This is a genomic window from Pseudomonas sp. PF05 (genome assembly GCF_056521845.1).
This window is the reverse complement of sequence record NZ_JBWLPW010000010.1, coordinates 1-115343: the sequence shown is the minus strand read 5'-3', so window position 1 is coordinate 115343 and position 115343 is coordinate 1. Positions and strand designations below refer to the sequence as shown.

The 115343-nt window shown below is 61.1% G+C and carries 87 protein-coding genes, 1 pseudogene and 1 riboswitch; of the genes and pseudogenes, 25 read left to right on the top strand and 63 right to left on the bottom strand.

Features of this window, described 5'->3' with window-relative positions; genetic code table 11:
- Nucleotides 1-541: 541 nt before the first annotated feature.
- From AC09SL_RS17895 to AC09SL_RS17845, 11 genes are all read right to left on the bottom strand, one after another.
- Nucleotides 542-1834, bottom strand: coding sequence for an adenylosuccinate synthase (locus tag AC09SL_RS17895; RefSeq protein ID WP_003186407.1), 1293 nt, complete (start codon nucleotides 1832-1834; stop codon nucleotides 542-544).
- 54 nt (nucleotides 1835-1888) lie between these two features.
- Nucleotides 1889-3076, bottom strand: coding sequence for an ATP phosphoribosyltransferase regulatory subunit (locus AC09SL_RS17890; RefSeq protein WP_058546530.1), 1188 nt, complete (start codon nucleotides 3074-3076; stop codon nucleotides 1889-1891).
- A 325-nt stretch (nucleotides 3077-3401) separates the two neighbouring features.
- Nucleotides 3402-4271 carry a protease modulator HflC gene (hflC, locus tag AC09SL_RS17885; protein WP_058546529.1) on the bottom strand — a complete coding sequence of 290 codons (870 nt, stop codon included), beginning with the start codon at nucleotides 4269-4271 and terminating at the stop codon, nucleotides 3402-3404.
- The gene (gene hflK / locus AC09SL_RS17880; protein ID WP_058546528.1) at nucleotides 4271-5443 is read right to left on the bottom strand and encodes an FtsH protease activity modulator HflK; all 1173 of its coding nucleotides are present in this window, start codon (nucleotides 5441-5443) and stop codon (nucleotides 4271-4273) included. Before hflK ends, hflC begins: the two co-directional genes overlap by 1 nt.
- Nucleotides 5444-5528: 85 nt before the next feature.
- Nucleotides 5529-6830 (bottom strand): ribosome rescue GTPase HflX, encoded by a 1302-nt coding sequence (gene hflX, locus AC09SL_RS17875; RefSeq protein ID WP_003197227.1) that lies wholly within the window; start codon nucleotides 6828-6830, stop codon nucleotides 5529-5531.
- A 12-nt stretch (nucleotides 6831-6842) separates the two neighbouring features.
- Nucleotides 6843-7103, bottom strand: coding sequence for an RNA chaperone Hfq (gene hfq / locus AC09SL_RS17870; protein WP_058546527.1), 261 nt, complete (start codon nucleotides 7101-7103; stop codon nucleotides 6843-6845).
- A gap of 91 nt (nucleotides 7104-7194) precedes the next feature.
- Nucleotides 7195-8166, bottom strand: a complete 972-nt coding sequence (miaA, locus tag AC09SL_RS17865; protein ID WP_058546526.1) for a tRNA (adenosine(37)-N6)-dimethylallyltransferase MiaA — start codon at nucleotides 8164-8166, stop codon at nucleotides 7195-7197.
- Entirely contained in the window at nucleotides 8166-10079 is a 1914-nt protein-coding gene (mutL, locus tag AC09SL_RS17860; protein ID WP_058546525.1) for a DNA mismatch repair endonuclease MutL, read from the bottom strand. The genes miaA and mutL overlap by 1 nt, the downstream gene beginning before the upstream one ends.
- Nucleotides 10076-11506 carry an N-acetylmuramoyl-L-alanine amidase gene (locus AC09SL_RS17855; protein ID WP_058546524.1) on the bottom strand — a complete coding sequence of 477 codons (1431 nt, stop codon included), beginning with the start codon at nucleotides 11504-11506 and terminating at the stop codon, nucleotides 10076-10078. The genes mutL and AC09SL_RS17855 overlap by 4 nt, the downstream gene beginning before the upstream one ends.
- Nucleotides 11507-11509: 3 nt before the next feature.
- Nucleotides 11510-11977 carry a tRNA (adenosine(37)-N6)-threonylcarbamoyltransferase complex ATPase subunit type 1 TsaE gene (gene tsaE, locus AC09SL_RS17850; protein WP_058546523.1) on the bottom strand — a complete coding sequence of 156 codons (468 nt, stop codon included), beginning with the start codon at nucleotides 11975-11977 and terminating at the stop codon, nucleotides 11510-11512.
- Nucleotides 11965-13464 carry a bifunctional ADP-dependent NAD(P)H-hydrate dehydratase/NAD(P)H-hydrate epimerase gene (locus tag AC09SL_RS17845; protein WP_058546522.1) on the bottom strand — a complete coding sequence of 500 codons (1500 nt, stop codon included), beginning with the start codon at nucleotides 13462-13464 and terminating at the stop codon, nucleotides 11965-11967. The genes tsaE and AC09SL_RS17845 overlap by 13 nt, the downstream gene beginning before the upstream one ends.
- 63 nt (nucleotides 13465-13527) lie before the next feature.
- Between AC09SL_RS17845 and queG the strand changes: the two genes are divergently transcribed.
- Entirely contained in the window at nucleotides 13528-14607 is a 1080-nt protein-coding gene (gene queG, locus AC09SL_RS17840) for a tRNA epoxyqueuosine(34) reductase QueG (protein ID WP_058546521.1), read from the top strand.
- Here the strand turns inward: queG and AC09SL_RS17835 are convergent.
- Nucleotides 14589-15200, bottom strand: a complete 612-nt coding sequence (locus tag AC09SL_RS17835; RefSeq protein WP_058546520.1) for a trimeric intracellular cation channel family protein — start codon at nucleotides 15198-15200, stop codon at nucleotides 14589-14591. The two genes, queG and AC09SL_RS17835, sit on opposite strands and share 19 nt — an antisense overlap.
- Before the next feature lie 185 nt (nucleotides 15201-15385).
- Nucleotides 15386-15928 (bottom strand): oligoribonuclease, encoded by a 543-nt coding sequence (orn, locus tag AC09SL_RS17830; protein WP_058546519.1) that lies wholly within the window; start codon nucleotides 15926-15928, stop codon nucleotides 15386-15388.
- 109 nt (nucleotides 15929-16037) lie between these two features.
- Here orn and rsgA point away from each other — a divergent pair, with 109 nt between their 5' ends.
- On the top strand, nucleotides 16038-17069 hold the full coding sequence (rsgA, locus tag AC09SL_RS17825) for a small ribosomal subunit biogenesis GTPase RsgA (RefSeq protein ID WP_028237543.1): 1032 nt from the start codon (nucleotides 16038-16040) through the stop codon (nucleotides 17067-17069).
- A 189-nt stretch (nucleotides 17070-17258) separates the two neighbouring features.
- On the opposite strand, the gene motB is transcribed toward rsgA, so the two are convergent.
- Together motB and motA are read right to left on the bottom strand one after the other, a co-directional pair.
- Nucleotides 17259-18296, bottom strand: a complete 1038-nt coding sequence (motB, locus tag AC09SL_RS17820; RefSeq protein ID WP_058546518.1) for a flagellar motor protein MotB — start codon at nucleotides 18294-18296, stop codon at nucleotides 17259-17261.
- A gap of 3 nt (nucleotides 18297-18299) precedes the next feature.
- Nucleotides 18300-19151 carry a flagellar motor stator protein MotA gene (gene motA / locus AC09SL_RS17815; protein ID WP_058546517.1) on the bottom strand — a complete coding sequence of 284 codons (852 nt, stop codon included), beginning with the start codon at nucleotides 19149-19151 and terminating at the stop codon, nucleotides 18300-18302.
- A gap of 166 nt (nucleotides 19152-19317) precedes the next feature.
- Here motA and AC09SL_RS17810 point away from each other — a divergent pair, with 166 nt between their 5' ends.
- From AC09SL_RS17810 to AC09SL_RS17795, 4 genes are all read left to right on the top strand, one after another.
- Nucleotides 19318-20856, top strand: a complete 1539-nt coding sequence (locus tag AC09SL_RS17810) for an HDOD domain-containing protein (RefSeq protein ID WP_058546516.1) — start codon at nucleotides 19318-19320, stop codon at nucleotides 20854-20856.
- Nucleotides 20857-20898: 42 nt separating this feature from the next.
- Nucleotides 20899-21714: a rhodanese-like domain-containing protein gene (locus AC09SL_RS17805; RefSeq protein WP_058546515.1), complete on the top strand. Its 816-nt coding sequence runs from the start codon at nucleotides 20899-20901 to the stop codon at nucleotides 21712-21714.
- Nucleotides 21715-21733: 19 nt separating this feature from the next.
- Nucleotides 21734-22594 carry an archaetidylserine decarboxylase gene (asd, locus tag AC09SL_RS17800; protein WP_058546514.1) on the top strand — a complete coding sequence of 287 codons (861 nt, stop codon included), beginning with the start codon at nucleotides 21734-21736 and terminating at the stop codon, nucleotides 22592-22594.
- Nucleotides 22595-22819: 225 nt separating this feature from the next.
- Entirely contained in the window at nucleotides 22820-24580 is a 1761-nt protein-coding gene (locus tag AC09SL_RS17795) for a hypothetical protein (protein ID WP_058546513.1), read from the top strand.
- A 145-nt stretch (nucleotides 24581-24725) separates the two neighbouring features.
- Here the strand turns inward: AC09SL_RS17795 and serB are convergent, their stop codons facing one another.
- Nucleotides 24726-25940, bottom strand: a complete 1215-nt coding sequence (gene serB / locus AC09SL_RS17790; RefSeq protein ID WP_058546512.1) for a phosphoserine phosphatase SerB — start codon at nucleotides 25938-25940, stop codon at nucleotides 24726-24728.
- 133 nt (nucleotides 25941-26073) lie between these two features.
- Between serB and AC09SL_RS17785 the strand changes: the two genes are divergently transcribed.
- The gene (locus AC09SL_RS17785; RefSeq protein ID WP_058546511.1) at nucleotides 26074-27588 is read left to right on the top strand and encodes an AhpA/YtjB family protein; all 1515 of its coding nucleotides are present in this window, start codon (nucleotides 26074-26076) and stop codon (nucleotides 27586-27588) included.
- A 239-nt stretch (nucleotides 27589-27827) separates the two neighbouring features.
- Here the strand turns inward: AC09SL_RS17785 and AC09SL_RS17780 are convergent, their stop codons facing one another.
- The 10 genes from AC09SL_RS17780 to AC09SL_RS17735 form a co-directional block, all read right to left on the bottom strand.
- Nucleotides 27828-28532 (bottom strand): PqiC family protein, encoded by a 705-nt coding sequence (locus AC09SL_RS17780; RefSeq protein WP_058546510.1) that lies wholly within the window; start codon nucleotides 28530-28532, stop codon nucleotides 27828-27830.
- A 179-nt stretch (nucleotides 28533-28711) separates the two neighbouring features.
- Complete coding sequence (gene parC, locus AC09SL_RS17775) at nucleotides 28712-30976, bottom strand: DNA topoisomerase IV subunit A (protein WP_058546509.1); 2265 nt, start codon at nucleotides 30974-30976, stop codon at nucleotides 28712-28714.
- A gap of 10 nt (nucleotides 30977-30986) precedes the next feature.
- Nucleotides 30987-31508 (bottom strand): retropepsin-like aspartic protease family protein, encoded by a 522-nt coding sequence (locus AC09SL_RS17770; protein ID WP_058546508.1) that lies wholly within the window; start codon nucleotides 31506-31508, stop codon nucleotides 30987-30989.
- A complete protein-coding gene (locus AC09SL_RS17765; protein ID WP_058546507.1) occupies nucleotides 31505-32491 on the bottom strand; it encodes an esterase-like activity of phytase family protein in 987 nt (328 codons plus the stop codon). Before AC09SL_RS17765 ends, AC09SL_RS17770 begins: the two co-directional genes overlap by 4 nt.
- Nucleotides 32491-34395: a DNA topoisomerase IV subunit B gene (gene parE / locus AC09SL_RS17760; protein WP_058546506.1), complete on the bottom strand. Its 1905-nt coding sequence runs from the start codon at nucleotides 34393-34395 to the stop codon at nucleotides 32491-32493. Before parE ends, AC09SL_RS17765 begins: the two co-directional genes overlap by 1 nt.
- 42 nt (nucleotides 34396-34437) lie before the next feature.
- Complete coding sequence (locus AC09SL_RS17755; protein WP_058546505.1) at nucleotides 34438-35046, bottom strand: YqiA/YcfP family alpha/beta fold hydrolase; 609 nt, start codon at nucleotides 35044-35046, stop codon at nucleotides 34438-34440.
- 806 nt (nucleotides 35047-35852) lie between these two features.
- Nucleotides 35853-36185: a DUF6124 family protein gene (locus tag AC09SL_RS17750; protein ID WP_064107014.1), complete on the bottom strand. Its 333-nt coding sequence runs from the start codon at nucleotides 36183-36185 to the stop codon at nucleotides 35853-35855.
- A gap of 1004 nt (nucleotides 36186-37189) precedes the next feature.
- Nucleotides 37190-38005 carry a 3',5'-cyclic-AMP phosphodiesterase gene (cpdA, locus tag AC09SL_RS17745; protein ID WP_058546577.1) on the bottom strand — a complete coding sequence of 272 codons (816 nt, stop codon included), beginning with the start codon at nucleotides 38003-38005 and terminating at the stop codon, nucleotides 37190-37192.
- 123 nt (nucleotides 38006-38128) lie between these two features.
- Nucleotides 38129-38581: a DUF1249 domain-containing protein gene (locus AC09SL_RS17740; RefSeq protein ID WP_058546504.1), complete on the bottom strand. Its 453-nt coding sequence runs from the start codon at nucleotides 38579-38581 to the stop codon at nucleotides 38129-38131.
- Nucleotides 38572-39189, bottom strand: coding sequence for an NUDIX domain-containing protein (locus AC09SL_RS17735; RefSeq protein WP_058546503.1), 618 nt, complete (start codon nucleotides 39187-39189; stop codon nucleotides 38572-38574). The genes AC09SL_RS17740 and AC09SL_RS17735 overlap by 10 nt, the downstream gene beginning before the upstream one ends.
- A 214-nt stretch (nucleotides 39190-39403) precedes the next feature.
- Between AC09SL_RS17735 and AC09SL_RS17730 the strand changes: the two genes are divergently transcribed.
- Entirely contained in the window at nucleotides 39404-40141 is a 738-nt protein-coding gene (locus tag AC09SL_RS17730; protein WP_058546502.1) for a DUF3298 domain-containing protein, read from the top strand.
- On the opposite strand, the gene cytX is transcribed toward AC09SL_RS17730, so the two are convergent.
- Both cytX and thiC read right to left on the bottom strand, forming a co-directional pair.
- Nucleotides 40110-41402, bottom strand: coding sequence for a putative hydroxymethylpyrimidine transporter CytX (gene cytX / locus AC09SL_RS17725; protein ID WP_064107013.1), 1293 nt, complete (start codon nucleotides 41400-41402; stop codon nucleotides 40110-40112). The genes AC09SL_RS17730 and cytX overlap by 32 nt on opposite strands.
- 186 nt (nucleotides 41403-41588) lie before the next feature.
- Nucleotides 41589-43478 (bottom strand): phosphomethylpyrimidine synthase ThiC, encoded by a 1890-nt coding sequence (thiC, locus tag AC09SL_RS17720; RefSeq protein ID WP_058543055.1) that lies wholly within the window; start codon nucleotides 43476-43478, stop codon nucleotides 41589-41591.
- A gap of 175 nt (nucleotides 43479-43653) precedes the next feature.
- Nucleotides 43654-43759, bottom strand: a riboswitch (TPP riboswitch).
- A gap of 154 nt (nucleotides 43760-43913) precedes the next feature.
- Between thiC and AC09SL_RS17715 the strand changes: the two genes are divergently transcribed.
- Nucleotides 43914-45353: a TolC family outer membrane protein gene (locus AC09SL_RS17715; protein WP_058543054.1), complete on the top strand. Its 1440-nt coding sequence runs from the start codon at nucleotides 43914-43916 to the stop codon at nucleotides 45351-45353.
- A gap of 148 nt (nucleotides 45354-45501) precedes the next feature.
- On the opposite strand, the gene waaA is transcribed toward AC09SL_RS17715, so the two are convergent.
- Nucleotides 45502-46782 carry a lipid IV(A) 3-deoxy-D-manno-octulosonic acid transferase gene (waaA, locus tag AC09SL_RS17710; protein WP_058543053.1) on the bottom strand — a complete coding sequence of 427 codons (1281 nt, stop codon included), beginning with the start codon at nucleotides 46780-46782 and terminating at the stop codon, nucleotides 45502-45504.
- 22 nt (nucleotides 46783-46804) lie between these two features.
- On the bottom strand, nucleotides 46805-47695 hold the full coding sequence (locus AC09SL_RS17705; protein WP_058543052.1) for a LysR family transcriptional regulator: 891 nt from the start codon (nucleotides 47693-47695) through the stop codon (nucleotides 46805-46807).
- 103 nt (nucleotides 47696-47798) lie between these two features.
- Here AC09SL_RS17705 and AC09SL_RS17700 point away from each other — a divergent pair, with 103 nt between their 5' ends.
- The 4 genes from AC09SL_RS17700 (at nucleotide 47799) to AC09SL_RS17685 (ending at nucleotide 51348) form a co-directional block, all read left to right on the top strand.
- A complete protein-coding gene (locus AC09SL_RS17700; RefSeq protein WP_058543051.1) occupies nucleotides 47799-48131 on the top strand; it encodes a DMT family transporter in 333 nt (110 codons plus the stop codon).
- A gap of 232 nt (nucleotides 48132-48363) precedes the next feature.
- Nucleotides 48364-49539: an NAD(P)/FAD-dependent oxidoreductase gene (locus AC09SL_RS17695; protein WP_058543050.1), complete on the top strand. Its 1176-nt coding sequence runs from the start codon at nucleotides 48364-48366 to the stop codon at nucleotides 49537-49539.
- On the top strand, nucleotides 49536-50348 hold the full coding sequence (locus AC09SL_RS17690; RefSeq protein WP_058543049.1) for an aldo/keto reductase: 813 nt from the start codon (nucleotides 49536-49538) through the stop codon (nucleotides 50346-50348). The genes AC09SL_RS17695 and AC09SL_RS17690 overlap by 4 nt, the downstream gene beginning before the upstream one ends.
- 34 nt (nucleotides 50349-50382) lie before the next feature.
- Nucleotides 50383-51348, top strand: a complete 966-nt coding sequence (locus tag AC09SL_RS17685; RefSeq protein WP_058543048.1) for a hypothetical protein — start codon at nucleotides 50383-50385, stop codon at nucleotides 51346-51348.
- 2 nt (nucleotides 51349-51350) lie between these two features.
- On the opposite strand, the gene AC09SL_RS17680 is transcribed toward AC09SL_RS17685, so the two are convergent.
- From AC09SL_RS17680 to msbA, 7 genes are all read right to left on the bottom strand, one after another.
- Entirely contained in the window at nucleotides 51351-52157 is an 807-nt protein-coding gene (locus AC09SL_RS17680; protein ID WP_058543047.1) for a hypothetical protein, read from the bottom strand.
- Nucleotides 52158-52229: 72 nt separating this feature from the next.
- Entirely contained in the window at nucleotides 52230-52934 is a 705-nt protein-coding gene (locus tag AC09SL_RS17675; RefSeq protein WP_058543046.1) for a hypothetical protein, read from the bottom strand.
- A gap of 5 nt (nucleotides 52935-52939) precedes the next feature.
- On the bottom strand, nucleotides 52940-53914 hold the full coding sequence (locus AC09SL_RS17670; protein WP_058543045.1) for a glycosyltransferase family protein: 975 nt from the start codon (nucleotides 53912-53914) through the stop codon (nucleotides 52940-52942).
- Nucleotides 53915-54021: 107 nt separating this feature from the next.
- Complete coding sequence (gene hldE, locus AC09SL_RS17665) at nucleotides 54022-55443, bottom strand: bifunctional D-glycero-beta-D-manno-heptose-7-phosphate kinase/D-glycero-beta-D-manno-heptose 1-phosphate adenylyltransferase HldE (protein WP_058543044.1); 1422 nt, start codon at nucleotides 55441-55443, stop codon at nucleotides 54022-54024.
- 105 nt (nucleotides 55444-55548) lie between these two features.
- Nucleotides 55549-56151, bottom strand: a complete 603-nt coding sequence (gene cysC, locus AC09SL_RS17660; RefSeq protein ID WP_058543043.1) for an adenylyl-sulfate kinase — start codon at nucleotides 56149-56151, stop codon at nucleotides 55549-55551.
- Complete coding sequence (locus AC09SL_RS17655) at nucleotides 56144-56848, bottom strand: sulfotransferase family 2 domain-containing protein (RefSeq protein ID WP_058543042.1); 705 nt, start codon at nucleotides 56846-56848, stop codon at nucleotides 56144-56146. Before AC09SL_RS17655 ends, cysC begins: the two co-directional genes overlap by 8 nt.
- 182 nt (nucleotides 56849-57030) lie before the next feature.
- On the bottom strand, nucleotides 57031-58833 hold the full coding sequence (gene msbA / locus AC09SL_RS17650; RefSeq protein ID WP_058543041.1) for a lipid A export permease/ATP-binding protein MsbA: 1803 nt from the start codon (nucleotides 58831-58833) through the stop codon (nucleotides 57031-57033).
- 153 nt (nucleotides 58834-58986) lie between these two features.
- On the opposite strand from msbA, the gene AC09SL_RS17645 reads away from it, so the two are divergent.
- Entirely contained in the window at nucleotides 58987-60843 is a 1857-nt protein-coding gene (locus tag AC09SL_RS17645; protein ID WP_058543040.1) for an O-antigen ligase family protein, read from the top strand.
- Nucleotides 60844-60932: 89 nt separating this feature from the next.
- Here AC09SL_RS17645 and AC09SL_RS17640 read toward each other — a convergent pair whose 3' ends face one another.
- The 15 genes from AC09SL_RS17640 to glnE all read right to left on the bottom strand — a co-directional run bounded on the left by AC09SL_RS17640 (nucleotide 60933) and on the right by glnE (nucleotide 79500).
- The gene (locus AC09SL_RS17640) at nucleotides 60933-61817 is read right to left on the bottom strand and encodes a glycosyltransferase (protein ID WP_058543039.1); all 885 of its coding nucleotides are present in this window, start codon (nucleotides 61815-61817) and stop codon (nucleotides 60933-60935) included.
- Complete coding sequence (locus AC09SL_RS17635; protein ID WP_058543038.1) at nucleotides 61814-62968, bottom strand: glycosyltransferase family 4 protein; 1155 nt, start codon at nucleotides 62966-62968, stop codon at nucleotides 61814-61816. The genes AC09SL_RS17640 and AC09SL_RS17635 overlap by 4 nt, the downstream gene beginning before the upstream one ends.
- Nucleotides 62965-63849, bottom strand: coding sequence for a DUF6625 family protein (locus AC09SL_RS17630; protein ID WP_081264495.1), 885 nt, complete (start codon nucleotides 63847-63849; stop codon nucleotides 62965-62967). Before AC09SL_RS17630 ends, AC09SL_RS17635 begins: the two co-directional genes overlap by 4 nt.
- Nucleotides 63850-63909: 60 nt before the next feature.
- On the bottom strand, nucleotides 63910-65328 hold the full coding sequence (locus tag AC09SL_RS17625; protein WP_058543036.1) for a PIG-L deacetylase family protein: 1419 nt from the start codon (nucleotides 65326-65328) through the stop codon (nucleotides 63910-63912).
- A gap of 8 nt (nucleotides 65329-65336) precedes the next feature.
- A complete protein-coding gene (locus AC09SL_RS17620; protein ID WP_058543035.1) occupies nucleotides 65337-66233 on the bottom strand; it encodes an antimicrobial resistance protein Mig-14 in 897 nt (298 codons plus the stop codon).
- Nucleotides 66234-67364, bottom strand: a complete 1131-nt coding sequence (locus AC09SL_RS17615; protein ID WP_058543034.1) for a glycosyltransferase — start codon at nucleotides 67362-67364, stop codon at nucleotides 66234-66236.
- Complete coding sequence (locus AC09SL_RS17610) at nucleotides 67348-69105, bottom strand: carbamoyltransferase family protein (protein WP_058543033.1); 1758 nt, start codon at nucleotides 69103-69105, stop codon at nucleotides 67348-67350. The genes AC09SL_RS17615 and AC09SL_RS17610 overlap by 17 nt, the downstream gene beginning before the upstream one ends.
- 369 nt (nucleotides 69106-69474) lie before the next feature.
- On the bottom strand, nucleotides 69475-70935 hold the full coding sequence (locus AC09SL_RS17605) for a lipopolysaccharide kinase InaA family protein (RefSeq protein WP_058543032.1): 1461 nt from the start codon (nucleotides 70933-70935) through the stop codon (nucleotides 69475-69477).
- Complete coding sequence (locus tag AC09SL_RS17600) at nucleotides 70935-71687, bottom strand: lipopolysaccharide kinase InaA family protein (protein WP_058543031.1); 753 nt, start codon at nucleotides 71685-71687, stop codon at nucleotides 70935-70937. The genes AC09SL_RS17605 and AC09SL_RS17600 overlap by 1 nt, the downstream gene beginning before the upstream one ends.
- Entirely contained in the window at nucleotides 71684-72418 is a 735-nt protein-coding gene (locus tag AC09SL_RS17595) for a lipopolysaccharide kinase InaA family protein (RefSeq protein ID WP_058543030.1), read from the bottom strand. The genes AC09SL_RS17600 and AC09SL_RS17595 overlap by 4 nt, the downstream gene beginning before the upstream one ends.
- Nucleotides 72418-73224: a lipopolysaccharide core heptose(I) kinase RfaP gene (gene rfaP / locus AC09SL_RS17590; protein WP_058543029.1), complete on the bottom strand. Its 807-nt coding sequence runs from the start codon at nucleotides 73222-73224 to the stop codon at nucleotides 72418-72420. Before rfaP ends, AC09SL_RS17595 begins: the two co-directional genes overlap by 1 nt.
- Entirely contained in the window at nucleotides 73221-74345 is a 1125-nt protein-coding gene (locus tag AC09SL_RS17585) for a glycosyltransferase family 4 protein (RefSeq protein WP_058543028.1), read from the bottom strand. Before AC09SL_RS17585 ends, rfaP begins: the two co-directional genes overlap by 4 nt.
- Nucleotides 74345-75403: a lipopolysaccharide heptosyltransferase I gene (gene waaC / locus AC09SL_RS17580; RefSeq protein WP_058543027.1), complete on the bottom strand. Its 1059-nt coding sequence runs from the start codon at nucleotides 75401-75403 to the stop codon at nucleotides 74345-74347. Before waaC ends, AC09SL_RS17585 begins: the two co-directional genes overlap by 1 nt.
- 1 nt (nucleotide 75404) lies before the next feature.
- Entirely contained in the window at nucleotides 75405-76439 is a 1035-nt protein-coding gene (waaF, locus tag AC09SL_RS17575; protein ID WP_058543026.1) for a lipopolysaccharide heptosyltransferase II, read from the bottom strand.
- Nucleotides 76440-76548: 109 nt separating this feature from the next.
- Complete coding sequence (gene glnE, locus AC09SL_RS17570; RefSeq protein WP_058543025.1) at nucleotides 76549-79500, bottom strand: bifunctional [glutamate--ammonia ligase]-adenylyl-L-tyrosine phosphorylase/[glutamate--ammonia-ligase] adenylyltransferase; 2952 nt, start codon at nucleotides 79498-79500, stop codon at nucleotides 76549-76551.
- A gap of 382 nt (nucleotides 79501-79882) precedes the next feature.
- Here glnE and aceE point away from each other — a divergent pair, with 382 nt between their 5' ends.
- From aceE to msrA, 5 genes are all read left to right on the top strand, one after another.
- Nucleotides 79883-82528 carry a pyruvate dehydrogenase (acetyl-transferring), homodimeric type gene (gene aceE / locus AC09SL_RS17565; RefSeq protein WP_058543024.1) on the top strand — a complete coding sequence of 882 codons (2646 nt, stop codon included), beginning with the start codon at nucleotides 79883-79885 and terminating at the stop codon, nucleotides 82526-82528.
- Between the two features lie 11 nt (nucleotides 82529-82539).
- Nucleotides 82540-84174: a dihydrolipoyllysine-residue acetyltransferase gene (gene aceF / locus AC09SL_RS17560; RefSeq protein WP_058543023.1), complete on the top strand. Its 1635-nt coding sequence runs from the start codon at nucleotides 82540-82542 to the stop codon at nucleotides 84172-84174.
- 310 nt (nucleotides 84175-84484) lie between these two features.
- On the top strand, nucleotides 84485-85876 hold the full coding sequence (locus tag AC09SL_RS17555) for an alkaline phosphatase D family protein (RefSeq protein ID WP_064107012.1): 1392 nt from the start codon (nucleotides 84485-84487) through the stop codon (nucleotides 85874-85876).
- Nucleotides 85877-86058: 182 nt separating this feature from the next.
- Nucleotides 86059-88752: a putative bifunctional diguanylate cyclase/phosphodiesterase gene (locus tag AC09SL_RS17550; RefSeq protein ID WP_058543022.1), complete on the top strand. Its 2694-nt coding sequence runs from the start codon at nucleotides 86059-86061 to the stop codon at nucleotides 88750-88752.
- 118 nt (nucleotides 88753-88870) lie between these two features.
- Entirely contained in the window at nucleotides 88871-89518 is a 648-nt protein-coding gene (gene msrA / locus AC09SL_RS17545; RefSeq protein WP_058543056.1) for a peptide-methionine (S)-S-oxide reductase MsrA, read from the top strand.
- A gap of 221 nt (nucleotides 89519-89739) precedes the next feature.
- On the opposite strand, the gene AC09SL_RS17540 is transcribed toward msrA, so the two are convergent.
- From AC09SL_RS17540 to AC09SL_RS17530, 3 genes are all read right to left on the bottom strand, one after another.
- Nucleotides 89740-90579 (bottom strand): 23S rRNA (adenine(2030)-N(6))-methyltransferase RlmJ, encoded by an 840-nt coding sequence (locus AC09SL_RS17540; protein ID WP_003197086.1) that lies wholly within the window; start codon nucleotides 90577-90579, stop codon nucleotides 89740-89742.
- 81 nt (nucleotides 90580-90660) lie between these two features.
- Nucleotides 90661-91392, bottom strand: a complete 732-nt coding sequence (locus AC09SL_RS17535) for a DUF4123 domain-containing protein (protein WP_058545578.1) — start codon at nucleotides 91390-91392, stop codon at nucleotides 90661-90663.
- Nucleotides 91389-93446 carry a type VI secretion system Vgr family protein gene (locus AC09SL_RS17530; protein ID WP_058545577.1) on the bottom strand — a complete coding sequence of 686 codons (2058 nt, stop codon included), beginning with the start codon at nucleotides 93444-93446 and terminating at the stop codon, nucleotides 91389-91391. The genes AC09SL_RS17535 and AC09SL_RS17530 overlap by 4 nt, the downstream gene beginning before the upstream one ends.
- A 267-nt stretch (nucleotides 93447-93713) precedes the next feature.
- Here AC09SL_RS17530 and AC09SL_RS17525 point away from each other — a divergent pair, with 267 nt between their 5' ends.
- Nucleotides 93714-94208 (top strand): DUF2165 family protein, encoded by a 495-nt coding sequence (locus AC09SL_RS17525; RefSeq protein WP_058545576.1) that lies wholly within the window; start codon nucleotides 93714-93716, stop codon nucleotides 94206-94208.
- Nucleotides 94209-94297: 89 nt separating this feature from the next.
- On the opposite strand, the gene putP is transcribed toward AC09SL_RS17525, so the two are convergent.
- On the bottom strand, nucleotides 94298-95782 hold the full coding sequence (putP, locus tag AC09SL_RS17520) for a sodium/proline symporter PutP (protein WP_058545575.1): 1485 nt from the start codon (nucleotides 95780-95782) through the stop codon (nucleotides 94298-94300).
- A gap of 462 nt (nucleotides 95783-96244) precedes the next feature.
- Between putP and putA the strand changes: the two genes are divergently transcribed.
- Together putA and AC09SL_RS17510 are read left to right on the top strand one after the other, a co-directional pair.
- On the top strand, nucleotides 96245-100198 hold the full coding sequence (putA, locus tag AC09SL_RS17515) for a trifunctional transcriptional regulator/proline dehydrogenase/L-glutamate gamma-semialdehyde dehydrogenase (protein WP_058545574.1): 3954 nt from the start codon (nucleotides 96245-96247) through the stop codon (nucleotides 100196-100198).
- Between the two features lie 273 nt (nucleotides 100199-100471).
- Entirely contained in the window at nucleotides 100472-102274 is a 1803-nt protein-coding gene (locus AC09SL_RS17510; protein WP_058545573.1) for an acyl-CoA dehydrogenase, read from the top strand.
- 223 nt (nucleotides 102275-102497) lie between these two features.
- On the opposite strand, the gene AC09SL_RS17505 is transcribed toward AC09SL_RS17510, so the two are convergent.
- Nucleotides 102498-102800 (bottom strand): cell division protein ZapA, encoded by a 303-nt coding sequence (locus AC09SL_RS17505; RefSeq protein WP_058545572.1) that lies wholly within the window; start codon nucleotides 102798-102800, stop codon nucleotides 102498-102500.
- Nucleotides 102797-103027, bottom strand: a complete 231-nt coding sequence (locus AC09SL_RS17500; protein ID WP_058545571.1) for a hypothetical protein — start codon at nucleotides 103025-103027, stop codon at nucleotides 102797-102799. The genes AC09SL_RS17505 and AC09SL_RS17500 overlap by 4 nt, the downstream gene beginning before the upstream one ends.
- A 193-nt stretch (nucleotides 103028-103220) precedes the next feature.
- Here AC09SL_RS17500 and AC09SL_RS17495 point away from each other — a divergent pair.
- Both AC09SL_RS17495 and AC09SL_RS17490 read left to right on the top strand, forming a co-directional pair.
- Nucleotides 103221-104009: pseudogene (locus AC09SL_RS17495) on the top strand (MCP four helix bundle domain-containing protein); the annotation flags it as partial.
- A gap of 30 nt (nucleotides 104010-104039) precedes the next feature.
- Nucleotides 104040-104912 (top strand): methyl-accepting chemotaxis protein, encoded by an 873-nt coding sequence (locus tag AC09SL_RS17490; RefSeq protein ID WP_413468843.1) that lies wholly within the window; start codon nucleotides 104040-104042, stop codon nucleotides 104910-104912.
- 114 nt (nucleotides 104913-105026) lie between these two features.
- Here the strand turns inward: AC09SL_RS17490 and AC09SL_RS17485 are convergent, their stop codons facing one another.
- Nucleotides 105027-105362: a DUF6124 family protein gene (locus AC09SL_RS17485; RefSeq protein ID WP_058545570.1), complete on the bottom strand. Its 336-nt coding sequence runs from the start codon at nucleotides 105360-105362 to the stop codon at nucleotides 105027-105029.
- A 437-nt stretch (nucleotides 105363-105799) separates the two neighbouring features.
- Here AC09SL_RS17485 and AC09SL_RS17480 point away from each other — a divergent pair, with 437 nt between their 5' ends.
- Nucleotides 105800-106237, top strand: a complete 438-nt coding sequence (locus AC09SL_RS17480; protein WP_058545569.1) for a hypothetical protein — start codon at nucleotides 105800-105802, stop codon at nucleotides 106235-106237.
- 155 nt (nucleotides 106238-106392) lie between these two features.
- Here the strand turns inward: AC09SL_RS17480 and AC09SL_RS17475 are convergent, their stop codons facing one another.
- From AC09SL_RS17475 to AC09SL_RS17460, 4 genes are all read right to left on the bottom strand, one after another.
- On the bottom strand, nucleotides 106393-107031 hold the full coding sequence (locus AC09SL_RS17475; protein WP_058545580.1) for a hypothetical protein: 639 nt from the start codon (nucleotides 107029-107031) through the stop codon (nucleotides 106393-106395).
- A gap of 87 nt (nucleotides 107032-107118) precedes the next feature.
- Complete coding sequence (locus AC09SL_RS17470) at nucleotides 107119-107358, bottom strand: DUF7660 family protein (protein WP_196764484.1); 240 nt, start codon at nucleotides 107356-107358, stop codon at nucleotides 107119-107121.
- Nucleotides 107359-107770: 412 nt separating this feature from the next.
- The gene (locus AC09SL_RS17465) at nucleotides 107771-108172 is read right to left on the bottom strand and encodes a DUF6911 family protein (protein WP_419555156.1); all 402 of its coding nucleotides are present in this window, start codon (nucleotides 108170-108172) and stop codon (nucleotides 107771-107773) included.
- Nucleotides 108173-115343: cytidine deaminase-like fold-containing protein (locus AC09SL_RS17460; RefSeq protein ID WP_479571955.1), on the bottom strand; the 7171-nt coding region annotated here is incomplete at its 5' end.

The window sequence follows — 115343 nt, the reverse complement described above, 5'->3', positions numbered from 1 at the left end:
ATGTCGCTGTCCCACATGGCGCGTGGCGCGACCGAGGCCAGGAGTTGCGCCATATCATTGGCGGAATCCTTGAGCGATTTCTCGAGCGTCGTGCGCAATTGCGCCTGCTCGTCTTTCAGGCGCGTCGATAAACCGGCGGTGAGGCGCTGACGAGTGCTGGCAGACAAACTGTCCAGACTAGAGGTGACCTCACGCCCAGCTTGCTCCAGTTCATCAGACAGTTTCTGACTGTCACCCCCTAGCCGGGCCTCTAATTCGGCCTCCAGCGCGGTGACCGTGCTTCGAGTCAGCGCGACGGCTACGAGCACTTGCACCAAAAGGGCGATACCCAGGGTAACGAACACTGGCCGCAATAGACGGCTTTGTAACAGTGAGAGAACGGCCGACACAGGGGAATCCCTCTACTAAACGCCATTAATTTGATGGCACTTCAAAGAAGTACTTATTGTTAACGATGCGAAGCAAAGGTCGTGCCGCTCGGCAGGCAGATACGACAAAGGCCCCAAAACGAGGGACCTTTGTGTTTTACATCAACGAGTTATCAGGCAAATGGGTGACGCAGAACGATGGTTTCGTTACGGTCCGGCCCCGTCGAAATAATGTCGATCGGCGCACCGACCAACTCCTCGACGCGCTTGATGTAGTTGCGGGCCGCCACGGGCAGCTCTTCCAGGGTCTTGGCGCCCACGGTCGATTCAGTCCAGCCCGGCATCTGCTCGTACACCGGCTCCAGGCCGATGTAGCTGTCCGCGTCGGTCGGTGCGTCGATGACGGCACCGTCCTGGTTCTTGTAGCCCACGCAGATGTTGATGGTTTCCAGGCCGTCCAGCACGTCCAGCTTGGTCAGGCACAGGCCCGAGATGCTGTTGACGTCGATAGCGCGACGCAGGATGACGGCATCGAACCAGCCACAACGACGGGCACGGCCGGTGGTAGCACCGAACTCGTGGCCACGCTTGGCCAGGAAGGCGCCGACGTCGTCGAACAGCTCAGTCGGGAACGGACCAGAACCCACGCGAGTGGTGTAAGCCTTGGTGATACCCAGGATGTAGTCGAGGTACATCGGGCCGAAACCCGAACCGGTGGCGATGCCGCCGGCGGTGGTGTTGGAGCTGGTGACGTACGGGTAGGTACCGTGGTCGATGTCCAGCAGCGAACCCTGGGCGCCTTCGAACATGATGTCCTTGCCGGCGCGACGCAGCTCGTGCAACTCGGCCGTGACGTCGAGCATCATCGGCTTGAGCAGCTCGGCGTACTCCATGCACTCGTCCAGGGTTTTCTGGAAGTCGATGGCCGGTTCTTTGTAGTAATTGACCAGGACGAAGTTGTGGTAGTCCAGCAACTCGCCCAGCTTGGCGGCGAAACGCTCACGATGGAACAGGTCACCGATGCGCAGCCCACGACGGGCGACTTTATCTTCGTAAGCCGGGCCGATGCCGCGACCGGTAGTGCCGATCTTCAGCTCGCCACGGGCCTTTTCACGGGCCTGGTCCAGCGCGACGTGATAGGACAGGATCAGCGGGCAGGACGGGCTGATACGCAGGCGCTCGCGCACCGGTACGCCTTTCTCTTCCAGCTTGATGATTTCCCGCAGCAGGGCGTCGGGAGCAACCACCACACCGTTGCCGATCAGGCACTGGACGCCTTCGCGCAGCACGCCCGACGGAATCAGGTGCAGGACGGTTTTTTCACCGTCGATCACCAAGGTGTGACCTGCGTTGTGGCCACCCTGGTAGCGCACTACGGCGGCAGCATGTTCGGTCAGCAGATCAACGATCTTGCCTTTGCCCTCATCACCCCACTGGGTGCCCAGGACTACGACATTCTTACCCATAACACTTGTCCTCATTCGCGCAAACTTGGTGCCGGCCGCGGCCGGCAGGAAAACTCAAGAAGCCAGCGGCAATACTTGCCAAAGCCCGTTCTGCTGAATCAATTGCCGGTCGCAGTCCGCTTCACGGGCGGCGGCCAAAGGCTGCCCAGGCAAGGCCTGGACGACACGCTGACCCTCACTGCGCAACTGGCAGACTGCTTGCCAGAGTGCCGCATCCGTACTGTCAGGCATCCAGATACCGCCAGACGGTAGCTCGACTTCAGCACGCCCCAGGGTCACCAGGGTTTTCAAATCGGTAGAAAAACCGGTCGCCGGACGGGCACGACCAAAGTCGGCACCGATGTCGTCATAACGACCGCCCTGGGCGATGGACTGGCCCACGCCCGGGACGAACACGGCAAACACGACACCCGTGTGGTAGTGATAACCGCGCAATTCACCCAGGTCGAAATACAACGGCAACTCGGGGAAACGCACCGACAGACGCTCGGCAATCGCCAGCAAGTCGTCCAGCGCCGCCAACACAGGCGCTGGCGCGAGGGCCAGGCGCTCACGGGCAGCAGTCAATACTTCACGTCCGCCGCACAGGCCCACCAGCGCCCGCAGCATGCCCGACAGATCGGCCGGCAGGCCCTCGGTCAGGCTGATGACTTCGTCGATGGCCTTGCGTTGCAGGGCATCGAACAGCTGTTGCTCCACTTCGCCGGACAAACAGGCCGCACGAGCCAGGCCGCGATAGATGCCAACATGCCCCAGATCCATGTGGACATCCGGTACGTCGGCCAGTTGCAGCATGGCCAACATCAGGCTGATGACCTCTACGTCGCTGCTCGGGCTGGCATCGCCATACAACTCGGCGCCCAGTTGGATCGGGCTGCGCGAAGACGACAAGGCACGCGGCTGGGCATGTAACACACTGCCGGCGTAGCACAGGCGGTTCGGACCTTCACGGCGCAGGGTGTGGGCGTCGATGCGCGCCACTTGCGGCGTGATGTCGGCACGAAAGCCCATCTGCCGGCCCGACTGCGGGTCGATAACCTTGAAGGTGCGCAGGTCCAGGTCCTGGCCCGCGCCAGTGAGCAGGGATTCCAGGTACTCGATATGCGGGGTGACGACGAACTCGTAACCCCAGCTCTGGAACAGATCCAACACCTGCCGACGCGCTACTTCGATACGCGCAGCTTCCGGTGGCAGTACTTCTTCGATGCCATCTGGCAGCAGCCAGCGGTCTACCGTTGCCATTACGCCATTCCCCTATGGTCCGGGCGGCCAGCTTTCGGGCTGGCCTTGAGTGAAGCAGAAAATGCCTGCGCCAGGCGCGCATCATGGGCAAAAGACGCGCAAGAGCGACGTGACGAATGGCCCGCAATCGGCCTCGCCCAGCACTTCCCTCGAAAAACCTGTCGAGTCGTTCAACCCGACGCCTGCATCCATAAACCGCAATCGAACGTGCAGACGCAAAAAAGCCGGGAATTTCCCGGCTGCCGCATCATACACACGTTTTCCTAAAGGATCACCCCGCCCGACGCTTTAGCCGCCAGGCGGAGTGTCTCAGGTCAACGTCGCATCAAGGCTTGGACTTTTCCAGGTAGTGGAAGAAGTCGCTGCTTGGGTCCAGGACCAGAACGTCGGATTTGCTCGCAAAGCTTTCACGGTAGGCACGCAGGCTACGGTAGAACGCGTAGAACTCCTGATCCTGACCATAAGCCTTGGAGTAGATCGCAGCGGCCTGGGCATCACCATCACCGCGCAGCTCTTCCGATTCACGGTAGGCTTCGGCCAGCAACACACGGCGCTGGCGATCAGCGTCGGCACGGATGCCTTCAGCCAGCTCGTTACCCTTGGCGCGGTGTTCGCGAGCTTCACGCTCACGCTCGGTGCTCATCCGCTCGAACACGCTGCGGTTCACTTCCTTCGGCAGGTCGATGGCCTTGACCCGGACATCGACCACTTCGATACCCAGCTCTTTTTCCGCCATCGCATTCAGCGAATGGGTGATATCGGCCATGAGCGCATCACGCTCACCGGACACGACTTCATGCAACGTGCGCTTACCGAACTGGTCACGCAGGCCCGATTCCAGGCGCCGGGACAGGCGCTCGTCGGCGATCTGCTTCAGGCCCGAGGTCGCGGTGTAGAAGCGCTCGGCGTCCTTCACGCGCCACTTGGCATAGGCGTCCACCATCACGGCTTTCTTTTCCAGCGTCAGGAAGCGCTGCGTCGGTGCATCCAGCGTCATCAGGCGGCCGTCGAACTTGCGCACCTTGTTGACGTACGGCACCTTCACATGCAGCCCTGGCTGGACATCAGCCTGGACCACGCGACCGAATTGCAGCAACACCGCGCGCTCGGTCTGAGCCACGATGTAGAAGCAGTTCCAGGCAGCGATCGCCACGACGACACCGACAATAAGGGCGATCAGCGATTTATTGCTCATCAGCGACTCTCCCTGGTACGTGCTTGCTGTTGCTGCAGGTCCGCCGCCGCACGGGTGCCAGTCTCATTGCTGGCGGCCGACGAGCTGTTCGGTGGCGTGCTGGTATTGCGACCGCTCTCGACCATCTTGTCCAGCGGCAGGTACAGCAGGTTGCTCTGGCCGTTCTTGTTGCCGGTCACGAGGACCTTGCTGGTGTTGCTGAAGACTTCCTGCATGGTGTCCAGGTACAGACGCTCGCGGGTGACTTCTGGAGCCTTGCGATACTCGGCCACCAATTTGGTGAAGCGATCAGCCTCACCCTTGGCGCGGGAGACCACCTCGTCACGGTAGCCGTTGGCATCCTCGATGATGCGCTGGGCCTGACCACGGGCTTCCGGCACAACGCCGTTGGCATAGGTTTCGGCCTGGTTGCGCGAACGCTGCTCGTCTTCACGGGCACGGATCACGTCGTCGAAGGCTTCCTGGACCTCGCGCGGTGCAGCTGCGCTCTGGACGTTGACCTGGGTGACGGTGATACCGGTGCGATAGGTATCGAGGAACCGCTGCAGGCGCTCCTTGATTTCGCTGGCCATCAGTTCACGACCTTCGGTCAGCACCTGGTCCATGGCGGTGGAACCCACCACATGGCGCAAGGCACTTTCCGTCGCGTGCTGCAGGCTGATTTCCGGCTGGTCGACGTTCAGCACGAAGTCCTGCAGGTTGGAGATCTTGTATTGCACGGTCAGCGGCACTTCGACGATGTTCTCGTCTTCGGTCAGCATCTGGCCCTGCTTGGTGTACGCCCGCTCACGCGTGACGTTTTCCAGGTACTTCTGGTCGATCGGCGGGAAATAGATATTCAAGCCCGGCCCAACCGTCTCGTAGTACTTGCCGAAGCGCAGCACCACGGCCTGCTCCTGCTCGTCCACGACATAGACCGCGCTGTACAGCCAGACAGCCGCCAGCACGACCAGACCGATGCCGAGCAGGCCTAAACCGCCACCCTTGCCCGGACGACCGCCACCATCGTCACCGCGTTTTTTACCACCACCGAACAAACCGTTCAGGCTTTCCTGCAGCTTTCGGAAGGCCTCGTCGAGATCCGGCGGCCCCTTGCGGTCGCCGTTGTTACGACGTTTGCCACCCCAAGGATCCTGATTATTCGAGTTGCCACCCGGCTCATTCCAAGCCATAGCGCTCTCCATCTGATAAAGCAAAGACGCACCCACGGCGCGCCGACCAATGCTACAGAATGCCTGACACAGCTTTCTCAGGCTTTTATTGCAAAGTGTGTTGCTCGATGAATTCCATCGGCTGCAGCCCTTCGCGACTGACCAGTCGATTGAGTTCCGCCCGAGGCAGGCGAACAGCCAGCAGACAGACGCCTTCGTCGTCGTGCTCTTCTTTTTGCACGGCCCCCAGCTCGAAAAACTGCGCACGCAACCGGGCGAAACGCTGCGGCAACTTCAGGGTGCCGACAAACAGATCGTTGCCCAACAGCTCAGCCACCGCCTGCTTGAGCAGGTCCAGGCCGGTGCCATCACGGGCCGACAGCCAGACCCGTTGCGGCTTGCCGTCGGCATCGCGCTGGATCTGCGGCTCCACACCTTCGAGCAAATCGAGTTTGTTGTATACCTCGAGGATCGGCAAGTCCTGGGCTCCGATCTCGCCCAGTACCACCATCACCTGCTCGATCTGCAGCATCCGGTCCGGTTCGGCGGCATCGATCACGTGCAGCAGCAGGTCGGAGTTGCTCGACTCTTCGAGCGTAGCCCGAAAAGCCTCGACCAGCTTATGCGGCAGGTGACGGATGAAGCCCACGGTATCGGCCAGCACGATTGGTCCGAGGTCGTCCAGGTCGAGCCGGCGCAGGGTCGGGTCGAGCGTGGCGAACAACTGGTCGGCGGCGTAGACGTCGGATTGAGTGACGTTATTGAACAGGGTCGATTTGCCGGCGTTGGTATAGCCCACCAGTGAAACTGTCGGGATGTCCGCGCGCTTGCGGCCGCGTCGCGACTGCTCGCGCTGGCTGCGGACCTTTTCCAGCCGCCCCTTGATCTGGCGCAGGCGTACCCGCAACAGGCGCCGGTCGGTTTCCAGCTGGGTTTCACCCGGACCGCGCAGACCGATGCCGCCCTTCTGCCGCTCAAGGTGAGTCCAGCCACGAACCAGCCGCGTACTCATGTGCTCAAGCTGGGCCAGTTCGACCTGGAGCTTGCCTTCATGGGTGCGGGCGCGTTGGGCGAAGATATCGAGAATCAGCCCCGTACGGTCGATCACGCGACACTCGAAGACACGTTCGAGGTTACGTTCCTGACTGGGCGTGAGGATGTGATTGAAGATCACCAGATCGACCTGTTCGGCCTTGACCAGGTCGCGCAACTCCTCGACCTTGCCACTGCCGATCAGGAACTTGGCGGTTGGCCGATGACGCGGCACGTTGAAAAACGCGACGGTCTCGGCGCCGGCCGAAAGTGCCAATTCCTGAAACTCCTGCGGATCTTCGCGCGCCTCAGGGTCCTGTCCATCCAAGTGAACGAGAATGGCCCGTTCACCACCACCGTGGCGCTCAAAGAACAAAGGAGGCTCCTATCAGGCGTTACCCGGTTCAGCGTCAGCGCCTTCGGATTCGGTTGCGCTAGGCAGACGAATTGGACGAACTGGCACGACTGTCGAGATCGCATGCTTGTAGACCATCTGGCTGACGGTGTTTTTCAGAAGGATGACGAACTGGTCGAAAGACTCGATCGTGCCTTGCAGTTTGATCCCGTTGACCAGATAGATGGACACCCCAACTTTTTCTTTACGTAAAGTGTTCAAGTAAGGGTCTTGTAGCGAATGCCCTTTTGACATGTGCCGCACTCCTTTAAGGATCAATAATAAAAATCGGAATCAGATGGCTTGGGCCGTCACACCCCCAAGGATAGACGGCAATTGCAAGGACTCAGCTCAATATGGAGATGGTCCCAAGGTATTTCAAGGCGCGTGGCAGATTGTCGCAATCGAGACTGTCGAGCCAATGCAGGCCAGTCCAGCTGCGCAGCCAAGTGAACTGGCGTTTCGCCAATTGGCGCGTGGCAATGATCCCACGCTCCTGCATCTCGGCTGACGTCAGCTTGCCGTCCAGGTAATCCCAGACTTGTCGATAACCTACCGCACGTATAGACGGCAACCCGGCATGCAGGTCACTTCGCTCACGCAGGGCTACGACCTCGTCTATGAACCCCTGTTCCAACATTAATGTGAATCTTTGTTCAATTCGCCGATGCAGCACTTGCCGGTTCGCCGGAGCGATGGCCAGATTCGCGACAGTATAGGGCAATTGTTGCAGTCCCGAAGCGGCTGCTTCAGTACTTTGCGCAGATTGTCGCTGGCGCAGGGCCGTCATGCTCTGGCCGCTGACCCGATAAACCTCCAGGGCCCGACTGAGCCGCTGCGGGTCGTTGGGGTGAATACGCGCCGCCGACTCCGGGTCGATGATCGCCAACTGCTCGTGCAGGGCTTGCCAGCCCAGGCGTGCGGCCTCCTCTTCGATCTGCGCGCGCACCTCGGGATCGGCTGCCGGCATGTCCGCCAGCCCTTCGACCAAGGCCTTGTAGTACAGCATCGTGCCACCCACCAACAGCGGGATCTTGCCGCGCGCGGTGATCTCGGCCATGGCCTGGAGGGCATCACGACGGAAATCGGCCGCCGAGTAGGCTTCGGCGGGATCGAGGATGTCGATCAGCCGGTGCGGATACTCGGCCAGCAGTGCTTTGGACGGCTTGGCGGTGCCAATGTCCATGCCCCGATAGACCAGGGCCGAATCGACGCTGATCAACTCGCAGGGCAGGACCTTGGTCAATTCGATAGCCAGGTCGGTCTTGCCGGCGGCGGTCGGCCCCATCAGGAAAATCGCGGGTGGCAACTGGTTCATCAACGACCGCGCAGGAACAGTTTGTCCAGGTCGTCCAGGCCCAATTGGGTCCAGGTCGGCCGGCCATGGTTACATTGACCGCTGCGCTCGGTGTTTTCCATATCCCGCAGCAGGCCGTTCATTTCCGGCAGGGCCAGGCGCCGGTTGGCGCGGATCGCGCCGTGGCAGGCCATGGTACCGAGCAGTTCGTTCAGGTGCGCCTGGATGCGGTCGCTGGTGCCGTATTCCATCAAGTCCGCCAGCACGTCGCTGACCAGGCGATTGGCCTCGGCCTGTTTCAACAAGGCCGGGATCTGACGGATCGCCAGGGTTTCCGGGCCCAGGCGTTGCAACTCGAAGCCCAGGCGCTGGAACCAGGCCACATGCTCTTCGGCGCAATCGGCTTCGCGCTGGCTGACCGCCAGGCTTTCAGGCACCAACAGCGGCTGGCCGCTCAAGCCTTCGCTGGCCATGGCGATTTTCAGCCGCTCGTACATGATTCGCTCATGGGCGGCGTGCATGTCCACCAGGACCAGGCCCTGGGCATTTTCCGAGAGGATATAAATGCCTTTGAGTTGCGCCAGGGCATAGCCCAGCGGCGGGATATCGCCCTGGCCGTCGGGCATTGCCGCCGCTCCGGCTTCCGGCAAGGGCTTGAAGAACTCGCGATAGGCCGCCTGGGCCTCGGCCGCCGGTACGCTGGATTGCGGGCGCGGGGTGTATTGATACTGATAGCCGCTGCCGGCACCGCTGCCAGCCGTGTTGTAGCTCGGTTGAGACTGGGGCTGCTCCAGCAGTGCATTGGCCGCCAGGCGCATTTCGCCCTGAGGCCCGAATTCACCAGCGTCCAGCCCCGTTGGCCGGACCATGCCGCCCACCGCCGCCGGAGCCGCCAGTTGATCCTCCGGGCGCACATCGCCCAAGGCGCGGTGCAAGGTGCCGTAGAGGAAATCGTGGACCATGCGCCCGTCACGGAAACGCACCTCATGCTTGGTCGGGTGCACGTTGACGTCCACCACGGCCGGGTCGACTTCGAAAAACAGCACGAAGGTCGGATGCCGGCCATTGAACAGCACATCGCGATATGCCTGGCGTACCGCATGGGCCACCAGTTTGTCGCGCACCGCCCGACCGTTCACATAGAAATACTGCAAGTCCGCCTGGCTGCGGGAAAATGTCGGCAACCCGACCCAACCCCACAAGTGCAGGCCATTGCGCTCCACCTCGATGGGCAATGCCTGCTCCAGGAAACCTGCACCGCACACCGCGCCGACACGGCGGGCGCGGGCCGCATCATCGTGGGCCTCGTGCAGGCTGAGGATGGTCTTGCCGTTGTGACGCAAATGGAACGCCACGTCGAAACGCGCCAAGGCCAGGCGCTTGATGACTTCTTGCAGATGATCGAATTCGGTCTTCTCAGCCTTGAGGAACTTGCGCCGGGCCGGGGTATTGAAGAACAGGTCGCGCACTTCCACCGAGGTACCCACCGGATGGGCCGCAGGCTGCACGCGAGAGGCCATGTCCCGGCCCTCGGTCTCGACCTGCCAGGCCTGCTCGGCATCGCGGGTGCGAGAGGTGAGGGTCAGGCGCGACACCGAACTGATGGACGCCAGCGCCTCGCCCCGAAACCCCAGGCTCATGACCCGCTCGAGGTCTTCCAGGTCGCGGATCTTGCTGGTGGCGTGACGCGCCAGGGCCAGCGGCAGGTCGTCGGAAGAAATACCGCCACCGTCGTCGCGTACCCGCAGCAGCTTGACGCCGCCCTGCTCGACATCCACATCGATGCGTTTGGCCCCGGAATCAAGGCTGTTTTCCAGCAGTTCCTTGATGACCGACGCCGGCCGCTCGACCACTTCACCGGCGGCGATCTGGTTCGCCAGCCGGGGGCTGAGCAGTTCGATGCGGGCAGTGCTGCCGATCGCTTCATCACTCATTGCTGGACCGCCACGTCATTGCCGGGAATGGTCAGGGTCTGGCCGATCTTGAGCTCGTCGCTCTTGAGGTGGTTGGCGCTGCGCAAGGTCGCTGGCGACACCTGGTAACGCACGGCGATCATCGCCAGGGTTTCCCCGGGATTGACCCGATGGTCCCGCGGGCCCTGGACGATCTTGCCAGAGTCGCGCAGCCAGGCGATGTAGGTGCCTGGCGGCGGGTTCTGCTGGAAGAACTGCCGCACACCACTGCTGATCGAGCGGGCCAATGCCTGCTGATGATTGGCGGAGGTCAGCTTGGACGCTTCATTGGCGTTGGAAATGAAGCCGGTTTCCACCAGGATCGACGGGATGTCCGGCGACTTGAGCACCATGAACCCGGCCTGCTCGACGCGCCGCTTGTGCAGCGGCGTGACGCGACCGATGTTGCTCAGGACTTTCTGGCCGACGTTCAGGCTGGAGGTCAACGAGGCCGTCATCGACAAGTCGAGCAAGACACCGGCGAGCATCCGGTCCTTATCGTCGAGGCTGACGTTGCCGGCACCGCCGATCAGGTCGGAACGGTTTTCGGTATCAGCCAGCCAGCGAGCGGTTTCGGAAGTCGCGCCACGGTCGGACAGGGCAAACACCGAGGCCCCGAACGCAGCCTTCGAAGGCGCGGCGTCGGCGTGGATGGAGACGAACAGGTCAGCGCCTTTCTTGCGGGCGATTTCGGTACGCCCACGCAAGGGAATGAAGTAGTCGCCGGTACGGGTCAGTTCGGCGCGGAAGCCTTTCATGCCGTTGACCTGACGCTGCAATTCACGGGCGATGGACAGCACCACGTCTTTTTCACGTTGCCCGCGCGAGCCCGAAGCCCCTGGGTCCTCGCCGCCATGACCGGCGTCGATCACCACGATGATGTCGCGCTTGCCCGACGGGGTCGGTGGCAGCTTGAGCGTAGGTTGGGTCGGGGTCACCGGCACCGCTGGCACCGTGGCGACCTTGGTTGGCGGTGGTGCCGGTGGGTCGGCATCGGCCGGGTTGTCGAACAGGTCAACCACCAGCCGGTTGCCGTACTGGGCGTTGGGAGCCAGTGTGAAGCTTTTCGGGGTCACGACTTTTTTCAGGTCGATGACCACCCGCAGGTCGGTCGGCGTCCGTTGGGCCGAGCGTATCGCCGTAATCGGCGTGTTGGCGGTCGCCACGTTCAATGGCGCGCCCAGGGACGCACCGTTGATGTCGATCACCAGGCGATCCGGGGCGGTCAGGGTGAATACGCTGTGCTGCACCGGGCCCGTCAAGTCGAACACCAGCCGTGTGTTGTCCGGCGCCCGCCAGAGGCGAACGCTGCTGACCTTTGTCTCGGCCACAGCATCGACGGCCATTGCCGTAAGCAACAGTCCTACGACAGCAACCACCGCGCGAAAGCGCATACCAAACCCCATCATCAATTAGTTTTCCAATGCCAAAGCGGCACACCACGACTCGCCACGCGAGCCTTGCGGCGTCAGTTTCAGCGAACGCCCGCCATTCTGCGCGCCAATGGTAATGGTCAGGTCGGGCTTTGGCAAAAAGCCTGCACCCTTCTGGGGCCATTCGATCAGGCACAAGGCGTCATCTTCGAAATAATCGCGGATACCGAGGAATTCCAGCTCTTCAGGATCCACCAGTCGATACAAGTCGAAATGGAAGGCGCGAATGTCGCCGATCTCGTAAGGCTCGACCAAGGTGAACGTGGGGCTCTTGACGGAGCCGACGTGCCCGAGGCCGCGAATGATGCCGCGGGACAAGGTGGTTTTCCCCGCGCCGAGATCGCCTTCGAGAAAGATCAGGCCGTGGCCGGCGGTCGTCTGCGCGATGCGGGCGCCAAACTGGGCCATGGCTTGCTCGTCCGCCACGTACAGGGTTACTTCAGACACGGTGAATGCTCCTCCAACAACTGACGAATGGTCGGAATCAGATCGGTGGCCGCCATCCCCCGACCCGACCGACCGGCCTGGGCACCGGCATTGGCATGCAGCCAGACCGCCAGGCACGCGGCCTCGAATCCTTCCATGCCCTGGGCCAGCAAGGCGCCGACCACACCGGCCAGCACATCCCCCAGGCCCGCCGTGGCCATGGCCGGATGGCCCTGGCTGCAAACTGCCAGGCGACCGTCCGGGCTGGCAATCAGGCTGCCGGCGCCCTTGAGGATCACGGTGGCGGTGTATTTCTGGCTCAATGCATGGGCCGCCGCCGGGCGATCGGCCTGCACCTGGGCTGTGGATAACTCCAACAATCGTGCCGCCTCGCCCGGGTGCGGGGTGATGACACACTGCCCAGGCAGGTGGACATCGCCGCTGCTCAGCAGGTTCAGCGCATCGGCATCCCACACTTGCGGCAGCGGCGCATTGGCCGCCGCCGACAACAGGCTGCGCCCCCACGCGGCCTGGCCCAGGCCCGGCCCGACCACCAGCACACTGGCCTGTTGGAGCAAGCCCATCAATTGGTTCGCCGAATGGGTGCCTTGTACCATCACTTCCGGCAAACGCGTCAGCGCGGCGGATACGTGCTCGCTGCGGGTCGCCATCGAAACCATCCCCGCACCGCACCGCAGGGCGCTTTCGGCGCTCATCTGGATCGCGCCGCCAAAGCCCCGGTCGCCACCGATCAACAGCACGTGACCGAACTTGCCTTTGTGGGACGTGGCAGCGCGAGGCGTCAGGCGGGGCAGATTATGGGGTAGGAGCAATCGGGCGCTGACCGGTGCCGCGTCAACAATATCTGGATCGGCGTGCAGGTCGTTGAACACCAGTTCACCGACCCGGTCCGCCGCCTCGCCAGTAAACAGGCCCAGCTTCAAGCCAATGAAGGTCACGGTCAGGTCGGCCACCACTGCCGTGCCCAGCACCCGGCCGGTATCGGCGCACAACCCCGAGGGGATATCCACCGCCGCGACCGGCAGGCCGCTGACATTGATCGTATCGATAGCCTGCACATAAGGCTCGCGCACATCACCACTCAAGCCCGTGCCGAGCAGCGCATCCAGCAGCACGCCGCGCAACTCTGCCTCATCCGACCATGACTCCATCGGCACGCCCACCGCCACAGCCTCGGCGTGGGCGTTGGCGGCGTCGCCCTGCAAGCGCCCGGGCTCGCCGACCGTCAGCACCCGCACCGACCAACCGGCGCGCCGGGCCAGGGTCGCGACCAGGTAGCCATCGCCAGCGTTGTTGCCATGCCCGGCCAGCACCGTCAGCTCGCGGGCATCAGGCCAGCGCCGGACAATGGCTCGCCAAGTGGCGCGGGCGGCGCGCTGCATCAATTCGAAGCCGGCGGTGCCGGCCGCGATCAGTTGTGCGTCGAGGGCCCGGACCTGCGCTGCGCTGTACAGCGCGTCGGGAAAATCATCTTTAGTGTGCGGCATGCGTCTTCGGGCTCCGATGTCTGGCAGAATTATACGCATCTCAGCTCTGGTTTCTCTCGCCTCATGCCTGTCATTCCCACAGACCTCCCCGCCCTCGCCCAATCCATCAAGGAGTGGGGCCGCGAACTGGGTTTCCAGCAGGTCGGCATCAGCGGCCTGGACCTTGCCGAGCACGAGCAGCATTTGCAACGCTGGCTCGACGCGGGTTATCACGGCGAGATGGATTACATGGGCGCCCACGGCAGCAAACGCTCGCACCCCGAAGAGCTTGTACCGGGCACATTGCGAGTCGTGTCCCTGCGCATGGACTACCTGTCGGGCGACACGCACATGGCGCAGATGCTCGGCCAACCGGAGAAAGCCTACGTCTCGCGTTATGCATTGGGCCGCGATTACCACAAATTGATCCGTAAACGCGTGCAGCAATTGGCAGAAAAAATTCAGGCAGTCATCGGCCCCTTCGGTTATCGCGCCTTCGTCGACAGCGCGCCGGTATTGGAAAAAGCCATCGCCGAACAGGCCGGCCTGGGCTGGATCGGTAAAAACACCCTGGTATTGAACCGCAAGGCCGGTAGCTATTTCTTCCTGAGCGAGCTGTTTGTCGACCTGCCGCTGCCGGTGGACCCACCCCATGCCAGCGAACATTGCGGAAAATGCACCGCGTGCCTGGACATCTGTCCTACAAATGCCTTCGTCGGGCCCTACGTGCTCGATGCCCGTCGCTGCATTTCCTACCTGACCATCGAACTGAAAAGCGCCATCCCCGAGGAACTGCGGCCATTAATAGGCAACCGGGTGTTCGGCTGTGACGACTGCCAGATCGTCTGCCCATGGAACCGCTTCGCCCGACCATCCGGGGAAAGCGACTTCAAGCCACGGCACAACCTGGACAATGCCGGGCTGGCCGAGCTGTTCATGTGGGACGAGGCGACTTTCCTGAGCAGCACCGAAGGCTCACCGCTGCGCCGTGCCGGTTACGAGCGCTGGCTGCGCAACCTCGCGGTGGGCCTGGGTAATGCGCCGTCAACGATTCCCGTGCTGCAAGCGCTGGAGGCACGGCGCGACTACCCGTCAGCGCTGGTGCGCGAGCACGTGGAGTGGGCGTTGCGTCAACATGCCGAGCGTCAAACCTCGTCGTTGTAGACGAATTTCGGCATTTCCCAGTGAAAACGAATCGCCAGGAGCCGCAGCAGGAAACCGCCGAACAAGGTAATGAGGATCGCCTGTTCGCTCGGCAGTTGCAGGAAGACGCACAACAGATAACACCACGCCGCGGCAAACGAAACGCTGGCGTAGAGCTCGCGACGGAAGATCAGTGGAATATCGTTGCAAAAGATGTCCCGCAGAATACCGCCGAACACCCCAGTGATGACCCCACTGACCGACGCCACCAGCATGCCATGGCCCATTTCCAGGGCCGTCATGCAGCCGATCAGGGTGAACGCCACCAGCCCCACGGCGTCGAGCACCAGGAACAACGAGCGCAAATGCCGCATCCAGCGCGCCAGGAACACCGTCAGCATCGCCGCTGCGGTGGTCAGCACCAGGTACTCCGGATGCTTGACCCACGTGAGCGGGTAATGACCGAGCAGCACGTCGCGCACCGAGCCACCACCCAGCGCCGTGACACAAGCGATCAGCACCACGCCGAACCAGTCCATACCCCGACGCCCGGCAGACAAGGCGCCAGTCATGGCTTCCGCGGTGATGGCGATCAGATAAAGCATCAGCAACATTGACAACGATCCTTCAGAAATACGCGCGCGTAGGAGCTGTGTAGGAGCTGACGAGTGCAACGAGGCTGCGATCTTTTGATCTTCACTCACGACTCAATTGTCAGGGGAAAGATCGCAGCCTCGTTGCACTCGTCAGCTCCTACACAGCTCCTGTACAGCTCCTACACAGCGTCTATAGGGCGCCTTTAGAACTTGATGAAGTGCTTACGGTAATGCTGCAACTCGGCAATGGACTCGCGGATGTCGTCCAGCGCCAGGTGGCTGCCGCCTTTCTGGAAGCTGTCGCGTACTTGCGGCGCCCAGCGGGCGGCCAGCTCCTTGAGGGTGGAGACGTCCAGGTTGCGGTAGTGGAAGTAGCTTTCCAGGGACTTCATGTGGGTATACAGGAAGCGACGATCCTGGCAGATGCTGTTGCCGCAGATCGGCGACTTGCCCTTGGGCACCCACCGCTCCAGGAAGGCGAGGGTCTGGGCTTCGGCCTCGGCCATGCTGATCTTGCTCTCGCGCACCCGCTGGGTCAGGCCCGAGCCGCCGTGCTGGCGCGTATTCCACTCGTCCATGCCAGCCAGGATTTCGTCGCTGTGATGGATCGCGATGACCGGGCCTTCGGCCAAGGTGTTGAGGTCGCTGTCGGTGACGATGGTGGCCATTTCGATGATGACGTCGGTGTCCGGGTTCAGACCGGTCATTTCCAGGTCGATCCAGATCAGGTTTTGCGGGTTTTGCATAGGGAAGCTCCTCGGCGTAGCCACGCAGTTTAGCCTAGGCCGACCCTTGGGCGTGCTAAACTCGCGGCCGTTTTACCCTATTCGCTGCATTTCTTCATACGGAACACCCATGGCCAAACGCCAACTCAATCGTCGTCAAAACTGGCGCATCGAAAAGATCCAGGGCGAGCGCGCCGCCCGCGCCGCCAAACGCGAATCCAGTGCTGTCGAAGCCCTGGAGGGTGGCGACCTGGGCCCTGAACAGACCGGCCTGGTCATCGCCCACTTCGGCGTGCAGGTCGAGGTCGAGGCCCGGGAAGGCGAACTGGCCGGCCAGGTGTTCCGCTGCCACTTGCGCGCCAACCTGCCGGCGCTGGTGACGGGCGACCAGGTCGTTTGGCGTGCCGGCAACCAGGGCATCGGCGTGATTGTGGCGCAATTGCCGCGCCACACCGAGCTGTGCCGCCCGGACAGCCGAGGCCAACTCAAGCCCGTGGCCGCCAACGTCGACATGATTGTCATCGTGTTCGCCCCGCTGCCCGAACCCCACGCCAACCTGATCGACCGTTACCTGGTGGCCGCCGAGCACGCTGGCATCCGTCCGCTGTTGCTGCTCAACAAATTCGACCTGATCGACGAGCACAACGCCCCGGCGCTGAACGCGCTGCTGTCGGTCTACCGGGATCTGGGTTACCCGGTGCTGGAAGTCTCGGCCCACCACGGCAACGGCATGGAACAACTGCAACAACAGCTGGACGGGCGCATCAGTGTGTTCGTCGGCCAGTCCGGCGTCGGCAAGTCATCGCTGGTCAACAGCTTGCTGCCGGACGTCGAGACGCGCGTCGGGCCGTTGTCCGAACTGTCCGGCCAGGGCACCCACACCACCACCACGGCACGGCTGTTCCACTTCCCTGGCGGCGGTGAATTGATCGACTCCCCGGGGATTCGCGAGTTCGGCCTGGGCCACGTCAGCCGGGCCGATGTCGAAGCCGGGTTCATCGAGTTCAACGAGCTGATCGGCACCTGCCGCTTCCGCGACTGCAAGCACGACCGCGAACCCGGTTGCGCCCTGCTCAAGGCCTTGGAAGAAGGCCGCGTGCATCAGCAACGGATGAACAGCTACCGCTCGATCATCGCCAGCCTGCCGGAAAGCAGTTACTGACCTGGAATGTGAGCCAGACACAATTGTGGCGAGGGGATTTATCCCCGCTGGGGCGCGAAGCGCCCCTCTTCTGTGCATCACTCTGAATTCAGAATGATGAACAACAGGGGCTGCTTCGCAGCCCAGCGGGGATAAATCCCCTCGCCCCAGATAAATCCCCTCGCCACAAACTTGCTCGCGCCAGTCAGATCACTGCGCCGGCGGTTCCGCCGGCTTCGGCGCCACGTCGTCGAACAGGTTCAGGCGTTCGCGCAATTCATGGGCAGGCACGGGTTGCTGGTCCGCCGGTAACGCGTTCGGGTCCGCCGCAGCTCCCGGCGTCGCCGGCACTTCACCTGGCGCGCCCTGGCCCTGGGCCGGATCCGGCGCCGGGTCATTGGTTTGTGAGCCCTCGATGGCCTGCTGGGCCTTCTTGGTCAACACCACGATATCGATGCGTCGGTTGACCGGGTTGAACGGGTCCTTGCGATCGAACAGCGCTGAAGACGCATAACCGACCACCCGTGCCACCTGCTCATCCGGGTAACTGCCCGCCACCAGGGCGCGACGTGCCGCGTTGGCGCGGTTGGCGGACAGCTCCCAGTTACCGAAGTCTCCCTTGCCGATGTAGGGCTTGGCATCGGTATGACCGCTGATGCTGATCTTGTTCGGCACCGCCTTGATGGTGTCGGCCATGGCCAGCAGGATGTCTTCGAAATAAGGCTTGAGGCGCGCACTGCCTGAGTCGAACATCGGTCGGTTCTCGGCGTCCATGATCTGGATGCGCAAGCCGTTCGGCGTGATCTCGAACAGAATCTGGTCCTTGAACTTCTGCAGTTCAGGATTTTCTTCGACCTTGTTCTGCAATTCCTGCAGCAGCAATTCCAGGCGCTCGCGCTCGACCTGTTCGGCCATGCCTTCGACCTGTTCGGAATCCACCGTCACCTTGTCGGGCTGGGGCTGGGACTTGACCTCAGGATTGAGGGTCGTGTCCGGCGCCAAGGTCGGCGAACCGCCCAGGTCAATGATGTAGGGCGTGCCACTTTCAGAGAAACCGACCGGGTCCTTGAAGTAACCGGCGATGGCGATCTTCTGTTCCGGGGTTGCCGTGGACAGCAGCCACAACACCAGGAAGAACGCCATCATCGCCGTCGCGAAGTCGGCGAAGGCAATTTTCCAAGCGCCGCCGTGATGCCCGCCGGCAATGCGCTTGACGCGCTTTACAATAATCGGCTGGTTATTTTCCATGGTTTAACGACCGCGAACCGCTTGTTCCAGCTCGGCGAAGCTTGGACGGTGCGCCGGGTACAGGACCTTGCGACCGAACTCCACCGCCAGCGATGGCGGCATGCCCGAGGCCGAGGCCACCAGGGAAGCCTTGATGGCCTCATAGACATTGAGCTCTTCCTTGGCGTCGTGGGCTAGGGAGTGGGCCAAGGGACCGAAGAAACCGTACGCGGCCAAAATACCGAAGAAGGTACCCACCAGGGCCGCACCGACGTGCAGGCCGATGGATTTCTGGTCGCCATCCCCCAGGGACGCCATGGTCACGACGATCCCGAGTACCGCCGCGACGATACCGAAGCCGGGCATGCCGTCAGCGATGCCATTGACCGCGTGGGACGGGTGCTCCAGGTCTTCCTTGAGGCTGTACAGCTCCATGTCGAACAAGCCTTCGAGCTCATGGGGCGCCATGTTGCCGGACGACATGATGCGCAGGTAATCACAAATGAACGCCGTCATGCGGGCGTCCTTGAGTACCGCAGGGTACTTGGCGAAAATCGGGCTGGCGGCAGCGTCTTCGATATCGCCTTCGATCGCCATCATGCCTTCGCGGCGGCTCTTGTTGAGAATCTCGTAGATCAGGCCCAGCACCTCAAGGTAGAAGGTGTGGCTGAAACGCGAACTGAACATGCCCAGGGACTTCTTGAGCACATGCATCGTCATATAGCCAGGGTTGGCCTGCAGGAATGCACCGAGGGCCGCGCCACCGATGATCAGTACCTCGAAAGGCTGGATCAGGGCGGCAATCTTGCCATGGGAGAGCACGTATCCGCCGAGCACGCTCGCGAACACGACGATGATGCCGATAATTTTAGCCATAGATAGAAAGTACTTATTTAAGTCGGGTTCAAGGTCATATTCGGAAGCTGAAAAATCTCTTCTTCTACTTATCGGCAAAACTGCGCCAGACTATAGGCTGTTCAGGCGAAAAGCCAATTTGCCCCGTTCCGGGCGTAGAGAATTCATACGATGATCACGTCCAGCCATGACTAACGAAACGAAGGTTCCAACGCCACGACCGACCACCCTCGAAGGCTGGGTGAAGCTGCTCGGTGGCGTACACCTGCCAGTGCCCCAGGCCAGCCACGACATGGTCTGCAAGGCCATTGCCGACAGCCGCCGTTCGTTGCGTGACATCGCCGAACTGATGCAGGACAGCCCTGCCCTGGCCCTGAGCGTCATCCGCGAGGCCAACCATCACACCCATGGCAGCCTTGCAGAACCTGCGGAAAATCTCGAAGTGGCCATCAACCGCCTCGGTCTCAAGCGTACCGAGGAACTGCTCGCTCGCCTGCCGTCGTTGCCGGGGGACGAAATTCCCATCGCCTTGCGCCAGTTGCAATTGATCAGCCAGCACGCCACGCAACAGGCCAATGGTTTTTTTGCCAGCCGCCTGGCGCGGCTGTGGCAGGACATACACTGGGGCAGCCTGTTGTTTCTCTCGCCGCTCTGGCCACTGGCCCTGACTCACCCGCGGTTGCTGGAGGAGTGGGAGTTGCGGGTCGTCCACAAAGGCGAGCCTGCGCGCAAGGTGGAGCGCGAATTGTTCGGCGTCAGCCTGCTGAACATCTGCCTGGCGCTGGCAGAGACCTGGCGCTTGCCTATCTGGGTGGCGCAAGGTTATCGCCTGTTGCTCAATGAACGCCGTGAGCTGGTGAAAGTCCTGCGCATCGCCCGGGACAGCGAGCACCCGCTGCGCCAGCAAAATCGCCTGGACGACGACCCGACCCTGCGGCGCTGGCTCAATCAACCGGCCAATACCGTGTTGCTGGCCAACGGCCTGGCACTGTCAGCGCAACAGGCCTGGGACGGCCCCCACAGCGCCCGCTGGCAATACCTCACCAGTTTGTATCTGCAGATGCCGATGGATGAGGTCCAGCAACAGCTGCACCAACAAGCCGTCACGAGTGCCCGTCATGACGCCATGCCGGACCTCTGGCATCCGGCCGTGGCGCTGATCTGGCCCTGGGGCAGCCGTCACATCCATCCCCGCTTGCTACCTCCTCCTCCACCCAGCGCCGAGGACCTGAGCCAGTGGCGCAAGCAATGTTCCGCTCTGCTGGTGGAACCGAGCCCCTTCAGCAATGCCATGCACCTGACCACCTCGGCACGGGACGTGTTGGTGGCCTGTGGCATGCGCCGGGTGATGATCCTGATGGCCGACCGCAACCAGACAAGCGTGCGCGTTCACCAGACTGCCGGCCTGCCGAAAGAAGCCGCGGCCATGAGCTTTACCATCAGCCAGAGCAAAATAGTGCAGCGACTGCTGGCCCAGCAGGCCCAGGTTCGCCTGACCCCGGACAACAACGCGCAGTTTTCGGCGCTGCTGCCACCGGGCCTGCGCAGCCTGTTCCGAGGTGAGCACCTGCTGTTGCGCTCCCTGACCTGCAATGGCCGGGTGATCATGCTGGTGGCGGTGGACCAGGGTGGCGGACCGTTCTCGGACGTGACCGTGCAAGCCTTCGGCAAAACCGTGCAATGCATCGAAAGGGCCCTGCATACCTTTACCAACCGCGGCCGCTGAACTTGCTACAATCCTTTCCCTTTGCGCCCCTGGAGACCTCACATGCCTGACTTCTCTGGCTTGCCGCTGGTGATCGAGCCGAGCGAACTGCTGCCGCGCCTCGACGCCTGCGAACTGATTCTGGTGGACCTTACCAGCGCCGCCCGCTACAGCACCGGGCATATTCCTGGCGCACGCTTCGTCGACCCCAAGCGTACCCAGCTCGGCCAGCCGCCGGCGCCGGGCCTGCTGCCGGCCCAAGCCGACCTGGAAGCCCTGTTCGGCGAGCTCGGGCACAACGCGGATGCGGTCTATGTGGTCTATGACGATGAAGGCGGCGGCTGGGCCGGGCGGTTTATCTGGCTGCTGGACGTGATCGGCCACTCGAACTACCACTACCTCGACGGCGGCTTGCTGTCGTGGCTGGATGAAGGCCTGCCGGTGTCCGTCGAAGTGCCTGCACCGGTTGCAGGCCCGGTCGGCCTGATGCTGCACGACGAGCCCACCGCCACCCGCGAGTACCTGCAAAGCCGCCTCGGCGCGGCCGACCTGGCGATCTGGGACGCTCGTGGCCCGCTGGAATATTCCGGCGAGAAAGTCGTCGCAGCCCGAGGCGGGCACATTCCCGGCGCGGTCAATTTCGAATGGACTGCCGGCATGGACCAGGCGCGCAACCTGCGCATCCGCAAGGACATGCCGCAAATCCTCGAACGTTTGGGCATCACGCCTGACAAAGAAATCATCACCCACTGCCAGACTCACCACCGCTCCGGCTTCACCTACCTGGTGGCCAAGGCGCTCGGTTATCCAAGGGTCAAAGGCTATGCCGGTTCCTGGGGTGAATGGGGCAACCACCCCGACACACCGATCGAGCTTTGAAGGTTCTTAAGGACAGTTAATGAAAAACCGTTTGTTCATCCTCACCCAATACCTGCTGCCCCACCACCTGCTGTCGCGGCTGGCCGGCTGCATTGCCGAATGCCGCGTGCGCTGGTTCAAGAACGCCTTCACTGCGTGGTTCGCCAAGCGCTACCAAGTGGACATGTCCCAGGCGCTGGTAGAAGACCTGAGCGCCTACGAGCACTTCAACGCCTTCTTCACCCGCGCCCTGAAAGACGGCGCACGCCCGCTGGACGACACCCCGGGCGCGATCCTCAGCCCCGCCGACGGTGCCGTCAGCCAGCTCGGCCCGATCGAGCATGGTCGGGTCTTCCAGGCCAAGGGCCACAGCTTCAGCGTGCTGGAACTGCTGGGCGGTGATGCGGCCAACGCGGCGCCGTTCATGGGCGGCGACTTCGCCACCATCTATCTGTCTCCCAAGGACTACCACCGCGTGCACATGCCGCTGGCCGGCACCCTGCGGGAAATGGTCTACATCCCCGGGCGGATTTTCTCGGTCAACCAGACCACCGCCGAAAACGTTCCGGAGCTGTTCGCCCGCAACGAGCGCGTGGCGTGCATCTTCGACACCGAACGCGGGCCGATGGCCGTGGTGCTGGTGGGCGCGATGATCGTGGCATCCATCGAAACCGTCTGGGCCGGGCTGGTGACGCCGCCCAAGCGCCAGCTGAAAACCTTCCGTTATGACGAAGCTGCCCGCGCGCCGATTCATCTGGAAAAAGGCGCCGAACTGGGTCGCTTCAAGCTGGGTTCGACGGCCGTCGTGCTGTTTGGGCCGGACCAGGTGAAATGGGCCGAAGGCCTGGTGGCCGGTTCGCCAGTGCAGATGGGCCAGGGCCTGGCACTGCCAAAAGCCTGATTCACGCCCGCCCTTGAAGCAGGCCTTGTAGAGGATCTGCAGGGATTCAGCCCTGTGGGAGCAAGGCTTGCCCGCGATGAACGATAACGCGGCCGATTAAGAAACCGCGGCCCCCGCATCGCGAGCAAGCTTTGCTCCCACAGCGCATTCAGGGCAACACACCTGCCTGTCAGCTGCTAGAGTTGGAAAAATCACGTTCATTTCCCGCCGGAGCCCGTACACGGCATGAATGAGACCAGCCCTCTCCAGCTATTACGCGTCCTGACCCCAACGCAATCACGCCTGTCGTTCTGCGACGCCACGCCACGCGACCTCAAGCGCTGGATCGCCAACCTGCCCAAGGCCAACATCGGCGAAACAGCCCGCCTGTTGTACCAAGCCCTTGGTGAACTCAACCAACTGCTCACGCCCAGCGACAATCGCCTGCAACTGCTCGAGCTGCTACGGCCCGAGGTGTATTACGTCTGCAAGCACTTGGAGCGGCACTTCCTGCAACAGGCCATCGTGCTGGATGAACGCTCGCGCAAGATCGTCAACCTGTGCCAGGCGCTGCAAACCCAGTTGGCGATGGGCTACAAACAGATCGTGGCGCGTATCGCGTCGAAATACACCAAGGACCGGGCCCGCCTGCTGAGCACCGCGCTGCAACGGGCGATACACGCCCTCAATGGCCCGCTGCTGCGTGCCAGTCAGTTGTACAGCCCAGTGCCTGAAGGGCTTTGGCTCGACTTGCATCAGTTGTACCGGATCGCCTGCCTGCATCGGCTGCAGCACTTGGCCGTGAGTGATGAACTGGCCAGCCAGGTTCATCAACTGAACACCGAGCAGACCTATGTCGTCGCCCTGTTGCTGGGGGCGTCACGCAGCAATCAACTGCGCCAGAGCCAAATCGGACGGCTGACCGAAGCGCTCGAATCCTGGAGCCAGTGGGTCAAGCTGGACCCCGCCAGCAGCGCTGCCGGCCTGTTCGCGGTCGCTCCGCAACTGGACGTCGGGCCACGCTACCGCTCCAAGTTCCGCGCCGAACAGCAGCTAACCTTGCAGGGCTTCGATCCACAGCCTCTGGTGCGCGCAATCGCCACGCACCTGGAACAACCTGCCGAGCACAGCCTGCCAGTACCGGGAGGCATGAGTGTCGACACCTTGCATCACCTGCAAGCCGCCTGGGGCGAAGCGGCGGAACGCAGTTTCCAGCGCACCGAGGGCAACGGCACGCTGACACTGTGCGTGGGCATGAGTGCGCTGCACTACTACCTCGGCGGCGAGCGCTCTTTCAGCGAGATCCTGAAGAACCCCAGCACACGCAAGGCACAGTTCGAAGCCTTGCCAGCCAAGACCAACGACACTTGGAAGCAGGCTTTCGACGCCGCCCCGGCCGGCGACAATGACCTGTTGCCCTATGAAGAAATCGAGTATCCGGTCAACCCGGCCGATGACGACGGCAGCAGCTCCGACAACCAGCATCACTTCCCGACCTACGACCTGCCGATCATCAACCACAGCCCTGGTGGTTATTGCCTTGGTTGGCCAAAAGAGGTGCCGGAACAACTGCAAGCCGGGGAAATGATCGGTATCCGCGACACCAGCGACCAAGCCTGGAGCGTTGCCGTGGTGCGCTGGATCCGGCAAGTGCGCAACGGCGCCATGCAGATGGGCATCGAACTGGTCGCCCCCCATGCCCAGCCTTGCGGGCTGCAACTGGTCCGGGAAGAAAATGAGCACGGTCACTACCTGCGCGGGCTGTTACTCCCCGAGATCAGCGCCATTGACCTCCCCCCCACTATGATCGCCCCGCGCCTGCCGTTCCAGGAGGGCCAGCGGGTGTTGATCAACACCAACGGCCAGGAACGCCGCGCCGGCCTGGACCGTCGGGTCACCAGCACCCACAGCTTCAATCAGTTTGCTTATCACCCGGAAGACTCAACCGCCACCGGGGATGGCAGCGAGCAAGAAGGGAATTTTGATTCGTTGTGGAAGTCGCTGTAGGAGCTGCCGAGCGAAGCGAGGCTGCGATCTTTCCAACACCAATTGAGTCTCAAACGAAAGATCAAGATCAAAAGATCGCAGCCTTCGGCAGCTCCTACACAAGCTCCCTCGCCACAAAAGCATGACTCCAAAACCGGTGTGTTACTCAGAGCTGCCCGTCACGATCCCTGAAGCCCAACAGGTACAACACCCCATCGAGTCCCAAGGTGGAAATCGCCTGCCTGGCCGACTGCTTGACCAGCGGCTTGGCGCGGAACGCCACGCCCAGGCCCGCTATCGCCAGCATCGGCAAGTCGTTGGCACCGTCACCCACGGCGATGGTCTGCTCCAGGCGCAGGCCTTCTTTTTCAGCCAGTTCTCGCAGCAGGTCCGCCTTGCGCTGGGCATCGACGATCGGCTCGACGGCCACGCCGGTCACCTTGCCATCCACCACTTCCAATTCGTTGGCGAACACGTAGTCGATACCGAGCTTGGCCTGCAACTGCTTGGCGAAGTAGGTGAAACCGCCGGACAGGATGGCGGTCTTGTAGCCCAGGCGCTTGAGTTCGGCGAACAGCGTCTCGGCGCCTTCGGTCAGGCGCAGGGAAGCGCCAATGGAGTCCAGCACGCTGACGTCCAGCCCCTTGAGCAGCGCCAGGCGCTCTTTGAAGCTGGCGCGGAAATCCAATTCGCCAGCCATGGCTCGCTCGGTGATGGCCGAGACCTTGTCGCCCACGCCGGCCGCCTTGGCCAGTTCGTCAATGACTTCGGCTTCGATCAGCGTCGAGTCCATGTCGAACACCGCCAGGCGGCGGTTACGGCGGAACAGCGAATCTTCCTGGAAGGCGATGTCGACGTTCAGCTCCTGGGCCACACTGAGGAACTCGGCACGCAACGCCTGGGGATCGGCCGGCTCGCCACGCACCGAAAACTCGATGCAGCCCTTGCCCTTGTCTTCCGGGGTGTCCAGCGGCATGCGCCCGGACAGTCGGTCGATGTGATCGATGTTCAGGTCATACTTGGCGGTGATCGAGCTGACACGCTGCAACTGCTCGGCGGTCACCTTGCGAGTCAACAGGGTAACGATGTGGCGCTTCTTGCCCTGGCCGGCCACCCAATGCCGATAATCGTCCTCGGACACCGGGGTGAAGCGCACCTGTTGGTCTAGCTTGTAGGCAGTGAACAGGATGTCCTTGAGCACCGACTTGCCTTGTTCGGCGTCCGGGATTTCAACCAGGATGCCGAACGACAGCGTGTCGTGGATCACCGCCTGACCGATGTCGAGAATGTTCACACCACCCTGGGCCAGAACGCCGGTAATGGCCGCAGTCAGACCCGGACGGTCGCTGCCAGTGATGTTTATCAGGACGATTTCGCGCAAGGCGCACCCCCGCAGGTGGAAAAAAACCGCATTCTACCCACATTCAGTGACCATCGGGCACCGCCAGTGCTTTGCCGGTCATGGGGCTGTCGCTATACTGCGCGTCAATTTCACGGACAAAGAGCCGAGCTCAGTGAACCGGCCCACGCCAGTCAAAACCGACAACTTCTTCCTGCTCATCTTCCGTGCACTGCGTCACCGTCGTGTGCCGATTGCATTGCGCATTGCCAGCCATAACGTAATCCTGGTCGCCCTGGCCCTGGTTATCTATGCCTGCGTGATGGGCTTGCAGTTCAAGCAAGCCATGCATGAGCAGGCCGATGCCCTGGGTGAAAGCCTGACCACCCAGACTGCCACATCCGCCACCGAACTGCTGGTGTCCAACGACATCCTCAGCCTCAACGTGCTGCTCAACAACCTGACCAAGAACAAACTGGTCGCCCACGCCGCCATCTACAGCGTGGACAACCGGATCCTCGCCGAGGCCGGCCAGCGCCCCAAGCCTGGCCTGCTGGGCGAGCCCGGCGGCATGTACCAGAGCAAGATCACCTTCCAGGACGTGACCGCCGGGCAACTGCGCATCAGCCTGGACATGGACCAGTTCCAGCAACCGATGACCATCAGCCTGCAAAGCATGGGTATCCTCAGCGCGATCCTGCTGGCGCTGTCATTGGCCTTGAGCCTGCGCCTGGGACGGCACATCTCCACGCCGCTGCTGCAATTGCGTGTCTGGCTGCGGGACATCGACGAACACACGCCGGCCACCCAGCGCCAGGACGAAATCGGCGATCTGGCCCGGCAACTGCACGAAAGCTTCGCACCGGAGCCTGAGCCCGTGCCGGAACCTGAAGACATCGACTATGTGGACGACGATGCCGAACCGGGCTTCGAAGTGCGCAACCTGCGCGACCCAGGGTTTGATGAAAGCCAGCCGATGCCCGCCTCCAGACCGGCGCCACGCCACCTGGTGCGCACGGTAGAGGACGAGGAAGACGACGACGCGTTCGCCGACCTGCGGGACGAGTCAGTCGATGGGGCACCTCAACCGGTCGCCAGGCCAGTCGTCTCGAACCTGCCCCAGCACAGCGCCGTACTGGCCGTGCAACTGGGTGCCCAGGACCAACTGCGTCGCCTGCCCCAGGCGCGCCTGAAGGAATTGCTTGAGCGCTACCGCGACTGCCTCGACCAGGCCGCATCGCTCTATCAGGGCGAATTGCACACCCTGAACGACGGCAGCACGCTGATGCTGTTCCACACCGAAGACAGCGGCGACGACTACCTGACCAACGCCATTTGCTGCGGTGAGTTGCTGCGCGCCTTGGGCCACCAGTTGCAGATAGAAGTCGCCGACAGCGGCATCACCCTGCAACTGCAACTGGGCCTGACCCTGGGTGATGGCTTGTTCGGCCTGAGCCAGATCGACCTGCTACTGACCGAAACCGCCCAGGACGCCCTGGCACTGTCGCAGCACAGCCGCAACCTGCTGCTGGTGGAGCGCAAGATCAACGACGACGCCCTGATCCGCCAGCGCGCCCGCATCCGCCCCATCGCCAGCCCCGAAGGCGCGTGCTGCGTGGAGCGGTTGATGGAGCCTTATCCATCGATGCTGGAGCGGCAGTTGGCACGGATGCATGAGCGTCAGGCCTGAGTCTCAGGACCTGAAATGACGAAGCCCGCAGATGAGTGATTGTCTGCGGGCTTTTTTGTTGTCTGGGCCGGCCTCATCGCGAGCAAGCTCGCTCCCACAGGGGCCTGTGGCCATACAGAGAACCTCCTGTGGGAGCGAGCTTGCTCGCGATAGGGCCGATACAGGCGCCGGAAAATCCAACCGGCAGAAACAACAAAGCCCGCATCAACGCGGGCTTTGTTTTGTATCCGGTCCCACCATCAGAACCTGAACACTTCCATGTCCGTACGAATCGGCAAAGCCATCGGGATCTTGTCGTTGTTCTTTTCTGCCGGCTTGGCCGGGGCGGGAGCAGGCTTGCGTGGAACGTCTGCAACAGGCGGCTGGTTGGCCAGGGGCTTGAGCGACACGGACAACTGTTCGGCCAGGCGTTGCAGGAGCACGCCCTGGGCCTGGACCTGTGCCGCCGTGGTGCCGGCATGTTGCTCTTGCAGATGAATGATGCGGTTCTCACGCACCTTGCCACGACGGTCGATCAATCGCCATTGGGCATCGAGCACTGCCGGCTGGGCTTTACCCGAGTCCAGGCGGGTAATCGACAGCAGCACCTGTACATCCGGGGTGAAGCCTTGGGTTGCAGGTGCCAGCACCACACGCTGGCTGTCCAGGTGCCCGGCAACCTGGCGTAGCAGCAACTGATCGATGTCCGAAGACAGGCTGCCAGCCCAACGCCCGTCAGTGGCGGCTTGCAGGCTGCCGTCCGGCTGGCGTTGCAACAAGGTTTCGCGTTGCAGGTAGTCGGCGATCAGGACCGGCCCCAGCAATACTGCCATGCCTGTGCTTTGCGCAGGCTGGGCTGGGGTTCCGCTGTCCAGTTGGTACAGCGACACCGGCTGGTTCATGCTGCAGCCCGCCAGGCCAAGCAGGCCGGCGAGCCACAAAATAGGGAGGCGCAGAGCAGTCATCGTTCCGTCCAGGTGGCAGCCACAAGGCTTACCACAATGAAAAAATACTCGGTCATTATGAAGAACGCTCGGCCACGCCGGCGCTTGAAAGGGCCTATCATCCGTGAATATGCGCGCCGACTCCAGCGCGAAAGTATCGATCTGCGGCATTTAATCGCAGACCGAGCCCTCTAGTACGCCTAATTGAGGTTTTCGACGAGCAGTGCATCGACCCGCTGAAACCCCCTTGGAAGCTTGTTACCCCGCCGACCGCGTTCACCCTTGTAATGCTCAAGATCGTCCGCCTTCAACGAAAGCGTGCGTTTTCCTGCCTGTAGCACAAGCGTGGCGCCTTCCGGCAACACTGCAATATCCGTGACATATTCCTCACGGCTAGCGACCCGTTCGCCGGAAATACCAATAATCTTGTTGCCCTTGCCTTTACCCAGCTGTGGCAGGTCGCTGATCTTGAACACCAGCAACCGGCCTTCGGTGGTGACCGAAGCCAGCCAGTTGTTCTCCCGATCGGCCACCGGGCGAGGGGCAATGACCTTGGCGTTGTTCGGCAAGCTCAACAACGCCTTGCCCGCCTTGTTCTTGGCTTGCAGATCCTCACCCTTGACCACGAATCCGTAACCGGCGTCCGATGCAATTACGTACAGTCCATCATCATCAGGCATCAGCACGCACTCAAAAGTTGCACCCGGTGGTGGCGTTAAACGACCGGTCAGCGGTTCGCCCTGGCCGCGAGCCGATGGCAGGGTATGCGCCGGCACCGAATAACTGCGCCCGGTGGAGTCGACGAACACCGCAAACTGGTTGGAACGCCCGGCTGCCAGGGCCTTGAAGCCATCCCCGGCCTTGTAGGAAAGCCCCGTCGCGTCAATATCATGACCTTTGGCGGAGCGTACCCAACCTTTTTCTGACAGCACGACAGTCACTTTCTCGTTCGGCAGCAGATCGTGCTCGCTCAGCGCCTTGGCTTCGGCACGCTCGACGATTGGCGAGCGACGGTCATCGCCATAGGTCTCGGCATCCTTGAGCAGTTCGGTGCGCACCAGCTTCTTGAGCTTGGCTTCGCTGCCCAGCAGGGCTTGCAGCTTGGCCTGTTCCTTGAGGAGCTCGTCCTGTTCGGCGCGCAGCTTCATCTCTTCCAACCGCGCCAACTGCCGCAGGCGGGTGTCGAGGATGTAGTCGGCCTGGATTTCACTCAGGGCAAAACGGGCGATCAGGCTGGCCTTGGGGTGCTCCTCGGTGCGGATGATGTGGATCACTTCATCCAGGTTGAGGTAGGCAATCAGCAAACCGTCCAACAGATGCAGGCGACGCTCGACCTTATCCAGGCGGAATTGCAGGCGCCGACGCACGGTCTTGACCCGGAACTCCAGCCACTCCACCAGCAGTGCCCGCAGGTTTTTCAACTGCGGCTTGCCGTCCAGGCCGATGATGTTGATGTTGACCCGATAGCTGGACTCCAGGTCAGTGCTGGCGAACAAGTGCTGCATCAACGCGTCATGATCGACTCGGCTGTTGACCGGGATGATCACAATGCGGCACGGGTTTTCGTGGTCGGATTCGTCGCGCAAGTCAGCCACTTGCGGTGCTTTCGACGGTTTTGCCTGCATCATCGCGGCAATTTGTTCCAAGACCTTGGCCCCGGAGACCTGGTGCGGCAACGCGGTGACAATGATGTCGCCGTCTTCGATGTGGTACACGGCGCGCATGCGCACCGAACCGCGACCGGTCTCGTAGATTTTCAGCAGGTCGGCGCGCGGCGTGATGATTTCCGCTTCAGTCGGATAGTCCGGGCCCTGGATGTGCTCGCAGAGTTGCTCCACCGTGGCTTTGGGCTCGTCCAGCAGACGCACGCACGCCGTGGCCACTTCCCGCAGGTTGTGGGGTGGCACGTCGGTGGCCATGCCCACGGCAATGCCGGTGGTGCCATTGAGGAGGATATTCGGTAAACGTGCCGGCAAAACCAGGGGTTCGTCGAGGGTGCCGTCGAAGTTCGGCCCCCAGTCCGCGGTGCCCTGGCCCAGCTCGCTGAGCAGTACCTCGGAATAGCGCGACAACCGCGCCTCGGTGTAACGCATGGCCGCGAAGGACTTGGGATCGTCCGGCGCACCCCAGTTGCCCTGCCCGTCCACCAGCGTGTAGCGATAGCTGAATGGCTGGGCCATCAGCACCATGGCTTCATAGCAAGCCGAGTCGCCGTGGGGGTGGAACTTACCGAGCACGTCACCGACGGTACGCGCCGACTTCTTGTGCTTGGAATCTGCATCCAGCCCCAGCTCACTCATGGCATAGATGATTCGCCGCTGGACCGGTTTCAAGCCGTCGCCGATGTGCGGCAAGGCGCGGTCCATGATCACGTACATGGAGTAATTGAGGTAGGCATTTTCGGTGAAGTCAGCCAGCGATCGGCGCTCTACGCCGTCTAAGCTGTCTGCAAGAATGTCGCTCATGCGGGCCTCATCAGTTCGTTGTCTGGCGCAGCAGCATGGTGCCGTCGCGCTGGGTAAATTCAAGTTTGTTCAGGGCGCTCATGCCCAGCAGCACTTGCGTGCCACCCAGGCCTGGCGCCACCAGGGCGCGGACATCGCGCAATACGATGTCACCCAATTGCAGCCGGTCGATGCGGGTGCGATAGCCCTCGCTCAAACCGTTGGCGGTACTCAACGTCACGCCGAAACCTTTTTCCAGCTTGAGGCGCTCGGCCAACTCCACCGGAATCGCCACGTCGGTGGCACCCGTGTCGAGCATGAAATCCACCGGCTGGCCGTTGATCTGGCCGCTGGCGACGAAATGTCCCTGCCTGTTGCCGACCAACTTCACCTCGATAAACCCTTCGCCTCTTTGCGAATACACCTGGGCATTGGGGTTTTGCTGGCGCTGTTCCCATTGGGCAAAAAACCGCGTTGCCAGGAACAGCGCCGCGCACCAGGCCACGATCATCAACACCCGACCAGCACGCTTGCCCGGCAGTTGCTGACTCATGGCGAGGCGCCCCAGCCACCGTCCGGCGCGGCGAAGCGCCAGATGATCGGCCGCGTTTCGCCGTCGGCGCGGGCACCGTCGTTGTTGTCCAGGCCGATCCAGGCGCCCTCGGCGTCCACGACCAGCGCTTCGGCCAGCCCATAGTCCTGGGAGTAACGCCGACCCTCCTGCAACGCCTCGGCGGCGAACGACCAGCACCGCTCCACTTGGGCGGTCTGCGGATCACGCCGACAGATCTCGAAGGCGTTGCGTTCCAGGGTAAACAGCTTGCCATTGAACAATGACAGATCAGCAAAATCGCGCGAAACCGCCTTGGCCTTGGGAAATTGCGCCGGCTGCATCTCCAGCCCCGCTTCGCTCAGCAGTACGCAATTGCCATCGCAGTCCCACACCGTTTGCTGGCGCTTGACCCGCAAAAGCCCGCGACGCTCACGCTCGGCCGCCAACCACAGTTGGTCACCGGCCGGGTTGACGGCCAAGCCTTCGAACAACGCATTGAAATGCAGCAACATGCCACTGGCGCGGGCCTGGCGGAGCATGGTTGGTGCAATTTTCAACCAGGTCGCCGGCCCCGTCGGCGGTATCTGCAGCACGGCGGCATGGGACTCGCTGACCACATAGCGATTGCCAGCGCTGTCGCAGCTGATGCCTTCGAAATCCAGCTCACCACCGCGCAGGAACGAGGCCGCCCAAGTCCGTGAGCGCAAACCCCATGGCAAACCGTTGTCCGGCACCTCGGGCACCTCGATTTCAACCACTTCGGCTTGCCAGACCGGCGCATCGACGGGTTTGAGGCGGTAGATCCGGTCATCGTCGCGATCGGATACCGTCCACATTTCGTCGCCGCACAGCGCCAGCCCTGACAGATTGCCGCCGCGCATGCCATCGACGGCATGCTCGGACAGCAACTTCAGCTCGGGTGCAGGCCCGGCAACGACACCCCCCGCCCACAGCAACAACGCCAGGGCGAAACCGTTGCGCATCAGGCCAACACCTCGGCCAGGTTCCCTTTGGATTCGAGCCAGGACTTGCGATCGCCGGCGCGCTTCTTCGCCAGCAGCATGTCCATCATCTCCGACGTCGCTTCGAAATCATCCAGGGTCAACTGCACCAGACGGCGGGTGTTCGGATCCATGGTGGTTTCACGCAGTTGCGGCGGGTTCATCTCGCCCAGGCCCTTGAATCGGGTGACCTGTGGCTTGCCGCGTTTCTTCTCGGCGACCAGGCGATCCAGAATGCCGTCGCGCTCGGCTTCGTCCAGGGCGTAATAGATTTCCTTGCCCAGGTCGATGCGGTACAGCGGCGGCATTGCGACGTAAACGTGGCCGGCATCCACCAGCGGACGGAAATGCTGGACGAACAAGGCGCAGAGCAACGTGGCGATGTGCAAACCGTCGGAGTCGGCGTCGGCGAGGATGCAGATCTTGCCATAGCGCAGCTGGCTCATGTCCTCGGCGCCCGGGTCGACACCGATGGCCACGGCGATGTTATGCACTTCCTGGCTGGCCAGCACTTCGCTGCCGTCCACTTCCCAGGTGTTGAGGATCTTGCCCCGCAACGGCAGGATCGCCTGGAACTCTTTGTCCCGCGCCTGCTTGGCCGAGCCGCCAGCGGAGTCACCTTCCACCAGGAAGAGCTCCGAACGCATCGGGTCCTGCCCGGCGCAATCGGCGAGCTTGCCCGGCAATGCCGGCCCCTGGGTGATGCGCTTGCGCTCGACCTTCTTGCTGGCCTTGAGGCGGCGGCCGGCGTTATTGATCGCCAGTTCGGCCAGGGCCAAACCGGTTTCCGGGTTGGCGTTGAGCCACAGGCTGAACGCGTCCTTGACCACCCCGGAAACAAACGCCGCCGCTTCGCGGGACGACAGGCGTTCCTTGGTCTGGCCGGAGAATTGCGGTTCCTGCATCTTCATCGACAAGACGAAAGCGATGCGCTCCCAGACGTCTTCCGGCGCCAGCTTCACACCACGGGGCAACAGGTTGCGGAACTCGCAGAACTCGCGCATGGCATCGAGCAGGCCCTGGCGCAAGCCGTTGACGTGGGTGCCGCCCTGGGCCGTAGGGATCAGGTTGACGTAGCTTTCCTGGACGCTTTCGCCGCCTTCGGGCAGCCACAACAACGCCCAATCCACGGCTTCCTTGTTACCGGCCAGGCTGCCGCAGAACGGCTCGTCGGGCAGGCGTTCGAAACCGCTGACCGCGTCCACCAGGTACGAGCGCAAACCGTCTTCGTAATGCCACTCGACTTTCTCGCCAGTGGCCTTGTCCTCGAAACTGACCAGCAGCCCCGGGCACAACACGGCCTTGGCCTTGAGCACGTGCTTGAGGCGGCTGACGGAAAACTTCGGTGAATCGAAATACTTCGGGTCCGGAGCGAAATACACGCTGGTCCCGGTGTTGCGCTTGCCGACGGTGCCGACCACTTCCAGCTCGGTGGCCTTGTAGCCATCGGCGAAGGTCATCTGGTATTCGTTGCCGTCACGCTTGACCCGCACCCGCACCTGGGTCGACAAGGCATTGACCACGGAAATACCCACCCCGTGCAGACCGCCGGAGAACTGGTAGTTCTTGTTGGAAAACTTGCCGCCGGCGTGGAGCTTGGTGAGGATCAGCTCGACGCCCGACACCCCTTCTTCAGGGTGAATGTCCACCGGCATGCCGCGGCCGTCATCGCTGACTTCCAGCGAATGGTCAGCGTGCAGGATGACCTGCACCGACTTCGCATGCCCGGCCAAGGCTTCGTCGACACTGTTGTCGATGACTTCCTGGGCGAGGTGGTTCGGCCGACTGGTGTCGGTGTACATGCCGGGGCGCTTGCGCACCGGGTCGAGGCCCGAGAGGACTTCGATGGCGTCTGCGTTATAAGAGCTAGCGCTGGGAGTGGCCATGGGGTCTCGTCGTCAGTGTTCAATGAAAAAGGGGCGATGGGCTCACAGCGACGTGAAGTCGATCGCCTGGTACAAATCGGCGCCAATGCCGGCAAAACTCAACAGCGCCGGCAACTGCTGGGCAAACCCTTGGAAACTGTGGTCGCCGCCGGCCTGGATGCGCAAGGCACAGGCGCCGTAATACTGTTGGGCGTGGCGATAATCCAGCGTTTCGTCACCGGTTTGCAACCATACCTGATACCGTTGCGGATCCCGGGGCGCCGGCACTTCCAACTCGGCCAGGGCCGTGACGTGGTCGTGGGTCAACTCCCAGGCTTCGTCGGTGTACAAATTCTTCTGCGTGCCCAGGTAGCCGTCGAACATCCGATGCGGGCTGACGGCAGGGTTGACCAGCAGGGCCTTGAGGCCGTGGCGCTCGGCCAAGTGAGTCGCATAGTAGCCGCCGAGCGAGCTGCCGACCAGCAGCGGGCGCCCCAGTTCTGTAATCGCCTGCTCCAGCTGACCGATGGCTTGGCGAGGGTGGTGATGCAAGGCGGGCACCTGCAACTGGTCGCTCAGGCCCAGGCGTGCCATCACTTGGGTCAACTGGCTGGCCTTGGTCGACGCCGGGGCGCTGTTGAAGCCATGGATATAAAGGATCGAACCCGACATTGCCGACTCCCTGGGTGTTGGGCAAAGGCCGGAGTTTACAGGGAGATTGCGGTGGTTGGGGGGATTTGACCGTCTAGTTGCCTCCTATGAATCGTCGATCAATGCACCTGTGGGAGCAAAGCTTGCTCGCGATGGCGGCCTGGTGTCCGACCTGGTACTCCCTGTTGTACTTCGATCAAACTGTGGGAGCGAGCCTGCTCGCGATGGCGGCTTGACTGAGTACATATCCATTGCTGCGGTAACGGCCACTTAGGGTTCCGCCCTGACGGCGGCTCACTTTTGAGAAGCGCAAAAGTAAGCAAAACGCTTTTGCCCCACCACTTGGTGCCTCGCCTAGGCTCGGCATGCCCTCACTCCGGCATTGCTCCGTGGGCCGCCGCGAAGGGCCATCCATGGCCCAGCGCGGCTAACCCGGCATCCATGCCGGGTTGCCCACTCCACAATGCCTGCGTTCGGCCAGCGTGGTTAACGGGGCGCCGAGATCAACGTCCACCACGAGGCGGCCTAGTAGCCGACCTGATTCTCCTGGTCGTACGCCCATCAGATCTGTTTGAGCAGGTCCTGTGGGAGCAAAGCTTGCTCGCGAGACGGCCTGACAGCTGGCCTGGTTCTGCGGTCGTACTCCGATCCCATTGTGGGAGCGGGCTTGCTCGCGAAGACGGCGGCACATTCAGCATTAATGCAAGTAGACCCACCGATATCGCGAGCAAGCTTTGCTCCCACAGGGATCGGCGGTGGGCATTGATCTTGTAAACGACCAAAAAACTGTGTGGGAGCGATCTTGCGGGCTTCTGCGCGCGGTGTGGTCAGGGTTGTGTATTGACGTTGTCCAGCATCCGATTCGCCAATAAAGCGCCCAGCTCGATCAGTTGCTGAATGCCAAGGGCAACATGGCGTCGCGAGCCTTTCAGGTCGAAGGCAAGGTCGCTGACCATGGCATCGGCTGAAGCCAGGGTTTCGCTGAGGTTGGCCAGCAGGCTTTCGGTGTCGACGCCGTCCACGACGGTGAACAGTTGGCCTGAGGGCTTTTTCTTTTTGGCTTGAGGTTTGGGGTCGAGATAGTGGTCGATGGCGCGCTTGGCGGCTTCATCGAATTTTTGGGGATCGGTTTCGGGGGGATTGGGTGTGGCTTTGAACATGATGCAGCTCCTCTAACGTAGTGGAACCGCCATCTCCCGTTTCCAGGCGAGAGGGTGGCAGCTATGCGCGGGCTGGAAAACCGGAGTGAAGGAGCAAAACCCGGCAGACTCGAAAGTCTCCCGCGCACAGCCGCCATAACGCAGAACTGCACACGCAAAAAAGCGATGCAGTATCTCATGTGACGCGCTGTTGCACCCTCACTTATCGGGTTTCCAGGCCCGGCCGCTGAATTTGCAGCGACGGGAAAAGACTAGCGACAGCCCTTCCCACCCGGCAACCGCCAGAGCTCGTCGGAAAAATCTGCTGCAGCCCGGAGGATTGTCCGACCATTCCCACAATCCTGGTCGGCTGTCAGGCCATCATCGCGAGCAGGCTCGCTCCCACATTGGGTCAGTGTGACCTAGGAATTTGCGACCACTGCCGATCCCACAGATATGACGGGTGTACGAGCGAGAGAGTCAGGTCGGCTATAAGGCCGCCTCGCGAGCAAGCTTTGCTCCCACAGACCTGACAGGTGTACGACTAGGAGAGCCAGGTCGGCTTTAAGGCCGCCTCGGCTTGGCTTTTGATCTTGAGGCCCCGTTAACCACGATGGCCGAACGCAGGTATTGCGCAGTGGGCATCCCGGCATGGATGCCGGGATAGCCGCGCTGGGCCATGGATGGCCCTTCGCGGCGGGCCCACGGAGCAATGCCTTCGTTCGGGCATGCCGAGCCTAGGCGAGGCACCGAGTGGTGGGGCAAGCCTTTTTTGCTTACTTTTTTTGGCGTTTGAAAAAAAGTGAGCCGCCGTCAGGGCGGAACCCTAAGCAGCCGTTACCGCAGCAATGGATATGTACTCAATCACGCCGCCTTCGCGAGCAGGCTCGCTCCCACAATTGGATGGGTGTACGACCGCAAGAGCCAGGTCGGCTATCAGGCCGCCTCGCGAGCAAGCTTTGCTCCCACAGACCTGACGGATGTACAACCGGGAGAGACAGGCCGGCTGAAAGGCCGCCTCGTCCTCAGTAACCGTTGGAACCATAGTCCGGGGTAAACGCAAACCCAACCACCCGCTCAACCCCCGTCTCCAACCGCCCATCCGGCAACAACCGCAACCACCGATACCCCGGCGCCTGCGAGCCCACCGCAAAATCCTCACTCCCAGGCTCAAACTGAATACAGGTCGAAGGCGAAGCCAACAAACGAACCCTCTCGCGCATCCGGTCAACCTCCTGATGCACATGCCCCCACAACACCGCCCGCACCTGAGGAAACCGATCCAGCACTGCAAACAACGCCTCCGGATTACGCAACCCAATCGGCTCCATCCACACACACCCAACCGACACCGGATGATGATGCAGGCACACCAGATGATGCCGCTCCGGCGCCTCACTCAAGGCATTGGCCAACAGAATCAACTGCTCCTCGGCCAAAAACCCCGGCACCGATCCGGGCACGGCAGAGTCGAGCATCGTCACGCGCCAGTTGCCAATGTCCACCACCGGATCGAGCAACGTGCTCTTGACCGCCGCCTCAAGCATCACCTGCGGCTCATCATGGTTACCCGGAATCCACCGCGCCGGCGCATCGATTCGCGCAGTCAACTGCCGAAACGCCGCGTAGGACTCCAGCGTACCGTCCTGGGACAGGTCCCCAGTGGCGAGCATCAGATCGATGTCCGGCTGCTGCTTGAGCACCAAATCAACGACCGCCCGCAAACTGTCACGGGTATTCATGCCCAGCAACGAGGCGTCGGCATCGGCGAACAAATGGCTGTCAGACAGTTGGACCAGCAACGCCGCATCGGCGCGGGTCAAGGTGGATACGCTCGGCAAATCGCTCTCTCCCAGGCGCACTCGCGCCATTGGATGAAGCCGCAATTATGCTGGGGAAGATCGAAAGGGGAAACCCGCGAAGCGGAACCGGTTCACAACCAGTGTCCAGTTTTTGAAAGACAACTACCGAACGACTTCGAACTCGTGGCCCAGCGCCAGGCAATGACTCAGCCATTCCCCCAAAAACAGGTTCAACTGGGCCTTTTCGTCCGGCTGGTACATTGACGCATTGGGGTAAGGATAGATGCCGCGAAAGCGTCGTGCATGTTCGGCGCTGACGACTTCGGCCATCCGCGCATCGTGATAGACCTGCACCTCCAGCTGCGGCACCGGCAGCCAGGGCAGGCTGTGCTCCTGGCGCACTTGCAGCGTGGTGGTGTAGGGGCAGGTCTGCAGCACTTCCAGGGCCAGCACGCCCAGCATCTGGTCGCCGTGGGTCACGGCGATGCGCCGTGGCGCCGGATCGTTGCGCATGTCCGGCAACAAGCGCATCAGGCGGGCGTAGTTGGCCTCGCAGGCGGCCTGCAACCCCACCAGATCGACGCGATAGCGATCGCGCAGCTTGTTCAGGACCATAACCCCCTCACTTCCTCGCGGTTCAAGGCCAGCCATTGCAGGGCGATGATGCTCGGTGCATTGCAGATTTGTCCGTCGCGCACAGCTTGCAGGGCATCTTCGAAAGACCAGACCTTGACGCGGATATCTTCCGCCTCTTCCACCAGGCCATGCAGCCCGCCCGCCCCCGTGCTGTCGCAACGCCCCAGGTACAAATGGACGAATTCATCGCTGCCGCCCGGGGATGGAAAATACTTGGTCATCGGCCAGAGCGCAGCGAAGACAAGCCCAGCTTCCTCCTGCGCTTCACGATGAGCAACTTCTTCCGGTTGTTCGTCCTTGTCGATCAGGCCGGCCACCAATTCCACCAGCCAAGGGTTGGCGACCTTGCCCATGGCGCCGACGCGAAACTGCTCGATCAACACCACTTCATCGCGCTGAGGGTCGTAAGGCAACACGCACACCGCGTCATGGCGCACGAACAATTCACGGCTGATTTCGCGGCTCATGCCACCGGCAAACAATTCGTGGCGCAAGTGCACGCGGTCGAGTTTGTAGAAACCCTGGAAGCAGTTCTCGCGCTTGACGATCTCCACGGCGTTCGGTGCGGCGTTGGCGAAATCGGTCATGACAATCCTCGTGTGCAATGGATCAATACGAGGTTCCAACCTCGGCTTCGCGCCATCCTAACGCGCCCGTACCCTTTGATGCAGCCCCTTTCCACTCATCGGGATGGACGGCAGAAGGTGAAAGAACTCTAATGAGCTTAGTGGCGAACTGATTGTCCTGCTGGCAGTCGAAGCGGGTAACTTTTCGCCTTTCCCTGTTCCATGAAGGACGCCCATGTCGCTTTTCAAAACTGCCTCCGTGGCCGCCATTGCCCTGACCCTGGGCGCTTGCCAAAGCCTGTTCCAACCCAATTACCGCGCACCGCTGGAAACCACCCGCGATGCGTCGGAACAACTGCAACCAGGTTGCGCCAGTGCCGACTGCCCGCTGGTGAACATCGATACCCTGCACTTTCCCACCGAGCCTGCCCTGGACGGCATCGTCGAAAAACGCCTGCTGCAAATGACCCGTACCACCCCGGTGGCGCCGACGCTTGCCGCCTATCGCGAGCAGTTCCTGCGCAGTGCCGCCCCCCGCAACAGCAGCTATTTGCAGGCCAAGGTACGTGAGCAACATGACGGCCTGGTGATCATCGAATTGTCCAGCTACCTGGACACCGGCGGCGCCCACGGCACACCGGGTCGCGGCTTCATCAACTATTCGCGCCAGCAACACAAGGTGCTGACGCTGTCGGACATGCTGCTGCCGGGCCAGGAAGAAGCCTTCTGGAAAGCGGCCCAGGTCGCCCACAACAGTTGGCTGATCAGCACCAAGCTGGATCAGGAACCCGAATTCCTGAAACAGTGGTCCTTCCAGAAAACCCCACACGTGGCGCTGACCTATGGTGGGGTGATCCTCAAGTACGAAGTGAGCACCATTGCGCCGTACGCCCTGGGCCACATCGAATTGAAGATCGCTTACCCACGCCTCAATGGCATCCTCAAGCCCGAGCTGTTCCCTGGCCGTAGCTGAAAGCCCGGCCCAGCAACAGTTGCAGCAACCCTGCCAGGATCAGCGACGGCAGGGTTGCGCCGATGTCCGGATAGAAGTTGGCCAGCAAGTGATAAGTGCTCACCCCACCCAACCAGGCCAGCAGGGCCGGCCAGCGCAACGCGGCTGACAGCACCTGGCTGCTGCGTTTGCGCAGGATGAAGTGGTCCACCAGCACCACGCCGAACAGCGGCGCGAACACCGAGCCGATCAGCAACAGGAAGTTCTGGTATTGCGCCAACGGCGCGAAGCAGGCGATCAAGGTGCAGAGTACGCCGATCGCCAAGGCCAGATGCTCGACCTTCAGCCCCGACAACATGCCACTGGAGACCGCCGCCGAGTGAATGTCGGCGAAGGCGTTTTCCGACTCATCCAGCAGAATCAGCAGCAGCGGAATGCCCAACCCGGCGCCAGCCAAGGCCAGTAGCAACGCGTTGACTTCACCGCTCGGCGCGAACGCCAAGGTGTAGGCCACGCCCAGGCTCATCAGCCAGACGTTACCGATGAAGAATCCCACGGCAGTACCGCCGAAGACATTCTTGGCACGTTTGCCGAAGCGCGAGTAGTCGGCGATCAGCGGCAACCACGACAGCGGCATCGCAATGGCGATATCAAACCCCACCGCCAACGGCATCGAGCCGTCGCCCGCTTGGGCCCACAGCGCAACCAGGTCGGCCTTGGCGAACAGGTTCCAGGTCAGCCAGATGCACGCCGCCAGCAGCAGCCAGATGCCCCACTTGCGCAGGACCTTGCGCACGAACGTCAGCGGCCCGCTGACCGCGAGCAAAGTCGCCAGGGCGCCGAAGAACAGCGTCCACAGCAACGGATTCGCCCCCAGGCTGCCTTCGCTGAAGGCCCGGGCACCGAGCAGGCTGGCGGCATCACGCATGACGATGATTTCGAACGAGCCCCAACCGATCAGCTGCAGCAGGTTCAACACCGCCGGCACGCTCGCGCCCTTGGCGCCGAGGCTGAGCTTGAGGGCCGCCATGGCCGACAGGCCGGTGTCGCTGCCGATCACGCCGACGGCCGCCAGCAGCAGCACGCCCACCAGCGTGCCGAGGAAAATCGCCAGCAACGAGCCACTCAAGCCCAGGCCCGGCGCAAGCAAGGCGCCGACCTGCAAGACCATCAGGCCGATGCCCAGGGAAAACCACAGGGAAAACAGATCGCGGGCGCCGAAGACGCGTTTGTCCAGGGGCACGGCGGTGTCTGGGGAGTATGTGCTGGGTTGGATGTTCACAGAGATATCTCAGGGGAGATTATTGTTTTGGGTCGCTGATGTGGCGAGGGAGCTTGCTCCCGCTGGCCTGCGTAGCAGGCCCAAAACCAGTCACCGCGTTCTGGTAGCCAGAATGGTGGTGCCTGGTTTTGCGGCTGCTTCGCAGCCGAGCGGGAGCAAGCTCCCTCGCCACGGGGTGAGCGCCGCTTAAACTTTCTTGTAAAGCTGACTACCTTCCTTCTTGAACCGCTCAGCCTGCTCCGCCAAGCCTTGGGCAACGTCCACGTCCACCGCTTCAATGCGTTGGTTGGCGGCGTATTCGCGCACTTCCTGGGTGATTTTCATCGAGCAGAATTTCGGCCCGCACATCGAGCAGAAATGCGCCACCTTGGCCGAGTCCTTCGGCAGGGTTTCGTCGTGATACGAGCGGGCGGTGTCCGGGTCCAGGCCGAGGTTGAACTGGTCTTCCCAACGGAACTCGAAGCGCGCCTTGCTCAAGGCGTTGTCGCGGATCTGCGCGCCTGGGTGGCCCTTGGCAAGGTCGGCTGCGTGGGCGGCGATCTTGTAGGTGATGATCCCAGTCTTGACGTCATCCTTGTTCGGCAAGCCGAGGTGTTCCTTCGGCGTGACGTAGCAGAGCATGGCGCAACCGAACCAGCCGATCATCGCCGCACCGATACCGGAGGTGATGTGGTCGTAGCCCGGCGCAATGTCGGTAGTCAACGGGCCGAGGGTGTAGAACGGCGCCTCGTCGCAGCATTCGAGCTGCTTGTCCATGTTCTCTTTGATCAATTGCATCGGCACGTGGCCGGGGCCTTCGATCATGCATTGCACGTCGTGCTTCCAGGCGATCTTGGTCAGTTCGCCGAGGGTTTCCAGCTCACCGAACTGCGCTTCGTCGTTGGCATCGGCAATCGAGCCCGGACGCAGGCCATCGCCCAGCGAGAAGCTGACGTCGTAGGCCTTCATGATTTCGCAGATGTCTTCGAAGTGGGTGTAGAGGAAGTTCTCTTTGTGGTGCGCCAGGCACCACTTGGCCATGATCGAACCGCCACGGCTGACGATACCGGTGACGCGCTTGGCGGTCATCGGCACATAGCGCAGCAACACGCCGGCGTGGATGGTGAAGTAGTCGACGCCCTGCTCGGCCTGTTCGATCAGCGTGTCGCGGAACAGCTCCCAGGTCAGGTCTTCGGCCGCGCCGCCGACTTTTTCCAGGGCTTGGTAGATTGGCACAGTGCCGATCGGTACCGGCGAGTTGCGGATGATCCACTCGCGGGTTTCATGGATGTGCTTGCCGGTGGACAGGTCCATGACCGTGTCCGAACCCCAGCGGATGCCCCAGGTCAGCTTCGCCACTTCTTCTTCGATGGACGAACCCAGCGCACTGTTGCCGATGTTGCCGTTGATCTTCACCAGGAAGTTACGGCCGATGATCATCGGTTCCAGTTCGGTGTGGTTGATGTTGGCCGGGATGATCGCGCGACCACGGGCGATTTCGTCACGCACGAATTCGGGGGTGATGACTTTCGGCACACTGGCGCCGAAGCTGTGGCCGGCGTGTTGCTGGTCAAGCAAGCCGGCGGCGCGGGCCACCTCCAGCTTCATGTTTTCACGGATGGCGACGTATTCCATCTCGGCGGTGATGATGCCTTTGCGCGCGTAGTGCATCTGGCTGACGTTGGCACCCGGCTTGGCGCGACGCGGGTTATTCACGTGGGCAAAGCGCAGCTTGGTCAGCTCGGGGTCGGCCAGGCGTTCCTGGCCGAAGTTGGAGCTCAGGCCCGCCAGGCGCTCGGTGTCGCCACGGGCTTCGATCCACGAAGAGCGCACGTCGGCCAGGCCTTTGCGCACGTCGATGGTCACGTTCGGGTCGGTGTAGGGGCCCGAGGTGTCATACACCACGACCGGCGCGTTGATTTCGCCGCCGAAGTCGGTGGGGGTCACGTCAAGGCTGATTTCGCGCATGGGTACGCGGATATCCGGGCGGCTGCCCTGGACATAGATTTTTTGCGAGCGGGTAAAGGGCTGAACCGATTGCTCATCGACCTTGGCCGAATCACTGAGGTTGGTCGCGTTTTTTGATTTTGTCGTCATCACGGGCTCTCCAGACACACATCCAGGCAGTGGATTTTTGTCGGAGCGAACCTGTAACGAATGGACGCGTCCCTGCACGAAAGTGCGGACGCTGTGCTTGCTGCTCGAGCATGTTCGAAAATCGAAAGTCGATGGTCGAACAACATCCCGGACGAAGCACAAGAGGACTCGCCGGGTGACGAGAAATCTTGTTCCCTACGCAGGCGCTAACCTGATCAGGTTCAACGGGATCCGAAATTATTCGATCTCAGCCTCATAGCAAGGCACCCCGACAAGAACCCGGCCAGTCTAGACACAACTACGAGAGAACGCCATCGCCAGGGCAAAAGGCGTGATGAATGGCGCATATACAGGATTGTTGCCATGCGCGGGCGCAACTACACTCGCTACGCCGCGCCTCTTGTGCGCAATCATTTGAGAAGTAGGGATCACCTCATGCTGCGCAAACTCTCACTGGCCCTTGCGGTGTCTTGTGCGTCCAATGGAATGGCCTGGGCTGCCGAAGCGCCCCTGACCACCAAAACCGATCTGGTGAGCGTGTATCAGGAAGCGGTGGATAACAACGCCGACCTGGCCGCTGCCCGTGCCCAGTACGGCGCCCAGAAGGAAGTAGTGCCCCAGGCGCGTGCCGGGTTGTTGCCGAACCTCTCGGCCGGTGCCGACCTGAACAACACCCGTACCGAGCTCGACCAGCCGGCGATGACCGCCAACCGCAGCTCCACGGTCTACCAGGCCACGCTGTCCCAACCGATTTTCCGCGCCGATCGCTGGTTTCAGTTACAGGCTGCAAAGTCCGTCGACGAACAAGCATCGCTGCAACTGTCGGCCACCGAACAGAACATGATCCTGCAAAGCGCCGAGAGCTATTTCAATGTGCTGCGCAGCCAGGACAACCTGGCCTCGACCAAGGCCGAGGAAGCGGCGTTCAAGCGTCAGCTCGACCAGTCCAACGAGCGCTTTGACGTGGGCCTGTCGGACAAGACCGATGTGCTGCAATCCCAGGCCAGCTACGACACCGCCCGGGCCAACCGGATCCTCGCCCAGCGTCAGGTCGACGATGCCTTCGAAGCCTTGATCACCCTGACCAATCGCCAGTACAACTCGCTCCAGGGCATCGTCCACACCTTGCCGATCCTGCCGCCGGCGCCGAACGACGCCAAGGCCTGGGTTGATACGGCGGCCAAGCAGAACCTCAATTTACTGGCCAGCAACTACGCGGTGACTGCCGCCGAGGATACGCTGCGTCAGCGCAAGGCCGGACATGCGCCCACCCTCGATGCGATAGCCCAGTACAAAAAAGGCGATAACGATGGCCTCGGTTTCACCAACCCGAGCCTTACCGGCCAGCGCTACGGCGGCGATGCCGAGCAACGCACCATTGGCCTGCAACTGAGTATCCCGCTCTACAGCGGCGGGCTGACCAGTTCCCAGGTGCGCGAGTCCTACTCGCAACTCACCCAGACCGAACAGCAACGCGAAGCCCTGCGCCGGCAGGTGGTGGAAAACACCCGCAACCTGCACCGTGCAGTGAACACCGACGTGGAGCAGGTCCAGGCCCGGCGCCAGTCGATCATCTCCAACCAGAGCGCGGTGGAAGCCACGGAGATCGGCTACCAGGTGGGCACCCGCAACATCGTCGACGTGCTCGATGCCCAGCGCCAGCTGTACACCTCGGTGCGCAACTACAACAACGCCCGCTACGACTACATCCTCGACAACCTGCGCCTCAAGCAGGCGGCCGGGACGTTGAGCCCGGCGGACTTGCAGGACCTGTCGCGCTACCTCAAGCCCGACTACAACCCGGACCAGGACTTCCTGCCGCCGGACCTGGCCCAGGCGGCAGCGGCGCAATTGCGCTCGCGGCCGGCGCAGTAGGAGCTGTGTAGGAGCTGTGTAGGAGCTGTGTAGGAGCTGTCGAGTGCAACGAGGCTGCGATCTTTTCCCAGACACTTGAATCCCAAGCAAAAGATCAAAAGATCAAAAGATCGCAGCCTTCGGCAGCTCCTACGCGCCAGGCCAGCGATTAGCGTCCGGCGAGCAACCGCCCCAACCCGTCCAGCAAGCGCTGCAACGCACCTTGGTTGCGGCGCATCACCGCAAGCCCCGCCTCGGCCATACGCTGGGCATCGCGGGGCAGTTCGAACAGGCGCTGGACCGCCAGGGCCAGGCCTTGGGCATCGTCCACTTCCGCCAATGCACCGGCAGCGCGCAGTTGCGCGGCGATTTCAAGAAAGTTGAACAGGTGCGGCCCGCTGAGCACCGGTTTCGCCAGCGCCGCCGGCTCGAGCAGGTTGTGCCCGCCGTTGGGCACCAGGCTGCCACCGACAAACGCGCTGTCGGCCAACGCGTAGAGAAACAGCAATTCACCCATGGTGTCACCGAGCAACACCGAAGCCTGCGCGGTCACGGGCTGCCCGCTGGAGCGCCGCACCGTGGCCAACCCTTCGCTTTCACACAGTAGGTGCACTGCGTCGAAGCGCTCGGGATGACGCGGCACCAGGATCAGCAACGCATCGGGATAACTGTCGAGCAGCCGACGGTGAGCGGCCAGCACCACTTCGTCCTCACCTTCATGGGTACTGGCGGCGATCCATACCGGGCGCTCGGTTGCCTGCCACTGGCGGCGCAAGGCGCTGGCGTCTTCGAGCAGTTGCGGGTCGATGGTCAGGTCGAACTTGATCGAACCGGTGACCTCGACGGTTTCCGCCCGCGCGCCCAACTGACGAAAACGCTCGGCTTCGGCTTCGGTCTGCACAGCAAACAGACTCATCTCGGCGAGCATCGGCCGGGTGAGTTTGGGAAAGCGTGCATAACCCCGCGCCGAACGCTCCGATAGCCGCGCGTTGGCCAGGGCCACGGGAATGCCGCGCTTGGCGCATTGGTGAATGTGGTTGGGCCACAGCTCGGTTTCCATGATCACCGCCAGGGACGGCCGGACCCGGTCGAGAAAACGCTTGGCGGCGCAAGGCAAGTCGTAAGGCAAATAGCAATGCTGGATGCGCGGTTCGTGGGCGAACAACGCCCGGATCCGCTCCGAACCGGTGGGCGTCATGCACGTGACGGTAATCGGCAGCTGTGGATAACGTTGCAGCAGGGCGCGGACCATCGGCGCGGCGGCAATGCTCTCGCCCACCGACACCGCGTGGACCCAGATGCCCCCCGGCACCATGACCGGCAGCCCCCAGGAGAATCGCTCGCCAATGCGCCGGGCGTAAGCCGGCGCCTTGCGGGCCCGCAACCACAGCCGAATCGCTACCAGTGGCAGCCCCAGGTAAAACAACGCGCTATAGAGAGTTCTGTTCATGGCGGCGGAGTTTATCGGTTTTTCAGCCGATCGCCTGCAACTGCACGGCAAAACGTTCCGCCAGCCAACGGGCGGCCGGGCCCAGGGGTTCATCGCGGCGCCAGACCAGTTCCACCACCAGGGCCGGCGGAGTCCATTCGCTGCTGAGTTCGACCATGTCACCCAGGTACGCCGGGTATTGCACCACATGCCGAGGCAGCCAGGCCCAGCCCAGGCCACTCCTCAGCCACTCGGCCAACACATAGAAACTGTCGGCCCGCCAGACCTGCGGGCTGGCCTGCTCACTGCCGGGGTAGACGCTGGACTGGGTCGCCATCAACAACTGGCGGTGCCGGGCCATTTCCCGGCAGGTCACATAATCATGGTTCGCCAGCGGATGGCCCCTGCCGCATACCGTGACCATCTCTACGCTGCCCAGCACCCGGCGCTCCAGCGCCTCGGGGATCTGGTCGTGATAGAACAGCAAGCCGAGGTCGGCACGCCGCTCCACCAGTTTGCGCGCCACATCGCCTTGGGCGGCGCTGGCCAGTTGCACTTCAAGGGTGGGGAATCGTTCGGCCAAAGCCGCCAGGCTGTCGATGACCGGCTGATAGGGCATGGCTTCGTCCTGGGCCAGGCGCAGCGACGCCTCCTGCCCGCGCATCAGGGCCAGCGCCCGGCCATTGAGGCGCTCGCACTGGCGCAGCACTTCCCGGGCCTCTTCGAGCAGGGCTTCGCCAGCGTCGGTGAGCCGGGGCTGACGGCCGCTGCTGCGCTCGAACAGGCTCACGCCCAAATCCGCCTCCAGCGAGGCAATCGCGCTGCTGATGGCCGATTGGGCCTTGCGCTGGTCCCGCGCCACGGCCGAAAACGAACGTTTCTCGGCGACCCCGACAAACAGCTGCAATTGCTCCAGGTTCCACTGAACATTCATGGCCCGACCTATCTCTTTATCAGATAGGTAATGACTTTACCGCATCTGAGCGATCTCTAGAATGGCCCCATCGAAAGACGCCACCGTCGAAGAGGAACCGCCTATGAACGCCTACTACTACTTGGCCATCGCCATCTGCGCCGAAGTGATCGCCACCGTTTCGATGAAAGCGATCAAAGGCTTGAGCACCCCTCTGCCTTTGCTGCTGGTCATCGTCGGCTACGGCACCGCGTTCTGGATGCTGACGCTGGTGGTGCGCACCGTACCGGTGGGCGTGGCCTATGCGGTCTGGGCCGGGCTGGGGATCGTCATGGTCAGCGTGGCGGCGTTGTTCATCTATGGGCAGAAACTGGACGTGCCGGCGATGCTGGGGATGGGGTTGATTGTGTTGGGGGTGGTGGTGATCCAGCTGTTTTCCAAGACGGCGGGGCACTGAAAACACTGCCATTGGAACACATCGATATTGAGCTGGAACGCACTTGTGGCGAGGGAGCTTGCTCCCGCTGGGTTGCGCAGCAGCCCCATTTTCATGGGCGCTTCGCACCCAAGCGGGAGCAAGCTCCCTCGCCACAAAAGCCTTCTAGCCAGCTGCCGACGTCGATCGCCAGCAAAATCCCTCTGCATCGAGTCTGTATACTGCGCCCTCGTCTTGAACACTGAGGTCGCTCATGCCATCCGTTATTTCCACCGACATTCTGATTGTCGGCGCAGGCGTCGCCGGTCTCTGGCTGAATGCACGCCTGCGTCGCCAGGGTTTTTCGACCGTGCTGGTGGAAAGCGCCAGCCTCGGCGGCGGGCAGAGTGTCAAATCCCAGGGCATCATCCATGGCGGCGCCAAGTACGCGTTGCACGGCGCCCTGACCGGCGCCTCGGAAGCCATCGCCGACATGCCGCGCCGCTGGCGCGAAGCCCTGAAAGGTGAAGGCGAGCTGGACCTGTCCGGCGTGCGCATGCTGTCCGATGCCCATTACCTCTGGTCCCCAGGCACCCTGGCCGGCAACCTCACCAGTTTCTTTGCCAGCAAGGCCGTGCGCGGGCGGGTCGACCAGGTCAAGGGCGACCAATTGCCGCCGGCCCTGCAAGATAAGCGCTTCAAGGGCAAGGTCTATCGCCTGTCCGAGCTGGTGGTGGACGTGCCCAGCGTGATCGCGCGCCTGGCGGAACTGGCCGGCGACAGCTTGCTGGCCGGGCAGCACATCGAACCGCTGCGCGAAGGTGGCGAGCTGATCGGACTCAAGGTCGATGGCCGCGAGATTCGCGCCCAACGCATTGTCCTCAGCGCCGGAGGCGGCACCGCCGACCTGCTCAGCGCCTTGGGCCTGGACCAGCCGGCCATGCAGCGCCGGCCACTGCACATGGTCCTGGTCAAGGGCCCCAGCCTCAAGCCGCTCTACGCCCATTGCCTGGGCGGCGGACCGAAGCCGCGCGTCACCGTGACCACTCATCCGGCGGCCGATGGCCAATGGGTCTGGTACGTGGGGGGCGATCTGGCCGAAGGTGATGGCGTGACCCGCGAGCCTGCCGCGCAAATCGCCGCCGCCCAGAAAGAACTCGGCCAATTGTTGCCTTGGGTTGACCTGAGCACCGCGCAATGGGCCACGCTGCGGGTGGATCGCGCCGAACCGTTGCAGTCGGGCCTGACCCGCCCGGACAACGCCTTCCTCGCCGAGCAGGATCGCCTGCTGGTGGGCTGGCCGACCAAACTGGCCCTGGCCCCGGACTTCGCCGATCGGGTGGTCAATGCCCTGCAACGCGATGGCATCCAGCCAAGCCACCCAGCTCCACTGCCAGACCTGCCGAAGCCGCCGATGGGCGTCCCTGCCTGGGAGCAACTGCTGCCATGAGCCAACCGACCCTGCATGACCTCTATCGCCCCCTGGGCCATGACGGCCCGCGGGTTTCTCCCCTGGGCCTGGGCACCGTCAAGCTCGGTCGCGACCAGGGCGTCAAATACCCCAACGGCTTTCGGATCCCCGATGACGACGAAGCGCGCATGTTGCTCAAACTGGCGCGCGACCTGGGCATCAACCTGATCGACACCGCGCCGGCCTATGGCCGCAGTGAAGAGCGCCTCGGCCCGCTGCTGCGCGGCCAACGCCAGGACTGGGTGATTGTCAGCAAGGTCGGCGAAGAATTCAGCGACGGTCAGTCGCGCCACGACTTCAGTGCCGCCCACACCCGATTCTCGGTGGAACGCAGCCTCAAGCGCTTGGAAACCGACTATATCGACCTGGTCCTGGTACATTCCGATGGCAACGACCTGGCGACCCTCAACGACAGCGAGGTCTACCCAACCCTGGCGGCGCTCAAGCGCGAGGGCAAGATCGGCGGCTTCGGTTTTTCCGGCAAGACCGTCGAGGGTGGCTTGAAAGCCTTGGAGCAAGGCGATTGTGCGATGGTCACCTACAATCTGAACGAACGAAACGAAAAGGCCGTCATTGACTACGCCAGCGAACACGGCAAAGCGATCCTGGTGAAGAAGGCCCTGGCCAGCGGTCACGTCTGCCTGAGCCCCGGGGTAGACCCGGTTCGCGCCAGCTTTGAACTGTTGTTTGAGCATCCTGGGGTCGCCAGTGCTATTGTCGGCACCATCAATCCGCTGCACCTCGCCCATAACGTCGCGACCGTAGCCAAGGTCCTGCGTAAAAACTGACGCCGCCCTACGCGGCCTTAAGGAAGGAGCCGACATGCCGCGTACGCTCATCAGAAAGAACCCGAGCAACTTCAAGACCCTGCCCCTGCTCGTCGAAGCGACACCCGAAGGCCTGAGTTACCAGAGTGTCGGGATGCCGCTGAATTTCGCCCAGACCCTGCAACGCCGCAAGCCTGTAGCCGTGGCCGATGCCGAGCGTTTTTCCCTGGAGTTGGCAAACCTGGGCGTTTCCGTGCGCCTGACCCTGCATTGGCAGAACCGCGACTATTGGGTACTGGTGCGCCAGCGCCGGCAGGATCGCGGCGACGTGGTACTCAAGCTGATTTCCGGCTACGTCCCGGCCCACGAGCTCAACCTGCCACTGCTCACCGCCATCAGCGAAATTGCCGAGGAATGCCTGCTGGAAACCCCGGAAGGCTGGCTGGGCGGGCGCTTCAACGACACCTGGCTGCCGGCCCCCTACGCCACGGCCCTGCATTACCGCGAAGCCTTGCCGTTTCGGCTGACGCCACTCTCGGGCTCGGCACGCCCGGTGCGCAGCGCCAACCTGCAACTGATCGAACGACCACGGGCCTACGTGCATCTGCCGACGGCATCGTTGCAACTGATCTATGACTTGCGCCTGGATGTGCCCAAGGAAGCCAAGTCCCTGAGCCTGTTTCACGTCGATGAGCGCCTGGAAGGCGACCAGTTGGTCGCGCGCCTGGACCGCAAGCGACCCGACCTGTACCTGATGCCGCTTGAAGACGGCAAGCCGATTGGTGAGCTCTATACGCTTAAACGTGATCAGCTGGTTGCGGCCAGCACCCGAGGCCTGCACCTGGCCGAAAGCTTTGCCAGCCAAGAGGGCTGGGTGGTTCGCGACGAACGCATCCGCTGGAAGGATTGGCTCGTGAAACAAGGCTTGGAAGTGCACGCGCCTCGTCGCCAGGGCCTGACCAGCTTGCACAAGAAAGCCATGGGCCTGATGCGCATGGTGCGCGGGACGCTACACAAATAGCGTCAGCTGGAACGCCGTTTATCCAGATAGGTTCGCCACCGTGCAAACAGATGGAAATAGCGATTCTCACGCTTACCCATGCCACGCTTGGGTGAGAACGATTCTTCGGCGAAGGCACCATCGATTCGTACCCGTGATGCCGTGGTCGGCAGGGTGCAAACTTTCACATGTGCTTGTTGCAATGCGTATTTGAGCAGCCGCTCGGAATGCAGTTGCCTGCCCGTTGCCTCGCAAAAATCGAAAATACGCTCGATACGCTTGCCATAGGCTCGGTAGGCATCACGCCCGCAAATAGCGAAACGGTCGTTCAAGCCCCCCCACCATTGCCAGTCCGGAATGTAGGCATTCAATCTGCGTGTATCGGGGTGAGCGAACACATACGCCGGAAGCGCTGTGTGGTAGAAATTGTCAGGACGCACAAACACGACGAAATCCGGATCAAACGGTTCCATCATGGCCGTCACCGCATTCAGGGAATTGAGCTGGTAGATCAGGTTTCTGAGCGAAGCATGCTCATCTCCCCAAGTATCGCCCAAGGACTTGACCCGCTCGAAGTCCCAGCGTTCCAGAACCCCCTCGGGAGAGTCGAGGCGACCGATCATGGTGCTGAACGGTGCATAGTTGTCCGCTTTCAGTTCACCCTGCTCCCCCGAGCGGGGATTGCGAATTTCCTCGATTTTGTACAGATGATAAAAGCACTGTACTTCGCTCCCGGCAGGAATTTGTGCCAGCACGTTCTCTTGAATAGAGGGAAAACAGATTTCCGAGTTTCTCGGAATTCCAAAAAAAGCCAGCGCAACTTTCAACACGCATCCTGCCCTTGTCGTAAAAAAGATTTGCCCAGCGGCATCGCATCAGATGGCTCAACTGGCCAATGCGACTCAAGGGCGACGAAACCACCTTTGCCACCAACGGCAGCGTTGCAACGGCACAACACTTACATCGGCCTTGAGCAGCCACTGCCGCTCATAATCCCAAGCGTGTCCGCTCCAGAACTTTCCCGCCTCGTTGGAAAAACCCAAGGTCATGATTTGGTAGGTATAACCGGCATGGCCGCGCAACCAATCGAGCAGCACCAGCGCATTGAAGCCCGTCGAAGGACCGACATAGCGCTTGCCACCCTCCCTGTTGACCGGGTAGTTCCACAAAGGTGGTAATGGAATGCGCTCCCAAAACAAGGCCACGCCCGGCAGTGGCGACATATCCCCGGTGCATCCCACCAACATTGTGAAGCAGCGTGCGTCGGGCTGGTCGAACAATCGCTGCACCTCGGCGTTGTAAGGCAGGCCGAAGAAGTAGGCGTCGGGGGCATTAAAGCCATGGACGAACACATTGACGCTGTTCGGGCTGAGCAGTGCCGACTTCACGCAGGTATTGAAGGTCACGACCACGTCGTCACTGCCGAGATCGAGCGCCTGGAAATCGGCCGCAGTGATTGCTGGATTATTCGCCACGAGCACCACCCGTGATGCTCTTCCCAAGCAGTCCTTCAACGCCTGAGGCAAGGCCTCCACCAGCGATTGATGACCGCCCGGCAATCTGTCGAGCGCCATTTCATCACTGATTTGAGGTACACGCTCCGCCATGTCGCTTACCCCGGTACCTTCATGCCGTAACGCAGCTTGACCCATCCGCGAGTGAATACCGAAGGGGCTTGCCATGGACGCATTTCCCGCTGGATTTCCTCGGCCAGCACCCGCCCGACACGCGCAAAAGAATAGCGGCTCTCGGCGAAGGCCTGGCCATTGCGGGCGATCCGCGCGGCCAGTTCCGGATCACGCTGCAGCAGCTCGAGCTTCTGCACGGCCTCGTCCTCGGAACGATAGAAAACGGTGTTCTCCATGTCCTCAAAACCCAGCAATCGATCTTCCTCGCCCTGACTCCAGGCCAATAACACGCAACCGCAGGCCATCGCCTCGAAGTTCTTGATCATGAACTCCCCCATGCCCAGGTCAGCGCTGACAAAAATCTTGATGCGATTGAGTGTTTCCAGATACTCGCGACCCGATTGGGTGCGTGTCACAAGCATGCCGGTGCGTTGTACCAGGGATTCAAGCAACGCTTTGCGTTGAGCATATTCAGTGCTCTTGAGACTACCGAGAAAACCAATGGGGATATCGCGGACACTGTCAGTATTGCGCAGCATCTGTTCGTCATAACCTTTGGAAACGAACACCGCATCGATGTTCTCGGCTTGCATCCGACGAGCCACCACAGCCCCTGACACCAAGGCGCGGCAACTGGGCAAGCGGCGGTACAGACGCGAGTAGACACCCTGGTATTTACTTTCACGCATGTAGTTCTGATAAGCGTCGTGTTCAAGGAAGATCAGCCCCGGAATACACTTCAATACGCTCAATTGCGGTGCCAGGCGCTTGACCCGAGAAAAAATCACCACCCGGTCGAAATCTTCATAATTGACCGAGGCCAGGAACTTGCCAAGTTTCATTTGCTGCGGCTTACTCAAGCGATAGATGGTGCAGTCGTCGCAATTCTCTCGCACGACTTCATACAGTCGATCAAGGATCACACGCTGTTCATCCATAACCAGAAGCATGACTTTCATAAGTTAATTGACCACGAAACGAAACAAGCAGGGCCTATGAGTAAGCTCAGCCCGCAAAGGCAGACGCTTGCCATATATGGCCTTCCCCGGAATACAAAATGATCCCCTCAACGGCTGCGAATTTTTTCGACAATAGCCGTCGTCGAACTATTTTCCACCAGCCCTAATACCTTTACCAAACCACCGTAGGCCGCGACGATATCAGCGCCAACGACCTGATCGATCCCGTAGTCGCCCCCCTTGACCAGTACATCCGGCTTGACCTGGCGCAGCAGGTTTTCCGGCGTACCTTCGCTAAAGCTGATCACCCAGTCCACCGCGCCCAGGCCGGCCAAGACTGCCATGCGCCGGTCGACGCTGTTGATCGGGCGCCCCGGCCCTTTGAGACGGCTTACGGAGGCGTCGTCGTTGACCGCGACGATCAGGCGATCGCCTTGGGCCCTGGCCTGCTCGAGGTAGGTCACATGGCCGGCATGCAAGATGTCGAAGCAACCGTTGGTGAAGACGATTCTTTCATTGTGGGCACGGGCGTCGTCAACAGCCAGCAGCAGCTGCTCCAGGCCTAGTACACCTCGCTCGGAGCCTTCCTCACGCTGGATGGCGCGGCGCAGCTCGGGAGCGCTAATGGCGGCCGTGCCGAGCTTGCCGACGACAATGCCCGCCGCCAGGTTCGCCAGGGCGACCGCATGGGGCAGCTCCTCGCCCGCAGCGATTGCGGCGGCCAGGGTGGAAATCACGGTGTCGCCAGCCCCCGTTACATCGAACACCTCACGGGCACGGGCCGGCAGGTGCAGCGCAGGGTGATCGGGGCGCAGCAGGGTCATGCCATGCTCGCCTCGGGTCACCAGCAAGGCGCCGAGCTCGAGGTCCTGCATCAACTGCGCACCTTTGCTAACCAAATCGTGTTCATCGACGCAACCGCCGACGATGGTTTCGAACTCGCTGAGGTTCGGCGTGATCAGGCTCGCACCACGGTAGATGGAAAAATCCTTGCCCTTGGGGTCGGCCACTACCGGAATGCCACGGGCACGGGCCGCCTGGATCAACACCTGATGGTTTTTCAACGCACCTTTGCCGTAGTCCGACAACACCAGGACCTTGATGCCTTCGAGCAGGCGATCAACCTCGGCACCGAGGGCCAGGGGATCAGTGGCGAAAGGCTCTTCGAAGTCGATGCGCAGCAGTTGCTGGTGACGACTCATGACCCGCAGCTTGACGATGGTCGGCTGGTGCGCAATGCGCTGGAATATTGCCCGCACCCCTGCGCCCTTGAGGCTATTGGTCAGGCTGTCGGCGGCTTCGTCGTCGCCGGTCACGCCCACCAGGGAAGCCGGAGCGCCGAGAGCGGCGATGTTCAGGGCAACGTTGGCAGCACCACCGGGGCGATCCTCGATGTGCTCGACCTTGACCACCGGTACCGGCGCCTCAGGGGAAATCCGCGAGGTACCGCCATGCCAATAGCGGTCGAGCATGACATCGCCGACCACCAATACAGGGGCTTGATCGAATCGCGGCATGGACAACTTCATGGAGCATCCCACATACAAAATGAACAGGGCGGGGATATTAGCACAGGGTTGGCGCAAGGCTCGTCCATGGCTGCAACGGCGCGCCGCAGAGGTGACCGATCAATTTTACAGTAACGCCAATATCCGCTCGCAGGCCTGGGCCAGCTCCAGCTCGCTGGTATCGATCTCGCATTGCGGCGCAAGCGGCGCTTCGTAGGGGCTGTCGAGCCCTGTGAAATGCTTGATTCGCCCGGCACGGGCTTCGCGGTACAGCCCTTTGGGGTCACGCTGGGCGCAGACGTCGAACGGCGTGCTCACATAAACCTCCACGAAGGTGCCCTCGGGGAACAACTGCCGGGCCGCTTCCCGGTCGGCGCGAAACGGGGAAATGGCCGCAACGATGACGATCAGGCCGGCGTCGACCATCAAGCGCGCCACCTCGGCAATGCGACGGATATTTTCCTTGCGGGCCTCGGCATCCATGCCCAGGCCCTGGCACAGCCCCTGGCGCAGGTTGTCGCCATCGAGCAGGGCGGTGTGCAAGCCCTGCTGGTAGAGCTGCACTTCCAAGGCATTGGCCAGCGTCGACTTGCCCGCCCCTGACAGCCCGGTCAACCAGATACAGCGGGGGCGCTGGGCTTTGATGGCCGCCCGATCCTGGGGCGTGAGCGCCTGCTCATAAGGACGAATCTGCACCTGTTGCATCGACATTTTTGACGTTTCATTCATAACCAAGCATCTCGTAGTCACGTTGGTACACCCGCCGCACCAACCGACGGGTCCGTACCGAGCAGATTTCCCTTACCGGCACCGCAGCACGCTGCCGGGTGTGGTTCACATGGGGCAACGTCGCGGTCAGCCCCAGATGCTCGCATACCCGCTGATAGTCCCGATCGAGGTATTCCTGATAACCGATGAAGTCCATCGCCAGGTGGCCGAGGGAGTCGGTCAGGAAGTCCGTCTGGGCAGCAAAATGCATTTGCCGGGTGATGTTCTCCGAATGCAGCCAACGCGCGACGAAATCATCGAAGTCTCGGTATTGGCCAACCAGTTCCTGAGCCGCATGGTCGCGCGGCCCCAACGTGTTGCCCCGCAGGAAAGCATAGGCCGAATATGCACGTTCCAGCGGATCACGGACAAAGGCAAACTTGAAACTGGCGGCGTACTGCTGGGCGAACTGCTCTTGGTACCAATACAACGGCAGGTGGCCCGGGCTGTAGCCATCGAAAAGCCCCACGCAAACACTGCTGCCGGCACATTTTGGCACATGGATGAACAGGCAGCCGCGCTTGGCGAAAGCTTCGGGGAAACGGCAATTGGCCGACATCGATTTGTTCACCACCTGTCGGTCGACAACCGACAGGCGCCCCAACAGAAAGGAGCGCTGCGACTTGGGCAGTAGCTTCCATAGATAGCGTTGCAGCATTCAAGTACTCGCGCGAGGGGCTTGCCCTTCAATGACTGAAGTGAGTCCAGGAAAGTCCTGTGGCCAGAACCTTACCAAGCGCGAGTCGCAGATTTATGGTGGATTGGTCAATACGGGTATCGACCTGGTTACAAATGCCTTGGGGGACCGAGCTTGCCCAGCCCCGCAGGCTCCACTGGTATTCAGGCGATATCCTGGGCCGGAGCGTCCAGCCCCATGGCATTCAGGCGTGCGTAATAACCGTTCTGCGCCAGGAGTTCCCCATGGGTCCCGCGCTCGACAATGCGTCCCTGATCCATCACCAGAATCAGGTCGGCCTTTTCGATGGTCGAAAGACGGTGGGCTATCACCAGAGTCGTACGGCCTTTCATCACTTGGTCCAGCGCAGCCTGGATGTGCCGCTCCGACTCGGTGTCCAGTGCAGAGGTAGCCTCGTCCAGAATCAACAGCGGGGAGTTTTTCAGTAAGGCCCTGGCAATGGCCAGGCGTTGGCGTTGACCGCCGGAGAGCAGCACGCCGTTTTCCCCGACCTGGGTGTCCAGGCCTTGAGGCAACTGCCTGATGAAATCCATGGCATAGGCGTCTTGAGCCGCTTTCTCGATATCGACTCGCGGTGCACCGGCCAGGTCGCCATAAGCGATATTGTTGGCCACCGTGTCGCTGAACAGCGTTACATGCTGGGTCACCTGGGCAATATGACGGCGCAGATTCAATAGCTTGTACTGTTCGATTTCAACACCATCGAGCAGTATCTCGCCTTCGTCGTGGTGGTAGAAACGCGGGATCAGGTTAGCCAGGGTCGATTTACCGCTGCCCGAACGTCCCACCAAGGCAACCATCTGCCCAGGCTCGACCGAGAAGCTGATGTCGTTCAGCACCTGCCGATCGGTGTCCGGGTAGGTGAAGCTCAGGTGGCGCACATCCAGCCGCCCGCTGACAGCATCACGCTCGATGGTGCCCGTATCGGTTTCCGGCTTGACATCCAACTGCTCAAAAATGCTTTCGGCCCCCGCCACGCCTTTCTGGATGGTCGAACTGACTTCCGACAGCTGGCGAATCGGCTTGGGCAGCAGACCTGCCAAGGTAATGTAGGCCACCATGTCGCCCGCCGAAGCATCTCCACGCAAATACAAGACGAGGAACATCAGAACGGCCATGGCACTGTAAATCACCAGTTGCAGCAGCGGCGTGTAGATCGCACCGGTACGAGTCATGCGCAACTGCTTGTCGGTATTGCCCTGGCTGGCCTGGAGGAAGCGTTTCTGCTCGTAGACCTCGCCACCAAAACTGCGCACGACGCGATAACTCTGGATGGTTTCGGAGGCGACATGGGTCACATCCCCCATCGCGGCCTGGATTTTCTTGCTCTGCTTGCGAAACTTCTTGCTCGCGGTGCGGACCATGAGCGCAATCAAAGGCAGGATCGCCACCATCACCAGGGTCAAGCGCCAGTTCATGAACAACAGTGAAGCGAACAGGAAGATCACGGTCATGCCTTCACGGATAACGACCTTGATCGCATCCGTTGCCGCCCCCGTCACCATGGTCACGTTAAACGTGATACGGGAAATCAGGTGACCCGAGTTGTGTTTGTCAAAATAGCGATTGGGCAGGGTCAGCAGGTTGTTGAACAACTGCACCCGTAAGTCGTGTACCAGCCCCAGCGAAACCTTGGCCAGGAAATAATTGCCCAGATACGACCCCAATCCCTGCCAGGCAGCAATGAGGATGATCAGCAGCGGCACGGCCTGTAATAATTGCAGGTCGCGCAGGTAGGGGACCGTCGGAAACAGCACCGCGTTCGGATTGGAGAGGCCGTCGACAAAATACTTGAGGATGTAGCCAAGCATCGGCTGGGTGGAAGCGAAAATCAGGAACCCAATGATACTGAGCCCGAACAAGCCTATATAGGGCTTCACGTAACCAAGCAGGCGGAAATAGATTTTCAAGCTCGAAGGGCTTGCGGGAAGACTGGAGTCGGCCATATCACGCGAATATCGATAAAAAGGAGGCTGACTTTAACACAGCTTCTTCGGTGTTCTGGCAAACCGCTAAGGCTGTTATTGTTACGCGTCTGCAAAACACCAAAAAGCCATCACCTTGAATGGCCAACCGATTTCAGGAATGAATTCCTAAGCATGTTATCCAAGCACCCCGCCACGTCCAATAGAGTTTTCGACTTCATCTGCCAATGGATTCTTCCGCTTGGCTTCTTGCTGCTGCTGTGTGCCTTGTTCTTTCTGCCGGGGCGCAGCCAGCACCATAAATTGTTCTACGGTCTGTTCAGCATCCCTGCCCTCATAGCGGTGTGCCTGAGGCCGAGCGCGTTGAAGGAGCTGATCCGCGAGCCGATTTTCGTCGCCCTCTTGATGTTCGTCGGTTGGGCGCTGATCAGCGTGTCGTGGGCACCCGAGACCGAGAATATCGCCCGCCCAATCAAAACCGCATTGCATACCACATTCCTGTTCGTCGGCTGCTATCTGCTGGTGCGCCATCGCAGCGACCTGCTTCACCCTCTGCTTTTCTGCGCGGCAACGGTCGCCCTGATCGCCACACTCTACAATTTATATGTGTTTGCCCAGATATACCGGCCGGGGATGCGGCTGATCGGGGGGGGCGCCTTCGACAATCCACTGCTCGCCTCACACCTGTACGGGTTCTTCTGCGTCTACTGGTTAAGCCTGAGCATGCTCTGGAAAAATCGCCATATTTTCTGGCTGACCGTCCCTGCGGCCTTGGTCATGTTCACCGCGGTCGTCGCTACCGGCTCAAGGACTCCCCTGGTTGCCTTGGTCGCAGCTGTCATCTGGGTAGGTATCCTTTGCTGGAATCGTCGTTCGCTTGCCTTGTTCAGCCTCCTGATAATTGCCGCCGGCGTCACAAGTGTATTGTTTAACGAGATGATCCTCGCCCGCGGAGACTCGTACCGTTTCGAGATCTGGCAGATCATTTTGCAGGCGATAGCCCAACATCCCTGGATCGGTCACGGCTACGGCGCGGACCTGGAGGTTGATCCAGGCATAGGCTACATGCTGGCAGAACCCCATAACTTTGCCCTTGGGGTCTTGTACTACGTCGGAATCATAGGCCTTGTCCCATGGCTTTTTTTCCAGGCCTGGGGCTTGCTGAGCAGTTGGCGTTATCGAACCCAGCCCTTGTTGGTGATCGCCTCCACGTGGTTGGTATATGGCATGGCAGCGGGGCTGACTGAAGGTGGAGGCATTCTTTCCAGGCCGAAGGAGCATTGGTTCCTGCTGTGGATCCCCCTGGCCCTGATCGCCGCCTTGAGCATCAATTACCGCGCCAGGCGTTTGCTGGTCACGCCTGTGCAACGGCTGACACCGCAAGCCCTGGACAGCCTTGCCGCGGGAGCCCAGGTAATCGAATCCGACGGCCTGGGACCTAAAGTCCTGCGCCTGGCGGGGGGAGATTTCCTCAAGCTGTTTAGAGCACGCCGCTGGTATACCTCGGGCGGCTTCAATCCTTATTCCGAGCGCTTTGCGGTACACAGCCAACAATTGCAAAACCTGGGAATACCGAGCCCGACAATCCGCCACGTGTACCATCTGAACGACGGCAGTAGCGCGGTGCACTACGTTCCCCTGCCAGGGATGACCTTGCGCCAGGCACTGCAAGATACTTCTACGCCAGAGGAGCGCCACGCCCTGGTAGAAGGCTTTGGTAAATTCATGGCGCAACTGCACGAGCGAGGCGTGTACTTTCGCTCACTGCACCTGGGCAATGTGCTGGTGCTGGAAAACGGTGAATTCGGCCTGATCGATGTTGCCGACCTGCACCTCTATCCGTCGTCCCTCAGGATCGCGCTTCGCCAGCGCAATCTGCGCCATCTGCAGCGCTATAAGGAAGATCACGGCTGGCTTTTCGAACAACACCTTGAGGCGCTGCTTGACGGTTACGCCACGGTTGCCTCAAAACCGGCCGTCGATCACCTGCAAAAGCGTATTTTGTCGGGAAGCAACCCAGCCCGGGCATGATGCCCCCTCGACCCCCAGACCTTTAGCGCGGGCCGCTCTTCGATACGGAATGTAGCGGCCCGGATCATTCCACCGCCGCTGGTCAGGGTTCAGTGTTTTTCCAGCCGGCAGAAAAACAGCCGACCCAGGCCTCGCCAGGTTTTTTTATTCCAGGCCCTGAAGGGAATCTGCGCCAATAATTCGCGGGCGAACGTGTGGTCGCGGTTGGACGTTTTCAGGAACATGGAATTGAGGAACTTGTAGCGCACCTGGTCATAAAGCGGATGATCGCTGAACAAGGCATATGTGCGCAGAATACTGTCGGTCATGAACCGATGATTCTTGTAGGAGTTGGTCGCGTGCTTGCGATAGCGCGCCATCAAGACGCTCAGACCATCGATGAAATAACCGGCACGGGTCACTTTAAGCTCGATCAGCAGGTCTTCCAGGCGAATCTGCGGATCGAACCCACCTACCTTCTCCAGCGCCTCGCGACGAATCATCAGGGTCGGTGCCGGCGGGTAGGGTTTGCGCTCCATGAACATGTCTTCGAAATCCAGGCGCCGGAAGGGTACCTCGCGGTTCTGACGACTCTCGGGAAAAAGATTGCCGTCGGCATCGATCAATTCGATATTACCCGCACAGATACCGACCTCGGGCTTGCCGTCCATGTAGGCCACCTGAATGGCAATCCGCTCGGGAAGCATGATGTCGTCGGAACCAAACGGCACAATCAAGCTGCCACTGCAGCGGGCGACTGCTTCGTTAAGCGTATTGGTCAGCCCCTGGTTCTGCTGGACCCGAAAGTCGAAGCCATGCACCGCCTGCAAGCGCTGGATACGTTCGACGCTGTCATCAGTGGAGCCATCATCGATGACCAGCAACTCTATGTTCGGGTAGGTCTGTCCCAAGACGCTGAGGATGCATTCCTCAATGTATCGGCCATGGTTATAAGACGCGATGATCACGCTTACGACAGGTTGCGCGACACTCATGGCTGCTCCTTTTGGGCTTCATTCAGGCCGGTCTCGATCAGCTCAAGGTATTGCCTACGGAACACTTCGATGTCGTGCTGCTCGACAAGGTATCGATAGGCTCGCTCGCCACAGGCCTTGAGCTCGGCGTCAGAAAGGCCCAGGTAGGTGTCGAGTGCGGTTATCAGGCTCGGCACATCGGCGGGCGTTACCGCCAGGCCTCCGGCCCCCTCAATCAATGGCAACATGGCCGGTACGTCCGAAGCGATCACCGGCAGATGTCCGCTCATGCCTTCCAACAGTGCCAGGCCCAAGCCTTCGGCCAGGGAGGGCATGGTCCAGATATCGAATGCCCTAACGTATTGCAGAGCGTTTTCCTTGAAGCCCAACAGGTGGGCGCGATCCCTCAGGCCCAACTGATCGATCTGCGCCGCCAGCCGGGACTCTTCCCGTCCGGCGCCAATGATCGCCAGTTGGGCCATAGGGTATTTATCCTTGAGCGCGGCAAAGGCTTGCAGCAGGTATGTGTGTCCCTTGACCGGAACCAACCGACCCAAGGCACCAATCAGCCTCACCGAAGGGCTGATACCCAACAGTTCACGGGCGCGCTCACGCGGGTGCTGCAAGGCTTCAGCCTGTTCGATATCAATGGCGTTGGTAATGGCGTAGGTATTGGGATCGGTAAAACCGCAACGACAGTCCAGCAGATACTGCTTGACGGCCGGCGACACGCCGACAAATCGCCAGTGGCGATCCACCAACCGCTGCGTCTGGCGGCGACGATAAAACCGGTCATATTCCCCGAACCCGTGGGAGATGCCGATGCACAGCGGGATTTTCAACCATCGATTGAGCTGCAACATCATGTTGACGGGTTTGAAACGATTGCACACGACAACATCGAATTTTTCCCGGCGACAGAACTGGTACAACTGCCACATCGCACGAAGACGCATTCCCTTGAGCGCCTTGTCGGAAAATTCGAAATAAACCGAACGGTCCGCCCGACTGACGGCTTCGCCAGGCCCGGGGCGACCTCGCAAAAAAGCCGCCGTCACCTCGTAGCGTTCACTGGGCAGGGCCTTGACGATCTGTTCCGCAAGATCGGCGAAATCATGCTGCTTAACGTTGTAATCCGGCTGCAACTGCAGCACCTTCAACCGCTGACTCATAATTCTCCTTGGTGCAAACCCGCCGCATCAATCATCCAGGCAGGCGACGTCGCCAGCCGTTGTATTTCGGCAGGATCTGGCTCGGGCAGGGCCGACCACTCGTTGCGCTTCCAGCAAACGAAATGAAAATAGGGGAAAACACGGTCCCCATCCCGATCATTCGTCAGGCGACCATTACGCCAGTACCAGCGAAGAGGGAAATTCTCTGAACCGTCATGCCACTTTATGCAACCACCCGGCGTGCTGAACGCTTCTGTGAACTCACTGCGTCGACGCCATGGATTGAATTTACCCACCAGGGTAAACAGCGGCTCGGGAAAGTTCTTGCGCCACAGGAAAATACGGCTGAACGCGCCTTCGTCCAGCGCGTGGTGCCGATCATCGGTAAAACGTTCTTTCCAGTGTTTGATCAGCTTGAACACTTCACGTGCACGGGCGCTGTTGCGTATCAAGCACAAATGACCAGCGACACGTCGCTCATGGGTGGAGAACACGTCATGGCTGGCCAGGCGTTCAGCGGTGAAATACTGCCGAAGATCACCGTACACCAGGTCGATATCGCCAAAAGCCCAAAAGTCATAGCCGTCGAGACGATCGATATGAATGTACCCGAGGGCAGGCTTGATATCACACAGCTTGTAGGGCTGTTTCGGCCTGAACTCGATCTCCAATCGCCGGGACACCAGCTGGCAATAGGCCTCGAACGTGGTGCTTTCAACCGTCACGTTCGGTGGAAGATTTTCCGGAACACCGCAGTCACTGAACAACAGCCAATCAATATCAGCGTTACGCCGGCAACTTTCGAGAAACAATGGCATCCAGAACGGCCAGCGTCCGAAATACGGAATGATAAAAAGAATACGCGGGCATGGATTGATCACAGCAAGCTCACATTCACCAAGGACGAAGGACGCTTGAGGGTGTTATGCGTCATCTATGTGTTACCTGTGCTTCACAGGTGTCAGCAACCAGAGGAGCTCGTGACGCCTGACCGCTTTGCGGAAAAAATCGTTCTCGCCATAAACAGACCTCACTCTACGGGTCAGGACATATTGTATCCATCGCCTCAAGCGGCGTTTCAGAGGCGCACGCGGTTGCAGGTCATGCATCATGCCCAGCGCCATGGCCTTGTCCCGCTGGACAGCCAATGATAAGGGCAAGCTCAGGGGTTGCATCAACTGACCTGGATCGAAGACCGGCGGCAACGCCACGCCTTCTCCGGTATGGCCCATGGGCCAACGGTCATTGTCGTGCAGGTGATTGGCATAGCCCAACAGCATGGTCGGTTGCCATTCCAGGCCTTCGAGGGCTTGGAGGACGGCATGATGGGCGCAGAGATGATCGGGGTGCGGATCAAGGGTCGGATGCGGCAACACAATGACCTCGGGACGCGCCTTGAGCAGCAGTTCGCGCAGGTCCGCCAACAGGTTGTTCCAGGTCGGCGCGCCGTCGGCATCGCCGGGCAGCAGGAACGGGTTCAACTGACGGAACAGCCGCGTATCGCTCAGGTCAGCCTCGCGAGAACCTTGTGGTTGGCTCGGCGCCGCTTGCATGGCGGCCAGTTGCAGGCAGAAGTAACCCAACTGCACGCAATGCGCTTCAGGTACCCCGGCCCAACGCGGTACCGCAATGCTGTCCCAGGCGCGCAAACGACCCTTGAGCCGCGCTGCTTCGACGCGGTCCAGCCCCATCTGCTGATAATGCTCGGCTTCGATTTCACCGGCGGTCAGCGTGACGACCCAAGCTTCGTCAGCCTGACTGTACAAGCCGTAGGCGGCCAGCTCCGCATCGTCGGCGTGGGGAGCGATGACCATCACCCGCTGACGCTGCACTGGCGGCGCTGTGAAGGACCATAGCGTCGGCTCGCCCAGCAAACGACAAAAGCGCCCGCGCAGGCGCAGCTCGCCCCGGGACAACGCAGGGCCCTGCTCGCTGAGATTGAGATAGCGCAGGCCGTTGACCCCGCGCTCGAAGGTTTGCAGGTCCCTTTCACCGCCCGACAATTCGACGATCGGGTCGATGAAGCGCCCCAGCCAGGTGCTCTTGACCCGCAACGCGAGAATCAGCGTCGCGCCATCGTCCAGGATCACGCCTTCGTCCAGCCGCAGCCGCCCGGCATTGAGATGTACCTTGGGTTGCTGGGTGAACGGCGGGAAGCTGTACTGGTAATCATCCCTGGGCGAATAGAACAGATGATCGGCGAACCACGCCTCATGGGCGATCCAGCCCAGCACCGCCAGCACCAGGGGCAACCACCAGGCCACTGCCACACCCAGCAAGACCAGCGCGATGAGGGCCAGCAGCAGCCCCACGCGCTTGTTGCGACGGTGGCGCCTGAGCAACTGTTGCTTGCGGCTCATCGGTGGGTTCATACGGTAAACACCGGCACGGGGTTGCACCAACGGTCCTTGTATTCCCGGTCCGCCCGGCCGAACGAAAAACGCAACGGCTTGCCGGCGGCACGGGCATGTTCCCAGGCGCTTTGGGTGTTGAGAAAGCTCAATACACTGCCAGGGCTGAATTCGCGAGTCTGTGGGTCGACGCCACCGTTGATGTACTCGACGCTGATCCACTCGGGCGCTTCGACGCGATACACCAACTGGATGGCAATCGGCGCATCGTTGAGGAAGATCACCGAACCGATCAGCCATTCACGCAGCAACTCGATTACCTCGCCCATGCGCTCGGCACCAGTGGCCGCAAAGCCCCAGCGACGCAGGAACAGGTCGCAGTAGATCGAGGCCAGCTCGGCACTGGAAAACTCGCCGACCGGCCGGACCACCCCGCCCGCCTCTTCCAGCAAGCGCAGCTCACGGCGCTGGTTGTAGCGAAACTTCTTGGACAGTTCTTCCGGCGTACGGGCCATGGCCAGTTGTTCCTGCTGCAACTTCAAGCCACTGAAGCGCCCCTCATTGAGGGTCGACAGGTAACGACCCCGATGACGCAACGGCGCTTGTGCATCCGGCGCTGCCGGCAGGATCAATTCGGCATTGCCCAGGTCGAACAACCCCTTCTTGCCGCTGCGCTTGAGCACGTCTTTGGACAACGCCAGGTCGCGGCCCCAGGTCGGTATGGCCGCCTTGAGCTCACCGCCCTGTTCGAACGCCAGGTAACGCACGGGGATCCCGGCCAAGGCCGCCAGGCGCTCGACCACCAGGGGATGGGTCGCCACACTGCCGCCAAAACGTTGCCAGGCCTGGGCATAAATCGACGCGTCTACGGCTGTCCAGCCACGCTCACGCCAGCCTTGGAATCGATTGAACATTCAGGCCCTCGGCGCCAGTTCGGTGACTTGGGGCAAACGCCAGAATGCCTCGCGTACGGCGCGATCCGAGAAGCGTTCGCGCAAGCGGTCGAGCATCAGTTCGGCGCATTGGCGACGCTGCAGATCGTCCATGGCCGCCAGGTGTTGCAGCCCCTGGGCCATGTGCTCGGCGTCACCGAACGGAAACAGGATACCGACGCCTTCGACCACTTCCCTGGCGCCACCGCAAGCAGTGGCCAGCAACGGTACACCGGCAGCCATGGCTTCGAGCAGCACCATGCCAAACGGCTCATGGTCGGAACTCAGGGCAAACACATCGAACGCACGGAAATAACGGCGCGCCTCGGGCACCTGGCCGAGCAACAGCACGCGGTCGGCGATGCCCAATTCCAGCGCCAACGCCCGGAGGTCCTGCTCCAGACGGCCCTTGCCGAGAATCGCCAGCTGACTGTTGGCCGGCAAATACTTCAGCGCCGCAGCAAAGCCGCGCAACAGCGTGGCCTGGTCCTTGTCCGGGTGCAGACGGCCGACATTGCCGACAATCCAGGCATGCGCGTCCAGCCCCAGGGTCTGCCGCGCCTCCTCCCGGGAAACCAGGCTGGCCTGCGTGGCATCGAGGTCGATTCGGTTGTAGAGGGTCTGGATCCGGGCAGCCGGCCATTTCGGCAGGCAGCGGCGCATGTCGTCGCGCACCGCATCGGACACCCCAAGCAGGCTCAGGCGCTTGCAAAAAAACTGGGCGAACAGCCGGCGGGTGCGCCGCTCGTAGTCACCGAAGGCATGATGCACGCCGATCACCGGCAAGCGGGTGCCGAGCAGGGCGATGTAGATCGGTTTGAAGCGATGAGCAATGCAGAAACTGAAATTGCGTGAGGCGGCAATCTTGCGCAGATCGCCAATGGCGCCCAGCTTCAGGCCACGAATGGCACTGGAGCTGTACTCCATGAACAGCACCTCGTCCGAGGCACAGGCGGCGGCGACTTGCGCATCCGCCGCCCCGGTGAGAAACACCGTGGTCACGCGATAGCCAGTGCCCGCGAACAGGCTGGCGTACTGACGGGCGCAGTCCAGGAACGGCCCGTCATAGCCGTGGCAGAACTGCAGCACATGTCGCTCAGCCGAGCGTGTCATAAGCGTCCACGCCGTCTTTGACCACCAGGATGTCTTCCATGATCAAGTATTGCAGATCGGAACCGAAGAACATGTTCAGTGCGTCGGTCGGCGAGCAGATCATCGGCTCGCCACGACGGTTGAGCGAGGTGTTCAGCGACACGCCGTTGCCGGTCAGGACTTCCAGGGCCTTCATCATGTCGTAGTAGCGCGGGTTGTATTCGCGCTTGAGCACCTGGGCCCGGGAGGTGCCGTCTTCATGGACGACTTCCGGCACACGGGTTTTCCATTCTTCGGCCACTTCGAAGGTGAAGGTCATGAACGGCGCCGGGTGGTCGACCTTGATCATCTGCGGCGCAACGGTGTCGAGCATCGACGGGCAGAAAGGCCTCCAGCGTTCGCGGAACTTGATTTGTTCGTTGATCCGATCGGCCACGCCGCTGGCGCTTGGGCAACCGATGATCGAACGACCGCCCAAGGCTCGTGGGCCAAACTCCATGCGTCCCTGGAACCAGGCCACCGGGTTGCCGTCGACCATGATCTTGGCGATGCGCTCGGGGGTGTTGTCGATCTTGCGCCACGCAGGCTTGCTCGGATGACGGGCGCACGCGGCGATCACGTCTTCGTTGCTGTAGGCCGGGCCGAGGTAGACGTGCTCCATCTTCTCTACCGGCACGCCACGGGCGTGGGACACATAAGCCGCCGCACCCACCGCGGTACCGGCGTCACCGGAAGCCGGTTGCACGAACAGCTCCTTGACGTCGTCACGGGCGATGATTTTCTGGTTCAGCTTGACGTTCAACGCGCAGCCGCCGGCGAAGGCCAGCTTGCCGGTTTCCTTGAGCACGTCGCCCAGGTAGTGGTCGATCATTTGCAGCGCGAGCTTTTCGAACAGCGCCTGCATGCTTGCCGCGTAATGAATGTACGGTTCGTCGGCAATGTCGCCTTCACGCTTCGGGCCGAGCCATTCGATCAGCTTCGGCGAGAAGTAGAAACCCTTGCCCTTCTCTTTATAGCGACGCAGGCCGATCACGTTGGCGTAGTCGGTGTTGATCACCAACTCGCCGTTTTCAAAAGAGGCCAGGCGCGAGAAATCGTACTTGGTGGCATCGCCGTAGGGCGCCATGCCCATGACCTTGAACTCACCGTCGAGCATTTCAAAGCCCAGGAACTCGGTGATCGCGCCGTACAGGCCGCCCAGGGAGTCCGGGTCAAAAAATTCCTTGATCTTGTGGATCTTGCCGTTTTCGCCATAGCCAAAGAAGGTCGTGGCGTATTCGCCCTTGCCGTCGATGCCCAGGATTGCGGTTTTCTCCTGGAAGCCCGAGCAGTGGTAGGCGCTGGAGGCGTGGGCCAGGTGATGCTCGACCGGCTCGATCTTGATCTTTTTCGGATCGAAGCCCAGTTGCTCCAGGCACCAGACGATCTTGCGGCGATAGCGCTTGTAGCGACGGTTGCCCATCAGGATCGCGTCGAGGGCCCGGTCCGGGGCGTACCAGTAACGCTTGGCGTAGTGCCAGCGCGCCTCGCCGAACAGGCTGATCGGGGCGAAGGGGATCGCCACCACATCGACGTCGCAAGGCTTGATGCCGGCCTGCTCCAGGCAGAACTTCGCCGATTCGTAGGGCATGCGGTTCTTTGCATGTTTATCGCGTACGAAGCGCTCTTCCTCGGCCGCCGCGATCAGCTTGCCGTCGATGTACAGCGCGGCGGAAGGATCATGGCTAAGGGCGCCGGACAGGCCAAGAATCGTCAATGCCACAGGGGTCTAGCCTCTTATGTCTGCATACGGGCGACAAGCGCCTCGAAAAATTGATGTGCCGCACGCCCAAGGCGCAGGGCAGCTAAAGGGCGGGATTATAGCTTAAAAGCGGCCTCAAGCCTCTAGCGGTGAGTGGGGAGCGTTTAGAGCGCGCCGCCTGGCGCTATTGACGGGCCACGCGCACCTTTGGCGAGGGCGTTTGTTCCCGCCGGGCTCTGTAGGTGCTGGCGAAGGCTCGGGCCGCGTTCGGACGATCTTCTGATCTTTCGCTTGAGACTCTAGTACCTGGGCAAGATCGCAGCCTCGCTTCGCTCGACAGCTCCTACAGGCGCAGCCCTGCGGGAAGCAATCTCTGCCAACAGTGACCGGTTACAAGACAGATGGCGCGCTATCGACATCCTTGGGCAACCGCTCATCGATCACCCGATACAGCGCACTGTCCTGCGGCCAATTGCGCATGAACCGCGCGCGATCCCGGGCGTAGGCCTGGGCGAAGCTGGCGTGGGTGCGGTGTTGGCACATCGAGTCGAGGTCGATCAGCGCCCAGCGGTCGTGTTGCCAGAACAGGTTGTGGCCCTTGAAGTCGCCGTGGCTGATACGTTCGCGGATGAGGTCGGCGAACAAGCGATCCAGCGCCAGCAACTCCGTCTCGGGGGCGTCACCGTTTTGCACGTAGGGGCCGAAGCGCTCGATGATGTCCGGCCCCGCCAGGTGTTCGGTGACCAGGTAAGCGCCGCGGCGCAGCCACAGGAAGCGCTTTTCCAGCAGTGCCAGGGGCTTGGGCGTGGCGATACCGAGAAAGGCCAGGCGATGACCTTCACGCCAGGAATGCCAGGCGCGGCTCGGGCGCCAAAAGCGCTTGAGCCAATGGGCGAAGTTCTTGATGTTGTAGCGCTTGATCACCAAGGTACGACCGTTCACCTCGACTTTGCCGACGCTCGCCGCGCCACCGGTCTTGTACAAGTGGCCTTGGTCGAGCAAGGCATCAGCCTGCTCCAGCACCGGCATCATGGCCGCCTCTTCGTCACGACGGATCGCCCGCAGGCCGAACGGCCCGCGCCGCACGCTGAACAGGCTGCACTCGCGCCCGACTTTTTCGAGGAAATCCTTCAGGCGCCAGGCTTGCACCTTGTCGATCTGTTTTTGCAGCGCCTCCATGGGCAGCGCATGTTCGGCGTTGCCCAGCAGGTAATACACCAACAGTTCTTCATTGAACGGCTGGAGGGCTTTGGGAAGCTGGGCAAAAAACACCCCCAGGTTCTCCAATACTTTCTGCCGCGACAACGGTTGGCCTGGGATTTCAGCGCGGATGCCGGCGCCGTCGATCAAGTAGAGCTTGCCGTCGTGACGCAGCAGGTTGTCCAGGTGCAGGTCTTCCTGCCACAGGCCTTTGCTGTGCAATTGCGCGATAGCGCCCAGGGCTTCGGCCAGCACCGCCGTCTGTTCGTCGGCCAGCAAGGGCAGGTGTTCGACCTGTTTCCAGGCATCCCCCAGGCTCTGGGCGCCTTCGAGCAATTCGAACAACAACCAGCCGCCTTCACCCTCTTTCAGGCCATCGGCCAGCAACAACGGCGTGGTCATCCCCTGCTCCGCCAGCAGGCGCACGCCTTGCAGTTCCCGCTGGAAATGCCGGGCAGCCTTGTTGCCCACCAATAATTTGGCCAACACCGGCCGGCCACGCCAGACACCAGCACCGACATAACGCTGCCCCGGCAACACCCGCAACAGCGAAAGCAGTTGCAACTTCGCCGGGCCGGCGGCATCGGCCAGTTCCAGGCTCAGGGGCAGGCTGGGGCTGCGGCCGGCATTCTTCAATTCGGACAAGTGCATCAACGGGCTTCCTTGTGGCTGCGCCGAGCGTTCAGACGGGTCATCCAGCGGTCGACCAGCCCACTGTCGAGCGGCTGGTCCAGATAACTGGACAGCAGCTGGCGCACATCGGCATCACTCCAGACAGAGGCACGCCGCAGCAAAGGCTCCAGGTCCTTGACTCGATCCCGCAGACCGAACAATAGCGGCCGGGTCTTTTCCAGGTCGATCAGTTGCGCCTGGAAGCCGTCGGCGGTGGCTTGCAGGAAGATGTGTTTTGGATAGAAGCAACCGTGCACCTGATGCATGCCGTGCAGGCGCCGCGCCAACTGACCGCAGGCGTTGAGGATGGTGGTGCGCTGCGCCGCCGTCAGGCTCGACCAGCGCTGCACCAGCGAATCCAGGTCATCCCAGCCGTCCAGGGCGCGGGTCAGCAGAATCGCCCGCACCTCGCCGTTCACCTTGCGCTGGCCATAGAACACCGCTTGCAGGGCCGGAATGCCCAGTTGGCGATAACGGCTGATGTTGCGAAACTCCCGGGAGAAACTTGGCTCGCCAAAAGGGTGGGACAAGGTCCGGGTCAGGTAATTGCTCTGGCGCTTGAGGTAATAACCCCGCCCCTCCAGCTCCAGCCGGAACACGCTGCTCCAGCCGTCACCCGAGGTGTTGGGTTCGTCCACCGCGTCCAGTTCCCGCGCCCACAAGGCCTCGAAGCTGTCCAGGCCATGACGTTGCAACAACGCCCGGTCTTCAGCGGCCAGAAAATCAGTCATTCACGCCCCTCGAAAAATCTCACCACGTGACGGATGCGTTTCTTGTCACACGCATCGAGCCGGTCGCGCTGGCGGTATTGCAGGTAGAACCGCAGGCGCTTCGTGGCCGACAAGTGATACTTGGCCACTTTGTCCAGGCATGCCAGATCCTTGGTGATACGGTACTTGAGCCAGAAGCCACGCCAGAAGGCGCCGTTCGGGCAGTCGATCAGGAACAGCTTCGCTTGGTCATCGATCAACAGGTTGCGCCACTTCAGGTCGTTATGGGTGAAACGATGATCGTGCATGGTCCGCGTGTAGACGGCCAGTTGCCGGCTCACATTGTCGACCCAGGCGCGGTCGGCCAGCCTTGGATCGCGACGCTCGGCCAGGGCCGAAAGGTCTTCGGTATGCGGCAGCTCGCGGGTGATCATCGCGCCACGGGCATAGGTCGCGCCGTTTCGCTCCAAGCCCCAACCCACGACTTCGGCGGTGGGAATGCCCCATTTGGCGAAGCGCTTGAGGTTCTGCCATTCAGACTTGACCCGCGGCTTGCCCAGGTAGCGCCGCAAGCCTTTGCCGGCCCCGACGTAGCGCTTGACGTAGTAATTCACGCCGTTTCGCTGCACCCGGATCACCTCTGACAACGGATCACGGGTCAACCGCTCCCCTTGCAACGCGAATACCGCTTCGAGGCTACCGAAATCCTGCGCCAGATCGGCGTAGGCCGGTTCCAGATTCCAACCCGACATCAGAGCGCGTCCCCATATCGCTGCTTGCGGGCATACAGCTTATTGGCCTTGCCTTCGAGCCAGGCCAGCAAGGACGCCTCTTCAGCGAGGATTCGGCGCAGCGGCTGCTGGAAATAGCCCTTGAGGAAACGCAGTTTGTCGCGCCGGGTCAGGCCGATGTCCAGCGCCGAGAAATACAGCGCCGCCAGGTCTTTGTTGCGCCAGCGAGTGGTAATGGCTGGACGGGTCTGGGCACGGTGCAGGTCGATCACCGAAAGTTTGAAATCGGCAGGGGTCACTGGCCTGTCGGTGTGCAACAGGAAATGGCAGATGTAGCAGTCGCGATGATTGACCCCGGCGCGGTGCATCATGCCGGTCATGCGCGCCACTTCGGCGATCAGGGCACGCTTGAGTGCCGGTTGCGGCGGTTGCTTGACCCAGTCGATGCTGAAGTCTTCAAGGCTGACGGTCGGCGCCAGCTCTTCGGTGACGATGAACGAGTGCTGGTCTGCCGGGTTGCTGCCCTTCTCGCCGTACGCAACAGCGGTCATGGTCGGCACGCCGACTTCCTGCAAACGCTGGATGGCTTTCCATTCCTGCCCTGCGCCGAGTACCGGCAGCTTGGCGGTGAACAGGTTCTTGAAGATCTCGCCCCAACCGATGCCGCGGTGGATCTTCACGAAAAAACCGCGACCGTCCACCTCCGTGCGCAAGGTGCGCCGGGCTTCCAGTTCGCGATAGACCTCGCCCTTGAGCGCCTCGACTTCGGCGAACGCATCGCGCCCGGCCCAAAGGCTCTTGAACGGTTCGGCCAGCATCAACTTCATTGTGCGTGCTCCGCCAATATCACATCGGCCGCGTGCTGCGGCATGCTGTAGAGGTCAGCCGTCTCGGCGAAGGCCAGACCGTTGCGGCTCCAGGCCGCCCGGGCATCGGCATCGTTCAACATGCGGCCCAGGTACTCGGTGAGCTGTGCTTGCTCGAACGGCTCATCCAACACCAGGCCACTGTCGGCCTCGGCGATGTAATGGGCGTACCCGCACACCGCACTGACCAGCACCGGCAACCCGGCCACCAGCGCTTCGAGCAGTACGGTGCCAGTGTTCTCGTTGTACGCCGGATGGATCAACAGGTCGGCGCCCAGCAGGAAACGCGGGATGTCGCTGCGGCCCTTGAGGAACCGCACATTTTCACCGAGCCCCAGTGCGGCGCTCTGCAGTTGGAATACCTTGGGGTCGTCCTGGCCGATTACAAACAGCCGGGTGCGCTTTCGCAATTCGGCGGGCAGCGCGGCCAGGGCCTTGAGGCTGCGATCCACGCCCTTGGTCTTGAATCCGGAACCGATCTGCACGAGCAGCAGATCATCCTCGGCCAGCTCGAATTCGGCCCGGAACGCGGCACGGATCTCGTCGGCGTCGGCGGGCCGCCGCCGGTCCTGGGCGATGCCCGGCGGCAGCAGGTGAAAGCGCTCAAGCGGCGTGCCGTAGTGCTTGATGAACAGTGGCTGCTGGACTTCGGAAATCATCAGCACGTCGGTCTTGGCGTCCTTGGCGAACACCGCCCGCTCGTACTCGGCGAAATGCCGGTAGCGGCCCCAGCGCCGGTACAGCGAATTTCGCAGGTTCTGCGCCTTGTCTTCGAAGCAGCCGTCGGCGGCGTAATACACGTCCAGGCCGGGCATTTTATTGAAGCCGATCAAACGGTCCACCGGGCGCTTGGCCAGGTCGGCCTCCATCCACGCACTGAGCTTCTCGTTGCGACGATGATTGAACAGCGCCTTGACCGGCGCCACCAGCACTTCGAAGCCGGGCGGCACGTCACCTTCCCAGATCAGCGTGTAGACACGGATCTGGTGACCGCGTCGCTGGCATTCCAGGGCGATGCGCATGAAGTCACGCTGCAGGCCACCGAAGGGGAAGTACTTGTAAAGGACAAAAGCCAATTGCATCAGCGCGGCTCCTCAGCCAATAACGTGCTCAGGTGGCTGGCAACACGCTCGGGGTTCAGACGCGTGAAGCACAGGGGCTGCTCGCGTTTCAGGTCAAACCGCCGGGCGTCTTCGGCGGTCGGCGGGTAAGTGCAGTGTTTCTGCATGCACGGTGCGCAAGGGAAATCACTGGCGAGGTGAATCTGGCCCTTGCCGTAGGCACCGGTCAGCACCGGATTGGTCGGGCCGAGCAGGGAAATGGTCGGCACGTCCAGGGCCGCGGCCAGATGACCGAGACCGGTGTCCACGGCCACGCAAGCCTGGGCCCCGGCAAGCACCTTGCCCATCCCGCCGAGGTTCAGCTTCGGCAGCACCAGGGCATTGCGCAACCCGCTGGCGATGCGTTCGGCCCGGGCCTTCTCGGCGGGGCTGCCCCACGGCAGCTTTACTACCACGCAGAACTGCCCCATGCGCTCGGTGAGCTGGCGCCAGTACAGTTCGGGCCAATGCTTGGACTCCCAGGTTGTGCCGTGCAGGAACACCACATAGGGATAGGGGCGTGGCAACTCCACCAATCGGTCGACGTTGAGGCCATAGCTACCCTGCGTCTGCGGCAAGTCATAACCCAGCGCCAGGGCAAACAGCTGCCGTACGCGCTCGACCGCATGCTGACCGCGAGCCACCGCCAGGCGCCGGGAATAAAAGCGCGCCGCCAGGGGCTCACGCGCCGAATCTTTATCCAGACCGGCCACCGGGGCCTTGATGTAGCGGGTCAGCCAGGCGCTTTTCAGCAGACCCTGGGCGTCGATGACCAGGTCGTACTTTTCGGCGCGCACGCTCTGCTTGAAGCGTCGCCATTCGCCACTCTTGATGGTTTGCCAGAGGTTCTTGCGCCAGCGACGAATCGCCACCGGGATGACCTTGCCCACAGCCGGGTGCCAGGTGGGGATTTCGGCAAAGCCTTCTTCCACCACCCAATCGAACTTGATGCCAGGAATCGCCCGCGCCGCATCGGTCAGCGCCGGCAGGGTGTGAACCACATCCCCCAGCGAAGAGGTCTTGATCAGCAATACCCGCAAGTTACCGAACCTCCACGGGTGTGCCCTGCAAACGCTCCAGGGCCTCGTTCACCGACGACGGCATGAGCTGGCGCAGGCAATTATAGTGACCGAAGCGGCAGGTGCGGTCGAAGCACGGGCTGCACTCGATGCCCAGGCGCACGACTTCGACCTTGTCGGCCAGCGGAGGCGTGAAGCCTGGCGAGGTGGAACCGTAGACCGCCACCAATGGCCGGTTCAGGGCTGCGGCCACATGCATCAGGCCGGAGTCGTTGGACACCACCGAATCGGCGCAGGACAGCAGGTCGATGGCTTCGGCCAGGGACGTGTCGCCGCTGAGGTTCACCGACTCTTCCCGAAGCCCCGGGATCAGCCGCGAACGGATGTCTTCGCCCACCGGGTGATCTTTTTTCGAGCCGAACAGCCAGACCTGCCAGCCTTCGCGAATCTTCGCCTCGGCAACCTGGGCGTAATGCTCCGCCGGCCAGCGCTTGGACTCTCCGAACTCGGCCCCCGGACACAGGGCCAGCACCGGACGATCCAGGCTCAGGCCGAACTTGGCCAGTGCCGCTTCACGGGTCACCGGATCGATCGCAAGGCTGGGTCGTGGATACGGCTTGGGCAGCTCGGCCCCAGGCTCGCAGGCCAGGGCCATGAAACGCTCGATCATCAGCGGATAACGTTCTTTGTCCAGCGTGCGCACGTCGTTGAGCAGGCCGTAGCGAAACTCGCCACGCCAGCCGGTGCGCTTGGGGATGCCGGCGAAGAACGGCACCAACGCCGATTTCAACGAATTGGGCAACAGGATCGCCTGGTCGTACTGACCGGCCAGGGATTTGCCGATGCGCCGACGGGTCGCCAGCTCCAGCACGCCATGGCCGAGCGGGAAGCTCAAGGCCTTGCGTACCTCGGGCATGCGCTCAAGGATCGGCCGGCTCCACTCGGGGGCCAAGACGTCGATTTCGCACTGCGGATGACGCTGTTTAAGGCACTGGAACAGTGTCTGCGCCATCACCATGTCACCGACCCAGCTGGGCCCAACGATCAGAATATTCATGTGCTTTCCAAAAACGATACGGGGAGGCCTACGCCTCCCCGCCTCGAGAATCACTGTGGCTTAGGTCGTTGCCTGTTGCCCTAATCTACAACACACCACATTTAAATCTTCAGCTCAGCCCCAGCTCCCGCCAGATCCGCAGTACCTGCCGACGTTCATCCACGAACTGATCGCCCGGGATCACCCCGGCATCCTTCTGCAAGGCCTGGCGGTGAGCGGCGGATCGGTAGGCTTTGTAGGCCTCGCGCAACAGCGTGGCATCTTCGGCCGGCATCAACCCAACCTCCTGCAACCCGTCCAGGATGCGGATGTTATCGGTGTAGCGCACCAGCGACGGGTGTTCCTCGGACCACGCCAGGGCCGCGTATTGCACCATAAATTCAATATCGACGATACCTCCGGCGTCCTGCTTGAGGTCGAAGGGCGCCGTGGCCTCGAAGGCATTCGGCGCAGTCCCGGCGGCGGTGGCCTTGCTGCCAAGGTTGTCGCGCATCTTGGCGCGCATCTCGCTGACCTCCTGGCGCAGCGTCGGCAAGTCACGCTTGCGTCCCAGCACCTGGGCGCGGACTTTCTCGAACGCCTGGCCCACGTCCTGGCTGCCCACCAGCACCCGCGCCCGCACCAACGCCTGATGCTCCCAGGTCCAGGCTTCATTCTCCTGATAACGGGCAAACGCCCCGAGGGAACTGACCAGCAACCCCGACGCCCCGGACGGCCGCAGGCGCATATCCACTTCATACAACTGCCCGGAGTTGGTCTGGGCGGTCAACAGGTGAATGATCCGCTGGCCGAGCCGGGTGAAGAACTGCGCGCCGTCGATGGGTTTCGGGCCGTCGGTTTCCGCCTGAGGGTCGCCATCGTGGATGAACACCAGGTCCAGGTCCGAACCATGCCCCAATTCCAGGCCGCCGACTTTTCCATAACCGACAATAATGAAGCCCGGATCGCACAGGCTGCCATCGGTGCGCAATGGCACACCGTGCTTGGCCACCGTCTGGCGCCAGGCCAGGGCCAGCACTTGTTCGAGAATCGCCTCGGCCAGCCAGGTCAGGTAATCGCTGACTTTCATCAGCGGCAGGCTGCCGGCGATTTCCGAGGCGGCCACCCGCAGGCGGTGCGCCAGCTTGAAATGCCGCAGCGCCTCCATTTGTTGCTCAAGGTCATCCTCGGGGATGCGCGTCAGGCGCTCACGCAACTCCGCCGCCAACTCCGGCGCCAAGGGCGGCTTGAACAGCCGGCCCTCGTTGAGCAATTCATCGAGCAGTAATGGGAAGCGGGTGATTTGTTCAGCAATCCACGGGCTCGCCGCGCACAACGTCAGCAAACGCCGCAGGGCGCCGGGGTTTTCCGTCAACAGCACCAGGTAGGCCGAACGGCGGGCCACGGCCTCCACCAAGGGCAGCACCCGCTCCAGCACCAAGTCCGGATCGGCATGCTCCACAGCCTGGGCCAGCAGGCGCGGAATGAAGGCATCCAGACGCTCGCGTCCCAGGCGTTGCATCGCGCGCAGTTGCGGGCTGCCGCGCAAGGCGGCCAAGGCCTTGAGGGTTTTGGGTGCATCGACGAAGCCGCCCTCTCCCAACTGACGACACGCCGCCTCTTCATCCTGGCTGTCTTCCCACAACGGCAACCATTCGCCGCCCACCACCACTTCGCTTTCGACGCCCGCTTCTTCATCCGGGTCGGCGATGACCTGGCCAAAATGCCAGGCCACACGCCCGCGCCAGTACATCAATTGCTCGTGAAAGGTCGACCAGTCGGCAAACCCCAGCATGAAGGCAATGCGCGCCTGATCCTGCGGGTTGTCCGGCAACATCTGGGTCTGGCGGTCGGCAATGGCCTGGATCGCATGCTCGGTATAACGCAGGAATTCATAACCTTGACGCAGCTCGTCGATCACCTTGGCCGGCAGATAGCCCTGGCCTTCCAGCGTGCCCAGCACCTTGAGCAGCGGGCGCTGCTGCAAGCTCAGGTCGCGACCGCCATGGATCAGTTGGAACGCCTGGGCAATGAACTCCACCTCACGAATGCCGCCCGAGCCCAGCTTGATGTTGTCGGCCATGCCCTTGCGCCGCACCTCCTGCTGGATCAGTTGCTTCATGGTGCGCAGCGCTTCGATGGCGGAAAAATCCAGGTAACGGCGATAGACGAACGGGCGCAGCATGTCGAGCAGTTGCGCTCCCGCCACCTGGTCACCCGCCACCACGCGCGCCTTGATCATGGCGTAACGCTCCCAGTCGCGGCCCTGGTCCTGGTAATACTGCTCCAGGGCATTGAAGCTCAGCACCAGCGCTCCGGCCGAGCCGTAGGGGCGCAGACGCATGTCGACGCGGAACACAAAACCGTCGACGGTCATCGGGTCCAGGGCCTTGATCAGGCGTTGGCCGACGCGGATGAAAAATTCCTGGTTATCCAGCGGTCGCTTGACGCCAACGGTTTCGCCGCCCTCGGGGTAGGCGAAAATGAGGTCGATGTCCGACGACAGGTTCAGCTCCACGGCGCCGAGCTTGCCCATGCCCAGGATGACCATCTGCTGCGGCTCGCCGCTGCGCCGTCCGGTGGGTGTGCCGAATTGCTGGCTGAGGCGCTGGTACAACCATTGATAGGCCTGGTCGATGCAGGTGTCGGCCATGTCCGAGAGGTCGCGGCAGGTCTGGACCAAGTCGGCCTGGCGGGTCAGGTCGCGCCAGATGATCCGCACTTGCTGGCGGGTGCGCTGGCGGCGCAGGACGCGGCCCAGCTCTTCTTCCGTCTCGGCGGCCTGCACGGCGGCACCGATCTGCGCGCACATTTCACCGGGCGCCAGGCTGCGGTCCAGTTCGCCGCTGCGCACCAGTTCCAGTAGCATCACCGGGTCACGGACACTCTGCTCGATGACAAAGTCGCTGGCGGCGGCAATACGGTTGAACGCCTCCCAGCGCTGCGGGGTCCAGGCCGACAGCCCGTGATCGTCGTCGAGCAAGGCGACCACCGCACGGAACGACTGCTCGGCGCGACTGACCAATGACTGGAGAATGGCCGGTACCATTTCCGGTATTGGGGCAAGCGAGGGCAGGCTCATGGTCTATCCTTGATCGGCGCAGGGGAGGCTGGATGTAGTGTTTTTTCAAAAGACACTACCTGATCGACTGTCGAACAAAGATGATAAATAGCTGAAAATCTGATTTTATTGGCAGCCGGCATCAAGTTTTTACCTGTTCGAGTTGGCTAAAGACCAACAGTAACGATTATTCTCACAACGAAACGAGGGGCCATAAGCCGCTCATGTGTAGTTTTACTACTCGTCTATACATTCGAAAGGCTGAAACGGCCGACGATTTGTAGTAAAACTACACGCCGCCGAAACAACCTTCGGCAATCCAAGAATTTATATCGTCTGCCCACAAGGCCAGTCGCAAACTCAGGCAACCGATTCTGGTAGCCTTTCCGCCCTGGAGCAAGCCATGCAAGACCTCGATCCCGTCGAAACCCAGGAATGGCTGGACGCCCTGGAATCGGTTCTCGACAAAGAAGGCGAAGACCGTGCTCATTATCTGATGACCCGTATGGGCGAACTCGCAACCCGCAGCGGTTCGCAACTGCCCTACGCCATCACCACGCCGTACCGCAACACGATCCCCGTTACCCACGAAGCACGCATGCCTGGCGACCTGTTCATGGAACGCCGCATTCGCTCGCTGGTACGCTGGAACGCGTTGGCCATGGTCATGCGTACCAACCTGAAAGATTCTGACCTGGGCGGTCACATCTCCAGCTTCGCCTCCAGCGCGACGCTGTATGACATCGGCTTCAACTATTTCTTCCAGGCCCCGACCGACGAACACGGCGGCGACCTGATCTACTTCCAGGGTCACGCATCGCCAGGCGTCTACGCCCGTGCGTTCATGGAAGGCCGCATCTCCGAAGACCAGATGAACAACTTCCGCCAGGAAGTGAACGGCAACGGCCTGTCTTCGTACCCGCACCCTTGGCTGATGCCGGACTTCTGGCAGTTCCCGACCGTTTCCATGGGCCTGGGTCCGATCCAGGCGATCTACCAGGCGCGCTTCATGAAGTACCTGGAAGCCCGTGGCTTCATCCAGCCAGGCAAGCAGAAAGTCTGGTGCTTCATGGGTGACGGCGAGTGCGACGAACCGGAATCCCTGGGCGCGATCTCCCTGGCCGGCCGCGAGAAGCTGGACAACCTGATCTTCGTCATCAACTGCAACCTGCAGCGCCTCGACGGCCCGGTTCGCGGCAACGCCAAGATCATCCAGGAACTCGAAGGCGTGTTCCGTGGCGCCCAATGGAACGTCAACAAAGTCATCTGGGGTCGTTTCTGGGACCCACTGCTGGCCAAGGACGTCGACGGCATCCTGCAACGTCGTATGGACGAAGTCATCGACGGCGAGTACCAGAACTACAAGGCCAAGGACGGCGCATTCGTCCGTGAGCACTTCTTCAACACGCCTGAACTCAAGGCAATGGTTGCCGACTTGTCCGACGACGAGATCTGGAAGCTCAACCGTGGCGGCCACGACCCGTACAAGGTCTATGCGGCGTACCATCAGGCGGTCAACCACAAAGAGCAGCCAACCGTCATCCTGGCCAAGACCATCAAGGGTTATGGCACCGGTGCCGGCGAAGCGAAGAACACCGCGCACAACACCAAGAAGGTCGATGTCGACAGCCTGAAGCTGTTCCGCGACCGCTTCGACATTCCGGTCAAGGACAGCGAGCTGGAAAACCTGCCGTTCTTCAAGCCCGAAGAAGGCAGCGCCGAAGCTCGTTACCTGGCAGAGCGCCGTGCCGCACTGGGCGGTTTCGTACCGCAGCGTCGCGCCAAGAGCTTCAGCGTCCCGACCCCGCCACTGGAGACCCTCAAGGCAATCCTGGACGGCTCGGGCGACCGTGAAATCTCCACCACCATGGCTTTCGTGCGGATCCTCGCGCAACTGGTCAAGGACAAGGAAATCGGCCAGCGCATCGTCCCGATCATCCCGGACGAAGCCCGTACCTTCGGTATGGAAGGCATGTTCCGCCAGTTGGGTATCTACTCGTCCGTCGGCCAGCTCTACGAGCCAGTCGATAAAGACCAGGTGATGTTCTACCGCGAAGACAAGAAGGGCCAGATCCTCGAAGAAGGCATCAACGAAGCGGGCGCCATGAGTTCCTTCATTGCCGCCGGTACTTCGTACTCCAGCCACAACCAGCCGATGCTGCCGTTCTACATCTTCTACTCGATGTTCGGCTTCCAGCGCATCGGCGACCTGGCCTGGGCGGCCGGCGACAGCCGTACCCGTGGCTTCCTGATCGGCGGTACCGCAGGCCGCACCACCCTCAACGGTGAAGGCCTGCAGCACGAAGACGGCCACAGCCACATGCTGGCCGGGACCATCCCGAACTGCCGCACCTATGATCCGACCTACGGCTACGAGCTGGCGGTGATCATCCAGGACGGCATGAAGAAGATGACCGAAGAGCAACAGGACGTCTTCTACTACATCACCGTGATGAACGAGTCCTACCAGCAGCCAGCCATGCCGGCCGGCGTAGAGGAAGGCATCGTCAAGGGCATGTACCTGCTCGAAGAAGATACCCGCGAAGCGGCGCACCACGTCCAGCTGATGGGCTCGGGCACCATCCTGCGCGAAGTGCGTGAGGCGGCGAAGATCCTGCGTGAAGAGTTCAACGTCGGCGCCGACGTCTGGAGCGTCACCAGCTTCAACGAACTGCGTCGCGACGGCCTGGCCGTAGAGCGCAGCAACCGCCTGCACCCTGGCCAGAAGCCAAAGCTGAGCTACGTCGAAGAATGCCTGAACGGCCGCAAAGGTCCGGTCATCGCGTCTACCGACTACATGAAGCTGTTCGCCGAACAGATCCGTCAGTGGGTTCCTTCCAAGGAATTCAAAGTGCTGGGCACCGACGGTTTCGGCCGTAGCGACAGCCGCAAGAAGCTGCGTCACTTCTTCGAAGTCGACCGTAAGTTCGTTGTGTTGGCAGCCCTGGAAGCCCTGGCTGACCGTGGCGATATCGAACCTAAAGTGGTGGCCGAAGCCATCGCCAAGTTCGGCATCGATCCGGAAAAACGCAACCCACTGGACTGCTGAGGAGAATTTTCGTGAGCGAACTCATTCGCGTACCTGACATCGGCAGCGGTGAAGGTGAAGTAATTGAACTGTTTGTGAAGGTCGGCGACCGCATCGAAGCCGACCAGAGCATCCTGACGCTTGAATCGGACAAGGCCAGCATGGAAGTGCCTGCGCCGAAGGCCGGTGTCATCAAGAGCCTGAAAGTGAAGCTCGGCGACCGTCTGAAAGAAGGCGACGAACTGCTGGAACTGGAAGTCGAGGGCGCCGCTGCGGCGCCTGAAGCACCCGCCCCTGCTGCCGCCCCGGCCGCGGCTGAAAAGCCTGCCGCCGCACCGGCTGCCGAAGCGGCTCCCGCGCCAGCTGCTGCGCCTGCCGCTGCCACCGTCCAGGACATTCATGTCCCGGACATCGGTTCGTCGGGCAAGGCCAAGATCATCGAAGTGCTGGTCAAGGTTGGCGACACCGTCGAAGCCGACCAGTCGCTGATCACCCTGGAATCCGACAAGGCCAGCATGGAAATCCCCTCGCCGGCCGCCGGTGTGGTGGAAAGCGTCGAGATCAAGCTGGAAGACGAAGTCGGCACCGGTGACCTGATCCTGAAACTCAAGGTCGCTGGCGCTGCGGCGCCTGCCGCACCCGCCCAGGCCGCTGCACCTGCCGCCAAGACCGAAGCCCCGGCTCCAGCCGCCGCGCCTGCCGCCAAGGCCGAGGCTGCCCCAGCCCCGGTCGCCGCGCCTGCGCCAAGCGGTGCCAAGGTGCACGCTGGCCCTGCGGTGCGTCAGCTGGCCCGTGAATTCGGTGTCGAGCTGTCGGCCGTCGGCCCAAGCGGCCCTCACGGTCGCGTGCTGAAAGAAGACGTGCAAGCCTACGTCAAGGCCATGATGCAGAAGGCCAAGAACGCACCGGCCGAAGGCGCCACTGGCGGCGCGGGCATTCCGCCGATCCCGGCGGTGGACTTCAGCCGCTTCGGCGAAACCGAAGAAGTGGCCATGACGCGCCTGATGCAGATCGGCGCTTCGAGCCTGCACCGCAGCTGGCTGAACATTCCGCACGTGACCCAGTTCGACCAGGCCGACATCACCGAGCTGGAAGCTTTCCGCGTCGCCCAGAAAGCCGTCGCGGAAAAGGCCGGCGTGAAGCTGACCGTGCTGCCCCTGCTGCTCAAGGCGTGTGCGCACCTGCTCAAGGAACTGCCGGACTTCAACAGCTCCCTGGCGCCAAGCGGCAAGGCTGTGATCCGCAAGAAATACGTGCACATCGGCTTTGCCGTCGACACCCCGGAAGGCCTGCTGGTACCGGTCATCCGCAACGTCGACCAGAAGAGCCTGCTGCAACTGGCTGGCGAAGCCGCTGCCCTGGCCGAAAAAGCCCGGAGCAAGAAGCTCACTGCCGACGACATGCAAGGCGCCTGCTTCACCATCTCCAGCCTCGGGCACATTGGCGGCACCGGCTTCACGCCGATCGTCAACGCGCCGGAAGTGGCGATCCTGGGTGTTTCCAAGGCCACCATCCAGCCGGTCTGGGACGGTAAAGCCTTCCAGCCCAAGCTGATGCTGCCACTGTCGCTGTCCTACGATCACCGTGTGATCAACGGCGCCGCCGCTGCACGCTTCACCAAGCGCTTGAGCGACCTGCTGGGCGACATCCGCACCATCCTGCTGTAACACCGGGCGGCCCTCCCTTGGGAGGGCCATTCGGCGCACCGTTTTCCGAGCGCCACGCTCGTACCTCAACCCCGCCCGTTTGGCGGGGCTTTTTTTGCCTGGAATCCAAGCCTGCTCCCACAATGGTCTTGCGGCGCCAAGGCTATTTTCCTACCACACAAGCTCTAAATGACCACGCCACCTGTTAGTCATTTCCCACAACTTGCGCCCCCTTCCCTAGCGATATTTATGGCGCGTCGAGCTTTAGCATCAAGCCGCCAAGGCAACTTGATACTTGCCCCCACTACTAAAATTTCGAATGGATTCGAATATGTTCAAACCTACCGTCGGCCCCATAGTCGGCCACACGACAACGGATCACGCCCGGATATTCCTGCGGGGCGATCACGCCAACAACCGGGCATTCGCCGGCATTCGCCACCGGCGCCAAGGCGATACACGCTGGTCGAAAGGGCACTTTGTCCAATTGGAGGCCTACCGCGACATGTCCGATGTGATCGTGTTGAAAGACCTTCAACCCGATACCGCCTACGAATACCAGGCCGGCTGGGTCAGTCCCCTGAGCCCGACCCATACCGTGGTAACCGTCCAGGAACTGCCGCTGCAATGGCCCCGGAACACCTACTGCTTACGCACACCGGCCAGCAGAACCGATGCACCTCGCGCCTATATCGTGGGTTCTTGCCGCTACTTGCGAATCGCCGCAGGCACGCCGCTGCTACCCGGGCTTGGGGACCGCACCTTTGCCGGCATCAACCGCCTCGTGGCGCAGGCCGACCCACCGATCAGCGCGGTGTTGATGACCGGCGACCAGGTTTATCTGGATGACCTGAATGTCATCGGCCCGGACCGAACCTATAAGAACATTCTCTCCAGATACCGCACGGTATTCACCCAGCCGCACATCAGGAAACTGATGTCTGGTACCCCTACCTACATGATCCTCGACGACCATGAGATCGAAGACAACTGGCCTGCCAGGAGAACCGGTAACGACGACATCCTGTACGCCAATGCCATGGACGCTTATGGGCTTTATCAGGCCAGCCATGGACCCGCCCATGAACTGTCGAACGACGGAACATTAAACAAGTCGCTAACCCGCTACTGGTACACCTTCAGCCACGGCGATATCCAATGGTTCGTCACCGACAGCCGGACGCAACGCAACCTGTCGGCGGATGATCGGCGCATCCTCGACAAGGAACAGGAACAGTCTTTGCTCGAGTGGCTCGTCAACAGCCCCGCCCGGGTCAAACTCGTCGTGACCAGCGTCATGTTCTTCCCTGACAGCAAGCACGATGATGGCGATGCCTGGCAGGCCTTCCCGGAACAACGCCTGCGCCTGCTGGAAACCATACGCCGCCACCGGATCAAAAACGTGGTTTTCGTCTCGGGCGATGTCCACGGTTCCATGACCAACCGCCTGGGTCACAGCGAGGATCCTGATTTCGAGGTCAACACCGTCGTTTCCTCGCCGTTCTACAACAGCAAATTGCTGCCTTTTGCAAAAGCCTCGGATTTTATTTTCCACAGGCCCATGGCCCGCACCAAAAGCGGTGAGTACCGCTATGAACTGACCAGCAAAGTGGTGAGCCAGGACAACTTCGCCCGCCTGCATGTCACGGCGCAGAGCCTTCAAGTCACCTTCCACGACCGGGACGGCAATCCCTTGCAAACCGTCGATATTGCCCTGCAATGACCTTCCATGCCCTCTGATCGGTCGGCGACTGGAGAAATCCTCTCGTCGGCCGATAAAAGGTTTATAGCACTTGGCCTTCATCTCTCTTGTCAGCCAGTGCCGCAATGATGCAACCTTGCGCCAATCCGTAATAACGAGGGCGTCAGCCCGGCGCGATCAGCATTTTCGAAGCGAGTTTCCCCATGAAAAGCCAACCCGATGCCGCCAGCCGTATGGCGGCCGAGGTAGTGACGCAGTTACCGGTGCCCTCGCGGCTCGGTATGCTGCGTTTCGAACGGCTGAATGAAGCAAGCTGGGCGCTGTTGTTCCTCGACCCCAACTGCGAGCGATACTTCGGTCTGCCGGCGGTAGAACTGTGCTCGCTGGTCAGTGCGCCCTACGCCAGCTTGATGGAGCCCGAAGCGCGCTATCAGTTGCACGACGCCATCCAGCAACAATTGGCCCAGGCCGCGCATTACCAGATTCGCTACACGCTCCACACCACCAAGGGCCCGATGAATGTGCTGGAGACGGGTGAAGCCTATAAGCAACACAATCGTCATCTGCTACGCGGTTACCTGCTGGCGGTGGACCATTTGCTGCAAGGCGAACCCTCCGTGCCCGCGCTGGACCTGGAAACCCAGAATTCACGCCTGCAGATCGCCCTGGAACTGAACCAGCGCGCCCAGCAAGAACAGCTCCAGCACCTGGACCGGGTACGCGCCCAACAAGACTTGATCCTGCTGCTGACCCGTCAACGCTACAGTGCCAACAACTCCCTGCTCGAAGCGGCCGAACTCATCACCCGCAGCGCCTGCGACATCTACCAGATCGACTGCGCCAGCCTCTGGAATCTGGACGATGGCAAACTGGTGCCGATTTCCGCCTACAACCACGCGTCCCAGGAGTATTTCCTGCCAGCGGTGATCAACGCCAACGACTTTCCCAACTACATGGAGGCGTTGCAGACCTGCCGCGCCATTGACGCCCACAATGCGATGCGCGACCCGCGCACCCGGGAAATGGCCGAGAGCCTGCGCGCCCGTGACGTCAATGCCATTCTCGACGCGAGCGTGCGTATCGACGGCCAGGTGGTGGGCGTGCTGTGCCTGGAGCAAGTGGGCGTCACCCGCGCCTGGCAATCGGATGAAATCGCCTTTGCCGGCGAGCTGGCGGACCAGTTCGCCCAGGTTATCAACAACCACAACCGACGTACCGCCACCAGCGCCCTGCACTTGTTCCAGCGCGCTGTGGAGCAGAGCGCCAACGCGTTCCTGCTGGTCAATTGCGACGGTGTGGTGGAGTACGTCAACCCGAGCTTCACCGCGATCACCCAGTACACCACCGAGGAAGTCCACGGCCAACGCCTCTCGGAACTGCCGGCCCTGGAGAACCTCAGCGAACTGCTGTTCGACGCACCCTCGGCGCTGGCCCAGAGCAACAGCTGGCAGGGTGAGTTCAAGAGCCGGCGCAAGAACCTGGAGCCCTACTGGGGCCAGCTGTCGATCTCCAAGGTCTATGGCGATAACCGCGAGCTGACCCATTACATCGGCATCTACGAAGACATCACCCAGACCAAGCTGGCCCAGCAGCGCATCGAGCGCCTGGCCTACACCGACAACCTGACCAACCTGGGCAACCGTCCGGCGTTCATTCGCAACCTCGATGAACGCTTCGCCCGGGACAGTGACTCACCCATCAGCCTGCTGCTGGTGGACATCGACAACTTCAAGCGCATCAACGACAGCCTCGGCCACCAGACCGGTGACAAACTGCTGATCAGCCTGGCCCGGCGCCTGCGCAACAGCTTGAGCCCCAGCGGCAGCCTGGCGCGATTTGCCAGTAACGAATTCGCGGTCCTGCTGGACGACACGAGCCTGGAAGCCGGGCAGCAGATTGCCAGCCAGTTGCTGATGACCCTCGACAAACCCATGTTCGTCGATAACCAGTTGATCAGCGTGACCGGCTCCGTGGGCCTGGCCTGCGCGCCGCTGCACGGTCGCGATCCACAGACCCTGATGCGCAACGCCGGTCTCGCCCTGCACAAGGCCAAGGCCAACGGCAAGCACCAGGTCCAGGTGTTCACCGAGGCCCTGAATGCCGAGGCCAGCTACAAGCTGTTCGTAGAAAACAACCTGCGCCGCGCCCTGACCCAGAATGAGCTGGACGTGTTCTACCAGCCCAAGCTGTGCCTGCGCAGCGGCCGCCTGCTGGGCATGGAAGCGCTGCTGCGCTGGAACCATCCGGAAAAGGGCATGATCCGACCGGACCAGTTCATCAGCGTGGCCGAAGAAACCGGCCTGATCATCCCCATTGGCAAATGGATCGCTCGCCAGGCTTGCCGCATGAGCAAACAGCTGACCGCAGCCGGCCTGGGTAACCTGCAAGTGGCGATCAACCTGTCGCCCAAGCAGTTTTCCGACCCGGACCTGGTCGCCTCCATCGCCAGCATTCTCAAGGAGGAGCAACTGCCGGCCCGGCTGCTGGAACTGGAGCTGACCGAAGGCCTGTTGCTGGAAGCCACCGAAGACACCCACTTGCAGCTCGACCAGCTCAAGCGCCTGGGGCTGACCTTGGCCATGGATGACTTCGGCACCGGGTATTCGTCCCTGAGTTACCTGAAGAAATTCCCGATCGACATCATCAAGATCGATCGCAGCTTCATCCACGAAATCCCGGACAACCAGGACGACATGGAGATCACCTCCGCAGTGATCGCCATGGCCCACAACCTGAAACTCAAGGTCGTGGCCGAAGGCATCGAGACCGCCCAGCAACTGGCCTTCCTGCGCCGTCATCGCTGCGACGTCGGCCAGGGCTACCTGTTCGACCGACCAATCCCCGGCGCCGATCTGGTCGAAAAACTCAAGCGCTACCCCCGCGGACCGCTGGTCTGACGGTCGCAGCCACCTCTACGTCCATCCCCTCGCCACCGTTGTCGCTTTCTTAACGAATCGGCATTGGGCACACTGACGGTCTATTTCGCTCAACTCAATCTGACTGAGAGGACTGATGATGGTCTTGCGCTCGGAAATTCTGGTGAACAAAAACGTGCTTCCTACTCAAGAACAAGCCCTGCCTGGCCGTGAAACGCCAATGACCGTGCCGGAAAAACACTTCGTCCTCGACGCGCCACTGCTGGGCCCGTTTGCCATGGACGTGGATTTCGCAATCTTCGGCCTCGGCTGCTTCTGGGGCGCAGAACGCAAATTCTGGCAGCGCGAAGGCGTGGTCAGTACGGCGGTGGGTTATGCCGGCGGCTTCACGCCGAACCCGACGTATGAAGAAGTCTGTTCGGGCCTCACCGGCCACAGCGAGGTGGTGCTGGTGGTCTACGAGCCAGCAAAAGTCAGCTACGAGCAGCTTCTGAAAATGTTCTGGGAACTGCACAACCCGACCCAGGGCATGCGCCAGGGGAATGACATCGGCACCCAGTACCGTTCGGTGATCTATGCCACCACCCCGGCTCAACTGACGGCGGCCAAACACAGCGAAGAAGTCTTCCAGGCCGAGTTGACCAAGGCGGGCAAAGGCACCATCACGACCGAAATCGAAGAAGCACCGACGTTCTACTTCGCCGAGACCTACCACCAGCAGTACCTGGCGAAAAACCCTGAAGGCTATTGCGGGATTGGCGGTACGGGCGTGACCTGCCCGATCTGACTTTCAAGCCCCCGGTCCCAGTGTGGGAGCTGGGCTCGTGGGAGCGAGGCTTGCCCGCGATGGCGGCGGCACATTCAACAGCAATGCAGCTGAACCACCGTCATCGCGAGCAAGCTCGGCTCCCACAGGGTTGTGGGGTGTTCACAGAATTGTAGCTGCCACAAATCCCTGTGGGAGCCGAGCTTGCTCGCGATGACGACCTTCCAGGCGCCATCGACGCATCAGCTCTCAGCGATCAACCAATCCATCTGCCACCCACCCTGGGTCTGTCCCAACTTTTTCGACAGCCACGGCAGCAGTTCACGCAATTCTTCCTCCAGCCCCCACGGCGGATTGGCAATCGCCAGGCCGGAGCCGTTCAGGCTGTTGGGCGTCGCCAATGGGTGCACCAGCAGCTCCACCCGCAACAGCTTCGGCGCGCCCGTGCCGGCCAGATCCTGGTAGAAGCGACGCAACATCCGCTGGTCCTTTACCGGGTACCAGATCGCCGCCACCGTCTGTCGCATCCGGCCAATGGCTTCCTTGAGGGAGGCGGCGCAACGCTGCATCTCGTCCAGCTGTTCGAACGGCGGATCGATCAGCATCAGGGCACGCTTCTCTGCCACCGGCAGCAGCGCCCGCGGCACATGCCAGCCCTCACCCAGATGGACCGCCACGCGACGGTCGCCTTTCATGTTGTCCTTGAGCAACACGCCATCTTCAGGGTGTTTTTCATTGAGCAGCACACGGTCCTGCGAACGGGTCAGGCGCCGCGCAAGTTCCGGCGAGCCCGGGTAGTAGCGCAACTGCCCGTCCGGGTTCATTTCGTGCAGCACCTTCATGTAATCGGCGGTCAACGGTGGCAGATCGCTCTCGCCCCACAACCGCGCAATGCCCTCCAGGTACTCACCGGTACGGTTGGCCTGGTCACCCTGCAGGTCGTACAGCCCGATGCCCGCGTGGGTATCGAGGTAGGCGAAGGGCTGCTCCTTGCGCGACATCAAAGCGATGAGGCGGGTCAAGGTCAGGTGTTTGAACACATCGGCGTGATTGCCGGCGTGGAAGGCGTGGCGATAGTTCATGGCGGCTCCTGCGAAGGGCGACGAGTTTACCTTGAAGCGCGTCGGACGTCAGGGGTTCGCAGCCCGGCGGACACGCCAACATCAGCCCAGCTCACGCATCAAATACGCCTGCAATGGCGCCTTTTTCGCCTCAACCGCCTCCGATCGCTCAAGAAAGTGGGCAATCTTGCGCCGCAGGACGCTGCCGTCGACCCGTTCGAACAAATACGGATGCTCTTCACCCAGCCAGGCGAGCAAGTTGTCCAGCAGACAGTCCGTCGGAACCTCGACCATTGCGTCCAACAGTGCGACGGGCACTTGCCACCAGGGGAAAGCCTGGGCCGGGCGCAGGGCATTTCCCCCGATCTCAAGGGATTGCCCGTTGATCAGGCATCGCTTGATGACCGGCAAGAGTTGCCCGGCGTCTACCTCCGTCGATTGCAGAATCGGCCGCATGAAGCGCCCATCCCAAAAACGCAGGAAGACCGGCTTGCCATCGGGCAACAGCACCTTTGTGAGTCCTCGCAAGTGTTCGGCAAGGATTTGCTGGCTCACACACGAAACCGCCAGCCAACCCCAATCGAGGGAGTCGGTGGCGGCTATCCAATCAAGAAACCCGCTGTCTGCGCTGACCAGCCCTGCATAGGGCATGACCGTTTCCCACTCGGCGTACGACGTATCGGCCCAGATCGGGCTGGCGACTGCGTTCATAGAGCGCCTCCAGGCCGACAACGCCCCGGCGCTACTGGCATTGCTGAAAATGGCGAAAAGTTGCTCAGAGGCCTGCAAGGGGTGGTCCTCAAGCCAGGCGCGAGGAGATTGGTCGCTGCTCATGGACGCCCCCGGACATCGACAGGCTTGTGCAAGACCGGCGGCACTGTGCAGGCACCGTTTCTGCAACGCTCACACTCCTCGCAGAACGGCGCCGAGCCTTGGAAACTGAGGATTTGCGCAAGGGAAAGCGCAGGCGCCGCCGCAGCGACCAGCTTCTCGGCGCTGTCTGGCGCGCCGGATGCCGCCCTCATGACTGCCATCGGCGCCCCACCGACTTCAATGGGTACACTGCTGGAGATCCCGCCGGCGCCGATATTGATCCAATGGCCGCCGGCCTGAAGCGTGACGCTGGCGCCCCCGTCCAATACCACTTGCTGGCCGGCGCTGACATGAAAGTGCTGGCTGGCGCTCAGTACCTGGCTGGTGACACGAATATGCCGCTCGCCGCTCACCAGCAGATGATCGTCCTGCCGCACTTCTGCCCGGCGCCCACCATGGGTAAGGCGCTGCTCATCGGCCTTGAGCTCGTGCCGTGCCGTACCGGCGACAACGATGCTGCGCTCGTGATCGACCTGCACCCGCTGGTCGTGCAGCACATGCTGGGTCCAGTTGCGCTGGGCCCGCAGGTAGATCTCCTCGGCACCCTTGCGATCTTCGATGCGCAATTCGTTGTAACCTCCCCCGCCGGGGCTGCTCTGGCTGCGCAACACGCTGCGGGTCTTGTCCGCCGGAAGGTCCAGCGGCACCGGGTTGGCGCCATTGGGCAGGCACCCGACGACCAACGGTTTGTCCACGTCGCCATCGATGAACCCCACCAGGACTTCCATCCCGACCCGGGGGATCATCACTGCGCCATAGTGATCGTGGGCCCAACCGGAGGCCACGCGCAGCCAGCAGCTGGAGTGCTCATCGCACTGACCGTCGCGATCCCAGACCAATTGCACCTTGACCCGTCCGAACTCATCGCAGTGGATTTCGCTGTCGACCGGCCCGGTCACTACCGCCGACTGATAGCCGTGGGCGCGGGGCTTTTCGTGATGCAGCGGCGGCCGAAAGAACACGTCCCATGGCGTGGCGAGAAAGGTATTTTTGTAGCCCTGGAATTCATCCGGGCCGACAGCGGCTGTTTCTTCCAGCACCTGCGGTTGACGGCCATGATGGTCGATCTGCGTCAGGAGCCAGAGATCATTCCACGGTTCCCGGGGATGATCCTTGATGCACATGAAGTGCCCGCTGACGAAGGCACTTTCATCGCTGCCGCCTTCTGCCACGCAGTGGTCGGCGCCATGGCGCTCAAGGGCACGTCGGGTCAGATGCTTGCCGTCGTCACGGGCAGAGAAACCGCCGGGGTAGTGATAGTCCTCGAGCACAGGGCGCTGCCGATTGTCGAGGTGGGTTTGCAGTAACAGACCGGGCTTGCGGAAGTCGTAATCACGCAGCGTCACCGCAGTGGTACGGGTCTGGAGCCGCACCGCCAGGCGCTTGATGGCCGGCTCGGCGGCGGCCATGCCGCTGCCCGGCAGGTACAGCGTTGATTCGGGCAGGCGGGGAAACACCGTCTGGTCGTCACCGAACACCAGCAGATGGCTATCCGGGAGGTGCCTGAAGTGATAATGGATGCCGACTTCGGCGCAGATCCGCTCGATGAACGCCAGGTCGCTTTCGCCATACTGCACGCAATACTCGCGCTCGGGGTATTGCCCACCAAGCGTGAAGTGACAGGCATCCGCCAGGATCCCGTGTTCCTTCAACACCCTGGCGACGATATCGGGCACGCTCAGGTGCTGGAAAATCCGTTGGTTGATGCGATGGCGCAAGTAGGCCAGGCGGGGCATCAGGCTGATCTGATAACGGGTCAGGCGCTTGCCCGAATCCCCCTGGGCCACGCTATAGACCTGACCGTGTATGCCACCGCCCAAATCATCGAACCTCAGAAATGCCTGGTGATGAAGGAGCTCTTCCAGCGCCAGGTCAGACCGCTCGCTGACCAGTTCCAGGTCGAAGCGATAGGGCTGGCTGATGGCTTCCTTGCCCTTGAACTCAAGCACCTTGAGTTCATTCGGCCCGCTGTCGAGCGTTAGCGTGAAACGAGGTTGGTTGGCAGGCGGGAACATCCAATGTGCCTCTGCGAAATGGAGGCGGGCGATTCTGCACGAGCGATAGGGTGAATGGATTGGCGGTCAGGAAAAACAGATTTCCCCTACAGCCAAGAAGCTAAAAGCCGCAGAACCTGATGCATTTTCCGATAGACATTCGAGGCATCGCGGCCAACCGCAACCGCCCTACAAACGAATCAGCTATTTCCTGCAACGTTGCCGATTTCTGGGCTTTGGCGTGCGTGATAACGTGCTCTGGTCGCAAAAAAGCAAAGGACGCACGGCATGACGACACGTTACGCAAAAATCGCAATGACCCTGGCGCTCGCCGCATTCGCCTTCCTGACCGTGTTCAACAACGTCACGGACTACAGCTCCAATTTCAATTTCGTCCATCACGTATTGAGTATGGATACCACCTTTCCCGACAATGCCGCCCGGTATCGCGCCATCGATCAACCCTGGATGTGGCACGGAGCCTATTGGCTGATCATTTTCGGCGAAGCGCTGACGGCGGGGCTTTTGGGCTACGGAGCATTGAAACTGTGGCAGGCACGCCAGGCCGAGGCCCCGGTGTTCGCCCGCGCCAAGGGATGGGCCGTTACCGGCTTGACGGTGGGTTTCTTCGTCTGGTTCTTTGGTTTCATGGTCATCGGTGGCGAGTGGTTCCTGATGTGGCAATCAGAAATCTGGAATGGCCAGGACGCTGCGTTCAGGTTCTACATGGCGATTTTGGGCGTGCTGATCTTTCTAAACCAGCCTGACGCCAACCCGGACTGACACCCATGAAAAAACGGCCCGCCTCCACTAGAGACGGGCCGTTTTTCATGCAAACCCTCCTGCGAGCCATCGAGGCCGCGCTGAAGACCTTACTGGTTCAGACGAAAATCTTTTTCCGCCGCGTCGAAACGCTGCAGCATGCCCGCGGTAGGCGAGCCCATCTTGCTGACAATGTAGATGGCCAGGCTGGCGAAGATGAAGCCAGGGATGATTTCGTACAGGCCCAGCAACGCGAAATGCTTCCAGACGATCACGGTGATTGCACCCACCAGGATGCCGGCGAGCGCGCCATTGCGGGTCATGTTCTTCCAGATCACGGAGATCAGGACAACAGGGCCGAAGGCGGCACCGAAACCGGCCCAAGCGTAGCTCACCAGACCCAGTACACGGTTTTCCGGGTTAGCGGCCAGGGCAATGGCGACCAAGGCCACCAGCAGCACCATGGCGCGGCCGACCCAGACCAGTTCCAACTGGGAAGCGCCCTTGCGCAGGAAGGTCTTGTAGAAGTCTTCGGTCAGGGAACTGGAGCACACCAGCAACTGGCAGCTCAAGGTACTCATGACCGCCGCCAGGATGGCCGACAGCAACACACCGGCAACCCATGGATTGAACAGGATCTTCGCCAGCTCGATGAACACCCGCTCAGGGTTCTCGGTCACGGGACCGGCCACCTCAGGGTGTGCCGAGAAGTACGCGATACCGAAGAAGCCCACGGCCACGGTGCCGCCCAGGCAGAGGATCATCCAGGCCATGGAGATGCGACGCGCCTTGGCGATCGACTTGACCGAATCAGCCGCCATGAAGCGCGCCAGGATGTGCGGCTGGCCGAAGTAGCCCAGGCCCCAACCCATCAGCGAGATCACGCCGATGAAGGTGGTGTTTTTCAGCATGTCGAAAGCGGTAGGATCTTTCGCTTCGATGGCCAGGAACGTGGTATCCACGCCGCCAGTAGCCAGCAGCACGATGATCGGCGTAAGGATCAGCGCGAAGATCATCAGGGTCGCTTGTACGGTGTCGGTCCAGCTCACGGCCAGGAAGCCACCGATGAAGGTGTAGGCAATGGTTGCCGCCGCACCGGCCCACAGTGCTGTCTCGTAGGACATGCCGAAGGTGCTTTCAAACAGACGGGCACCGGCCACGATGCCGGAGGCACAGTAGATGGTGAAGAACACCAGGATCACCACCGCAGAGATGATCCGCAGCAGGCCGCTCTTGTCTTCGAAACGGCTGGAGAAGTAGTCCGGCAGTGTCAGCGCATCACCGTTGTGCTCGGTCTGTACCCGCAGGCGACCGGCCACGAACAGCCAGTTCAGGTAGGCACCGATGATCAGGCCGATGGCGATCCAGCCTTCCGACAGGCCGGACATGTAGATAGCACCGGGCAAGCCCATCAACAGCCAGCCACTCATGTCGGAGGCACCGGCGGACAATGCGGTTACCACGCTGCCCAGGCTGCGGCCGCCCAGGATGTAATCGGAAAGGTTGTTGGTGGAGCGATAAGCCATCAGGCCGATCAGGACCATTACAGCGATATAGATCACGAAAGTGATCAGGGTGGGATTACTAACACTCATGAGTTACGCCCTGGCTTTGTTTTTATGTAGCGGTGGCAGTTGAAAGCGTCGACAACGCAGACGTTGTAGCGACGATTTGCAGTCCCGCGATTTTATGACTGATGTTTCCCCAGGAAAGCCATCAGCCGATGCCCCTCGGCCTTGAACCGGTTGCACCTTGGCCGCGAATGCTATTCAACAAATCAAATAAGGTGCAACCAGTTTCGCTCGAATAAGTTGCACCTGATCGGTTTTATCGCAAAAACCGTGTTTTTTGCTCCCTTTTAGTGCAGTTCATAGCACTCAGCTAGAAGCCAAAGCACTAAGCCGGTGCAGGATTAACAGGCCAGTGTTTGCTTCCGGATGAGCTGCCTGTCATTTCAGGAAAAAAAGGGTTGCACCCGGTTGCACCTCAGTCATCTCGCAGCTAATCTTGCCGCCAGCTGATGCCACGCAATACGTGGTAAACATGAGGATAAAAATATGGCTACCACCACCCTTGGGGTCAAACTCGATGACCCGACCCGCGAACGCCTCAAGGCGGCCGCAACCTCGATTGATCGTACGCCGCACTGGCTGATCAAGCAGGCAATTTTCAATTACCTGGAAAAACTCGAGGGTGGTGCAACCCTGACCGAGCTGAACGGTTCACCTCGCACCGACAGCGAGGATGCCGGCGATGTGCAGGTCGACCATGCTCACCAATGCTTCCTCGAATTTGCCGAGAGCATCCTGCCGCAATCGGTCTTGCGCGCCTCCATCACTGCCGCCTACCGTCGCCCTGAGCCGGAAGTGGTGCCGATGCTGATCGAGCAGGCCCGCCTGCCGGCCGAAATGGCCGAAGCCACCAACAAGCTGGCCGCCTCGATTGCGGAAAAACTGCGTAACCAGAAAAGTGCCGGCGGCCGTGCCGGTATCGTTCAAGGTTTGCTGCAGGAATTTTCCCTGTCGTCCCAGGAAGGCGTGGCGCTGATGTGCCTGGCCGAAGCGCTGCTGCGCATCCCGGACAAAGGCACCCGTGATGCGCTGATCCGCGACAAGATCAGCACCGGTAACTGGCATCCGCACTTGGGCAACAGTCCGTCGCTGTTCGTCAACGCCGCCACTTGGGGCCTGCTGCTGACCGGCAAACTGGTCGCCACCCATAACGAAGCGGGCCTGACCTCCTCCCTGAGCCGCATCATCGGCAAGAGCGGCGAGCCGATGATCCGCAAGGGCGTCGACATGGCCATGCGCCTGATGGGCGAGCAGTTCGTCACCGGCGAAACCATCGCCGAGGCCCTGGCCAACGCCAGCAAGTTCGAATCCAAGGGCTTCCGCTACTCCTACGACATGCTGGGTGAAGCCGCACTTACCGAACATGACGCCCAGAAGTACCTCGCCTCGTACGAACAAGCCATCCATTCGATCGGCAAAGCGTCCCATGGTCGTGGGATTTATGAAGGCCCAGGCATTTCCATCAAGCTGTCTGCCCTGCACCCGCGTTACAGCCGCGCCCAGTATGAGCGCGTCATGGAAGAGCTGTACCCGCGCTTGCTGTCGCTGACCCTGCTGGCCAAGCAATACGACATCGGCCTGAACATCGACGCCGAGGAAGCCGACCGCCTCGAGCTGTCGCTGGATCTGCTGGAGCGCCTGTGCTTCGAGCCGCAACTGACCGGCTGGAACGGCATCGGCTTCGTGATCCAGGCGTACCAGAAGCGTTGCCCGTACGTGATCGACTACGTCATCGACCTGGCCCGCCGCAGCCGTCATCGCCTGATGATCCGCCTGGTAAAAGGTGCGTACTGGGACAGCGAGATCAAGCGCGCCCAGGTCGAAGGCCTGGAAGGCTATCCGGTCTATACCCGCAAGGTGTACACCGACGTGTCCTACATCGCTTGCGCCCGCAAGTTGCTGTCGGTGCCGGAAGTCATCTACCCGCAATTTGCCACGCACAACGCCCATACCCTGGCAGCCATCTACCATATCGCCGGTCAGAACTATTACCCGGGCCAGTACGAATTCCAGTGCCTGCACGGCATGGGTGAACCACTGTACGAACAGGTTGTAGGCAAGGTCTCCGAAGGCAAGCTGAACCGTCCGTGCCGTGTGTACGCGCCGGTCGGCACCCACGAAACATTGCTGGCGTACCTGGTACGTCGCCTGCTGGAAAACGGCGCGAACACTTCGTTCGTCAACCGTATCGCCGACCAGTCCATCTCGATTCAGGAGCTGGTGGCCGATCCAGTGGCCAGCATCGAGCAGATGGCAACGCTGGAAGGCGGCTTCGGCCTGCCGCACCCGCGCATCCCTCTGCCTCGGGATCTGTATGGCAGCGACCGCGCCAACTCCAGCGGCATCGACCTGGCCAACGAACATCGTCTGGCTTCGCTGTCCTGCGCCCTGCTGGCCACGGCCCATAACGACTGGAAAGCCGCGCCGATGCTCGGTTGCGCTGCCAGCGAAGAAACCCCGGCAGCGGTGCTGAACCCGTCCGATCACCGCGACGTGGTCGGCCATGTGCAGGAAGCCACGGTCGCCGACGTCGACAACGCCATCCAGTGCGCCCTCAACGCCGCACCGATCTGGCAGGCCACGCCACCAGCCGAGCGCGCCGCGATCCTCGAGCGTGCCGCTGACCTGATGGAAGGCGAGATCCAGCCGCTGATGGGCCTGCTGGCCCGCGAAGCCGGCAAGACCTTTGCCAACGCCATTGCCGAAGTGCGTGAAGCCGTGGACTTCCTGCGCTACTACGCCGTGCAGGCGCGCAACGACTTCACCAACGACGCCCACCGCCCACTGGGCCCGGTGGTCTGCATCAGCCCGTGGAACTTCCCGCTGGCGATTTTCAGCGGCCAGGTCGCCGCCGCGCTGGCCGCCGGCAACCCGGTACTGGCCAAGCCCGCCGAACAGACGCCATTGGTGGCGGCCCAGGCTGTGCGCCTGATGCTTGAAGCCGGCATTCCGGAAGGCGTGCTGCAACTGCTGCCGGGCCGTGGCGAAACCGTCGGTGCCCGCCTGGTGGGTGACGAGCGGGTCAAAGGCGTGATGTTCACCGGCTCCACCGAAGTCGCTCGCCTGCTGCAACGCAACATCGCCGGCCGCCTGGACAACCAGGGCCGTCCGATCCCGTTGATCGCTGAAACCGGCGGCCAGAACGCCATGATCGTCGACTCCTCGGCGCTGACCGAACAAGTGGTCATCGACGTGGTGTCCTCGGCGTTCGACAGTGCCGGCCAGCGTTGCTCGGCCCTGCGGGTGCTGTGCCTGCAGGAAGACTCCGCCGACCGAGTCATCGAAATGCTCAAGGGCGCCATGGCCGAATCGCGCCTCGGCAACCCTGAGCGCCTGTCCGTGGACATCGGCCCGGTGATCGACGCCGAAGCCAAGGCCGGCATCGAGAAACACATCCAGGCCATGCGCGACAAGGGTCGCACCGTGTACCAGATGGCAATCGCCGACAGTGACGAGTGCAAGCGCGGCACCTTTGTGATGCCAACCCTCATCGAGCTGGAAAGCTTCGACGAGCTGCAGCGCGAGATCTTCGGCCCGGTGCTGCACGTGGTGCGCTACAAGCGCAAGGAACTGGATCAGTTGATCAACCAGATCAACGCCTCCGGCTACGGCCTGACCCTGGGCGTGCACACGCGCATCGACGAGACCATCGCCAAGGTCATCGACAATGTGCATGCGGGTAACGTCTACGTGAACCGCAACATTGTCGGTGCTGTGGTCGGTGTGCAGCCGTTCGGTGGCGAAGGCCTGTCGGGCACCGGTCCCAAGGCCGGTGGTCCGCTGTACCTGTACCGCCTGTTGTCGACACGTCCTACCGATGCGATCCAACAATCCTTCGTCCGTGGCGACGCCCTGACAGCACCGGACCTGCGTTTGCGCGAGGCCATGGGTAAACCGCTCACCGCCCTGCAAGCCTGGGCCGACAGCCAGAAGCTTGCCGAGCTGAGCGCCCTGTGCGTGCAGTTCGCGGCCCAGTCGCAAAGCGGTATCACCCGCCAGCTGACCGGCCCGACCGGCGAACGCAACAGCTACGCCATCCTGCCGCGCGAGCACGTGTTGTGCCTGGCCGACGTGGAAGGCGACCTGCTGACGCAACTGGCGGCCGTACTGGCCGTGGGTGGCTCGGCTGTGTGGCCGGAAACCGACACCAGCAAGGCTTTGTTCGCACGCTTGCCGAAGGAAATTCAGGCACGCATCCAGCGGATTGCCGACTGGAGCAAGGACGAGGTGCTGTTCGACGCGGTCCTGCACCACGGCGATTCGGACCAGCTGCGCGGCGTTTGCCAGCAGGTAGCCAAGCGCGCCGGCGCCATCGTTGGGGTGCACGGCTTGTCCCAGGGCGAGACCAACATTGCGCTGGAGCGCCTGGTGATCGAGCGGGCCTTGAGCGTCAACACCGCCGCGGCGGGTGGTAACGCCAGCTTGATGACTATCGGCTAAACCGCTGTAAACCAGGCACCTGCAACGGGTGCCTGGCAATCGAATCCCTGTGTGGAGCGAGTTTTGTGGGAGCAAAGCTTGCTCGCGATCCAGGCGCTGCGGCCCTCAAGAGAGCGCGGCGTTTTCATCGCGGGCAAACCTTGCTCCCACAGAGCCCGCCCCCCCACATCTGATTAGCGTCACCCTCGCTCCTCCATCACCCAAATCAATCATCCTGTTCAGCCTCCATTCCCGCGCCTAGACTCGGCCCATTCCAAAAAAAGGTAGGCTGCCATGTCCGAGACGCTGCTCAGTTCCCGCAATCTGGCTTTCGAGCTGTATGAAGTCCTTGATGCCGAGGGCCTGACCCAGCGCGAGCGGTTTTCCGAACACAATCGCGAAACCTTCGACGCCGCCCTCGGCACGGCCCGCAGCATCGCCGAGAAATTTTTCGCGCCCCACAACCGCAAGAATGATGAAAACGAACCGCGCTACGAGAACGGCGAGGCGATTCTGATTCCCGAGGTAAAACCGGCGGTGGATGCCTTCCTCGAGGCGGGCTTTCTCAACGCGGCGCGCAGCTTCGAGGCAGGCGGCATGCAACTGCCGACGCTGCTGTCCCAGGCCTGCTTCGCACATTTCCAGTCGGCCAACGCCGCTTCGACCTCTTATCCATTCCTGACCATGGGCGCGGCGAACCTGATCGAGAGCTTCGGCAGCGAGGAGCAGAAGCAACGCTTCCTGCAACCGATGATCGACGGTCGTTTCTTCGGCACCATGGCCCTGACCGAGCCCCATGCAGGCTCTTCGCTGTCGGATATTCGTACACGCGCGGAGCCTGCGTCCGACGGCACTTATCGACTCAAAGGCAACAAGATCTTCATTTCCGGCGGCGATCATCCGTTGTCGGAAAACATCGTGCACATGGTCCTGGCGAAATTGCCGGATGCGCCGCCGGGCGTGAAGGGCATTTCGCTGTTTATCGTGCCCAAGTTCCTGGTCAACGACGACGGCAGCCTCGGCCAACGTAACGACGTGCTGTTGGCCGGGCTGTTCCACAAGATGGGCTGGCGTGGCACCACTTCTACCGCGCTGAACTTCGGCGACAACGGCGAATGTGTCGGTTACCTCGTAGGCAAGCCGCACCACGGCCTGAGCTACATGTTCCAGATGATGAACGAGGCGCGGATCGGCGTCGGCATGGGCGCAGTGATGCTGGGTTACGCCGGCTACCTGTATTCCCTGGAATACGCCCGCGAACGCCCCCAGGGCCGGGTTCCCGACAGCAAGGACCCAACCACTGCTCCCGTGGCGATCATCCAGCACGCCGACGTGCGCCGCATGCTGCTGACCCAGAAAGCCTACGTTGAAGGTTCGTTTGACCTGGGCCTGTACGCAGCGCGCCTGTTCGACGACACCACTACCCTGCAAAGCGAAGCCGAGCGCAGGCGCGCCCATGAGCTGCTGGACCTGCTGACCCCGATCGTCAAATCCTGGCCCTCGGAGTTCTGCCTGAAGGCCAACGAACTGGCGATCCAGATTCTGGGGGGGCACGGCTACACCCGCGAATATCCGGTGGAGCAGTATTACCGCGACAACCGCCTGAACCCGATCCATGAAGGCACCCACGGCATCCAGTCCCTGGACCTGCTAGGGCGAAAACTGGCGCAGAACGGCGGTGCCGGGCTCAAGCAGTTAATCCGGCTGGTGGCCGACACCACTGAACGCGCCCAGGCGCATGCCTCACTGACGCCGTTGCGCCAGCCGCTGGAAGCGCTGGTGGCGCGCCTGCAAACCGTCACCCTGGGCCTGCTGACGGACCTGGGCCAAGGCAAAGTCAACAGCAGCCTCGCCAATTCGGCGCTGTACCTGAAGGTGTTCGGGCATATGGTGATCGGCTGGCGCTGGCTGGAACAGGCGATTCGTGCCGAGGAAGGCTTGGCCAAGGGGAATGCGGCGGACAACGACTTCTATAAAGGCAAACTGCAAGCAGCGCGCTACTTCCTGACCTGGGAAGTACCGGGTTGCCATCATGAGCTGGCGATTCTTGAGGCGCGGGATGATACGTGCCTGGAAATGCGGGATGAGTGGTTCTGAGCCAGCGCTTGTGGTGGGGCTCAAATCCCATCGCGAGCAAGCTCGCTCCCACAGGGTTCCAAGTGAATACGACATCTGCGTTCACCACCATCCACTGTGGGAGCGGGCTTGCTCGCGAAAGCGGTATGTCAGTTGCAATTGATTTGCCTGATCCACCGCCTTCGCGAGCAAGCCCGCTCCCACTCCCACAATGAGATCACCATCAACCTTTGGTCCTTAGGTTTCAGGCCTGCTGGATCGTCTTGGCAATCACATCGACCGTGGCGCTGACTTGCTCTTGGTAACGGTCGAGTTCCGCCTGATGAGCCTTTTGCATCTCCATCTGTTGCGAACACAGGTTCATCGCCGCCAGTACCAACAGGCGATCTCCGATCAGCGTCGGGTATTTTCTTTTCGTGTCGGCCAGTGCGGCCTTGAGCATGGAGGCAGCGTCCAACAGGGCCTGTTCCTGCCCGGTCGGCGCTTTGATTGAATAGTCTTCTCCCAGGATCGAGATGACTGTCACCCCATCGGCGCCGTGCTTCATGCGCTGACAGGCCCGGCGCTGGCGCGCTCGATCAGCGCCTGGATGCGAGCGGCGGTGGTGCCGTGCAGTTCTTCCTGTTCCATCAGGCTCAGTTGCAGGCTCTCGTTTTCATCCTTGGCCCTGGCCAGTTCCGCGCCCAGGGTTTCGTTCAGTCCGGTGAGGTGACGGTTCTGTTGCACCAGGTCATTGACCAGTTGTTCCAACTGGCTGAGGGATGTTTCCAACATATTGATTTCCAGGCTTTTTCAAGGGGCGCGTACGATAAAGAAAAGTCGCCGTCGATGCCATGGTTTACACAGCAACGGTACTTCGCTCGCGAGCTGTAGAGACTGCGATTCGTGGATCTGGTTCCTACCCTTCGTCGCGCGGCCAGGGCTGCCCTGTGACAAAAGCACGCATGTCACTCAAGACTTTAGTCGTATGACCGATAAGTCAGGTAACAGCAGTCACAGCCCCGCACGGATGCGCCTCCTTCCGGTACTTTCCATGTCTCTACGTAATATGAACATCGCGCCGCGGGCGTTCCTGGGCTTTGCCCTGATCGGCGCCCTGATGCTCGCCCTCGGGGTATTTGCCCTGACCCAGATGAGCAACATCCGCGCATCCGGCGAGAGCATCGCCGAGAACAGCGTACCCAGCATCAAGGCCCTGAACGAGTTCACCCAACTCACCCTGCGCCTGCGGGTGTTGTCCTATCGCTTGCTGACCAATCGCGAGCCGGACACCCAGCGAAAAACCTTCGATCTGTTCGAGCAACGCAACCAGCAGATCCGCGCCGCCCAGGTCGCGTATGAAAAACTCATCAGCGCCCCGGACGAACGGGCCGCCTACGATCAATATGTGCAACTGCTCGGGCAATACCGTCAGCTCGAAGAACGGATGAAAACCCTGTCGCGCAACAATCAGGTCACTGAATTGCAGGCGCTGCTCAACACCGAACTGATGAGCAATTCCGACGCCATCAACGCAGTGCTCGCCCGTTTGACGGAGATCAACAACCAGCAAGCGGAAGCCTTCAATCAAGGCGCGGCGAAACAGTACTCCACCGCTTTCAATTGGGTCGTCACCCTGCTGGTCATCGCCACCGGCCTGACCCTGCTGTTCGCCTGGCTGCTGACCAACAGCATCACCAAGCCGATTGCCAACGCCCTGGACGCCGCCGAAGAAGTCGCCAAGGGCAACCTGACCCGCCCGATTGTTGTCGATGGCAGCGACGAAGCCGGCCGCCTGCTGCGGGCGATGTCGACCATGCAGGAAAAACTGCGCGACACCTTGCAGCGGATCTCCGGCTCGGCCACGCAACTGGCCTCCGCCGCCGAAGAACTCAACAGTGTCACCGACGAAAGCGCCCGTGGCCTGACCCAGCAGAACAACGAAATCGAACAGGCCGCCACCGCGGTCAACGAGATGACCAGCGCCGTGGAAGAAGTCGCGCGCAATGCGGTCAGTACCTCCGAAGCGTCGAAAAACGCCACCACGTCTGCCGGCGACGGCCGCGACCTGGTGCAGGAAACCGTCAGTGCCATCGAACGCATGAGCGCCGATGTGCAGGGCACCGCCACATTGATCGGCAACCTGGCCAATGAGTCCCGTGACATCGGCAAGGTGCTGGACGTGATCCGCGGCTTGGCCGACCAGACCAACCTGCTGGCGCTCAACGCCGCCATCGAAGCCGCCCGTGCCGGTGAGGCCGGTCGCGGCTTTGCCGTGGTCGCCGACGAAGTGCGCGCCCTGGCCCACCGTACCCAGCAGTCGACCAGCGAGATCGAGCGCATGATCGGCAGCATCCAGAGCGGCACCGAACACGCCGTGGATTCGATGCGCAACAGCACCGAACGTGCGGAGTCGACGTTGAACATCGCCCGCGGTGCCGGCATGTCCCTGGACACGATCAACACCGCCATCGTCGAGATCAATGAACGCAACCTGGTGATCGCCAGTGCCGCCGAAGAACAGGCCCAAGTGGCCCGTGAAGTCGACCGCAACCTGGTGAACATACGCGATCTGTCGGTGCAATCGGCCACGGGTGCCAACCAGACCAGTGCCGCGAGTGCTGAACTGTCGCGTTTGGCCGTGGATCTGAACAGCATGGTTGGACGGTTCAGCCTTTAAGCCGCGTAACGGATGATAGTGAGCAATCATCCGCCTGGCTTTTGTGGCGAGGGAGCTTGCTCCCTCGCCACAATGTTTTCACTCTGGAATCCGCTCGTTTCTCAACCTTCCGGCTTACCTGGGATCGACGGTATCCAACGCCCGGTTTGCCAATAACTCGCCCAACTCGATCAACTGTTGCAGCCCCAACGCAACATGTCGTCGCGAGCCTTTCAGGTCGAACGCCAGGTCACTGGCCATCGCATTGGCAGAAGCCAGGGTTTCGCTGAGGTTGGCCAGCAGGCGCTCAGCATCAATGCCCTCCACGACAGTGAATAGCTGGTCGGGGGATGGCTTCTTGTCACGCTGGGCAGGTTTGGGGTTCAGATAGGAATCGATGACACGTTCAGCGTTGGCGTCGGCTGCGATGTCCTGATGCAGCGGGGGTGGGTCTGGGATGAGTTTGTCCATGGAATGCTCCTAACGTAAGTGGGAGCCGCCACGTTCGCTGCTAAACGAATAGGTGGCAGCCGTGCGCAGGTTAGCAGACCGGTACGTTAGGAAACCGGCGCACCCGAGGATGCCCTGCGCACAGCCGCCATAAGAATTCGAGCGATAAAAATCGCTCGCACTGAATGGCAGTTGCCATGCGCCTAACGTGACTCCGAGCTGCTAAACCCGACCGCTGATGGGCAGCGGTGAACAAAGACTAGGCACCGAAATCGGCAGGCGCAAGAGGCTGGAATTTTCTAGGAAATGTCCTGCAAGTCAATGGGGAATATTCTTTCCGCCGATTCCTACGGCGAGCTGGTTTAGTCGTTCCAGGCCGAAAAAATTGCGTATAGTCCCGCCCGCCGCCTTGCGGCAATCCGCTTTGGCAAACCGCCGTTTCTAGAAGGAGCTTGAATTTGTACAAGGGATTTACAGGAGTCGTTTTTCTGTTACTGGGCGGCTGCTCGCTGCATCCATATTCCAAGGACGAGCTGTTGAACACCGGCACAACCAGCCCCGAGTATTGCCTGACGCAAGAGCGGGCGGTGGTGGAAGAACGCGTGCAAGGCTACCTGAACCACTGCTTCCACCCCCAAGTAACCGAGCTCAACACCGGCGCAAGACTCGTCAACACCATTCAATTGAAAGTCGACCGGAACGCCGAAAGAAGTGACATGGTGCTGTGGGCGCCAACAATTTACGGAAGCCAGTTCTATATGAACGTGATCGTCTCGGAAAAGAACCCCGCCTGCAAAACCACCATGACCGCCGTGGCTTCAGGCTGGGGATTCGCGCGAAACTTTCCGAAGATCCTGGAAAGCGCAAACGGGGAAGACCCGTGGTGCCCGCTATAACCTCCACCAATTGATTAATCAACTGGCTCTCGTGGCAAGGGAGCTTGCTCCCGCTGGGCTGCGCAAGCAGTCCTCGCGCCGCTATAGGTATGTCACGCCCCCCTTCGCTTATCAAACAAGCTGCCCCCTCTACTGCCATCAACGCCTCGCTTAAATCAGCTACGTTGCCGCGGCATAAAATCTTCGGTGCTCTTGTTTCTCAGTTGCAGCAGAGACATAACGAATTCTGGCTCAACCCCCATCAGAAACTCCATAGCGTCGTAGATTTTCCATTGATGTATTTCGGGGCGATCTATTATCGAGCTGAGGTGCTGTTTAACAAGCGGGATGTACTCCGGATACCGCTCACGCTTTAAGAAGGCGAAAGCGTCAGATATTTCAAAGGGTTCCGTTCCTGCCAACTCGATGATAGTAGACAGTGGTAAAAAAACTTGAGCCCTAGCGACTTCCCTTTGTCCCCTGTCGACCATATTTGCGAAGTACATGGTTACAGCCATGAGGATCTGGCGATAAGTATCATCGTATCCATGCAACCTGTGGGGGTAGGTATTTTTGATAAGTTCCGGCTTTTCCATGCTTTCGCTTAATGCAACCAACCCCTCGAAAATCCCCCAGCTAGTCAACAACTTTGCAGCTTCGAAGCGCACAACATCATCATCTGAATTGCGAAGCAAATCCAACACTGCAGTCATTCTTTCCTGCGGTATATCTTCGGCCTCCAGCTCACCTGCCTCGGCGGCATAATCAGCATAATCCGGTATGCCGTGGAGTAGGTCGTAGGTTTTCCGATCCACAATGAACCCTATTTCTGAATGATTAATCACGCCATTTGCAACAGCCCGAGCTCCTTTTGTCCCAACGAACCAACTAAAACGCTAATACTATTCGTAAATCTTAGATGCAAACAATATTTTTGCAAATGTCTGCCAACTAGGGATGAGGGCTTCCTCATCTCCAGAGTTCATTGCGTAGAAATTCATCGCTCGAACCCAAGCTTCCATTGCGTCCAAAAACCTTTCCAGCGTAGGGTTTTCCCACTCGCCTGAATTTAATTCCAAATCTTCCTTAAGCCCACAAATAAAGTCTGCAAACTCCTCTCTTGTTTTAATGCTCTCAATCATCCTATCTAAATCCATAAGCCACCTATTTACAAACCCCACGAACACAAATTATAGAACCGTTATTTGGTGTAGTCATCTTCCTTCCAATTTCCTCCCGGTGGAACTTCGATGCCAAGCCATTGCGGCATCTCCATGCGGCCTTCCGCCATTTATAGAGCGTCGGCTTCCACGCTGCGGATATTTCGAGGCTCAATCACACGGCCTATACGCTCGCTGTCTACGCTTCGCAGCGCCGGTTACCCAGTCACCACGCAAGACTCGCTTCCGGTCGGTGGCTAACCTTTACCGGACGGGGTTCATACCCGCTGGGTTTCTTACGCCATTTCGTGACGGCTTACGCCGTCAGTCCCAAGCGACCAAGCTTTGCCTGGCGCACATAAATCTGCCCCCTTTTTAGAGCATTTTTTTTGCCCTAAACACTTAACACCAATGCACTTACATCACCAAAACTTAAAAACTCCTGAAAACAAGAAACAACGAGCCCTATATCTCTTGTAATTAAATTCGCTTGATAGCAATCACCCAAAACGTCAATCAGTTTTGTTCCAGCTGACGTATTATTAAGGGTACGCACAACGTGCTCCCCATCATCCAAGTATTGATTTAACATCAAAAGATAATTTCCAGAATCAGCATAAAGATTGATTTCGTAAGGCCCAACTTCAGGTACAGGGGTAATAGACAACGAAGTGACACCATCGAATCTACCACATTCATATATAATGGATTTAACATCTTCCATGGTCGGCTGATGAACAAGAGGGATCTGCAATCTACCGCACTCAGGACTAAGCGTATACCCTCCGATTATCATCTATTTTTTCTCCTTAATGGACTTCATACCTGACTCCCAGTAATAATTTTTCGGCAGTCCCGTTTTATCATCTATAGCTCTTACGGTTAAAGATTTCAACTCAGCCTTTTCCGCGGCAGCGGCTATGTCGCCTTTGCAGAATCCGCATACATCCTTTCCTGCGACTGTCATGGACATGTCCGCTCCGGCGGTTTTACCAGCGCTATATGCTTGCTGAATCACACCGATTTCAGCGTGGGCATCTTTCATATTTCCGTTTGGATAAAGCTTGCCAGGATTCGTAGCGGCTTTATCTGCAATTCTATCCGTAATCAACGAAGGTATTTTTGGATCCGCCTCGTTGAGCGGACGAGAGGTTTGATTGACGTCTTGAAAGGTCTGTCCTCCTACCTTTCCCTCTGCCGCCACTTTTGGTGCAGCTCCCTTAGCCGATCCTTCTATTACATTTCTCTCGACCAGCGCAGCGGCTTCCAGATCCGTAAGCATGCTTGTTGCATTCGCATTCTTGGACGCAGCGCCTTTTGCACCTGCACTACCATTGACACGTCCAGAGGAGCCGATCTTTGGCACCCCAAGACTCGCCGCATTCATAGCGCCGACCACAATGTTGCCGATGCCATTCCACGTATCACCATCGTAGACCTGGCCCGCACCGTGTCCTGCTTGGAGTGCACCATTCGCCGCAGCTGCGACCCGAATCGTAGTGCCGAGATTTCCGGTCAGGAAATACAGAGCAGGTGACCCCACGTCACTCATCGCCTGCATTTCACGATTGATGCGCAGGTAACCCTCAGCATCGCGGTACAGCATTTCGCTAGCGCTCTGGTCCCTGGACCAAAAGATGTTGGCAACCGATACGCCATCCTGAGCTCTCAGGCCGTCGGCGTAGGCAATTCGCTCCTGGGTAGTACCGCCCGCATACGGAAAGTCTCGGTAAGGATCCGGTCCATTTTCAAGCAGATTGTTGATGCTGGTGCGGGCAGCCTCTACCCCGTGTTCTTTACTTTGCTCGTAGCCGTAGACCTGAAGATAAGCGCCTAGCTCTGTTTTTTCTGCCGGAGAAAGCGACGCGGGATCGGTGTGAAAACGTGCCAACAACGCATCGCTACGCTGGTCCGAGCCTTGGAGTACCATCATTTTTTTGGCGGCGTCCAGGCTCTTGGTTTCTTCATATTCCTTGAGAGCCCTGTCTCGCTCCGCGCGGGAGTGGTCTCCTAGGAAGTTGTAACGCGTGCCGTTTTCCGCCACTTGCGCAGCGACTTCGAGGTCGCCATTGGAGGCCGCAGCGCCTAGAACGCCGACAACTTTTGAAAGTGCGACCAGATTCTCTTGGGCCCGAGTGTATTCAGGCGTACCGGGCTCCAGATGCGAGGGCAGGAGCGTATCCCCCAGCAAACCGATAAGAACCTCGTTTGCCCCGCCCGCTATTGCTCCTGTACGGAAGTCTCCTCCCATGACTTCCGCCATCAATCCGCCCAAGGCCGAATGAAGCAGAATCGCTTCCAAGCTGCCTTCGGCCAGACCTAAGTCGCCGATTTTTCCGGCGCCATACGCTCCACCAATGCTGGCCGCCGTTCCAGCCAACGAAGTTGCTAAGTTGTCTTGGTAAGTGCCTCCGTACACCGCTGTTTTAATCGCAGCATCCGCAGCCACTTTCATAGCGACTGTCTTTACGCTCTCGGCATTGAAGCCAGCCGTGCTGGCGTCATAGCCAAGCCCTTGGGCAACCCCTGCCGTAGCTATCGAGACGGCATACCCTTTCAGGCTCTCCTTGGAAGTAACGTCCTTGGCAATCGCGCCGAGGTTTCCTCGGTTGTCGATGGTACTGACCGTCGCCTTGGTCGCGACGCTGATTGCTCCGGCCTGAACCATGGTATTCATGGTGGCCATCATCGGCCCCATTACGGCGGCCAGGGCGATGGCGATGATCAACTGCGACGCCGGCCCCAAACCTGACGTGTTGTATTTGAAGGACTCATGGATTTCCTTCACCTGCCGCCAGTCGACGTCACCGCGCCGCTCGGCGTCCTTGATCCAAGCCAGTTGCGGGTCGGCTTTCACCATCGCGTCGATGGTCTGGCTGACCGTTTGCTGATCGACATGCTTGATATCGATCTTCAGGCCTTCGACCGCCTTGATCGTGATGTTGCCCGCTGCCGTCATCTGAGTCTGGCGCAAGGTTTCGTCGGTATTCCCCTTGCCCTTGGCAGAGTTCCAGAACGCGTTGTTGTTGGTCTTGGTATGACTTTCGTCGTGCAGGTCTTTAACGCCCTCAAAGACGATGGCGCCGCCGCTTTGCAGTATCAGATCCTTTCCACTTTGGAGCTGGGCCACTTGGTAGCGCTGGTCATCGCCGCTCTTGAGTATCAGGTCGCCTCCGGAGCGGATCTGGCTGCCGACATGGGTGATTTGTGTCACCTCATCGCGCCGCATCTTCAAGCTCCCCCAACCGCCCTTCTTCTTCATGTCATACAGCGAATAATCCCGATTCTGCTCCGCCAACAGACTCAACTGCTTACCCGCCACCAGGTAGGCCTCATTACCTGCCGCAATCTTGCTCGCAACCATCAACAGATCATTGCGCGCAGCAACCCTTACATCCCCCCCGGCATCGAGGGTGGTCGCCTGCTGCGAGACATGGTCTTCTTCCTTGTTGATTTTCTTGCCGCTGCGCTTGTAGCGGTATTCGCTGGAGTCCTCGTTCGCCGCCGCGATCAGGGCGACGTCGTTGCCACTCAAGTTGATGTCGCCCTTGGCTTGCAGATGGCTGGCGACGACGGTGAGGTTGTTGCCGGCGGTGACGTTGAGGTCGCCGCCCGTCTTGACTTCACTGGCGTGCTGGACGGTCTGGCTCTGCTCCCAGAAGTGGCGCTTGTCCTGGCGCATCGAGCCGTTTTCTTCGCGAGCGGCGGAGATGACGACGTCTTTGCCCGCACTCAAGTCCGCGTTGTTGCCCGCGGTGATCGCGCCGCCCACGTTGAGCAGATCGCCCGCTGCACGCATGGTGAGGTTGTTGCCGGCCTCGATGCGCGCGGCGTTGTCGACAACGGAGGTTTTCGAACTGAAGCCCTTGCCGCTGTTCTCAATGGTGGTGATGGTCCGGTCGTTGCGGACGTCGCCGGTCAAGGTCGAGAGCTCGACGTCCTTGCCCTTGAGGATGCCGCCTTGCATGTTGACCAGGTCTTTGCCCGCGACCAACTTGAGCCGCTCGCCAGCCTCGGCCAGGCGGGTGTTGAGCAGATTGTTGCCGGCTGCGGCCGAAAGGTTTTCGCTGGCACGCAGCGTCCCGGCGTTCCTCAGGTCGGTGCCTGCGATGAGCGTGAGATTCTTGCCTTGGATCAGCGCGCCATCGGCCATTAGCCGGTTGTTGGCCTGCGCCAGGTACAGCACCGGCACCAGCACATGCTCACCATTGACGACCTGATCTTCCATCCAGACGATGTCATGGGTCAGCGCGGCGACTTGTTGCGAAGTCAGGGTCACGCCAAGGGCCAGGTTCAGTTGTTCCTTGCTGGCGATGGCGTTGTTCATTAGGTACTTGAACATGCCTTCGTCGGAGGTCTGGCCATCGAGAAAACGTTGGCCGGTGCGGGCGATCACGGCATGCTGGATCAGGCGTTGTTCGTACAAGCCATCGCCCAGGCGCTTCCAACTGGTGTCCGGGTCATACCCCAGATTACGGAGCAGGTAGTCCGAGCTCATGAACTGTTTGAGGTCGGTCAGTTCACGATTGGTTTCAACTACGTACTTGTGGCCTGTAACGGCCCAGCTTGCGTTCGCCCCCCGGACGTTGGCCTGGCTTTGGTCATGACTGTTTTGCGCCGCCGCCGCGCTGTCGACGACGTGGAACAGGCCGTTCTCGCCCGTCGGCAAGGCGAATCCGGGCATAGTGGTCGGGTTGACTTGTTGTTGGGCCAGATCAGGCGGCAATTGCGGGTTGAGCACCACGACCGCTGGCTGTGCGGCATTGGCCACATCGGTGGCCGCTGTCTTGGTTGCGCCCGCCAGCGGCGTCTGGAACTGCGCAATGCTGCTGTTTTCCAGCTGTTGTGTCGCTTGGATGCTGATGTTCCCGCCCGATTGAACCACTGCTGCTGCCAGCGATTGCCCTGGCGTCACGGTAGTGATGTCGCTCACTTGGCGGAAATTGTTCAGTGCATCGACAGGCACTTGCTTCGGGTTGGCCTGGGCGTTGTAAGGAACGATGACTCTGGAACGGAAGCGCTCGTCTGTCCCATCGGTGACCCTGCCGGTGTTCCAGGTCCGCGTCCTGACGCTGGTGCCGGAAGCAGCGCCAACGTTGGCGAAGTTGTCTGCGGTAATCAGCAGGTCGGAAGCCGAGGCCATCACGCTGTATTGGTTGGTCACTGTGGAGCCGTCGACGGTCAGCTTCGCCCCACTCATCAACATGGCGCTGGCCGAGTCTTCGAGCACGACGCTTTGGAAGGTTTCCTTGGCCACATAGTCGACGTTGTGGTGGTCACCACCGCAGTCATAGCATTTGACACTGATGGAGCCCGACACCAGCTCATCGGTGGTGGAAAAAACGTCCTTGCGATTGATCAGGGTGTCGCTACGCAGCGACATGTCCTTTGCCGACTCAAGGGTGCCGGAGATGTTTTCCAGCAACACGCTGCGAGCGACGCCATCTCGGGCCGCGACATTCAATGCCCCCAGGCTGTAGACGTCCGCACGATAGTTGGTGAAGCGATTGAAACGCAGGGCCATGTCCGCGCCGCTGAAGATCAGGCCGCGATCGTTACGGGCCTCGTTGGCAAGCAGTTCGACGGTGTCGGCGCCACCCAGCGTGCCCGTATTGACCAGGCTCGTGGCGGCCAGGGAGAACTTGCCGCCGCCGGTGATCCGTCCGGCATTGTTCAATGCACCGAGACTGGTGACGGTGGTAACGCCACCACCAGCCAGGCGCGAGGCGCTGGATAGATCGAGGCTGGCCGCACTCAGATCGAATTTACCGACGCTGCTGAGGCGGCTGTTTTCGGTGCCGATATAAGCACCGGTCAGCTTCAGATCCAAATCAACGTCGCTGCTGATGATCCCCGCGTTGTTCCAAGTGCCGCCCGTAGCCAACAGGCTTTGCACCGCAACCAACTTGCCGCTACTGGTCTGATTGAGCTGGCCCACCTTCAGGTTCAGGACATTAGCCTGGATATCCGAGCTGTTGTCCCAACGCGCCGCGTCGACGGTCAGGGTGCCTGAGGTCATCAGGCTGCCGCCGATGTTGCTGAACCTGGCGAGGTCCACGCCTAAGGTGCCGGTGCCCACATGACGAACATTGCCGCCAGCATTTTTGAAGCCTGCCATCTGCAAGGACAGGTCCTGGGTGGCCGCTTCAATGACGCCGCTCTGGTTGTCCAGCAGTTGATCAACCGTTAGCGTCGCAGTCCCCAGCTTGCCCACCGAGCGCAACTTGCCGCCCTGGTTATCAACTGACGCAGCACGGATCAGCAGGCCGTTGGAACCCTCCACCAGACCGCGCTGGTTGTTCAGTGCCCCGGTCAGACCAAAATCAATGGCGTTTGCCGCTGCGCGTCCGTCACTGTTGTCGAAGTCCTGCGCGCGTACTGTCAGTGTCTGTTTGGCGAGCACTGCGCCGTCGCGGTTTTCCAGCGTGGCCGTGGTGATATAAACGTCATCGGACAAAGCCGAAACCTGCCCGCCATTGTTGAGCACCGCTTGTTTCGCATCGAGATCGACGGACTGCGCCTGGATCAACCCAGCTGCGTCGGCTGAGGTAAGCGACTCGCTGTTATCCAACACGTTGTCCAGCGTCGCTTTCAGCCAACCGCCGACACTGGCAAAGACACCGCCGCGGTTATCGAGACTGCTCGCCTCGACATCCACGTTCCCAGCCTGGGTGATGGCGCTGCCATCCTGGTTGAGGAAATCCCCGGTGATATCGACCTTCAGGTCACCTTGGCTGAGCAGGCTGCCTTTGGTGTTATCGAGACCACCGCCGATGATCGTCAGCCCCTGCTCGGTGCTGATGATCGCCTTGCCGTTATTGAGCAGTTGCTGGTAAGCGGTCAGGCTCATCGCCTTGACCGAGGCGATATAACCATCGTCGCTGTTGTTGATGTGGTCTGCGGTCAGGGTCAGTTTCCCTTGGCTGACCAACTTGCCGTCCTTCTGGTTGAAGCTTTTCAGCGTGGCAACGAGATCACCCTGGCTGGTGATTTGTCCTGCGCTATTTTCAACGCTACCGCCCCCAAGGGTCAGAGCGGCATCGGAGGCAATCTTGCCGCCGCTGTTATCCAGGGTTTTCGCTTCGAGCTTCAGGAGGTCGTTGCTGCTGATGACGCCTGCGCTGTTCTTCAGCGTCCCGACGAGCAGGGTCTGCTCACCGTTGCTGGCGATGATCCCTTTATCACGGTTATCCAACGCGCCAGTGGCCTGTGCCTGAATGCCGCCTTGGCTGACCAGCGTGCCGGCGCGGTTGTCGATGTCTTTACTGTTCAGCGTCAGGCTCTTGCCGGCGGAAAAAGTGCCGCCGCGATTGTCGAGAGTCTGGGTGGTCGTGGCTTTCAAGTCGCGACTGGCGATGACGCTCTGCCCGCGGTTGTCGATATTCGCCGCGGTCAGCACGACATCGCCAATCTGGTTGCGGGTGTTATCGACGTTGACGCCCGCTTCGATGATGCCGAAGTTGTTGAGCTGGCCGTCGGTGGTCAGCGTGACCTTCTCGCGCGCCGCGATGGCGCGCTGGTTGCTGAGAGCGCCCTTGGTCGTCGCCTGAACATGGCTGCCGGCATAGATCGTCCCTTGGGCGTCCAGGCTTTGAGCCTTGATCTCGACGGCGCCTGCCGCCGTGGTTTGCGCCAGGCTCAAATGACCGTTGGCATCGAGCTGGATATCACCGCCACTGGCAACCATCTTGCCGTCCAGCTTCACGCCAACCCCGGCCTCGGTCCCCACCAGCTTGATGGCGCCAGCGTACATACCACCCAAGGCCGAGGAGTCGATGGCCAGCTCCGGTTTGGCGCTGCCATCATCAACCCGGGCAGTGGCGTTCAGGGTATTGGCGTTGACGTCGTTGCGCCCAGCCACGATGGTCAGGTTCTTCGCCTGGAGCTCGGCATTGATCTTGGCACTGCGGGTGATGATTTCGAAGCGGTCGACGTTGTTCGCGTTCAGACCCGCGCCTTCAATGGCA

Coding starts and splice junctions, on each gene's coding strand:
- AC09SL_RS17695 (WP_058543050.1), top strand. CDS start 48,364: ATGCCATCCGTTATTTCCACCGACATTCTGATTGTCGGCGCAGGCGTC.
- parE (WP_058546506.1), bottom strand. CDS start 34,395: ATGGCCACTCCCAGCGCTAGCTCTTATAACGCAGACGCCATCGAAGTC.
- cysC (WP_058543043.1), bottom strand. CDS start 56,151: ATGAATGAAACGTCAAAAATGTCGATGCAACAGGTGCAGATTCGTCCT.
- queG (WP_058546521.1), top strand. CDS start 13,528: ATGCCTGTCATTCCCACAGACCTCCCCGCCCTCGCCCAATCCATCAAG.
- parC (WP_058546509.1), bottom strand. CDS start 30,976: ATGAGCGACATTCTTGCAGACAGCTTAGACGGCGTAGAGCGCCGATCG.
- AC09SL_RS17530 (WP_058545577.1), bottom strand. CDS start 93,446: ATGTTCCCGCCTGCCAACCAACCTCGTTTCACGCTAACGCTCGACAGC.
- AC09SL_RS17750 (WP_064107014.1), bottom strand. CDS start 36,185: ATGTTCAAAGCCACACCCAATCCCCCCGAAACCGATCCCCAAAAATTC.
- msrA (WP_058543056.1), top strand. CDS start 88,871: ATGGTCTTGCGCTCGGAAATTCTGGTGAACAAAAACGTGCTTCCTACT.
- hflC (WP_058546529.1), bottom strand. CDS start 4,271: ATGAGCAATAAATCGCTGATCGCCCTTATTGTCGGTGTCGTCGTGGCG.
- AC09SL_RS17505 (WP_058545572.1), bottom strand. CDS start 102,800: ATGAAGCACGGCGCCGATGGGGTGACAGTCATCTCGATCCTGGGAGAA.
- AC09SL_RS17795 (WP_058546513.1), top strand. CDS start 22,820: ATGAATGAGACCAGCCCTCTCCAGCTATTACGCGTCCTGACCCCAACG.
- hfq (WP_058546527.1), bottom strand. CDS start 7,103: ATGTCAAAAGGGCATTCGCTACAAGACCCTTACTTGAACACTTTACGT.
- mutL (WP_058546525.1), bottom strand. CDS start 10,079: ATGAGTGATGAAGCGATCGGCAGCACTGCCCGCATCGAACTGCTCAGC.
- AC09SL_RS17895 (WP_003186407.1), bottom strand. CDS start 1,834: ATGGGTAAGAATGTCGTAGTCCTGGGCACCCAGTGGGGTGATGAGGGC.
- AC09SL_RS17770 (WP_058546508.1), bottom strand. CDS start 31,508: ATGAGTCAGCAACTGCCGGGCAAGCGTGCTGGTCGGGTGTTGATGATC.
- AC09SL_RS17805 (WP_058546515.1), top strand. CDS start 20,899: ATGCCTGACTTCTCTGGCTTGCCGCTGGTGATCGAGCCGAGCGAACTG.
- AC09SL_RS17735 (WP_058546503.1), bottom strand. CDS start 39,189: ATGACCGATTTCGCCAACGCCGCACCGAACGCCGTGGAGATCGTCAAG.
- AC09SL_RS17690 (WP_058543049.1), top strand. CDS start 49,536: ATGAGCCAACCGACCCTGCATGACCTCTATCGCCCCCTGGGCCATGAC.
- AC09SL_RS17465 (WP_419555156.1), bottom strand. CDS start 108,172: ATGATAATCGGAGGGTATACGCTTAGTCCTGAGTGCGGTAGATTGCAG.
- waaA (WP_058543053.1), bottom strand. CDS start 46,782: ATGAACAGAACTCTCTATAGCGCGTTGTTTTACCTGGGGCTGCCACTG.
- AC09SL_RS17715 (WP_058543054.1), top strand. CDS start 43,914: ATGCTGCGCAAACTCTCACTGGCCCTTGCGGTGTCTTGTGCGTCCAAT.
- AC09SL_RS17705 (WP_058543052.1), bottom strand. CDS start 47,695: ATGAATGTTCAGTGGAACCTGGAGCAATTGCAGCTGTTTGTCGGGGTC.
- AC09SL_RS17855 (WP_058546524.1), bottom strand. CDS start 11,506: ATGATGGGGTTTGGTATGCGCTTTCGCGCGGTGGTTGCTGTCGTAGGA.
- AC09SL_RS17620 (WP_058543035.1), bottom strand. CDS start 66,233: ATGTTCAATCGATTCCAAGGCTGGCGTGAGCGTGGCTGGACAGCCGTA.
- AC09SL_RS17555 (WP_064107012.1), top strand. CDS start 84,485: ATGTTCAAACCTACCGTCGGCCCCATAGTCGGCCACACGACAACGGAT.
- waaF (WP_058543026.1), bottom strand. CDS start 76,439: ATGAATATTCTGATCGTTGGGCCCAGCTGGGTCGGTGACATGGTGATG.
- AC09SL_RS17470 (WP_196764484.1), bottom strand. CDS start 107,358: ATGATTGAGAGCATTAAAACAAGAGAGGAGTTTGCAGACTTTATTTGT.
- asd (WP_058546514.1), top strand. CDS start 21,734: ATGAAAAACCGTTTGTTCATCCTCACCCAATACCTGCTGCCCCACCAC.
- AC09SL_RS17625 (WP_058543036.1), bottom strand. CDS start 65,328: ATGAGCCGCAAGCAACAGTTGCTCAGGCGCCACCGTCGCAACAAGCGC.
- AC09SL_RS17675 (WP_058543046.1), bottom strand. CDS start 52,934: ATGGCGGAGCGTGTACCTCAAATCAGTGATGAAATGGCGCTCGACAGA.
- AC09SL_RS17550 (WP_058543022.1), top strand. CDS start 86,059: ATGAAAAGCCAACCCGATGCCGCCAGCCGTATGGCGGCCGAGGTAGTG.
- AC09SL_RS17740 (WP_058546504.1), bottom strand. CDS start 38,581: ATGGTCCTGAACAAGCTGCGCGATCGCTATCGCGTCGATCTGGTGGGG.
- AC09SL_RS17525 (WP_058545576.1), top strand. CDS start 93,714: ATGACGACACGTTACGCAAAAATCGCAATGACCCTGGCGCTCGCCGCA.
- miaA (WP_058546526.1), bottom strand. CDS start 8,166: ATGAACCAGTTGCCACCCGCGATTTTCCTGATGGGGCCGACCGCCGCC.
- AC09SL_RS17670 (WP_058543045.1), bottom strand. CDS start 53,914: ATGAAAGTCATGCTTCTGGTTATGGATGAACAGCGTGTGATCCTTGAT.
- AC09SL_RS17845 (WP_058546522.1), bottom strand. CDS start 13,464: ATGCCGCACACTAAAGATGATTTTCCCGACGCGCTGTACAGCGCAGCG.
- AC09SL_RS17810 (WP_058546516.1), top strand. CDS start 19,318: ATGACTAACGAAACGAAGGTTCCAACGCCACGACCGACCACCCTCGAA.
- AC09SL_RS17890 (WP_058546530.1), bottom strand. CDS start 3,076: ATGGCAACGGTAGACCGCTGGCTGCTGCCAGATGGCATCGAAGAAGTA.
- AC09SL_RS17685 (WP_058543048.1), top strand. CDS start 50,383: ATGCCGCGTACGCTCATCAGAAAGAACCCGAGCAACTTCAAGACCCTG.
- AC09SL_RS17540 (WP_003197086.1), bottom strand. CDS start 90,579: ATGAACTATCGCCACGCCTTCCACGCCGGCAATCACGCCGATGTGTTC.
- hldE (WP_058543044.1), bottom strand. CDS start 55,443: ATGAAGTTGTCCATGCCGCGATTCGATCAAGCCCCTGTATTGGTGGTC.
- putA (WP_058545574.1), top strand. CDS start 96,245: ATGGCTACCACCACCCTTGGGGTCAAACTCGATGACCCGACCCGCGAA.
- AC09SL_RS17485 (WP_058545570.1), bottom strand. CDS start 105,362: ATGGACAAACTCATCCCAGACCCACCCCCGCTGCATCAGGACATCGCA.
- AC09SL_RS17595 (WP_058543030.1), bottom strand. CDS start 72,418: ATGTCGGGTTGGAATCTGGAACCGGCCTACGCCGATCTGGCGCAGGAT.
- msbA (WP_058543041.1), bottom strand. CDS start 58,833: ATGGCCGACTCCAGTCTTCCCGCAAGCCCTTCGAGCTTGAAAATCTAT.
- thiC (WP_058543055.1), bottom strand. CDS start 43,478: ATGACGACAAAATCAAAAAACGCGACCAACCTCAGTGATTCGGCCAAG.
- motA (WP_058546517.1), bottom strand. CDS start 19,151: ATGGCTAAAATTATCGGCATCATCGTCGTGTTCGCGAGCGTGCTCGGC.
- rsgA (WP_028237543.1), top strand. CDS start 16,038: ATGGCCAAACGCCAACTCAATCGTCGTCAAAACTGGCGCATCGAAAAG.
- hflK (WP_058546528.1), bottom strand. CDS start 5,443: ATGGCTTGGAATGAGCCGGGTGGCAACTCGAATAATCAGGATCCTTGG.
- orn (WP_058546519.1), bottom strand. CDS start 15,928: ATGCAAAACCCGCAAAACCTGATCTGGATCGACCTGGAAATGACCGGT.
- AC09SL_RS17535 (WP_058545578.1), bottom strand. CDS start 91,392: ATGAGCAGCGACCAATCTCCTCGCGCCTGGCTTGAGGACCACCCCTTG.
- motB (WP_058546518.1), bottom strand. CDS start 18,296: ATGGAAAATAACCAGCCGATTATTGTAAAGCGCGTCAAGCGCATTGCC.
- AC09SL_RS17730 (WP_058546502.1), top strand. CDS start 39,404: ATGTCGCTTTTCAAAACTGCCTCCGTGGCCGCCATTGCCCTGACCCTG.
- AC09SL_RS17605 (WP_058543032.1), bottom strand. CDS start 70,935: ATGCACTTGTCCGAATTGAAGAATGCCGGCCGCAGCCCCAGCCTGCCC.
- AC09SL_RS17755 (WP_058546505.1), bottom strand. CDS start 35,046: ATGTCGGGTTCGATCCTTTATATCCATGGCTTCAACAGCGCCCCGGCG.
- AC09SL_RS17585 (WP_058543028.1), bottom strand. CDS start 74,345: ATGCAATTGGCTTTTGTCCTTTACAAGTACTTCCCCTTCGGTGGCCTG.
- aceE (WP_058543024.1), top strand. CDS start 79,883: ATGCAAGACCTCGATCCCGTCGAAACCCAGGAATGGCTGGACGCCCTG.
- AC09SL_RS17615 (WP_058543034.1), bottom strand. CDS start 67,364: ATGACACGCTCGGCTGAGCGACATGTGCTGCAGTTCTGCCACGGCTAT.
- AC09SL_RS17655 (WP_058543042.1), bottom strand. CDS start 56,848: ATGCTGCAACGCTATCTATGGAAGCTACTGCCCAAGTCGCAGCGCTCC.
- AC09SL_RS17600 (WP_058543031.1), bottom strand. CDS start 71,687: ATGACTGATTTTCTGGCCGCTGAAGACCGGGCGTTGTTGCAACGTCAT.
- AC09SL_RS17510 (WP_058545573.1), top strand. CDS start 100,472: ATGTCCGAGACGCTGCTCAGTTCCCGCAATCTGGCTTTCGAGCTGTAT.
- AC09SL_RS17500 (WP_058545571.1), bottom strand. CDS start 103,027: ATGTTGGAAACATCCCTCAGCCAGTTGGAACAACTGGTCAATGACCTG.
- AC09SL_RS17645 (WP_058543040.1), top strand. CDS start 58,987: ATGTTATCCAAGCACCCCGCCACGTCCAATAGAGTTTTCGACTTCATC.
- AC09SL_RS17635 (WP_058543038.1), bottom strand. CDS start 62,968: ATGAGTCAGCGGTTGAAGGTGCTGCAGTTGCAGCCGGATTACAACGTT.
- rfaP (WP_058543029.1), bottom strand. CDS start 73,224: ATGAAGTTGATGCTGGCCGAACCGTTCAAGAGCCTTTGGGCCGGGCGC.
- AC09SL_RS17700 (WP_058543051.1), top strand. CDS start 47,799: ATGAACGCCTACTACTACTTGGCCATCGCCATCTGCGCCGAAGTGATC.
- AC09SL_RS17780 (WP_058546510.1), bottom strand. CDS start 28,532: ATGACTGCTCTGCGCCTCCCTATTTTGTGGCTCGCCGGCCTGCTTGGC.
- glnE (WP_058543025.1), bottom strand. CDS start 79,500: ATGAGCCTGCCCTCGCTTGCCCCAATACCGGAAATGGTACCGGCCATT.
- AC09SL_RS17640 (WP_058543039.1), bottom strand. CDS start 61,817: ATGAGTGTCGCGCAACCTGTCGTAAGCGTGATCATCGCGTCTTATAAC.
- AC09SL_RS17765 (WP_058546507.1), bottom strand. CDS start 32,491: ATGCGCAACGGTTTCGCCCTGGCGTTGTTGCTGTGGGCGGGGGGTGTC.
- AC09SL_RS17835 (WP_058546520.1), bottom strand. CDS start 15,200: ATGTTGCTGATGCTTTATCTGATCGCCATCACCGCGGAAGCCATGACT.
- AC09SL_RS17490 (WP_413468843.1), top strand. CDS start 104,040: ATGTCGACCATGCAGGAAAAACTGCGCGACACCTTGCAGCGGATCTCC.
- putP (WP_058545575.1), bottom strand. CDS start 95,782: ATGAGTGTTAGTAATCCCACCCTGATCACTTTCGTGATCTATATCGCT.